92 protein-coding genes and 2 tRNA genes (1 of these 94 only partly in view) are annotated in these 115,343 nt (G+C 38.2%); 49 read left to right on the top strand and 45 right to left on the bottom strand.

Going from position 1 to position 115,343, the window contains the following annotated elements:
• Positions 1-1,442, bottom strand: partial view of a TonB-dependent receptor gene (locus HMAT_RS00975; RefSeq protein ID WP_104380959.1) — the beginning only. Its footprint begins 1,654 nt before the window's first position; 1,442 of the gene's 3,096 nt are visible here — the first part of the coding sequence; its start codon is at positions 1,440-1,442; its stop codon lies beyond the left edge, outside the window.
• Between the two features lie 440 nt (positions 1,443-1,882).
• Entirely contained in the window at positions 1,883-2,869 is a 987-nt protein-coding gene (locus tag HMAT_RS00970) for a hypothetical protein (protein ID WP_158655549.1), read from the bottom strand.
• A 248-nt stretch (positions 2,870-3,117) separates the two neighbouring features.
• Between HMAT_RS00970 and HMAT_RS00965 the strand changes: the two genes are divergently transcribed.
• Together HMAT_RS00965 and cydB are read left to right on the top strand one after the other, a co-directional pair.
• Positions 3,118-4,455, top strand: coding sequence for a cytochrome ubiquinol oxidase subunit I (locus HMAT_RS00965; protein WP_104380957.1), 1,338 nt, complete (start codon positions 3,118-3,120; stop codon positions 4,453-4,455).
• 6 nt (positions 4,456-4,461) lie between these two features.
• Positions 4,462-5,538: a cytochrome d ubiquinol oxidase subunit II gene (cydB, locus tag HMAT_RS00960; protein WP_104380956.1), complete on the top strand. Its 1,077-nt coding sequence runs from the start codon at positions 4,462-4,464 to the stop codon at positions 5,536-5,538.
• 16 nt (positions 5,539-5,554) lie between these two features.
• On the opposite strand, the gene HMAT_RS00955 is transcribed toward cydB, so the two are convergent.
• The 5 genes from HMAT_RS00955 to HMAT_RS00935 all read right to left on the bottom strand — a co-directional run bounded on the left by HMAT_RS00955 (position 5,555) and on the right by HMAT_RS00935 (position 10,126).
• Complete coding sequence (locus tag HMAT_RS00955; protein ID WP_104380955.1) at positions 5,555-6,178, bottom strand: response regulator transcription factor; 624 nt, start codon at positions 6,176-6,178, stop codon at positions 5,555-5,557.
• Positions 6,179-6,191: 13 nt separating this feature from the next.
• Entirely contained in the window at positions 6,192-8,111 is a 1,920-nt protein-coding gene (locus tag HMAT_RS00950) for a sensor histidine kinase (protein WP_158655548.1), read from the bottom strand.
• 275 nt (positions 8,112-8,386) lie between these two features.
• Complete coding sequence (locus HMAT_RS00945) at positions 8,387-8,959, bottom strand: NADPH-dependent FMN reductase (RefSeq protein ID WP_104380953.1); 573 nt, start codon at positions 8,957-8,959, stop codon at positions 8,387-8,389.
• Between the two features lie 6 nt (positions 8,960-8,965).
• Positions 8,966-9,457 (bottom strand): DUF2480 family protein, encoded by a 492-nt coding sequence (locus HMAT_RS00940; protein WP_104380952.1) that lies wholly within the window; start codon positions 9,455-9,457, stop codon positions 8,966-8,968.
• A gap of 45 nt (positions 9,458-9,502) precedes the next feature.
• Positions 9,503-10,126: a superoxide dismutase gene (locus HMAT_RS00935; RefSeq protein ID WP_104383240.1), complete on the bottom strand. Its 624-nt coding sequence runs from the start codon at positions 10,124-10,126 to the stop codon at positions 9,503-9,505.
• Between the two features lie 197 nt (positions 10,127-10,323).
• On the opposite strand from HMAT_RS00935, the gene HMAT_RS00930 reads away from it, so the two are divergent.
• The 3 genes from HMAT_RS00930 (at position 10,324) to fabF (ending at position 12,928) form a co-directional block, all read left to right on the top strand.
• Entirely contained in the window at positions 10,324-10,950 is a 627-nt protein-coding gene (locus tag HMAT_RS00930; RefSeq protein ID WP_104380951.1) for a metalloregulator ArsR/SmtB family transcription factor, read from the top strand.
• Between the two features lie 85 nt (positions 10,951-11,035).
• Positions 11,036-11,629, top strand: a complete 594-nt coding sequence (locus HMAT_RS00925; protein WP_104380950.1) for a TetR/AcrR family transcriptional regulator — start codon at positions 11,036-11,038, stop codon at positions 11,627-11,629.
• Between the two features lie 60 nt (positions 11,630-11,689).
• Complete coding sequence (fabF, locus tag HMAT_RS00920) at positions 11,690-12,928, top strand: beta-ketoacyl-ACP synthase II (RefSeq protein ID WP_104380949.1); 1,239 nt, start codon at positions 11,690-11,692, stop codon at positions 12,926-12,928.
• Between the two features lie 484 nt (positions 12,929-13,412).
• Here fabF and HMAT_RS00915 read toward each other — a convergent pair whose 3' ends face one another.
• The 3 genes from HMAT_RS00915 to HMAT_RS00905 form a co-directional block, all read right to left on the bottom strand.
• Positions 13,413-14,924 (bottom strand): SusD/RagB family nutrient-binding outer membrane lipoprotein, encoded by a 1,512-nt coding sequence (locus HMAT_RS00915; protein ID WP_104383239.1) that lies wholly within the window; start codon positions 14,922-14,924, stop codon positions 13,413-13,415.
• A gap of 43 nt (positions 14,925-14,967) precedes the next feature.
• Entirely contained in the window at positions 14,968-18,195 is a 3,228-nt protein-coding gene (locus HMAT_RS00910; protein WP_104380948.1) for a SusC/RagA family TonB-linked outer membrane protein, read from the bottom strand.
• Between the two features lie 321 nt (positions 18,196-18,516).
• Positions 18,517-19,401, bottom strand: coding sequence for an AraC family transcriptional regulator (locus HMAT_RS00905; RefSeq protein WP_104380947.1), 885 nt, complete (start codon positions 19,399-19,401; stop codon positions 18,517-18,519).
• Positions 19,402-19,882: 481 nt separating this feature from the next.
• Here HMAT_RS00905 and HMAT_RS00900 point away from each other — a divergent pair, with 481 nt between their 5' ends.
• The 5 genes from HMAT_RS00900 (at position 19,883) to HMAT_RS00880 (ending at position 26,948) form a co-directional block, all read left to right on the top strand.
• A complete protein-coding gene (locus tag HMAT_RS00900) occupies positions 19,883-21,271 on the top strand; it encodes an aminopeptidase P family protein (protein ID WP_104380946.1) in 1,389 nt (462 codons plus the stop codon).
• A gap of 68 nt (positions 21,272-21,339) precedes the next feature.
• On the top strand, positions 21,340-23,514 hold the full coding sequence (locus tag HMAT_RS00895; RefSeq protein WP_104380945.1) for a DPP IV N-terminal domain-containing protein: 2,175 nt from the start codon (positions 21,340-21,342) through the stop codon (positions 23,512-23,514).
• Between the two features lie 3 nt (positions 23,515-23,517).
• Positions 23,518-25,191 (top strand): M1 family metallopeptidase, encoded by a 1,674-nt coding sequence (locus HMAT_RS00890; protein WP_104380944.1) that lies wholly within the window; start codon positions 23,518-23,520, stop codon positions 25,189-25,191.
• A 558-nt stretch (positions 25,192-25,749) separates the two neighbouring features.
• On the top strand, positions 25,750-26,142 hold the full coding sequence (locus tag HMAT_RS00885; protein WP_104380943.1) for an AraC family transcriptional regulator: 393 nt from the start codon (positions 25,750-25,752) through the stop codon (positions 26,140-26,142).
• A 50-nt stretch (positions 26,143-26,192) separates the two neighbouring features.
• Positions 26,193-26,948, top strand: a complete 756-nt coding sequence (locus tag HMAT_RS00880) for an SDR family oxidoreductase (RefSeq protein ID WP_104380942.1) — start codon at positions 26,193-26,195, stop codon at positions 26,946-26,948.
• Between the two features lie 98 nt (positions 26,949-27,046).
• Here HMAT_RS00880 and HMAT_RS00875 read toward each other — a convergent pair whose 3' ends face one another.
• Positions 27,047-27,577 carry an NAD(P)H-dependent oxidoreductase gene (locus HMAT_RS00875; protein WP_104380941.1) on the bottom strand — a complete coding sequence of 177 codons (531 nt, stop codon included), beginning with the start codon at positions 27,575-27,577 and terminating at the stop codon, positions 27,047-27,049.
• A 158-nt stretch (positions 27,578-27,735) separates the two neighbouring features.
• Here HMAT_RS00875 and HMAT_RS00870 point away from each other — a divergent pair, with 158 nt between their 5' ends.
• Positions 27,736-28,095, top strand: a complete 360-nt coding sequence (locus tag HMAT_RS00870) for a helix-turn-helix domain-containing protein (protein ID WP_104383238.1) — start codon at positions 27,736-27,738, stop codon at positions 28,093-28,095.
• Positions 28,096-28,952: 857 nt separating this feature from the next.
• Here HMAT_RS00870 and HMAT_RS00865 read toward each other — a convergent pair.
• From HMAT_RS00865 to HMAT_RS00850, 4 genes are all read right to left on the bottom strand, one after another.
• Positions 28,953-30,368 (bottom strand): Gfo/Idh/MocA family oxidoreductase, encoded by a 1,416-nt coding sequence (locus HMAT_RS00865; RefSeq protein ID WP_104380940.1) that lies wholly within the window; start codon positions 30,366-30,368, stop codon positions 28,953-28,955.
• An 11-nt stretch (positions 30,369-30,379) separates the two neighbouring features.
• Positions 30,380-31,771, bottom strand: a complete 1,392-nt coding sequence (locus tag HMAT_RS00860) for a DUF1080 domain-containing protein (RefSeq protein ID WP_104380939.1) — start codon at positions 31,769-31,771, stop codon at positions 30,380-30,382.
• Between the two features lie 453 nt (positions 31,772-32,224).
• The gene (locus HMAT_RS00855; protein ID WP_104380938.1) at positions 32,225-32,725 is read right to left on the bottom strand and encodes a DUF2199 domain-containing protein; all 501 of its coding nucleotides are present in this window, start codon (positions 32,723-32,725) and stop codon (positions 32,225-32,227) included.
• Between the two features lie 146 nt (positions 32,726-32,871).
• Positions 32,872-35,184 (bottom strand): GH92 family glycosyl hydrolase, encoded by a 2,313-nt coding sequence (locus tag HMAT_RS00850; RefSeq protein ID WP_104380937.1) that lies wholly within the window; start codon positions 35,182-35,184, stop codon positions 32,872-32,874.
• Positions 35,185-35,592: 408 nt separating this feature from the next.
• Here HMAT_RS00850 and HMAT_RS00845 point away from each other — a divergent pair, with 408 nt between their 5' ends.
• Positions 35,593-36,078: a hypothetical protein gene (locus HMAT_RS00845; RefSeq protein ID WP_104380936.1), complete on the top strand. Its 486-nt coding sequence runs from the start codon at positions 35,593-35,595 to the stop codon at positions 36,076-36,078.
• A 35-nt stretch (positions 36,079-36,113) separates the two neighbouring features.
• Here the strand turns inward: HMAT_RS00845 and HMAT_RS00840 are convergent, their stop codons facing one another.
• From HMAT_RS00840 to HMAT_RS00825, 4 genes are all read right to left on the bottom strand, one after another.
• Positions 36,114-36,686 (bottom strand): Crp/Fnr family transcriptional regulator, encoded by a 573-nt coding sequence (locus tag HMAT_RS00840; protein ID WP_233789073.1) that lies wholly within the window; start codon positions 36,684-36,686, stop codon positions 36,114-36,116.
• 291 nt (positions 36,687-36,977) lie between these two features.
• The gene (locus HMAT_RS00835; RefSeq protein WP_104380934.1) at positions 36,978-38,087 is read right to left on the bottom strand and encodes an AAA family ATPase; all 1,110 of its coding nucleotides are present in this window, start codon (positions 38,085-38,087) and stop codon (positions 36,978-36,980) included.
• The gene (locus tag HMAT_RS00830) at positions 38,088-38,786 is read right to left on the bottom strand and encodes an RNA ligase family protein (RefSeq protein WP_104380933.1); all 699 of its coding nucleotides are present in this window, start codon (positions 38,784-38,786) and stop codon (positions 38,088-38,090) included.
• 268 nt (positions 38,787-39,054) lie between these two features.
• A complete protein-coding gene (locus tag HMAT_RS00825) occupies positions 39,055-40,230 on the bottom strand; it encodes a hypothetical protein (protein WP_104380932.1) in 1,176 nt (391 codons plus the stop codon).
• 334 nt (positions 40,231-40,564) lie between these two features.
• On the opposite strand from HMAT_RS00825, the gene HMAT_RS00820 reads away from it, so the two are divergent.
• Complete coding sequence (locus tag HMAT_RS00820) at positions 40,565-40,957, top strand: hypothetical protein (RefSeq protein ID WP_104380931.1); 393 nt, start codon at positions 40,565-40,567, stop codon at positions 40,955-40,957.
• 138 nt (positions 40,958-41,095) lie between these two features.
• Positions 41,096-41,704, top strand: coding sequence for a hypothetical protein (locus tag HMAT_RS00815; RefSeq protein WP_104380930.1), 609 nt, complete (start codon positions 41,096-41,098; stop codon positions 41,702-41,704).
• A 134-nt stretch (positions 41,705-41,838) separates the two neighbouring features.
• Here the strand turns inward: HMAT_RS00815 and HMAT_RS26870 are convergent, their stop codons facing one another.
• From HMAT_RS26870 to HMAT_RS00800, 3 genes are all read right to left on the bottom strand, one after another.
• On the bottom strand, positions 41,839-42,135 hold the full coding sequence (locus HMAT_RS26870) for a hypothetical protein (RefSeq protein ID WP_158655547.1): 297 nt from the start codon (positions 42,133-42,135) through the stop codon (positions 41,839-41,841).
• 546 nt (positions 42,136-42,681) lie between these two features.
• Positions 42,682-42,755: transfer RNA gene (locus HMAT_RS00805), tRNA-Ile, on the bottom strand.
• Between the two features lie 92 nt (positions 42,756-42,847).
• Complete coding sequence (locus HMAT_RS00800) at positions 42,848-44,551, bottom strand: Eco57I restriction-modification methylase domain-containing protein (protein WP_104380928.1); 1,704 nt, start codon at positions 44,549-44,551, stop codon at positions 42,848-42,850.
• A 103-nt stretch (positions 44,552-44,654) separates the two neighbouring features.
• Here HMAT_RS00800 and HMAT_RS00795 point away from each other — a divergent pair, with 103 nt between their 5' ends.
• The 6 genes from HMAT_RS00795 (at position 44,655) to HMAT_RS00770 (ending at position 48,855) form a co-directional block, all read left to right on the top strand.
• Positions 44,655-45,059, top strand: coding sequence for an NUDIX domain-containing protein (locus HMAT_RS00795; RefSeq protein ID WP_233789072.1), 405 nt, complete (start codon positions 44,655-44,657; stop codon positions 45,057-45,059).
• Between the two features lie 145 nt (positions 45,060-45,204).
• Positions 45,205-46,143: a hypothetical protein gene (locus HMAT_RS00790; protein WP_104380927.1), complete on the top strand. Its 939-nt coding sequence runs from the start codon at positions 45,205-45,207 to the stop codon at positions 46,141-46,143.
• A 130-nt stretch (positions 46,144-46,273) separates the two neighbouring features.
• Positions 46,274-46,645, top strand: coding sequence for a hypothetical protein (locus HMAT_RS00785; protein ID WP_104380926.1), 372 nt, complete (start codon positions 46,274-46,276; stop codon positions 46,643-46,645).
• A 138-nt stretch (positions 46,646-46,783) separates the two neighbouring features.
• Entirely contained in the window at positions 46,784-47,317 is a 534-nt protein-coding gene (locus HMAT_RS00780; RefSeq protein ID WP_104380925.1) for a GNAT family N-acetyltransferase, read from the top strand.
• 247 nt (positions 47,318-47,564) lie between these two features.
• Positions 47,565-48,095: an NADPH-dependent FMN reductase gene (locus tag HMAT_RS00775; RefSeq protein WP_104380924.1), complete on the top strand. Its 531-nt coding sequence runs from the start codon at positions 47,565-47,567 to the stop codon at positions 48,093-48,095.
• A 16-nt stretch (positions 48,096-48,111) separates the two neighbouring features.
• Positions 48,112-48,855, top strand: coding sequence for a hypothetical protein (locus tag HMAT_RS00770; protein ID WP_104380923.1), 744 nt, complete (start codon positions 48,112-48,114; stop codon positions 48,853-48,855).
• 66 nt (positions 48,856-48,921) lie between these two features.
• On the opposite strand, the gene HMAT_RS00765 is transcribed toward HMAT_RS00770, so the two are convergent.
• The 7 genes from HMAT_RS00765 to HMAT_RS00735 all read right to left on the bottom strand — a co-directional run bounded on the left by HMAT_RS00765 (position 48,922) and on the right by HMAT_RS00735 (position 58,883).
• The gene (locus HMAT_RS00765; protein WP_104380922.1) at positions 48,922-50,070 is read right to left on the bottom strand and encodes a TlpA disulfide reductase family protein; all 1,149 of its coding nucleotides are present in this window, start codon (positions 50,068-50,070) and stop codon (positions 48,922-48,924) included.
• A 7-nt stretch (positions 50,071-50,077) separates the two neighbouring features.
• Positions 50,078-51,268 carry a DUF255 domain-containing protein gene (locus HMAT_RS00760; protein ID WP_104380921.1) on the bottom strand — a complete coding sequence of 397 codons (1,191 nt, stop codon included), beginning with the start codon at positions 51,266-51,268 and terminating at the stop codon, positions 50,078-50,080.
• 80 nt (positions 51,269-51,348) lie between these two features.
• Positions 51,349-52,797, bottom strand: a complete 1,449-nt coding sequence (locus HMAT_RS00755; protein ID WP_104380920.1) for a RagB/SusD family nutrient uptake outer membrane protein — start codon at positions 52,795-52,797, stop codon at positions 51,349-51,351.
• Between the two features lie 12 nt (positions 52,798-52,809).
• Positions 52,810-56,472, bottom strand: coding sequence for a SusC/RagA family TonB-linked outer membrane protein (locus tag HMAT_RS00750; protein WP_104380919.1), 3,663 nt, complete (start codon positions 56,470-56,472; stop codon positions 52,810-52,812).
• An 89-nt stretch (positions 56,473-56,561) separates the two neighbouring features.
• Positions 56,562-57,704: a FecR family protein gene (locus HMAT_RS00745; RefSeq protein ID WP_104380918.1), complete on the bottom strand. Its 1,143-nt coding sequence runs from the start codon at positions 57,702-57,704 to the stop codon at positions 56,562-56,564.
• A 99-nt stretch (positions 57,705-57,803) separates the two neighbouring features.
• The gene (locus HMAT_RS00740) at positions 57,804-58,397 is read right to left on the bottom strand and encodes an RNA polymerase sigma factor (protein ID WP_104380917.1); all 594 of its coding nucleotides are present in this window, start codon (positions 58,395-58,397) and stop codon (positions 57,804-57,806) included.
• Between the two features lie 144 nt (positions 58,398-58,541).
• Positions 58,542-58,883, bottom strand: a complete 342-nt coding sequence (locus HMAT_RS00735; RefSeq protein WP_199768509.1) for a helix-turn-helix domain-containing protein — start codon at positions 58,881-58,883, stop codon at positions 58,542-58,544.
• A 111-nt stretch (positions 58,884-58,994) separates the two neighbouring features.
• Between HMAT_RS00735 and HMAT_RS00730 the strand changes: the two genes are divergently transcribed.
• The 10 genes from HMAT_RS00730 to HMAT_RS00675 all read left to right on the top strand — a co-directional run bounded on the left by HMAT_RS00730 (position 58,995) and on the right by HMAT_RS00675 (position 73,221).
• Positions 58,995-60,059, top strand: coding sequence for an NADH:flavin oxidoreductase (locus HMAT_RS00730; RefSeq protein ID WP_104380916.1), 1,065 nt, complete (start codon positions 58,995-58,997; stop codon positions 60,057-60,059).
• 609 nt (positions 60,060-60,668) lie between these two features.
• Complete coding sequence (locus tag HMAT_RS00725) at positions 60,669-61,256, top strand: RNA polymerase sigma factor (RefSeq protein ID WP_104380915.1); 588 nt, start codon at positions 60,669-60,671, stop codon at positions 61,254-61,256.
• 97 nt (positions 61,257-61,353) lie between these two features.
• Positions 61,354-62,496 carry a FecR family protein gene (locus HMAT_RS00720; RefSeq protein WP_104380914.1) on the top strand — a complete coding sequence of 381 codons (1,143 nt, stop codon included), beginning with the start codon at positions 61,354-61,356 and terminating at the stop codon, positions 62,494-62,496.
• Between the two features lie 143 nt (positions 62,497-62,639).
• Entirely contained in the window at positions 62,640-66,269 is a 3,630-nt protein-coding gene (locus HMAT_RS00715) for a SusC/RagA family TonB-linked outer membrane protein (RefSeq protein WP_104380913.1), read from the top strand.
• Positions 66,270-66,286: 17 nt separating this feature from the next.
• Positions 66,287-67,837: a RagB/SusD family nutrient uptake outer membrane protein gene (locus HMAT_RS00710; protein ID WP_104380912.1), complete on the top strand. Its 1,551-nt coding sequence runs from the start codon at positions 66,287-66,289 to the stop codon at positions 67,835-67,837.
• A 48-nt stretch (positions 67,838-67,885) separates the two neighbouring features.
• Entirely contained in the window at positions 67,886-69,028 is a 1,143-nt protein-coding gene (locus HMAT_RS00705) for a TlpA disulfide reductase family protein (RefSeq protein WP_104380911.1), read from the top strand.
• Positions 69,029-69,661: 633 nt separating this feature from the next.
• Positions 69,662-70,771, top strand: coding sequence for an L-dopachrome tautomerase-related protein (locus tag HMAT_RS00695; protein WP_199768508.1), 1,110 nt, complete (start codon positions 69,662-69,664; stop codon positions 70,769-70,771).
• Positions 70,772-70,796: 25 nt separating this feature from the next.
• Positions 70,797-71,804: an alpha/beta fold hydrolase gene (locus HMAT_RS00690; protein WP_371412027.1), complete on the top strand. Its 1,008-nt coding sequence runs from the start codon at positions 70,797-70,799 to the stop codon at positions 71,802-71,804.
• A 401-nt stretch (positions 71,805-72,205) separates the two neighbouring features.
• Positions 72,206-72,520: a hypothetical protein gene (locus HMAT_RS00685; protein WP_104380908.1), complete on the top strand. Its 315-nt coding sequence runs from the start codon at positions 72,206-72,208 to the stop codon at positions 72,518-72,520.
• Positions 72,521-72,888: 368 nt separating this feature from the next.
• Positions 72,889-73,221 (top strand): hypothetical protein, encoded by a 333-nt coding sequence (locus tag HMAT_RS00675; RefSeq protein ID WP_104380906.1) that lies wholly within the window; start codon positions 72,889-72,891, stop codon positions 73,219-73,221.
• A 15-nt stretch (positions 73,222-73,236) separates the two neighbouring features.
• Here the strand turns inward: HMAT_RS00675 and HMAT_RS00670 are convergent, their stop codons facing one another.
• Positions 73,237-73,983: a DUF72 domain-containing protein gene (locus HMAT_RS00670; RefSeq protein WP_104380905.1), complete on the bottom strand. Its 747-nt coding sequence runs from the start codon at positions 73,981-73,983 to the stop codon at positions 73,237-73,239.
• Positions 73,984-74,148: 165 nt separating this feature from the next.
• On the opposite strand from HMAT_RS00670, the gene HMAT_RS00665 reads away from it, so the two are divergent.
• The 5 genes from HMAT_RS00665 to HMAT_RS00645 all read left to right on the top strand — a co-directional run bounded on the left by HMAT_RS00665 (position 74,149) and on the right by HMAT_RS00645 (position 82,027).
• Positions 74,149-74,679 carry a sigma-70 family RNA polymerase sigma factor gene (locus HMAT_RS00665; RefSeq protein ID WP_104380904.1) on the top strand — a complete coding sequence of 177 codons (531 nt, stop codon included), beginning with the start codon at positions 74,149-74,151 and terminating at the stop codon, positions 74,677-74,679.
• 44 nt (positions 74,680-74,723) lie between these two features.
• On the top strand, positions 74,724-75,758 hold the full coding sequence (locus HMAT_RS00660; protein ID WP_104380903.1) for a FecR family protein: 1,035 nt from the start codon (positions 74,724-74,726) through the stop codon (positions 75,756-75,758).
• Between the two features lie 23 nt (positions 75,759-75,781).
• Positions 75,782-79,138: a SusC/RagA family TonB-linked outer membrane protein gene (locus tag HMAT_RS00655; protein ID WP_233789071.1), complete on the top strand. Its 3,357-nt coding sequence runs from the start codon at positions 75,782-75,784 to the stop codon at positions 79,136-79,138.
• 12 nt (positions 79,139-79,150) lie between these two features.
• On the top strand, positions 79,151-80,656 hold the full coding sequence (locus HMAT_RS00650) for a SusD/RagB family nutrient-binding outer membrane lipoprotein (RefSeq protein WP_104380901.1): 1,506 nt from the start codon (positions 79,151-79,153) through the stop codon (positions 80,654-80,656).
• Positions 80,657-80,926: 270 nt separating this feature from the next.
• Positions 80,927-82,027 (top strand): glutaminyl-peptide cyclotransferase, encoded by a 1,101-nt coding sequence (locus HMAT_RS00645; protein ID WP_104380900.1) that lies wholly within the window; start codon positions 80,927-80,929, stop codon positions 82,025-82,027.
• A gap of 127 nt (positions 82,028-82,154) precedes the next feature.
• On the opposite strand, the gene HMAT_RS00640 is transcribed toward HMAT_RS00645, so the two are convergent.
• The 3 genes from HMAT_RS00640 to HMAT_RS00630 form a co-directional block, all read right to left on the bottom strand.
• Positions 82,155-82,865, bottom strand: coding sequence for a WG repeat-containing protein (locus HMAT_RS00640; protein WP_158655546.1), 711 nt, complete (start codon positions 82,863-82,865; stop codon positions 82,155-82,157).
• Positions 82,866-83,006: 141 nt separating this feature from the next.
• Positions 83,007-83,885, bottom strand: a complete 879-nt coding sequence (locus HMAT_RS00635) for a hypothetical protein (RefSeq protein ID WP_104380898.1) — start codon at positions 83,883-83,885, stop codon at positions 83,007-83,009.
• Between the two features lie 20 nt (positions 83,886-83,905).
• Positions 83,906-84,409 carry a hypothetical protein gene (locus tag HMAT_RS00630; protein ID WP_104380897.1) on the bottom strand — a complete coding sequence of 168 codons (504 nt, stop codon included), beginning with the start codon at positions 84,407-84,409 and terminating at the stop codon, positions 83,906-83,908.
• A 438-nt stretch (positions 84,410-84,847) separates the two neighbouring features.
• Here HMAT_RS00630 and HMAT_RS00625 point away from each other — a divergent pair, with 438 nt between their 5' ends.
• From HMAT_RS00625 to HMAT_RS00615, 3 genes are all read left to right on the top strand, one after another.
• Positions 84,848-85,057 carry a hypothetical protein gene (locus HMAT_RS00625; protein WP_199768507.1) on the top strand — a complete coding sequence of 70 codons (210 nt, stop codon included), beginning with the start codon at positions 84,848-84,850 and terminating at the stop codon, positions 85,055-85,057.
• A gap of 87 nt (positions 85,058-85,144) precedes the next feature.
• A complete protein-coding gene (locus HMAT_RS00620) occupies positions 85,145-85,648 on the top strand; it encodes a YfbM family protein (RefSeq protein ID WP_104380895.1) in 504 nt (167 codons plus the stop codon).
• A gap of 35 nt (positions 85,649-85,683) precedes the next feature.
• On the top strand, positions 85,684-86,226 hold the full coding sequence (locus HMAT_RS00615) for an N-acetyltransferase (RefSeq protein WP_104380894.1): 543 nt from the start codon (positions 85,684-85,686) through the stop codon (positions 86,224-86,226).
• A gap of 78 nt (positions 86,227-86,304) precedes the next feature.
• Here the strand turns inward: HMAT_RS00615 and HMAT_RS00610 are convergent, their stop codons facing one another.
• The 3 genes from HMAT_RS00610 to HMAT_RS00600 all read right to left on the bottom strand — a co-directional run bounded on the left by HMAT_RS00610 (position 86,305) and on the right by HMAT_RS00600 (position 94,431).
• Entirely contained in the window at positions 86,305-88,548 is a 2,244-nt protein-coding gene (locus tag HMAT_RS00610) for a GH92 family glycosyl hydrolase (protein ID WP_104380893.1), read from the bottom strand.
• 30 nt (positions 88,549-88,578) lie between these two features.
• On the bottom strand, positions 88,579-90,897 hold the full coding sequence (locus HMAT_RS00605) for a GH92 family glycosyl hydrolase (RefSeq protein ID WP_199768506.1): 2,319 nt from the start codon (positions 90,895-90,897) through the stop codon (positions 88,579-88,581).
• A 396-nt stretch (positions 90,898-91,293) separates the two neighbouring features.
• A complete protein-coding gene (locus tag HMAT_RS00600; RefSeq protein ID WP_104380891.1) occupies positions 91,294-94,431 on the bottom strand; it encodes a GH92 family glycosyl hydrolase in 3,138 nt (1,045 codons plus the stop codon).
• 773 nt (positions 94,432-95,204) lie between these two features.
• Between HMAT_RS00600 and HMAT_RS00595 the strand changes: the two genes are divergently transcribed.
• Positions 95,205-95,966, top strand: coding sequence for a response regulator transcription factor (locus tag HMAT_RS00595; RefSeq protein WP_104380890.1), 762 nt, complete (start codon positions 95,205-95,207; stop codon positions 95,964-95,966).
• Between the two features lie 14 nt (positions 95,967-95,980).
• Here HMAT_RS00595 and HMAT_RS00590 read toward each other — a convergent pair whose 3' ends face one another.
• Together HMAT_RS00590 and HMAT_RS00585 are read right to left on the bottom strand one after the other, a co-directional pair.
• Entirely contained in the window at positions 95,981-96,670 is a 690-nt protein-coding gene (locus HMAT_RS00590; protein WP_104380889.1) for a hypothetical protein, read from the bottom strand.
• A gap of 101 nt (positions 96,671-96,771) precedes the next feature.
• Complete coding sequence (locus tag HMAT_RS00585) at positions 96,772-97,521, bottom strand: ThiF family adenylyltransferase (RefSeq protein WP_104380888.1); 750 nt, start codon at positions 97,519-97,521, stop codon at positions 96,772-96,774.
• Positions 97,522-97,726: 205 nt separating this feature from the next.
• Between HMAT_RS00585 and HMAT_RS00580 the strand changes: the two genes are divergently transcribed.
• On the top strand, positions 97,727-98,296 hold the full coding sequence (locus HMAT_RS00580; protein WP_104380887.1) for a hypothetical protein: 570 nt from the start codon (positions 97,727-97,729) through the stop codon (positions 98,294-98,296).
• Positions 98,297-98,349: 53 nt separating this feature from the next.
• Positions 98,350-98,700 carry a DUF2200 domain-containing protein gene (locus HMAT_RS00575; RefSeq protein ID WP_104380886.1) on the top strand — a complete coding sequence of 117 codons (351 nt, stop codon included), beginning with the start codon at positions 98,350-98,352 and terminating at the stop codon, positions 98,698-98,700.
• Between the two features lie 29 nt (positions 98,701-98,729).
• Here HMAT_RS00575 and HMAT_RS00570 read toward each other — a convergent pair whose 3' ends face one another.
• Both HMAT_RS00570 and HMAT_RS00565 read right to left on the bottom strand, forming a co-directional pair.
• A complete protein-coding gene (locus HMAT_RS00570) occupies positions 98,730-99,986 on the bottom strand; it encodes a PQQ-binding-like beta-propeller repeat protein (protein WP_104380885.1) in 1,257 nt (418 codons plus the stop codon).
• Between the two features lie 111 nt (positions 99,987-100,097).
• Positions 100,098-101,306 (bottom strand): exo-beta-N-acetylmuramidase NamZ domain-containing protein, encoded by a 1,209-nt coding sequence (locus HMAT_RS00565; protein WP_104380884.1) that lies wholly within the window; start codon positions 101,304-101,306, stop codon positions 100,098-100,100.
• A gap of 356 nt (positions 101,307-101,662) precedes the next feature.
• Between HMAT_RS00565 and HMAT_RS00560 the strand changes: the two genes are divergently transcribed.
• A complete protein-coding gene (locus tag HMAT_RS00560; RefSeq protein WP_104380883.1) occupies positions 101,663-102,529 on the top strand; it encodes an AraC family transcriptional regulator in 867 nt (288 codons plus the stop codon).
• Between the two features lie 179 nt (positions 102,530-102,708).
• Positions 102,709-104,232, top strand: a complete 1,524-nt coding sequence (locus tag HMAT_RS00555) for an acyl-CoA dehydrogenase family protein (RefSeq protein ID WP_104380882.1) — start codon at positions 102,709-102,711, stop codon at positions 104,230-104,232.
• 50 nt (positions 104,233-104,282) lie between these two features.
• Here the strand turns inward: HMAT_RS00555 and HMAT_RS00550 are convergent, their stop codons facing one another.
• Positions 104,283-106,196, bottom strand: a complete 1,914-nt coding sequence (locus tag HMAT_RS00550) for an AAA domain-containing protein (RefSeq protein WP_104380881.1) — start codon at positions 106,194-106,196, stop codon at positions 104,283-104,285.
• 226 nt (positions 106,197-106,422) lie between these two features.
• On the opposite strand from HMAT_RS00550, the gene HMAT_RS00545 reads away from it, so the two are divergent.
• The 3 genes from HMAT_RS00545 to HMAT_RS00535 all read left to right on the top strand — a co-directional run bounded on the left by HMAT_RS00545 (position 106,423) and on the right by HMAT_RS00535 (position 107,727).
• Positions 106,423-106,761, top strand: coding sequence for a cupin domain-containing protein (locus tag HMAT_RS00545; protein ID WP_104380880.1), 339 nt, complete (start codon positions 106,423-106,425; stop codon positions 106,759-106,761).
• A gap of 66 nt (positions 106,762-106,827) precedes the next feature.
• Positions 106,828-107,577 carry a BlaB/IND/MUS family subclass B1 metallo-beta-lactamase gene (bla, locus tag HMAT_RS00540; RefSeq protein WP_104380879.1) on the top strand — a complete coding sequence of 250 codons (750 nt, stop codon included), beginning with the start codon at positions 106,828-106,830 and terminating at the stop codon, positions 107,575-107,577.
• Between the two features lie 76 nt (positions 107,578-107,653).
• Positions 107,654-107,727, top strand: a tRNA-Ala gene (locus HMAT_RS00535).
• A gap of 94 nt (positions 107,728-107,821) precedes the next feature.
• On the opposite strand, the gene HMAT_RS00530 is transcribed toward HMAT_RS00535, so the two are convergent.
• The gene (locus HMAT_RS00530) at positions 107,822-108,250 is read right to left on the bottom strand and encodes a nuclear transport factor 2 family protein (RefSeq protein WP_104380878.1); all 429 of its coding nucleotides are present in this window, start codon (positions 108,248-108,250) and stop codon (positions 107,822-107,824) included.
• Positions 108,251-108,538: 288 nt separating this feature from the next.
• Between HMAT_RS00530 and HMAT_RS00525 the strand changes: the two genes are divergently transcribed.
• A complete protein-coding gene (locus tag HMAT_RS00525) occupies positions 108,539-109,795 on the top strand; it encodes a hypothetical protein (protein WP_233789070.1) in 1,257 nt (418 codons plus the stop codon).
• A 3-nt stretch (positions 109,796-109,798) separates the two neighbouring features.
• Here the strand turns inward: HMAT_RS00525 and HMAT_RS00520 are convergent, their stop codons facing one another.
• Positions 109,799-110,923: a peptidoglycan bridge formation glycyltransferase FemA/FemB family protein gene (locus HMAT_RS00520; RefSeq protein ID WP_104380877.1), complete on the bottom strand. Its 1,125-nt coding sequence runs from the start codon at positions 110,921-110,923 to the stop codon at positions 109,799-109,801.
• 256 nt (positions 110,924-111,179) lie between these two features.
• Here HMAT_RS00520 and HMAT_RS00515 point away from each other — a divergent pair, with 256 nt between their 5' ends.
• Positions 111,180-112,841, top strand: coding sequence for a DNA polymerase/3'-5' exonuclease PolX (locus tag HMAT_RS00515; RefSeq protein WP_104383233.1), 1,662 nt, complete (start codon positions 111,180-111,182; stop codon positions 112,839-112,841).
• Between the two features lie 8 nt (positions 112,842-112,849).
• Positions 112,850-113,326, top strand: coding sequence for a Cys-tRNA(Pro) deacylase (gene ybaK, locus HMAT_RS00510; RefSeq protein ID WP_104380876.1), 477 nt, complete (start codon positions 112,850-112,852; stop codon positions 113,324-113,326).
• Positions 113,327-113,337: 11 nt separating this feature from the next.
• On the opposite strand, the gene HMAT_RS00505 is transcribed toward ybaK, so the two are convergent.
• Positions 113,338-114,105, bottom strand: a complete 768-nt coding sequence (locus tag HMAT_RS00505; protein WP_104380875.1) for a methyltransferase domain-containing protein — start codon at positions 114,103-114,105, stop codon at positions 113,338-113,340.
• Between the two features lie 47 nt (positions 114,106-114,152).
• Complete coding sequence (locus HMAT_RS00500; RefSeq protein ID WP_104380874.1) at positions 114,153-115,136, bottom strand: lipoate--protein ligase; 984 nt, start codon at positions 115,134-115,136, stop codon at positions 114,153-114,155.
• Positions 115,137-115,343: the final 207 nt, after the last annotated feature.

Genomic DNA, 115,343 nt, shown 5'->3' with positions numbered 1-115,343 from the left:
CTGCTAAAATTCAGGCGAGCTCCGAATTGAGAGGTAAAAACTAAATTTTCCCATAGCTTAACATCTGCTTTTACTATCGAGCTTAAATAATTTTCAGTTACTTTTTTATAACCGCTTTTTTCAATCAACATCAATGGATTATTTCCCTGTGTGCTAAGTCCATAAGTTCCATCATCGTATTTGGGAACTGCCCACATTGAACCGTGAAAAAAGTTATTAATTGGATCACGTCCCGGTTCATAGGCCTTACTGTAACGATAATTAATATTTCCGTTAAAGTTGAGCCAGGAGGTTGCTTTGTAATCATTATTCAGTCGAATATCAGCCAGCTCTGCACCATAATTATCGATGATACCATTCTGCTTGTTATAACGCGCCGCCAGTCTCGACTTTAATACTTCGTTACCGCCTGAAAATGATAAAGAATGATCTTGTTGGGGTGCTGTTTTCAGTAAGGTTTCAAACCATGTATTCGGCAATGGGTATTTTTCACGATCTGTTGTATTACGATAGCTTTCGATAGATTCATCGGTAAATCTTACTGGTATAGCCAATCCGGCATTACGATAAGCATCCTGCTGCAATTGAAGATACGAAAGTGCATCCATTTGTCGAGGTCGATTGATCGATTTTTGCAGGGTATAGTACCCATTGTAATCAATAACAACCTGACCGGACTTTGCACTCTTGGTCGTTACAATAATAACGCCATTTGTTGCACGGGAGCCATATATTGCTGTCGAAGATGCATCTTTTAAAACAGAAATTGATGCAATGTCATTGGGATTGAGCTTAGACCAAGGTTGTTCTATCCCATCCACAATGACTAAAGCATTGTTTTTACTGAGATCATAACCACTGGTACTGCTTGAATTGGTGTTAAAGGTAGTCAATCCACGAATTCGAATATTTGCAGCAGATTGTCCCGGCTTGCCTCCTAAATCTTGTACTGTTACACCAGGCAATATTCCCTGAAGTGCTTGTTGTGTATTAGAAACTGGGCGTTTGGTCAATCGTTCACCATCAATACTAGCGATCGAATTCGTTAAAGAAAACTTCTTTTGTGTTCCATAACCAACGATAATTACTTCATCCAGATCTTGGGAGATAGGTTCGAGCTCGATTATAGCAGGGGATTGAGATACAGATATAGTCTTTTTCTTGTAACCAACACGGGATAAAATGATTGAAAGTGGTAATTTTTGCCCTGTAACGAATTGAAAAAATCCTTTTTGATCCGTTTTAACACGATGTGTAACAGTTTCAAGTTGAACCGTTACATCTTCGAGTGCCAATTTGCTCTGACTGTCGTAAATATAACCAGATAATGAAGCGTTAATAATGGGTTTAGGTTCAATTTGTGCATAGGTATATTGTCCAAGACAAGACAAACCTAAACAAAAAGTCAATGTAGAATACCGTAGTACCCTAAAATTTTTCATAGGTAAAAAAGTTAATCGTGAATACTAACAAGTGCCAACGCCAATCGAAAACTTGTTTCTATTTTGAAGACATTCGGGGAAGCGAGCGCCTCCCCTACTGTCAATTTGAGAAAAGATAAGGGAAATTTATCCTATAATACACATTCGCATTTGTCTTACAAAAGGGGATTTAGCCATTAAAGACTTTACTGCAATACTCATAAGGAATGTGATTTTACTAATGTTGATATAGTTCATAATGCATTAAAATTTTATTCGGACAAAAAGACACCATTTTTTTGTACTTAGCATCTTTGTTGTCTCTCACAAATATAAAAGATATTTTAATAAAATCTACCAATCCTATAGATTTTATTAAAATACAAATAAAATCCGATTTGCAATGAGCAAAACACACCCGTAAGCACTAATTATCACTCGCTTAAAAAGTCATTGGTCAATTATTTGAGCGACTTAAGATAGTCCTTAATTAGTATTACGCCCTCCTCATGAAGCATAGTCGTTCCTTTTTGAGGCATATGCATCTCACCTAATACCGACATTCGTCCAATAATTTTGGCTTGTTTGAGCCAGATTCCAGTTTCGGTTACCGGACTTTCAAATCTAAGATCCAGCATAGTCATATAGGCGGTTCCCCTCGGATTATGGCAATGTGCACAATTCACCTCCAAGTAAGCCCTTGCTCTTTGTTCGGTAGTTTGATTATGGTCCTGATCGTCTGGCAACGAACTTAGCTTGGACCATGATGGAATATCTATTACACCTTTACCTTTCAAATATTCCAACTGTTGAATTGTATCATTGTCCCGAAAGACGACCCGATTTAAATTTCTGATCTTGGGACCTATAGGCAGTATGCGATCTCCCTGGCGGTGACAGGCAATACAATCCGTGCGGGAAGGAATGATATAATTTGTCTGCCTTTTTATGCTTTTACCATCTAAAAATAAAACGGGTACCGCTGCGCTGTCAGCTAATAAAAAGGCTTCATTTTGAGTCGAATTCCATTGATAGGTCGCTACATTCCATTGCCCTTTCTCGTTAATCAGGAGACGCGTTTCCAACAATACTGATTTTGAGTTTTGCGGAGTACCCCGCTGTGGGTAGAAAAAAGTTTTAGCGATAATGGTACCGTCCGGAAAATTTGGTAATCCATCGTCTGATGCCACAATTTTCTTACCTTTTGGAAGGAAAATAACACGTTTTTTGTCAGCATAATCCGTAAATAATGCAGAAGCTAATTCGTAAGAAATACCTTGGTCATTAGGTACAAGATCGGCTATTTTTCCTTTAAACAATCCATAGTCGGATAGTTTATCCCGAAATATGATATTATCCTTCGCAATTTTTCCCCTGTCCTTATTGTTGAGTACAATAAAAAGTATAGGTATCAGCAAAATACCCATTAAAATTACTGCTTTTTTCATGTCTCCCATGTTCCTCGTCCCTTTCGCTATTTTCCATTATTTGGACGAAGATAACACAAAAAAACAGACTTACTAGAAAGGCAATTTTATCCGATCGATTGCTGATCTGTTTTTTTTTATAGACACAAGATAACACCAGTTAATTTATTCGACAATATTGCGTTTTTAAAAAAAATAAAGCGAATTAAGAGGCCTGCACGAGGAAAAAATGGTTATATTTAAATGTCATTAACCAAAACTTCGGATCCATGGAAGACATGATTCTTTATAATCGGCTTCAATTTGCCTTTACAATCACATTCCACTATTTATTTCCCCAATTGACCATGGGATTATCATTAATGATCGTCTATTTCAAATGGAAATTTCTACAAACTCATAATGAAGATTACAACAATGCTTCAAAATTCTGGATGAAGATCTTTGCACTCAATTTTACAATGGGTGTGGTGACCGGCATTCCTATGGAATTTCAGTTCGGAACGAATTGGGCAAAATTCTCTGAGCTTACCGGTGGAATTATTGGGCAAACCTTGGCAATGGAAGGGATGTTTTCATTTTTCCTGGAATCCTCTTTTTTGGGAATGTTTCTCTTTGGAGAAAAATTACTTGGTCACAAACTTCACTTTCTTTCAGGTTTGATGGTATTCATTGGCTCCTGGGCAAGTGGATTTCTGATAATTGCGACGCATTCCTGGATGCAGCATCCTGTGGGTTATGAAATTCTTGAAAATGGAAAGTTTGTACTTAACAACTTTAGTTCATTGTTTAGCAACCCTTGGTTATGGCCGTCTTATCTCCATAATCAAGCGGCATCCCTGGTGACAAGTTCTTTTTTTGTTGCCTCCATCGGAGCTTTCTATCTCCTAAGCGACAGGCATAGCAAATTTGGAAAGATATTCGTAAAAAGCGGCGTTATCTTTGGCGCCATTTCATCCGTTATACTTGCATTCCCAACAGGCGACCTTGCCGCCAAAAATGTGGTTAAATACCAACCTGCTGCATTTGCAGCCATGGAAGGTATCTTTAAAACAGAGAAGGGCGGATCTGAGATTATCCTAATCGGCCAACCTGATATGGAAAACAAAAAACTTGACAATAAAATAGCTGTCCCAAATGTCCTAAGTTTTCTTACCTATCAACGCTGGGATGCTGAAATAAAAGGACTAAACGAGTTCGACGACTCATTACATCCCACAAATGTCCCCGGACTGTATTATAGCTATCACATCATGGTAGGTCTAGGTACAATATTCATCGGAATAATGGTATTGGGCAGTTTCTTGCTTTGGCGAAATAAATTGTATCAAACCAAATGGTTACTATGGATTATTATGTTTATGATTCCTTTTCCTTATATCGCCAATACAGCAGGTTGGTATACTTCCGAACTTGGACGGCAGCCATGGCTGGTATATAACCTGATGCGTATGGTTGATGGCGTATCGCCTACGGTATCCTCAGGTAATACTTTGTTCACCTTACTGGGATTTGTCGGACTGTATATCCTTTTGGGTTTATTATTCTTGATGCTGGTACTGAAAATTATTAGAAAAGGCCCGGAGCCTCATATTGCTTTAAATTAATTTGTCATGGAAATATTCTGGTTTATTGTATTAACTTTCATGTTGGCTATCTACGTAGTTCTCGACGGTTATGATTTTGGAGCGGGAATTGTACATTTATTTTTTGCAAAGACCGAACAGGAGAAGAAGGCAGTAACAAATGCAATCGGTCCATTTTGGGATGCCAACGAGGTTTGGCTGATCGCATCTGGTGGAGTTTTATTCTTTGCTTTCCCCACACTTTATGCCTCATCTTTTAGTGGATTCTACCTCCCTCTCATGCTGGTATTATGGTTACTGATCTTTAGGGCAATAAGCCTTGAACTGAGAGGCCAAGTGCATCATAGGCTTTGGGAGGCCTTATGGGACAAAGCTTTTGGTCTGGCGAGCCTACTTCTTGCGCTTTTTTTTGGAGCCGCTTTAGGCAATGTGGTCCGCGGAGTTAACCTCGGCATGGTCGAAAATGGCGTGTCTACTCAGGAACCGCATTATTTCTTTCTAGCACTCTGGAATCCCACCTTTGATCCTCTGGCCGAACATCAAGGTATTATTGACTGGTTTACAGTGATATTAGGTTTAGTCGCAGTCGTAACGCTGACAATCCATGGTGCTGGATGGGTCATATTAAAAACATCCAGTACTTTAAACCAACGGCTTAAAAATATCATATTTAAACTAAATTTCGTATTGCTTGTATTGGTCCTCCTATCGGCTTATGTCTGGCATTATGTAAAACCGATATCCCTGAATAATTTGCAAAATCATTATTGGCTCTGGATCTTCCCACTGATCGCAACTGTTGGCTTGCTTGGACAGTTTTGGGTCAGAACATTCAAAAAAGATGGCGTCGGTTTCCTCTTCTCATCGCTATTTATAGTAGGAAGTTTTGCGACGACAGTAGCCTCCATGTTTCCTACCTTACTTCCTTCCACCAATACCATAAACCCATCGCTGACCATACAGAATGCTGCAGCACATGAATATGGGTTAGCTGTAGGTTTAGGATGGTTTATCTTTGCAGCAATTTTGGTAGTCGCTTATTTTATCATCCAATTTCGGGTCTTTAAAGGAAAATTAGATGATGTAGGCTACGGTGAACATTAAAATAATATATAACATCTTAAAGACCTAATAATTTGTACTTTAAGGCGAGTTGCACCAATTCGACCATATTTTTCACCTTAAATTTTGTTAAGAGGTTGCGTCGATGTGTTTCTACCGTAGCGGGGCTTAAAAACAGCTTCTCTGCAATCTGATTGCTGGTATGGCCATTGGATATCATAATTAAAATCTCCTTTTCCCTTTGTGTTAAACGAGGAAGAGATTCCATCGAAGATATTGCCCCAACATACAGTGCCCTCGCGCTATCGCAGAGCGCTTCTTTTCCATTTAATCCAAGCTGGACACAACGAAGGAATTCTTCATTGGACACATCTTTTAATATATAACCATTTCCTCCATTTCGCATAAACTGAAAAATAAGATTACGATCTGCCAGATTACTCAGTGCAATGACCGGAATGCTGGAAAACAGCTTCTTCACCTGTAGACAGACTTCCAATCCACTGGTATTCAACAGCTGCATATCCATAAGCACCAGATCTACTTTTGTCCTATCCAAGAATTCGATCAATAATACTTCCTCCAAAAATGAATATACTTTATACCCCTTTTGGTTATTGAGAAAGGACGTTACGCCTTCCAATAATAAAGGATGGTCATCCAATATGGCAATAATTTTCATACATTAGTTTTAACTAAACACTTACTCTTATTTCAATTTGGGTGCCAGATCCAATTTTGCTCTGTATATCAATAGATCCATTGATCCATTGAATTCTTTTTACCATGTTATTTAATCCCATTCCATAATTTGCCGCGGACGAATCAAATCCTTTTCCATTATCTTCTATCAAAACCTGCAATATTCCCTGTGATCTACTTACCTGGACAATAATGAGATCTGCATCTGCATATTTCAATGCGTTTGAGATCGCCTCCTGGACAATCCGATATATTGCTAACCCTTTTTGAAAGTCCAGGCGTACTTCATCCTCATAATTCTCAAATTGGATCTGAACCTTTTTATTTCTCATCGAAAGACACAATTGTTCCAATGCTGCTATCAGACCAAATTGCCGTAATGACTCAGGCATCAAATTATGCGATATCCGTCGAACTTCGCCCAAAATATCATTCAGTTTGTGAGGTAATTCATCCGTCAAATTGAATGCGCCAGTGTGCTCTCCAGCGACCTTAAACTTCAACCCTGTCAGCATTCCGCCAATACTATCGTGCAAATCCTGTGCGATACGCTGCCGTTCCTGCTCTTCAGCTTTGAGCATGGACTCGGAAATTTGCAACTGCTTTTCCTTTGCCAATTTCTCTAAAGCAATCTCATGATTTATCTGGATCTGTCCATTCAGTCTCCGTTGTTTTTTATAGGAAAAGGTGACAAATAAAACAACGATGAAAAGTAATATAGCAATACCTAAAACAAGAAAGATCTTTAATTGATTGCGATCTTTTTCTGCACGTAGATTTAAAATCAATTTTTCTTTTTCTACGGTTTTGTATTTAGCTTCCATTTCGTTCATCTTCTCCAAAAGCTGTACCTTCTGTATACTATCAGATAGCTTACTCGCCACATTAGACATCATAAGTGCTTCTTTATAATCCCCCATCAATTCATTGACCGCAGCCAATTGGCTATAAACAATTTTACTATTGTAAAGATCACGTGTCAACAATCCGTTTTTTATAATCTCCTCCAATGGTCGTTTCGCTTCAGCATATTTTTTTTGCATCAAATAGACATTAAACTTTCTAAACAGCATCATCTGGTAGAATTTCCAATTGTTCATTTTCTTCGACCAGTCCAAACCAATATCCAGCATACGTAACGCTTCATCTGTCTGTTGTTTTGTCGTAAAATAGAGCGCTTCATTGTAATAGTAATTGGGTAGCTGAGAAGAGTTTGGATTCTTACCTAAGAGGAATTTAACTTTGTCCAATAGTAATCGAGCTTCCTTTGATTTTACCTGATAACAATATGTACTAACGGCATTTAAATAGGCTACCAGTAGCGCGGTGCTCGCGGGTTGCTGTTCAAGCTGTTTGATCGCCATCTGATGATACTCATCTGCTTTTGCCAATTGATTGGATGACATAAAGGTCATACCGATCATCGTATTTATTGCTCCTTCCATGAGGGGATCGTGTGCTTTGGCATATGGCATACATCTACCGTTGAGTATATCCAAAAAATCAGCAAACCCTTTTTTCGGAAATCGAATTAAGCCCAGGTTGTACCAAGCTTTGGCTAAGAGCTCCTGCTGAAAGGGCTGCTTGGCATTCCCCAGGATATCCACGCATTTTTGAGCTTCAATCCCTGCACGCTTACTATCTAAAAATTGGCCATAGAAGAAGCTTTTATAAAGTGCTTCCATGGCCTGGAGGCTTTTAAATGGTTTAGCCATCTGCTCCCCCTGCCGCATATTTTCCCAGAATTTCACGGTATCACGAAACCTGTAGTAATCCGCCAAATAAAAGTACTGTAGTGCTTTTACGCTGTCATCCGAAGTTGATTTCAATAACATTTCGGCATCAGTGCGATATTTTTCTTCATTTAAGGGCAGAAATCCTTGCGCATTCGTCGTCTGTGCAGCAAAATGCATTGCACAACATATTATTAATTTTAACAAAACCCGACATTGTAATCTCATTTAATCAGATACTTTATATAATATGAAACAGTTTATTGCATTTTTAATGAGATGCGCCTCGTTCAATGTGTAATGCTGGAAAATTCGGTGGACACGAACTCTTCAACACATGGTCCTTCAAAACTAAGCAATTTTAAAAACAAATAAAGCACTTTGATCGCGATCAAGGTGCTTTATATTGTCCTGTCTAGCAATATATCTAAACTGCTTTTATGAAAGAAAATTTTTTATGAACGTCCCAACTGTATTTCAAACACTGCGGCTCTAGTTGTCGCGATATTGATCAACAGATCTAATTTACGTTTATACGTTGAAGACAGCGTCCTTGAACTAGAGGCTTCAAATAGTCCACTTTTAACAATAGGCACGCTAAAAGGCAGGGTCCATGCCCGTAATGATTTTGCTATCGTATCCATTGCGTTGATCCCTTGTAAAGCCTGCACTCCATCTGCCCAGCAAACCAGCCCAATATTTTTGTCCGTAAGATATGCCGGACTATTTTTTGCACTTATCTCCAACCAATCCAAACAGTTTTTCATTACACCGGGGATACTTCCGTGATATAAAGGAGATAACCAAAAATGTACATCTGCCTCTAAAAAAAGATTATTCATAATCCTTACACTATTTGGAATTCTGCTAAGACTACTATCAAAAAGTGGAATGCCACTATCCGCCAGATTAAACACGCTGTTCGCTATCCCAAGCTGATTCAGTTGTTCAGCGAAATAATCAGATAATACACCCGAAGTAGATTCCGGCCTCCGCTCCAAGGCTCCATTAAATATTAATGCTTTCATTATTTTTTATGTTCTTTTAAAAATAACCTTTGGCATTCCGATTTCTCCGTACATCAATGTTTTGACAATCGGAATTAAACGTGAAGTAGCCAATATATAAAGTGATTCGGGCATATTTGGTCGCGCCCTTATAACAACTTTTTGATCCTGATACAAGGAAAGGTCTGCATGATTCAAATGCTGTGTCCATAATTCCAGTTCCATTGTTTCCACACTTTTAAAATTATAATATGCTACAATAGCATGGAACTTTTCGGCTAAAGCCATATATACCCAAGGTGGAACAATTGCATCGACGGAACAAGTAAATGCGACTGCCTTACCGGTAAAGGGTTTTAGGTCCAACGCAGCTAGGGCAGCCTTAAAATCCTTTTCACGAACAATCATTTCTTGGTAAAAGAGTATTTTGATGTCAAATTCTACAATTTCAACTCTATTTTTGAAATCAATGAGGTCAAACGCCAATATCCCCGAATTTTCAACCTTATTTACAAACATATCTTTATGTAATTATCATCCCGGTTTGATGGAAGTTTAAACCGATTAAATTAATTTACCGATGGTCTCTTCGTATTTCTTTTCGACTACGGACCAATCCAGAATAGACCAAAAAGCGTCTAAATAGTCCGCTCTTTTATTCTGATATTTCAAGTAGTAGGCATGTTCCCATACATCAATGCCTAAAATTGGTACTCCTCTGCTCATCAATTGAGTGTCCATTAAGGGATTGTCTTGATTTGGTGTAGCAACCACGTCCAATGTACCATTGTACTTAACGTAAAGCCAAGACCATCCAGAGCCAAATTGTCCAAGCCCTGCATTTTTTATCCTTATTTTCAACTCATCCAAAGAACCAAAAATCCCATCTATTTCTTTGGCCAGCCTTCCAGTAGGTACCGTTTTTGGGGTTGGAGATAAGATTTCCCAGAACAAAGAATGATTGTAATGACCGCCAGCATTGTTCCGAATAGCAGGGCTATACAGACTCACCTGCGCCAGGAGGTCTTCCAATTCAGCACTTTCGGACGTTGTATCCAGTGCTTTATTTAGATTATCAATATAGGCTTGATGATGTTTCTGGTGATGAATAGACATTGTTTCCTGATCAAAATAAGGTTCAAGCGCTCCATAAGGATAAGGTAAATCTGGTAATTGAAATTTGTTCATGATATTTTGAATTTTATTGTTTTTAGAATAAGTCAAAGCTAAATAATAGATCTTAATAAAACAACTTATTAGTTGTTTTATTAAGATCATAAAATCAGTTGTGTACTGCAGACAGCTTATACAAGGATCATTATGACAACATATAGAAAAAGTAGTATCTTTGTCCAGAAACATTAAAACAACTTTTTAATTGTCAAATGCAAAAAACACCTGCAGATAGAATATTGATGTTATTAAAAATGAGGGGCGAAGTTACTGCCGCCCTGGTTGCCACGGAGCTGTTGATCACGAAAGAAGGCGCTCGCAAGCACCTGCTCAACCTTGCCAATCAAGGGCTTATTGAATCCTATGCTAGAAGCGAGGGGATCGGCCGACCGTCGACCTACTATTGTCTTTCAGCACTGGGACTTTCAAAATTTCCGGATAGTCACGCTGATATTACGGTCCAACTGCTTCAATCCATTAAACAACTGCTTGGCGAGAATGCGCTGGATTTATTGATTACTGATCGAGAGTCAAAAGTATATCAGCGGTATAACAATGCGTTATCTGGTATTGAAACGCTTGAGAATAAACTTGATATTATGGCAATGAAGCGAACAGAAGAGGGATATATGGCGGAATGGAAAAAAGAGGCCGACTCTTACCTTTTCATTGAGAATCACTGTCCCATATGTGCTGCTGCAACAGAATGTCAAGGTTTTTGCCGTTCGGAGCTTCACAATTTTCAACAGCTTATCGGACCATCCTATACAATTGACAGAATTGAGTATATTATCGAAGATGCTGCACGTTGCACTTATCGTATTAGAGAAAGAAAATAGCGTAACTTTTTTAGGCAGCGTCCAAATAAATTAATAATATACCAAAAAGTATTTTTTATATTTGCAATCAAAGCACAGCGAGATCATGTCAAAAGCAGAACAGACCCGACAATTTATCATTGAAAGAACAGCCCCTATTTTTAACAAAAAGGGCTATTTTGCGACTTCCCTTTCCGACATCACTACTGCAACAGGTTTAACAAAAGGCAGCATATATGGTAATTTTAAAGACAAAGATGACCTAGCACTTCATGTTTATAGTTATCAAAGTAAAAAAATAGCTGATGGAGTAGATCAACAGATAACCCAACAAAAGACGGCCTTAAAGAAACTCTTTGCTTTTTTTGATTTCTACAAAGAAAATTTCAAAAATATCGCGGCTTCGGGCGGCTGTCCGTTAATGAATGCTGCGATCGAGGCTGATGACTCCTTGCCTTTTTTGACTCCCAAAGTCAGGCGATCATTTACACTTTGGAGGCAACGATTGATTTCGATATTGGAAGAAGGTGTTAAGGCTGGTGAGTTTAAACAGCATATTTCTGCTGAACATTTTGCCGTTACCTTCATGGCCATGATCGAAGGTGGTATTTTACTTTCAAAAATTTCAGGACGCGGTAAAGATTTAGCTATTGTATTGGATAATATGAAAGAAATGGTAGATCGGGAAATCAAAATTTAATTTTTTTAAAAACACAGATACCAATCGGTATATTGAAATATTAATTTGAATATCATAAAAATGAAAAGAGTTGTAATTACCGGCATGGGGACAATCAACCCATTAGGAGATAATATTGATACATTTTGGGATAATATTTTACGCGGTGAAAACCGTACAGCTATCATCAGCCGCTTTGACGCGTCTTTATTTCGGACGCAAATCGCGAGCGAAATCAAAAACTTTCAACCGGAAAAATACCTCGATCGAAATGAGATCAAGAGAAGTGATCTATTTACACAATATGCCTTATATAGCGCATCGCAAGCTTTAGAAGACTCCGGTTTGGATCCGAATACATTGGATCCATTCGATATTGGTGTTATTTGGGGTGTTGGACAAGGGGGAATGGAAACATTCGAAAATGAAGTTGAAAACTATGTAACAGGTAATTATATCCCTCGATTCAGCCCTTTTTTCGTCCCAAGGCTTATTGTTAATATGGCTTCGGGAATGATATCAATGAAATTCGGTTTGAAGGGCATCAATTATACAACTGTATCTGCCTGTGCAACCTCCAATACAGCTTTCATGGATGCGTTCAATTATATTCGGTTAGGAAAGGCAAAAGTCTTTATTAGCGGCGGATCGGAAGCTCCCATTACTCCTGCCTCAGTAGGTGGTTTCTCTGCAATGAAAGCAATGTCGGGCAGGCATGATGATCCTAAAACAGCAAGTAGACCATTTGATCGAGATCGGGATGGGTTCGTCATGGGAGAAGGCGCCGGGGCGCTGATACTGGAGGAATATGAGCATGCCAAGAAAAGAGGTGCAAAAATCTATGCTGAGCTTGCCGGCGCATCCATGACTGCTGATGCCTATCACATGACTTCGCCTCACCCAGAAGGCATAGGCGCAGCAAAAGCAATGTCACTTGCTCTAGAAGAAGCCCAAATAAACAGTGATCAATTGGATTACTTAAATCTTCATGCTACTTCTACTCCCGTCGGTGATATTGCAGAACTGAAGGCGATGCAACTCGCATTTGGTAAATCCAGCAACCTCTGGGTCAGTTCGACCAAGTCAATGACCGGTCACCTGCTAGGCGCTGCAGGTGCAATTGAAGCGATTATTGCGATAAAATCCATAAACAACAATGTAATTCCTGCAACTATAAACATCGAAAATATAGACCCTACAATCCCCAATGGAATCAATATTGTTGTAAACCAACCGTTGGAAAAGGAAGTCCACACAGCAATGAGCAATGCCTTCGGTTTTGGTGGACACAATTCAAGCATTCTCTTTAAAAAGATTTAATATTTTAAAAAAAGACTTGACAAAGTGTATTAAAGACACTACCTTTGTAGTATCATAATTTAGGTTTATAATTGGTTATTTAAGGTTTTCATTCTCCCCGTTTGAAAACCTTTTTTTATGCCATTAAATTCTTAATTATCGACAAGCTTAATGTTATCAAGTTTTAACGTTAATAAATACAAAAATTTAATCTAAAGAAGACCACAGCGTTCCAAAAATTTTCAGTTCTATGAAACACTATTCTGTTATAAATTTGAGGGCGCGCCTCTGCTTCCATTGGAGATTAAATTATTTATACTAAAGTGGATGTAAAAGTTCTTTTTTTGTTAAGAGACTTAAGAAGGGGACAATCTATTAGTTTTATTATTTTACACTGCTATTATTTTAATTCAACAGATTCACGATAAAAATTCTCACAAATTGATTTCAACAAAACAGCGAGGCAACTCACACTACCCCGCTGTATGAAAATAAACATATGAAACTAAAATTTTCCTTTTCTTGTGTCCCACCACAATTGTTTACCCCAAACATAATCAACTACTGAGCTCGCTGCAGCTTCAGTATTTTCTTTATTATAGAGATATTCATTGTTTGGATAAGGTAGTCTCCAAGGTTGATCGTTATGTTTTTTACCAAAAATCGAATTTAGTGAAGGATAATTGGTTAGAGGAATTCCTGTCCGTCGATATAGTGACCATGCTTCGAAATTAGCCTTAAATAGAGCTACCCACATATCCCACCAAATTCGTTCTTTAGTATCGTTCCATTTTCCTTTACCTTCCAAATATTTTGTAATATCTGCACCTGCAACCCCATTGTCTTCCATAGACAAATGCACAGCCCGTGTATACGCACTTTCGGCAGTAATTCCGACATTATATCCTAGCATTGCTGCCTCTGAGAGTATATAATAAGTTTCGCAGGATTTGTAGAAAGGAGTAAAGCCTACCGGATCCTGAATATATTTATTCCCAATCCAAGAAACTGAGGTAGTTTTTTCAGGTCCCTTACTAGCGCCATTTGGAAATCCAACATATTTCCCTTCATTATTCTTTGTTGCAATGACCGCTAATCGAGGATCATCCATACTTGCCAAATGATCAATAAAGATATCTGAAATTCCCCAATTATTGATTCGATTGCCGTCAACTCCAGAGCTATACCAAGGTTCAAAATAAGGTTTTGAACCTGGCCATCTTAAATAACAGTTTTCATCGTTGGTCTCCAATACTGGATATTTCCCTTTATCACCCGCTATTTCTTCAATAGTGGCTTTGGCCAGACTAGATGAAACTCCTGAAATACGCATCGCAATTCTTAAACGTAAAGAATTACAGAATTTTTGCCACCTCAGCATTTCATCTTTAATGGAAATATCTTTAAAGTTTTTCGAACCATAGATAAAATCACCAGATCTAATATCGTCTTCACCTACACCTTCGGCCATGTCATCTGCAATTTCTTTTAAACTCTTTAAAACAGCAGGATAGACATCTTCTTGTTTATCATATTTTGCTGTCAAAACTGACCCTTTTTCAGGTAACCCTTTCAAAGCATCTGTATAAGGAATATCTCCCCAACCATCTAACAAATATGACCACATGTAGTTCTGCCAAATACGGGCAACGGATCTAACATTTTTATATTTTTGCGGTTCAGGCGCTGTCTGTTCTAATAAATAATTCAATTGAGCATTATTATAATAACATGCATACCACCTATTTCCATACGAATTATTTGTTGGTACCAACCCGCTCATAAAATCCATATATTGAATTTTCACGATATAACCTGCAAATGTTCCATATCCATCGACATCCCCTCCAAATTGTTCTCCTGTATTTCTAATGACATTAACTAACATATTTAATGGAGGGCCATCAGTCAGAGCATCTGGATCCGTATTTATTTTTTCAAAGTTTTTTGTGCAACCCGATACTACGAATGTTAGTAATGTAGCACATATTGATATATTTTTATAAAAGCTTTTCATATCTTTCGTTCCGATAAAAATTCCTGAAAAGGAATAATACAACTTAAAATGTTACACCTAATTTCAAACCAATGCTACGAGACGTAGGAACAGAAGCTTGTTCAAAACCTACTCCTCGGCTGTCACTAGAAACCCCTCCAGTCTCTGGATCCAAACGCATTGTATTGGACTTATGCACCCATAATAGCGCCAAATTTGAACCTATCAAAGTAATATTAGCTCTTTTTATTCCTTTCCATCTCGAATAAAATTCCTTAGGAATATTATAAGTTATGTGAGCTTCTCTTAACTTAAGAAATGAGCCATCAAAGACTGCCATTGGTGCAATTGCGTTTTTGAACCAGTCTTGCGCATTTGTTTCAATCGTATTTTCGACCCATTCTCCTTTATCATTTTGCATCGCAAATCTCTCATTTGGCATAACATCTTTTCCTGCAATAATTGCTCTCTCACGAATTCCATTTTCTGCTGTAACTGATGCTATTCCCGTAGCGTATCCATGTGACATCGTCTGTGACCAAATATCTCCTCCCTTTCTAAAATCCAGCATAAAGCCAAAACTAAAACCTTTGTATCTGAAATCATTACGCATACTCGCTAAGAAATCAGGTGTAATATTACCAATAACTTGATTGTCTACGCCGGCTAGAAGTCCATCTTCTGTAACTTTGATAGCCCCTTTCATTGGACCGTCTGTCACCCGATCATATCCAGGCCCCAATAGTACACCCCATTTTTCCCCAGCATTTGCAGCAGTGGAAATCCCCCATGTCCACCCTAATCGATAACTAGTAACATTCAATTCAGGATAGAGTTCAATAATTTTACTTCGCTCCTTTGAAAAGTTGATCGTAGTTGTCCAATTAAAACCATCTTCACTCTTTAGAATATCGCCTCTTAGTTGCAATTCAACACCTTTACTTTCAATTTCCCCAGCATTTAAAATCATTTGATTGAAACCAATAACATTTGAGGTTGACACTGGTAATATTTGGTTTCTAGAAGATTTATAATAATACAAAAGGTCGGCATGCAAACGCTCCTTAAAAAGCCCCACTTCAGTTCCTACTTCCCACGTACGGATTTTTTCAGGTTCTAAATTTTCATTTGGAAATACCATCGACTTATAAATCTGAGCTACATCGTTAAAAGAATTTGTTTGGGCCAAATAATATGCTCGATTTCGATAAGCTGTTGTCGCATTACCGATTTCAGCCCAAGATGCCCTAATTTTCCAAAAAGACAAAACATCACCTTTTAAGTTGGCAAAAGTAGTTGTCGGCAACCAACTTAAACTAAATGAGGGATAAAAAAAAGATTTAGTAATTGTCGAAGACCAATCGTTTCTTGCACTGAAATCTAAATACACTTGATCTTTCCATCCAATTGAGCCGTTTCCATAAATAGAATTCGAACGTATATGACTATGGTCCATAAAATTATATGCTGCACCTTGTTTATTGCTTATCGTATAAATTCCAGGAACAGTTAATGCGTCTGCACCAATTGTAGAGTTTTGCCATTGTGCATCTCTATAATTAGCACCTGCCGTAGCAAGAATATTAAAATCACCAACAATTTTTGTATAAGTTGCAATGAAGTCTAAGTTTAGTTCTGTGTTACTGATTTGAATATCTCTAAAACTCCCGTTTTTGTAGTCATAATTAAACAAATTCCTTTGAAACATTTTGGAATTATAATAATCCATTCCGATACGTCCTTCGAACTTCAGGTCTTCCATAGCTTTATAGTATAAGGAAGACTTTCCAAAAATCCGATCTCGCTGATAGGAGTTTGTGTTCTCATGTACATTAAAAAAAGGATTGACGTGATAACTTTTATTCCAGTTATAATAGGTATAGTCACCTTTTGCATCCTTCTCATCCCAGTTATTCTTCAAGCTTTTCATATCGACTTGACGTCCAAACCATATTAAACTATTCATCGGATTATTTCCGTCATATCCTTGACTCACTAAATTATTGCTTTGTGTTCTTGTATAATTAGTCGTTATGTCATAGTCAAATTTGTCTGAGACTTTATATGTGTTATTAATTTGAGCGGAATATCGCTTTTGATCTGTATTTGGTACTGTTCCTTTTTGATCTCTAAAAGAAAGTGAAGCTCTTGTAGTGGATCTCGCATTTTTCGCTAGTAAAGAAAGATTATGATTTTGAGAGTATCCCGTTTGAAAAAACTCCTTAACATTATTTTTGTGTGATATCCAGGGGGTAGATTGCCGCACTCCATTAACTAAAGGGCTATCAAATTGTGGTATCATCAACCCAATATCCATTCTTGGTCCCCAAGATTCGTCGACGCCATCGTTCACACCATCATTTCCTGTCCCGTCGAAATATGAAAATGCATTTTTCACCGCATAATCTTGATAAGTCATTCCCTTTCCATCTAATTTGAAATGATATTCATCGCCAGCTCCACCTTGTCCATATAAGTTTTGATACTTTGGAATGGTCAATGCTCTATCCACAGTGAAATTTCCATCATAAGAAAGGGAAACACCATCCGCCCCATTTTTCCCAGACTTAGTTGTAATCAAAAGAACTCCATTTCCCGCCCGCATACCGTACAAAGCAGCAGATCCACCCTTCAAGACTGTAACACTTTCAATATCTTCTGGGTTGATATCATTTATTCCGGATCCATAATCGACACCATTATATGTATTATCTCCTGAGCGCTGAACGTCATTGGAAATTGGCACTCCGTCAACAACAATCAACGGCTGTTGATCAGCTTGAAGAGAAGAATTTCCTCTAATGGAAATTCTAGCTGATGCCCCGACCGTACCGCCAAATTGATTCACTTGTACACCAGCCATTTTCCCGGCAAGAGAACTAGTCAGATTAAGCTGTCCGGCATCGGTCAAATCTTTTGCTTTCACTTCTTGGATAGCATAGCCTAAGGATTTTTTATCCCTAGTAATCCCCATAGCTGTTACAACAACCTCATCCAAGCTCCGTTCATCAGATTGTAATGTAACCTGAATAGTTGTCTGATTCGTTAGATTTACTTCCTTACGGTCATAGCCAATCGCAGAAACATTCAATACCCCTGCCTGTTTGTAGTTTATCGTAAATTCTCCATTTTGCCCAGTCTGTGTACCGGTTCCATCTCTAAGTGTGATTGTAACTCCAGGGATAGGTTTCCCGTCTTGGTCGATCACCTTCCCTTTCAAAACTGTTTGTGCATATACTGCCGAGCTCACGAGCACACTTGCGGCTAGTAGTGCAATACTTCTTCTGTTCATAAGTTTAGTTTCAGATGTTTAGTTTATAGTGCTTTTTTTTATATAAACTAAGTTATCAACCCGACTTCCTGATTACTAACCGAATCTTGACAAGTATTGCCCCATTATTAACAATAGATGTTAAATGATACCAACGAAAAAATAAATAAATATATAAAAACAGTGAATTTCAAATATATTCACAGCAAATCTTAAATATAACATCAAAATAAAAGAAAATTCTATAGCTGATATTACATGATATCAAAAAAAACACTGTATTATCAAATTTTAAAGATAAAATACTTTAAAAAATATAAAAATCTATAAAAATACACCGTTTCAAATAACAGAATACAGGGTCTGCTTATATTTTTGAATATATTCTTTGGGATTACAACCAATAATCTGTTTAAATACGCGGTTAAAATTCGTAATGCTATTAAATCCGCAACTGTATGCAATAAACGAAACACTGTCTAAATGATCTTCATTCAATTGATTACAAACCTCTTTAACCCGTATTCGATTTAAATAAGAGACAAAAGTGACACCGCAATGTTTCTTAAAATACCGACAAAATGCCTGCGGTGTGAGGTTCGCATAATCCGCAACATCCTCGAGGCTAAGATCATGTTTAAAGTTTTCTTTAATATGGTTACAGATTTGGTTAATTCGATTTGAGCTATGAATTGCGTCAAATGCTACTTCACTTCTCTCCGCACAAAGCGGATCTGTATCTCTCGATATATTTGCCAAAGAACGCAAAAGATAGAAAAAATGCATCAGCTTATCCATCTGTTCTGAAGATTTCAATTGTAAAATTCTTTCTGAAATTTGCTGAAAATATTCACCCGGAATTTTAAAACCACAGGAATTGCTGTAAACAAATTGATTTAACGATTCAAACTCCTCTAAAGAAAATAATAGCTTAAGCTTGCCATTCGGATCAAAAAATATCGAAATCGAACGAGATTCATTTGAAAAACCATCCTGAGAGGAGGACTTAAACACATGCGGCTGATTTGCTCCCAAAAAGAAAATATCATTTTCTCTAAATGGATGCAAAGTATCTTCAACAATCAATATTCCTCGTCCTTTAATTATCCACATGAGCTGTGCTTCTTGATGTCTATGAAGGTGTGGGTAAAAGGTTTCTAAAATATCTTCTTGTACGGTTAGACTTTGGCCCTGCATACTGGGCACATTAAATTGGAGCGTTTTCATAGGATTTCATAAGTTTATGTTCGTATTTACGACTGTTTAGTTAACATAAATATAACAACTACGAAATAAGGAAACACATCTATCACAATACGGAAAAAAACAAAAACAAAATATGTAAACAATGTGATAATATTTACGAATCTATAAATTTTCCATTTCGTATTTGATAAAATCGGACATCAAAACTTAAAATCTAACAAAAACAAGGTTAAAATACAATTAGACTTTGATAAATTGTGGTAACTAATATTCATTGGAAACATGGAACTTTATTAAATCCCAATATTATTTTGTTTTCATGTATAGATCACCAAAAATAAGCAATTGTAACAACATTAAAATACTAACCATAGTACCGGTTCTTGAAGAAGAGTCTTCGAGGCTAAAAGATTAAATTTTTCGATATTAGCTAGTATATTATATCATGCGAATAATACTATATTAAATCTTAATCATACGTCGTTTCTTAATTTTCACCAATATGTTTAAAAAAGAAATCTATATTACCCGCAGGAACGAGCTCACTGCAAAATTTATTTCAGGTAAAATTTTGTTGCTTGGCAATATTGAAAATCCGATCAATTTTGAACACAATACTTACCCTTTTCGTCAAGACAGCAGTTTTTTATATTATATCGGTATACAAAGCCCTCAATTAGCCGCTGTACTCGATATTGACCTTGGAGAAACCGTATTGTTTGGCGATGAAATGACCATCGATGAAATCGTCTGGATGGGACAACAGCAGACCCTGGCTGAAAAAGCCGCCCTGTCAGGTATTCATAAGGTACTTCCTCTTGGGCAACTCTTTGACTATCTAAAAAAAGGTGAGAAAAATTCGATCCATTACCTTCCTCCCTATCAATCACACAATAAATTATTGCTTACGAAATTGCTCAGTTGCCAGGTTGAACAATTTCAACCATCTATCGCTTTAATTCAGGCCGTAGTCGCACAACGCAGTATTAAATCAGCAGAGGAAATTATTGAACTAGAGAAAGCTGTGGACGTAGCCGTGGATATGCACCGTCTTGCTATTCAGATGACCAGCCCCGGTCGTTATGAGTATGAAATCAGCAATGCCATGCAGCATTTCGCACAAGATCAGGGCATGTCTTTTTCTTATCCTCCTATCGTTACTAAACGAGGTGAAATTTTGCATAACCACATGCAATTTCATCAAGTTCATGCGGGAGACATTTTGTTAAATGATTCGGGTGTTGAAACATCACTGGGATATGCCTCCGACCTAACGCGTTCCTTTCCCGTAGGCAGGCGCTTCACGTCTTTACAGGAGGAAATTTATCAGATCGTTTTATATGCTTTTAAATCTGCTGAACGCTTATTAACTGTTGGCGCTCGCTTTAAAGATATCCACTTAAAAGCCTGTGAAGCGCTTGTAGAGGGTCTGATACAAGTTGGATTTATGAAAGGTAATGCACAAGATGCAGTCGTTAATCATGCACATACTTTATTCTTTCAATGTGGACTAGGCCACCTCATCGGTTTGGACGTCCATGACATGGAAGATCTCGGCGAACAATATGTAGGCTATACCGAGACAGAACCTAAAGACACGAAAACTTTTGGTCTTAAATCCTTAAGACTGGGCAAGCAGTTAGAAACGGGCAACACACTTACCGTTGAACCTGGCATCTATCTCATCCCCAAGCTGACACAGCTTTGGGAGCAACAAAGTCTGCACAGGGATTTTGTCAATTATGATTTTTTGAACAAACACCTCGAATTTGGCGGTATCCGTATCGAGGATAATTATCTTATTCAAGAAAATGGCACGAAACGTCTGGGAAAATACCTTGAGCGTGAGTTAAATGAAATCTATCAACTTAAAGACAATGCTCCCAATTAGCATATTGGGAAACAAAATGGCGAAACACTGTGCATTGAATAGCGGACTTAAAAAACCATCATAAACATATGAATCGAATTAGACATTTTATTATAATCAATCTGTTATTGGTTCTCTACGTATCCAATCCACTCTTTGCTCAGAGACTCTGGATGGAAAATAATGATCAATATTATGAATTTTCAGATAGAGGTATAGAAACCGTCAATCCTAAAAACGGTGCCAGAACAATCTTTTTATCTCATGAATTACTCATTCCTCAAGGAACTAAAACAGCTTTAAAAGTTGAGAATTTTTCCATATCCAAGAATAAGGAACTAATTTTAATCTATACAAATAGTGCGAAGGTGTGGCGCGAGAATACAAGAGGAGACTACTGGGTGTACAACAAACAGTCAAATCAATTGAAACAATTGGGAAAGCAGTTTCCCTCAGCTCAGTTGATGTTTGCAAAGTTCAGTCCCCAAAATGACAAAGTAGCTTATGTAAACAAAGCTGACCATAATATTTATGTTGAAGATTTAACTAATGGAGCCATCAGCGCGGTTACAACCGATGGTACTGACCGAATGATCAATGGAACATTTGACTGGGTCTATGAAGAAGAGTTTGGTTGCAAAGATGGTTTTAGGTGGTCTCCCGACGGCCAATCGATTGCCTACTGGAAGCTTGATGCACGTAGTATCCGCAATTTTCTAATGATCAATAACACGGATAGTCTCTACTCTTTTACTATTCCTGTCGAATACCCAAAGGTAGGACAATCACCAAGCGCGTGCTCAATTTGGACTTATGAACTTGCTAGCAAAAACAGCCATCATATCAATATCCCCGGAGATCCTGCGCAGCATTATATTCCGCGCATGGAATGGTGCTTGGATAGCAAACAACTTATTTTTCAGCAACTAAACAGGAAACAAAACGAGAGTAAAATTTACACAGCCTCCATTGCTACTCATAAAGCTCAAGCGATACATCGCGAAACGAGTGATTCCTGGATCGATATCAAGGCAAGATGGAATAATAATGATCCTTCAGGCTGGGACTGGATCCAGGACGGGAAGGCATTTATATGGGTATCCGAAAAAGACGGGTGGCGGAAAATTTATCAAATCGACTTAAAAGGTAATGAAAAGCTGATTACGAAAGCAGATTATGACATTATTACTCTTGATTTTCTAGATCCAAAAGGAGAAACAATTTATTTCACTGCTTCGCCTACCAATGCGACTCAAAAATATCTGTATAGTATCTCTACTAAAGGTGGTTCTCCCAAAAGGCTCACACCTGCATCTTTTGAGGGAACTTGCGATTATGATATCTCCAAAGACGGTAAGACGGCGGTCTTTAACTTCAGTAATCGCGCTGAACTTAAATACGATGCCGTGGTATCACTACCGAGCCATCAAACTCTAGTAGACTTTGAAACTACGCGCCAAAAGAAAGCGAGTGATGGCATTGCAGAATTTTTCAAAATAAAAACCGTCGAAGGCATAGAGCTAGATGGCTGGATGGTCAAACCCCTTGATTTCGATCCCAGCAAAAAGTATCCCGTGGTTTTTATGGTGTATGGTGAACCCGCATCACAAACGGTCCTGGACAATTTTGGTGCAGGATACAATAGCTTATACAAAGGAAATATGGCTCATGACGGCTATATCTATATTTCACTTGACAACCGTGGTACTCCTGCTCCTAAAGGCAATCTATGGCGGAAAAGCATTTACCGTAAGATTGGGCAGCTCAATATCCGTGATCAGGCACTTGCGGCACAAGAAATATTGAAATGGTCTTTCGTGGATAGTTCACGCATTGCAGTATGGGGATGGAGCGGCGGTGGTTCGAGCACACTTAATCTGCTGGGACAATATCCGCAAATCTATAAAACTGGAATAGCGATCGCCGCAGTAGCCAATCAGCTGCTTTATGATAATGTTTATCAAGAACGTTACATGGGCTTACCTCAAGAAAATCTAACGGATTTTGAAAATGGATCGCCATTAAAGTATGCCAAAAATATCAAAGGAAATCTGTTATACATACATGGTACCGGTGATGACAACGTGCATTATCAGAACGCCGAAGTGCTGATTGATGAACTGATCAAAAACAACGTTCAGTTTCAATTGATGTCCTACCCTAACCGTAGCCACGCTATCAGTGAAGGACAAGGAACCAACGAGCATCTAAAAACATTGTTTACAAACTATTTAAAATTACATTGCCCTCCAGGCGGAAGATAACACATGAAAAGAACATATTTAATTGCACTTGTCGTCTGTGGCATTTTAATGGCAAACAGCAAGCACGTGGCCGCACAGCTGATGAAAGTCAAAAATGAATTCACCCGAGCAGATTCACTTAGGGGTAACCTGACACCCCTAAGAACTTGCTATGACATTCAATATTATCATCTGGATATCAAGGTAGATATTGACAGCAAATTCATCTCGGGCTCCAATTTATTCCGCTTCAGGGTAGTGGAAGATTTTAAGCGCCTGCAATTCGATTTATTTGTGGATTTAAAAGTAAACAAAGTCGTTTATCAAGGAAAAGACCTTCCTTTTACCCGAGAATATAACGCGGTGTATGTAGATTTCCCAAAGATAATCGGCAAGGGCAGCCAGGAAGAATTCACCGTCTATTATGAAGGGCGACCTACAGAAGCGATACGAGCACCATGGGACGGGGGTATCGACTGGAAAAAAGACAGTAATGGAAAAGCATGGGTAGCAACAGCCTGTCAAGGCATGGGCGCTAGTGTATGGTGGCCAAACAAAGATCACCAATATGATGAAGTGGACAGCATGTTGATCTCAGTAGCTGTCCCTAAAGGGTTAATGAACGTATCCAATGGACGATTAACCAAGGTCGAAAATCTAAATGACGGATATACAAAATTCCACTGGAAAGTAGTCAATCCTATCAACAATTATAATGTTGCTATCAATATTGGTGACTACGTCCATTTCAAGGAAAAGCATCAAGGTGAAAAAGGGCCGTTGGATATAGATTATTATATCCTGCGTGAGAATAATACAGCCGATAAAAAGGCGCATCTTCAAAACAATGCAAAGCGGACAATTACCGCATTTGAGCATTGGTTTGGCCCTTATCCATTCTACGAGGACGGTTACAAATTGGTTGAGACTCATCATTTGGGAATGGAGCATCAAAGTGCTATTGCTTATGGCAATGGTTACCAAAATGGCTATCTTGGCAGCGATGCGTCAGGCACGGGTTTGGGAAAAAAATGGGATTTCATTGTCGTACACGAATCGGGCCATGAATGGTTTGGTAATAACATCACGGCTGCTGATCTCGCCGATATGTGGATTCACGAAAGCTTCACCAACTATTCTGAAGCGTTGTTCATTGATTACTTTTATGGAAAAGAAGCTAGTCAAGCTTATGTGCATGGTATTCGACGCGGCATTCAAAATGACATTCCCATACAGGGACCATATCACGTTAACAAAGAAGGTTCCGGTGATATGTATCCAAAGGGTGGTGTTATGCTCAACATGATCCGTACAATGATAGCCAATGATGATAAGTGGCGTGCGTTATTACGGGGCTTAAACAGCACATTCTACCATCAACAAGTTGACTATAACGATATTGTCCATTATTTAAGCCAGCAATCTGGTTTGGATCTATCAAAAGTATTTGAACAGTATGTGCAGCATGCATCTATCCCGACATTAGAGATCCAACAGGATGCTTCCGGAGGAATAATGGGGAGATGGATTAGCGAAGTCAAAGGGTTTCATATGCCAATTCATATTGGGATAAAAGGTCAAAAAAGACAATTGATTCATTTAAATCAACATTTTCAATCAATTAAAATTCCAGGACTAAACAAAGAGAATATTGATATAGACAGGTTCAATTATTATGTTGGGATTTTAGCAGAGTAATATTTCTCCTCGGGATTTAAGATTCTCCAAACTGCCATAAAAAAAAATTACGGTGTTAATTTTTAATTTCTTGAACATAAATCTATACAATAAGTCGCTTGGTCTTCTTGTGGATTAATCAACTTTAACCTAATATTGGTTCTTTTTTATGTGCATAAGATCAGAGAACTGGAAGAAAAAGAAATTGCTCTTATTCAAACTAGAAGATATAAAAAACAACTGTCATCCGGTGATTCCATAATGAGCGGGCCTGATGGTACCAGCATTTCTATTTTATTTTTAAAAAAACTTGCAAGTGTGTACAAAACACACTATCTTTGAACTATCATAATTTAGGTTTATAATTGGTTATTTAAGGTTTTCATTCTCCCCGTTTGAAAACCTTTTTTTGTTCTTAGCTCTCACCAAGATAAATTAAATATAGCGCGATTAAGATTAATTGAAAATGATAAATTCTCTTCAGATTATTTTTCATTAAGCGATTTTAATCTAATAGCCATCGACTTCCAAAACAGGGAATTTCCGTATATTTATTTAACTGTAATTAGGAGGATTAGCATGACTGGAAAATTATTACCCAACCATAAGAAGAGAAGCGAAGAAATTACGATCCGGTACTTTGAATTTCTGGATCATCATTTATCCGAATTAGTGAATGGTATAGCGGTGGAAATGCTAGAGTTAAAGGATATTGCCAGCACACTTTGTATCTCTCAAAAACATCTTATTAAAATAATACAGGAAACACGTGGAAATCATCCTTGCTATTTTTATGTACATAAGATATTGGATTGTATTAAGGAGCTTTTAATAAATACCACATGGAGTATCTCAGTTATTGCTCAAACACTTACCTACGACCCTTCGAATTTCACTAAATTTTTCAAAAAATATGAGGGCTTGACCCCTTCTCAATTTCGTCAATTGAAAAAAGCGAAAAGTTCACCATAATATCTTCATTTTCTTTCGTGAGATTTGTTATAATCAAAATATAAAATATTATGGCAAAGCATGATGTAAAAGGAAAAGTTGTATTAATCGCTGGTGGCGCGAAAAACCTTGGTGGTTTATTGAGTCGAGATTTTGCTGACAAAGGTGCAAAATTAGTGATCCATTATAACAGTGAGAGTACCAAAGCCGACGCTGAAAAAACATTGGCAGAAGTACTGGCTGCTGGAACTGAGGCTATCCTATTTCAAGCAGACCTTACTAGGGTCGAAAACATCAGTAAACTTTTTGATGCGGCAATAGCTCAATATGGAGGAATTGATATTGCAATTAATACTGTTGGTAAAGTATTAAAAAAAACAATTGTAGATACTACAGTGGATGAATATGATAGCATGAGTGATATCAATTCCAAAGTTGCCTATTTCTTTATTCAAGAAGCTGGAAAAAAATTGAATAACAATGGTAAAATCTGCACAATTGTCACATCTTTACTCGCCGCCTATACAGGTCTTTATTCCACTTATGAGGGATTGAAAGCACCGGTTGAGCATTTTACACGCGCTGCTTCAAAGGAATTTGGCGATCGAGGGATTTCCGTTACTGCTGTGGCTCCCGGTCCAATGGATACACCATTTTTCTACGGACAAGAGAGCGAAGATGCCGTAGCATATCATAAATCCGCCGCTGCACTAGGAGGTTTGACCAATATTAAGGACATTGCTCCGCTAGTCGAATTTCTCGTTACAGACGGCTGGTGGATCACTGGGCAGACAATTTTTGCTAATGGAGGATATACTACCCGATAGTCCAGCCGTATCAAAGGTATCTCTTTAAGTTAGAGATGCCTTTGATTTCAAATATAAGCCTAATGAAGCCCTTACGGCTTTAATGTAATACAGGAGGCCTACAACTGTTCCAAAAAATTAAGATAAAGTGGAACACTCGCTTCGATCCATTTTTCAGAAGCATTCCGTTCAATACCATAGTAGGCAAAAAGTGGCCGATAATTCGCGTGAATGTAATTGAAGGTAACTTCAAATGGACTAGTCAATTGATCTAAGTGATATTTGTACTTGCCCGTAGTGGAATACTCTTTTTCATCAATTCCCACAGACAACGCCAATGCAATTCTCTTTCCCGCTAACTTATAACCACTTGATTTTCCATAGGCCCATCCGTATGTTAACACTTCGTCCAGCCACTTTTTAAAAAGTGGGGGACAATTAAACCAATAAAATGGAAATTGAAATATAATTTTATCATACTTTTCAATCAATTGTTGTTCCTCCTTAACAGCTATTTTTTCATCGGGATACTTTTCATGCAATTGGTGGATTTCATAGTTGTCTGGATATTTTTTCAATTCTTCAATCCACCGTTTGTTAACGATGGATCCATTTATATTTGGGTGTATTACAATTACTAATGTTTTCATTATCTCTAGTTATTCAAAAGTTTATAGACTATTTACACACAGCATCTAATAGCTGTAATAGTTTTATTATCGTTCCTATTTTGGATTAAAAATAGGTAGATAATCCTTATTTTGGTGCAGTGGTAACCCAATGTTCGGTACTATAAAAAATGTACGTGATGACAAAGATCAAAGAAAGTTCGAGTAATTTCGCCAATAAGCAAATGTTAGCAAATGAGTGTCCTGAAGTATTTGCAGCTCATATTATTGGTAGTCAATGGTCTTTAGCTATCTGTTGCTATCTAATCAACGGAAGTCTTCGATATAATGAAATCAGAAAGTGTCTTCCTAATATTACCGAACGTATGTTGACGTTGCAATTGAGAAAATTAGAGGAAAGTGGAGTTGTAAAACGTACGGTATATCCAGAAGTTCCACCACGAGTAACATATGAATTGACAGCAATTGGTCATGAATTATCTCCAATTATTCAGGAACTTGGAAAATGGGGAGAAAAACTAAAAAGACTCTCTCTTTAAGATTTATTGATATTTCAAAAAAAGACAAGCAAAAACATTGAATGCCCTCTGGCCTAGACGCGTTAGTGTTCATTTATTATACCATCAAAAAGTTTGATCAAAACCTCATTTGATATAGCTATTATCATATTGATGTTTTTATTTTAAAATAAATTTGCATAGTGTATAAAATACACTTACATTTGTACTATCATAATTTAGGTTTATAATTGGTTATTGAAGGTTTTCATTCTCCCCGTTTGAAAACCTTTTTTGTTTCTATCTATTCCGTCTTCCCCCTCTCTTTAGCAGACTAAATACTTTTCAGTTTATATAGATCAGCTTGATCTAAAATTGCCTGACCATTCAAATACGCTAATAGTATAATACAAATTATTACGGTCACAATTGTAATTTATCAGCATGTAGATTTCACCATTTGGGGCAAAAATCTCAAGACCGGTGCGATCTACAAATAGTCTCAATATCAATGTTTATCTTTTGGTGCAACTATTGCGCGTATATTATCAACAATCTTCGGTTAAAACAATGTAATTCATCATCAAACCCAGTATATTGATTCGAATCTTTTTCATTATTTAATTTTTAATATCAAACTGAAATAGCGTGTCTGATAATTATTGCAACTCATCATAATCCATACCAAGGCATTGTAAAAAAATTATTTGCAATAGCTCATATAGTTCCATCAAGAATCAAAATACTTCCGATTTGTCCCATCCAATACAATGTATTTGAATACGTTGGCGTTTAACGTCATAGTAAAACAAAGTTAGCTCCTCGATAAAAGCCTGATAAACAAAAGCGAGGTATAAATTAAATATCCCTCGCTGTTGTTATAAATCAAAATGATCAGATTACATCTTATAATACTGCTCCCAGCCTCTTGCGGGGGGTGGTCCTGCCAACAGTGCATTAGCAAATTTATCGTTACTGATTTCCTTTTTTGTGGGATCAAAGATCAATTTGGTATTTAAACGCTGGGCGATTACTCCCAGACAGAATACTTGACTCAAAGGTCCGGCAATCTCAAAAGCCGACCTTGTTTTTTCTTCTCCTTTACACGCTTTTAAGAAGTTAGTAAAATGATTAGACGGTGAGTTTGGAACTTCTGGAAGACGTGATTCCATTTCCTTTGCTTTCGCTTCGGGAATGATTTGCAAAATGCTTGCATGGGAGCCACCTTTGAACGTCAGATCCTTTCCATAAATAATTTTTCCGGGATTTAATTTTGCTGGTTCCAATTTACCTGTACTAGGAGCTGGAATATTCGGATCCAATCCCGAAACACCGTAACCATCTGGTATAGGTGGTAAATTATCTAATCCGTCGTACCAATTAATGTCAACCGCAGGCATTTTTTTCCGTTTGGGAAAATGAAATTTCAGTGTTGAAGACATAGGAAAAAAATACGAATTATGTCCATCAAGTTTGACGGCACTTACTTCGGTTGGTAGCCCAAGATCCAAGAATTCATGCGCAGTATCTAATATATGTGCTCCCCAATCACCAAGAGCCCCCATCCCAAAATCATACCAACAACGCCATTGCCCATTCACAAAATCTTTATTATAGTTGTGACCCAGTGTTTGCATTTGCCATAGCTCCCAATCTAAAGTTTCCGGCATTATTTCAGCGGAAGGAAATCCTTTCATATTCACATCCCATCCATGCCATCTCCGCGGCATATTCATATGTGCGTCTATCCGAGTGATATCTTTGATTATCCCGGCTTCCTTCCAAGCCTTAAATTGAAAGTAATTTGCTTCGGAATGTCCCTGATTTCCCATTTGTGTTACAAGTTTTGGGTTCTTCCTGGCTTTATTGGTCATTAATTCAACTTCAAGGAATGTTCGCGCCATTGGCTTCTCCACATAGACGTGTTTTCCAAGATCAAGGGCTAACATTGTTATCGCAAAATGGGAAAAATCAGGAGTTCCAATACTGACCGCATCGATCTGACTTCCCATTTTATCAAACATAACTCTAAAGTCTTTAAACTTTGGTGCGTCAGGAAACATTGCCAGAATTTCCTGCGTTTGCTTCGCACCCAGATCGACATCGCATAATGCAACAATATTACAAAGTCCGGTTTTATAAAGTTCTTTTATAATATCTGCCGCCCTATTCCCCAAACCCACACAGGCCAAATTGACCCGTTCATTTGGTGTTGCAAGATTGACTTTACCCAAGACACTATTCGATAACATTACAGCACCTGCTGCAATAACAGATTGTTTAACAAAGCTTCTGCGTGATAAATAATGGTTCATAAACTCTAAGCTTAGTTTGGTGTATTAATCTTTATACTGCGAAATGAAACCCTGTCCCCGTGATCTTGCAATAGGATGAACCCCTCTTTTGCCTCACCAAAGTTATCCCAGTCCTTATATTTACTGATAGCAACAAGATCCTTGAACTCCTTCGATCCTCTTTCGTAACTCAGCATCTTAATTCCATTCAAATAGTGTTCAACTTTATTATCAGCTGTCACCACGACTCTACCCCTATTCCATTCACCTATTGGTCTCCGGGCACGTCCATCCCTATTTGATGTGATCAGGTCATAAAGAGAGGCTAAAGTACGATTGCCCTCTCTTCCTAACTTTGCATCAGGATGCAATTCATCGTCAAGCACTTGGTATTCAAGACCAATAGCCGATCCTTTGGACTTTTCTTTTAATGTTACAAAATACTTGACACCACTATTGGCCCCGGGGCTAAGTTTAAATTCAAAAGATAGATCAAACAAGGTGTATTTATCCTTTGTTACAATGTCACCGCCATTGGTAGACTCACCGCCATCAGATTTCAAAACAGTTAGTTGCCCATCCTTAATCTCCCAGCCACGATCAGGAAATTTATTCCCATGAATGCTGCGCCATCCATTATTTGTTTTTCCGTCAAATAAAAGCTTAACTCCTTTTTTCTTTTCAGCATCGATAACTTCATTTGGTTTTAGATTGACGATATAGACCTCCTTCGGAAAACCTTTCGACTGTAGGTCGCTCGTCTTAATTTTAACATTTTTGAAATAGACCTTCTTTCCATCTAATTCTGAGGGGATACTATGTACTTGTAGGCCAATGAAACCTGTCCGGTCAATTGTGTCCACGACATAAGAAACAGGTACATCGTTGATCCAAGTACGCAGTTCATCGCCAATTGCTTCGATTCTAATGTGATTATATTCCTCAGCTTTATAAGCTTTTTTTGCATTTTCATTGAGATCTAAAGGATAGATCCAACCGCGACGTGCCTCATCATAAATGCCGCCAGTCCAGGCCCTGGCTGAGGGATCTATCTCCACTTGTCTTCCGTACACTCTACCGCGCCCATCATTGGCTTTGGGGTCTAGATGACTCCGGGTCTGGATTCCTGAATTTGTTTGGCTGCCTTCGAGCTTAACATCCAGTTCCAATATGAAATCACCATATTCTTTCTCGGTAATCAAAAATGAATTGGGAGTACCTTTCGTCATTCGACCCACGATTGCATCTCCCTCAATAGAATAAGGAGCTTTTCCGCCTACAGATTTCCAGCCATTCAGCGTTTTCCCATCAAAAAGGTTTGTCCACCCTGTTTCGGTGTCCCTATTTATCTGCGCATGCGATAAAATTGAATTTCCAACCATCGCTGCCATCAAGACAGACTTAAATATTGTGTTTCTTTTCATTGTGATAGTTACTTCTTGAGCTCGTAGCCCGGTTTATTTATTGAATATTGGTTTATTACTCATATCATGTGCACCGTATTTTTCAATATTGGGATATTAAAGTTATTATGCAATTTAATCCCTTTCGATTTAGGAGATCGGCGCACTATCTTTACCTAATGGTTATTTATCCAATTGCTTTAATAAAACAATATATTAATTAATATAGGTCAAACGAACCAAGTTGTATGATTTATTTACGAAAACGTTTGAAACATCAAAAAAATCTAATGCATAATTTAATGGGGGAAGGAAAGCTTATAAGCTTCATACAACTATACCGCATAACGACCGAGGAGCCGAGATACCTAAAAAAGTGCAGATAGATTTATTTATACAAAATCACCAGATTCTGGAAACCAATTGCATCTAAGCGATACGCCTTGCACAAAAAGCGAATTTAGCTTTAATGGGCTACAAAACCGAATTAACACGTAGCATAGCTTCATCTCGATGGATACCATTTAACCACTCCTGTACCAACTGGTGTTCCGATTCGTAAGGTATCAATAGCGGCCGGTATCCATCCAGTTGGGTAACAACTTGCATATACAGCCCGATTGTTGAGCTTTCATAATCCTCTATTTCATTACATAGCATACCAAAATAGTTTTTTTCCTCCGCTTCTTTATCTGCGAACATCAGGCGATAGTCATCTATCGTTTCTTTGCTCACCGATACCCAGACACCGTAATCCAACGTTTCATCATGGTCCAAAATGGGAATCTGCAAAACAGCACGGATAAAATAATCTATTTGGTCTTCGTGGTGAATCACGCAAAAATCATCATCTTTATCCGTAAATTTTTCTTTATCCAATGAGCTTAATATATCATAATGAAAGGGAGCATTAAACGCCAAGGATGGCAATTCAGTATGTTCCACACCACAATTTTGACAAATAAAATTATCCATATATCTCCATTCAAAAAATGCATTTTTCTTTGTTACAAACTTAATCAAACTTTTAAATTCCTATGAAAATTAATTCTATTGTTGAAAATCACCTACCATGCTCAACCATCAGAATTTTAGCCAAATCTTCAAATTACTCAACAACATTAATCCTTTCCGTTTCCCCAATTTCGATTTGGGTTAGCTCCCATTTCTAATACAAGTGTACCCCCTTTCATGATTTCTGTATAATCGAGCCAACACTTTGAATAATTCAGGCCATTTAAGGTTGCTTTTTGTATATATATATTTTCTGACGAATTATTATTAGCCAAAATGGTAAACGCGTTTTTTTTTCCAAAATTTAAAGTAATTCGATTAAAAACCGGACTAGTTATTTCATAGCGAGTGCTTCCCGGCGCTATCGGATATATACCACTGGCAGCCAATACATACCAAGCGGACATCTGTCCCACATCCTCATTCCCCACCAGACCTTCGACCGCATTTTTATACGCTCGTTTACAAATTTCACGCGACCATTTTTGTGTAAGCCAAGGTGCATTCAAATGGTTAAATAGAAAGGCAACATGATGTACAGGTTCGTTGGCATGGTTATAATAATCATTCCACATCATATCCTGTGGTGTATGTGCAAAAAAATCTTCCAAATCAGCCCGAACCTTATCCTTTCCTCCCATTAAATCCACCATTCCTCCAATATCGTGAGGAACAAACCATCCCTGTTGTATGGGATTACTCTCGATACATCCGTACCATTGTTTTAGCCGCCCCTCTTCTGGCCAAGGCAACCAATTTCCATCCCCGTCTTTTGGCCTAAACCACCCTTTATTCGCATCAAAAATATTTCGATAAGCTTTGGCACGTTCAGCATATTTCTGCGCATCTTCAATTTTTCCTAGTTTTTTTGCAAATTGAGACATGCACCAGTCCGAATAAGCATATTCCAATGTATTGGAGATGCCATGGGACTCGGAGGTAAATCCCTTTTCACCATTTCCAAATTTCTCCACACTTTGTACAGCAAGTCTATAGCTTTTATCTATCGCGAAATTATCAATACCTTTTACATATGCGTCAGCGATCATCACAACTGCAGGGTTGCCGATCATACAGCCACTATAAGCATTCAGAAACTCCCATCTTTCCAAATAGTCTTTTCCCTTCTCTTCTGCCAAACTGGTCAATGACTCTATCATATCAGTCACCAGGGTTGGATTAATAATAGTTTGCAGCGGCATTTGGCTTCTAAATACATCCCAACCACTAAATATCGTTCGTTTGGTAAAATTTTTTCCCCGATGAATACGATTGTCCCCGCCCCAGTATCTACCGTCGATATCCTGGAATGTTCTTGGATCAATTTGCGTATGATATAGAGCCGAATAGAATACAGTCTGTTCCTCTTGGTTACCGCCCTCAACAACTATTTTTTCGAGCGCTTTATCCCAATCCCGCGCTATTTTACGCCGTACCTTTTCGAAATCCCAATCCGGAATTTCACTTTGTAAATTTTTCTTGGCACCTGCAATATCTACAAATGAAATCCCAGACTTTAATAGTACCTTTTCATTTTCCTCCGTATCAAACTCGGTATAGAATCCAATATGTTTACCTTTTTTCTGCCGCACAGCATTTTCCACTTTCGCCTCACGGATATATTGCCGATAACGCTCACTAGTTACATCCGCCAATTTTCTGGAACTATCCTCCGGAATAGCAGCTGACCAAACACCATAATTTTTCAATGGCTTACTAAACTCCATATAGAAATATACCGTATAATTTGGATCCCCCGCACCATCCCCCCAGCCGCCGCCATCAGGAGTACATTTCATCCAGCCTGCGATTGTATGATTATTCAAAACCTCCACAAACTGCTCAACAGATGTCCCCCCTACACGTCGAGCCAGATCAATCTGAATCCTAGCTTGTGAACTTTTCGGAAACGTAAACCTCAACATACCGCTATGAGGAGCAGCCGTAGTCTCCGTCCTGATCCCATAATCGCTCAAAAACACGGAGTAGTACCCTGCTGTTGCCTGCTCTGACGCCTTATCGTACCTGGAACGATAGCCACTATCAGGATTATCCAATGTTCCGGCGCTTGTTTTCAATACGCCCGTGGTCGGCATGACAAGCAAATTCCCTAAATCACCGTACCATCCGATACCGCTCATTTGAGTAAAAGCAAATCCTTCAATACTCGTATGTTCATTACTATATCCAGATCCGTTATCACCGCCTGTGATTGTATTGGGACTTACTTGCACCATTCCAAATGGAGCTGTAGCTCCGGGGAAAGTCTTCCCCAAACCATGATAAGTCCCTGCTCCCTCTACACTGGTACTTGCTCCGATAAATGGGTTTACACACTTATTCAAAGCCAACTGGCTATGCCCTGTACAATTTGAGAAGAATAAAAGTATAACTAAACTTCTAAAGAAATCTATTCGCATTAGATTAATTAAATTAGGTTTAAAGATTGAATATTCTATTCGAGCCACAATCTTGTGTCTACTTACCCATAAAAGTACTAATACTTTATGTTTTGTTTAGTTCACCCGTCTAATTTTTTTACGATTTTACCTTTTTAGAGATAGATTGGAAGGGGTTTTGAAACACCGAGGAGTTCTTCTATTTTAAAAAATAAAATAAAAACAACCAGTAAAAAATTTGGATAAAACGAAAATTATCCACAACTTTAAAGCACAAACATATATTCCACACAGGCTACAAAGTAGACAAAGGAAATTTTTTTATTTTAAAAAGACGATTTATCCTTAAACATATCAAGGATAAAATTTCAAATTAGTTTTTTTGCAGAAAAACTTTACTTACACGTATAGACAGTAGCATTATAAAATATGACAACCAACTCCATTAAGGTATATACAGTAGTTTCAAAAGAGATTAAAGAAGATCCAGATGTATTCACCAATCTAGAGGGCGTTTTCTCTACTTATGAAAAAGCACAGGAATATATCGACCATTTTTTTGGTAATGCGAAATATGGCTATCGTTTCATCATAACTACGCTTTTAGATCCCTTCCAAGATGAAATCCAAAATAACGATTCTTATTACAGTATTTCTTCCCAGTTGATTGACAATAAATTAGAAATCGAGATCTGTAAAACTTCATTTGCAGTAGTCCTTTCGGAAGTTGGAAAACTGCGAATAGAAGAAGCTACTTTGGAAAGACCGTTGGAAATCAACTTGCACTGCTTTGCTAAGTCCGAAGAAAAAGCAATTGAAAAATTCAATAATTTAGTCAAGAATTATTCAAAAGAACATAATCTGTACTTTCAAATGCTACCTTACCGAATAACAGATTCGGATCAATGCTATTAGTTTGCAAATTGTTTTTTAGGGCCTATCGTGTATTTTCAAGAACCAATTTTTTTTCGAATTTCACTCAAATATTCTGGAGTAAAACCCAGAAAAGATGCAATAAGATATTGCGGTACACGTTGCACAAAGTCTGGATACTTACGTAGCATATCGCGATAAAACTCTTCTTTAGGCAACGAAAAAAGATATTTAACACGCATTTGGGCAGCTGCATAAGCTCGCTGATATACAAAACGAAAATAGCGTTCCATTATAGGAAATTCTACCATTAATTTTTCTTGATTTTCTTGACTGATATATAAAACCTCCGATTTTTCAACAGCTTGAATGTAGAAGGAACTGACAAGCTTATGTTCATACGCCATATTATCTGTAAGCCACCAGTTTTCAATAGCAAATTCTGTCGTTTGCTCTACGCCTTTTTCATTGACGAAAAACTTACGCAATATTCCTTTTAATACAAAGTAGTGATATCGGCAGACTCTCCCCTCTTCTAGTAAGTTCTCCTTTTTTGCTATTGAAATAACATCAAAGTACTTTGATATTATTTCAAATGTAATATCATCGATTTGGATAAATTTCTCTAAATGTGTTCTAAATTTTTCCAATACATTATAATTTATTTTGATAATCAAAATTTCACCGCTACCGCAAGATACCATAAAAAGTTAATTCGGACAAAGTATAAGTTCTCAAAAAATCTCGCTACTAGCAACCCTAATCGACTGAAAGGAATCTGTCAACGTACAGCTAAATCTTAACTGACTCATCATCGGTCAAATTTGCATCTGTTTTAAAAAGATGTCTAATTTCATTTACTAAAAACAATCTGAGGTTATATGATTTTTGTATCCCATCTCAAAATTCTATTTGAACATTAGACATCTTTTATTCCCTCATTATTCGACCAAATAAAGCACCTCGTGTGCCTCTGTCAGCTGTGGGACATCCAAATTATGGAGCATTTTATCTAATACTACCTCCGGGAGAGGATAGGCTCTATTTCGATTTTGCAAACGCCATTGGCTGTTCGGTTTTTCAATATAAACCAATTTAACATAAGCCTGATAACTAACAAACAGATCAATCAATTGTTGACGCATCAATGTTGTAATATTAGTTGCATTCCAGATAAAATCCTGTCCCTTGCGTAAATAGATCTTGGCCTGTTCTTTCGCTTGTTGCACTACCCAGCCGTTCCGCTTTCTATCTGTTGGATCTATACGATATCTACGGCGAATATCGTCTAGACTAATGACAGGGATATCCTCATTATGATTAGTTACATAATGATCTTTGCCCATTCCCGGCAATCCAGCTAGTAGAGTAACCTTAGATTTGAACCTATCAAAAGGAACATAATCCACATAGCCATCTGCTTTATTGAAGTACGTAAATTGTGCATTCAGTGTCGCAAAAAATCGCGGAGAATACCAACAACCAATCTCCCTTGTATACAGTTCAAATAGCTCTAATACATCAAGTAATGCGGCTTGATCCTGACAGATCCGCCCTTTGGCATCGGCCTCAGCCAACAGTTTCAACTCGGGCATATTTACCTGCAACGATGCTTCTAAAGCGCTGCGCATTGGATCAACTTTATCCATGATCCACAACGGAAGTCCGTGATACCGGACCAATCCTACGATTTCTTCCCGAAGGGCAAAAGGTGTCTCCACATCACGAAACAAAATCTCACGGGCTGTCTTTGCCCCCTTCCGCGCGTGACCAGGCGAACTGACCCTTCCTTCTCCGTCTACCGATGTGGTAGATCGTTTTTCGACATCATGCAGCAATGCCGCTGCCCAAAGTAGCTCCTGCCGTTGCCTATTAAGCCCTCTGTAGTCACTGGATTGTTGCAACTGCTCAAGTACCAGCTGCGTGTGGACAGCAACATTACCCTCTGCATGATGGAAGGGATCCTGCTGAACATTCCGCATGTCCGCTACCCAAGAGAACTGTTTTTCCAGTTTCACCCAGTCTTTATCTGCTGTTAATTTCCATTCCATCTAGCTAATCCTCCTTTCCCAAATAAGCTTTGTTCTTTTCCAGGATTTTGTCCAATGTTCATCCGTCTGTACATGTCCTTTTCGCACATACTTAAAGACATTATGTTGAAATCTGGAGACTGGATAAGCATCTGCATTCCGACAGACTAGACCTTCTGCGCTACATTCGGTTTCCAGTCTAGGGTCCATTGAGCCTAACACCGAAGGCTGGGAAGCTAGATTTTGAACAGTTTCTTGCAAATGTATTATCGCTATGTCTGCTACTTTTTCAGACCTCAATACCGGTACTAAAGGTAAATCAAATAGAGCAGCATAGAACGTTACTTCCTCCCATGAAAGCCAAGTATCTTTAACCCGAACGGCAAATACATAGTAATAGTGTTCCAATTGCGTATATTCAATTGAATGTACCGCATAGAGGTTTTCACCGAAAAACTCCAGATCACCTAAATCATTCTTTAAGCGTCCCCAATGTTCACGCAACTGTGCGGTCCATGGAGATGTTGTTGGCGCTGCGTGTGACCGGGCAAATACCCCCCTCCTGGATAGGCAATTGTTTTCGCCATCCAGTTTCTCAGTATAAAGTAAATTTGAGAAGGATTGAATATCCTTCCAGTATTCATAATTAAAACGATCATCGCTGCTTGTCCCCGGTGAAAAGGGGAAATGGTAGGTACGACCATATTTCGTTGATTCCATTTTTTTAAACTAAAGTGAATAATGTTGATTTAAACACATAGGTATAGCGGCAAACGAGTTGGGTATTTCTCCCAGCTGATTACGTTATCCCCATATATTGATACAGCATTACATGACTCTGTGTTAAAAAATTATAAAAATAATGATCTATTGCGGCAAAAATAGATAATTTTCTGAGAATAAAAAAACCGTTATGCCAGCGGGCACAACGGAATAACCAAAACTTATAAATAAAAGTTCTTTTACTAATGTGGGGGGCCAATGTTTCCTATATATTAATATGCATATTCCAGCCGGTACGTGAATAATTCTCTTGATTGTTTAAGAAAAGTTTGACATGATGCCCCCTAAGTCCTTTTCCGGTCCGTAATATTTCATTAAGCTGCTCTTGTTGAATATTTTGTAGCAGCATATTCTCAACAAATGGCTGTAATTTCAGGTCATCTGCCACACGTTTGATCGGATATTGCACAAAGAACATATTGATTGCATAATTTTTTGATATTTTGACAAACCAATTTTCCATGCCAGCCTTCTTTAATTGATCGAAAATTGTCGGACAGCCCAATGTCGTTCCGTTACGCAAGATAATGCATTTGGTCTCTGCCGTAGTATACACTGCAACAAGATCAACAAATCGAAGCTGTTGCAGGTTGATTTGTTGGACAAACTCACCCTTTTTAGCCAACAGGTCAGCCAATAGATAGATGTCGATGTTTTCGATGTCCATTCCATAGAATTGCTCTTTCTTCTTTAAACTATTTTCGTTTACCGGCCTAGATTCATTTAGCGAAACGATCGGTGCTGTTTGTTCAAATTGTTCAAAAGCCGGTCTTTTTTTCATCAAAGGTTTTCTCAGTCTTACCCTTTGCGCTGGAACAGCTAATTCTTTCTCCGAACTTACATTACGTATTACCTGCATTAGAGGCCTGTTATAGATGACAGCCAAGTTTTGCCTTTGGCCAATGGAATGATAGAGCAGTGACCAATTTTCACACATATACACCATCAAACTATATGACACAAAGATAGTTGCGTAACGCACACCATAGATTTGCATATGTAATTCAAAAAGCACTGACCGTTCTTCCGAAGACTGGCTATATACAAAGATAATCGCCACATACAATAATAGAAATGGAAAAACAGACACCAAAAGAAGCGAAAAAAAAGCGATAAAATGCAGGATAACATCAAGACCAGGAATGTTTTTTGCCTGTTCCCCTAATCGTTCACGCATATAAGGTACACTCCAATATGTTGGCAGATTAAGCACCAGTGATACCATTGTTGCCCCAATCCAAAAGACACAGATCATTATGACGACCAAAATCCAATATTTAAACTGATCCGATCGTTCCAAAAAACCTTGAAACGATATTGTTTTCAGATTGAAAACAATAGACAGCATCAGCGAGCAAAAAAAATAGACAATAGATTTCATGACGTTTCTCCGAAATAATATCTGGTTAGGATAACAAATTTGAAGCACTTACTTACAAAACTATACCAATATAATAAATAATATCAAAATTATAAAACAACACCACACAAAAAGATAATATTTATAAAATAATTAACAAAATCATAACACTGCCCGAGGACAAGATTTAAAGACAAACCGCTAATAATTGTTATTTTAGATAAATATACGTCGCCTTAGCGAGGTTTAACCAGCCAATAATCTACATTTTATTGTCGTGTTATCATATTTTTGAGTAAAAAAAAGATAATTTATAATCAAATATTAAGATATTGTAATATAATAAATTTAAATAATGAAACAACAATTCAACAATCATGGCGTAGCCAAAGTACAATTTCGGATCTTGGCACTGCCAGAAAGTTTATTATCAATCGAAACAAAAGCTATTCGACAAAATTTTTTATCTTGGATGGAAGCAAATTTCGCACTGACCACTAGCCAAAAATTTCAATTGATGACTATGCCCGATGATCTACAGGAAACCTTGAGTCAAGCTATTGCAAATAGCTATGAACTCGGACAGGCCGTTCAATTTTTCAAAGAGACAACTTCTAAGGACGATCAGCCCGATTTAAAGGACATCGTGATCAATGGTGCCGAAACAATGGCAAACCTAGACAGTAATAGAAAAGCAGCTTTCGTGGGCCAACTGGCAATCAATATTCGCTATAAAGTAAATATATAATCAAACGATAGGATTACCCACAATGGGCTAACCTTACAAGTACCTTTAACATTAATATCCCGTTTACGTTCACTTCCTCGGACAGAAAATAAACGGGATATTGTATCCAAAGTTTTTCAGATAACAATTCATAATAATATGAAAAGATTATACAATATAATCAGCAAGAGGTTTAAAATGCCATTTGTCTGTCCACAGCAATTAGACGTCTGCGGTCTGGTAGGTGAACAGTTTCGTATGACCACTCAATATCATATGCACCGTACTAATATTGCCCGAAGCCTTGCCCGTTTGTCAAGTAGACCAATTACCGCTGATCAAACAGCGTATCCCATCCAAAATAATCGATGTGACAGTCCAAATGACCGAGTTCCACTACCTTTAAAAACGGTCTACACAATCTGTCTTTGGCAACCTTACTTTTGGCTGAAGGACACATACACTACATTGATTGAGAATAACGAGCAACTCAATCTGCTTAATGACGTTCATCTGTATAGTGCAGCGGCCGAAGCAGATATTCTACTATTTAGTAGTGGCTGTAATTATTCGGTCAATGGAATTCTGGAACAGATCAACCTCCGCAACAAGTATGTTATCATTATCTCGACTTACAGTGAACATAAAATACGTACGCATATCCAACACCGTATTGATCATTACCAAAATGCGTACTTAGTCGATTCACAAGAAGAGTTTGACCAGTTTATCGCCGATATCCTTAACCTAGCAACTAAACAGGATTAATAACAAGTTTATTCGTTAAAATAAAAGCAGCAATTTCCTAAATCTTTAAAAACTGATTATTTATTTCTCTGTAAGATCAAGATCTACATAGATACTACACGATCAAGTTTTTTAATTACGGAGCTGCACCCTCGTTAAATCTGGGATTGTAGGCGGATCCAGTTTAAAACGAAAAGTAAAATGAAGGCAGTGAGAATATACACCTCTATTTTATTTACTTTAGCCGGCCCAAATTTCCAGACGCAGATGCGATCGATAACAAGCAACAATAGGATTGGAATTAATCCGAATATCCCGATATATATCGCCATTAATTTATCGGGAGCAGAATGTCCAGTTCCCAATATTGCAACCGTGACGGCTACAGCGACAAACCCCAATATCCCAAGGATTAAGAAAAGAGTACCTTTTGTTTTTAAGAATTTTACCATTACTTGTTTTTTATCACCAGCTTTTTATAACACATCATATGGTAACTGGTTTCTCCCGCTGTTTTCCGGATTTACACATCCCGATACATTAAAAAATTAAAAACAAGCCCCCGGAATCCGGGGGCGAGTGGCTCAAAGCCGGTTCATTTTTCTAGTTCGCTAGGGAATGTTCCGAACCTCGCAGCCAAGGATAATAGCTAAGTTAGTTAATTTAAACCATAGTAGTATGCGCTGACTTTTATTTAAAGCTCAGATCCAATAAATCCTGTACATATAAACCAGTTCTTGAAAAATATCTATAATTTTTTGAAGTCAACGATCAGAACGAACCTGATCATACCAAACCACATTGGACAGTAGTCATGGACAATTTTCTCCAATGGACATTACTACCCTAATGCATAGGACTCATCTATTTCGGAACAAACTAAATTATTTTTATTTAAGGTCGTTAGTCCCTAAACAATTTCGATCTATGATACCGTGTAAAAAATAAGATAGTAGAGAAAACATAATATCCTGAATGCATGGATTATAGAAAAGAAGTGCGCCCACCTGGGCTCGAACCAGGGACCAAAAGATTATGAGTCTTCTACTCTAACCAACTGAGCTATAGGCGCAATTTTACACTTCTACTTTGAAAGGTCTGCAAATATATAAAATCAAGATAAAAACTCCAAAAAATAACTCTTGGAATAGATGCTGATATTCGTTAAAAGCAATCCCTACAAAGTCCGTATGCCTCATTGATTAATTCGTTTAGTTTATTTTCCAGATCGGATTTATCCAAGGTCTCGCTATTATTCAGTTGTTTAACAAGGGCAACTATAGCCTGAAAGTTTGCACTTGAGAATCTAGGAAGAGGGTAGTTTTCTATATATTGAGAAAAGTAACGTTTTCTTCCCGCATAAAGTTTATTGTTATACATCAATGAATGATAATAATTCATTAATCTGGAGTTACAGACGCCCTGAATGAACAAAAGAATATCAAGATCTTTCTCGTTTGTGGCTGCCATCCAATAGCAGTTTCCGTTCACCAACTTACCACTGGGGTCAAAACAAAATCGGGGCTCAATACTAATATCCGGAAATACGACTTTGGGGAGTTTCCAAAGAGCCGGGTTTTGAGGAACCCAAATCTCATACCAGCCGCGGCCAGATTTTAGAACATAGTCCCTGTTGTTTAGTACATCAAAATTACTGAGCAAATATTCTTTTGTCTTAGGATAATCCTCTAGATTTATTCGATGACGCTTACCTTTGTTGTCAAAATGGGGATATAGTATTCTTAAATTTGTTTTAGGCGTTCCCCACGCTTTGATGTTCTCTTGTGATATCAAATCATACATTAATTCTGCCTCTGGTTCGATGGTATCATAGGCGCCCCAATCTTTACGAATAAATACCTTATCGGCGGTTGTTTTAACGCCTATTTTGACTTTAAAATGATCTTTTACTCTGGAAAAACAAGCCGCCTCGATTTTGCGCACAAATTCTTCTTCCCCCGCATCCAGCAAGATCCAGTTGCTTTTATTGGATGAATCAAATTTCACAACACCCGATGTACATATATAGGAATTTTCATTGTGTTTAAAATTGCCAATATAGTTATTTTTCAAGGCCTCATAAATGGACATTTTTTTACCATTTAGCTTCGTTTTTTTATTAAAGTCTTGATAAATTTTAAAGAACTGGCAACTTTCCGTATTATCGGTACGTGTTTTTCTTCCTATGAATATGGCCGGCAATACCGCAGCATCGAATAATTTTGTATCTCCTAGATCTATGATTTCTAATATCTCATAATTTTCCCTCAGAAACTCACGTATACTTTCCCCACTTTTTGTATTCAAATATTTGTTTGATGTAATAACACCCAAAATCCCACCCTCTTTTAAAGCAAAAGTCATCGCCTTAATAAAAGGAAAGTACAAATCCACTTTCCCTTTAAGTCCATATTTTTTGGATATCTGCTGAGCGTAGTTCGCACCTAATAATTGCGTTCTAACATAAGGCGGATTGGCAATGATGATATCAGCACATTGATTCATATCCAAGGAAATACCTTTAGTCGTTCCAAAGCGAGTATCATCAAAGGAAATACTTTCCAGGAAGTCAGCATACTGAACCTGGCATCTTGATCCGCCAAAGTAGCTTTCAAGCATTGACTCTGCCTTGTCCAGATAATTATAATTGATATCAACCCCCCTCAGCTGAAAGGCTATTTTCTTCGAAATCAATTCCTTTCCAATACTAAGTAATAACGCGCCATCCCCACAAGAAGGATCTAACACCCTGACCGAATCTTTAGTATTATATTTTAGTATTTTTTCTGCCAAAAATCCAGCAAGCAGTACGGGGGTAAATGTTGCTCCATTTTTCTTGATATTTAGACCGTCTTTTATAGTATTCATAAATATGCTCAAAGTTATCAAATTACACTCTACTCACCCCATATTTAATCTGAGAAAATTCGTTCGAATCATTTTTATTATATTCGGTAATTAAATAATACAGATGGACAATAACATGATTGATAAAGTTGCATTAATTCACATTTCTAATAAGAAAATCTTAAGTACACGGTCAAAAGGTAAAGACAAATTTTATTTGCCTGGCGGAAAAAGAGAACGTGGTGAAACTGATGTAATATGTCTAAGGAGAGAAATCCGTGAGGAATTATCTGTAGATATCATTGAGAATTCTGTCAGATATTTTGGCACCTTTGAAGCTGCGGCTGACGGGTGCGAAAAGAATGTTATCGTGCAGATGTCTTGTTACTTTGCCGAATTTACTGGTATTTTGACAGCTTCCAATGAAATAGAGAGTTTTGAATGGATCAGTTTTGCTGATAAAAACAGAACTTCCGCTGTGGATCATCTTATATTACAGAAACTAAAAGATCTAAAACTCATCGATTAGCCACAGGAGCAAAACAGAAATTAAAGATTGTTTTTTCGGACTGTTAAGTCAAAATTCCAGAATTAGAATAGCTTTTGTATCTGATCAATCAAGGCTGTTGTAAAGCTATTCTAGCTAACAAAACTAATTTTAAAACATATTTATAATGGATAAAATCAAGTCGCTATTATTTTCTCTTGCTTTCGTATTATCTCTCAAATCATTTTCACAGGAGCAACTCCATTACTTTAGCACTGTAGATAGTAATTTAGTCGGTGTACGCACCACATCTGGCAAAACCATTATCGCATTGCAATTTCCGATGATCGGATACTATGATTTTGACAAACCCATAACTACAGCTTTTATCGAATTCTACCATATATTGTCTGATTCAGCGACGGACCGGATGAACCCCAATCAATCTGTAGGTAGTGTATATGACCGTGACGGCAAGTTTTTATATCAGCCATTCCTTTATGACAACGGTCCCGATTATTGGCAAGAAGGCATTCGCCGCTATGTATGCAACGGTAAAGTGGGCTATGTCGATATAAATAATAGGTTCTTGACCGATCCAAAAACAGGTTTCGCAGACATGTTTAACTATGGGTATGCTTCTTTCTATGAAGGCGTTGTCAAAAAGGTCTATGAGGCTGGGGGTGAACATTGGACAGTAGCCCCTACTGATGACAAAGGCAAAGAATATCTGGTCAACTGGCAAGGACAATCGGTGCAGGGGAGTAAAACTCCAAATTCAACAAAAGACTATTACTATCAGGGACTTTATTATCCATACCCTTTTCACTATACTTCTGCAGAACAGATACTCCTTGACGGTTTAAACCAGTTCACAGCAATTCCGAAAGTTGACCAGCTGTTATTTCCTGCAGATCAGACAAATTGGGACAGCATTCAATTTGAAATTATTGGAAGACCTTCGCCATTTACTCCGTATTACACAATACAAGGCTATAGGAACCAACGAGCAGACGACAATTGGGTAATTGAAATGACCACAGACGGTCAGTACTTTCATGTGAATTATGGAGAACGTGTTGAACTTGGGCAATGGATTGATGAGCAGCTGACAAAAAACATGTAAGCGATTGGAAAAGAAAATCAAACAAATGCTCGTAATTATAAATTTTTATTATTAAATAAATTTATCGATATTTAATTTGATACTCTTTATTCTCGAATATATTTTCTAGATCTTCACTTGAATTAACCATATGAATAGTATTAAAGCCACTGCAACCCATTTTCGCTATAAAAAGCATCCCGGAGATTTATTTAGAAATACCTCCGTCCAATTACTCCCACACCCCTATAAAAATCAGTCGGAGTTTTGGGTTTGGTTTCATCCCTCCTACCATCGCAGTGAAGATATTGCGGATCTGAACGAGTTATATAAACAACTTCATGATTTTTCTTGCCACAAGGAGATCATGAAAACAAATCCCGAATTATACTATACTGTTATCTCTAAGGAGCGAATTACCGAAGAAATAAAACTTCTTGAGCATAAAATATATCAAGATTGTTTCGAGAATTTCTATCTACTGATTATTGAGGGACATATTGAATTAATAGAGAACCACTAACATGGCTAAACTAAAACACTATCATAATTGTTATATTAGTTCATCATGTTTTAAGCAACCAGAAAATGAAATTTAATTCTTTTCAAACACAAAAACGTCTTATTCTATTATTTACAACCGTTTTATAATACCAAAAGGATGAATGACTTTCCAAGATTAGAAACTGACAGACTTATTCTCGACAAAATAACAGTGGAAGATATTCCACAGATTGTACTATATCTTCAAGATAAAGTATTTTCTGATTATACGTCGAATATTCCATACCCGTACCGGAAGGAAGATGCTGAGTTTTGGCTGAAACTATCAACCGAAAGCTTTAAAAATCACAAGGGATTCACCTTCGCAATTCGAGAAAAAAAAGGGAAATTGCTTGGTGCCATTGGGCTTCACGATGAAGGCTCGGATAAAGCCGAATTAGGTTATTGGATGGGCATTCCAAACTGGAATAAAGGCTATGTCACTGAAGCTGCAAAAGCTGTGATTGACTACGGGTTCAGTGAGCTGAATTTCAACAAGATATTTGCAACGTATTTCCCACATAACCCAGCTTCTGGAAAAGTTCTGAGCAAGATAGGAATGAAAAGAGAGGCCGTATTAAAACAGCACTTAAAGAAAGATGGAAAATATTATGATATTCCACTGTATTCAATTTTTAGAAACGATAGATAATATTAACGTGCTCAAAAAAACATTCTAATTTCCATACGCTCTCAGCAATAATCACGGTTTTGCTTCATTCTCACTGTAGAATAGGCTGTTCAAGAGTCTAAAATATGGCCTATGGCGCTTTTTTTAAAAGCGGATACCGACCTTTCATTGTATTGTCGAATACACTATGAGCGAATAATGAAATACCGAATTATTTTATTGAAAAATTCGGTAAATTTAGACTATAGACAACTAAACAAAATATAGCATGAAAATATTTGCCTTTGCCGGAAGCAATTCTTCCACTTCGATCAATAGACAATTGGTCAAGTTTGTTCTGAGAAGTTTTGGTGAGCATGAAATCAACTTGATTGATTTAAACGATTATAATATGCCTATTTTTTCTGTCGATTTGGAAAAAAATGGTTTTCCGGAAGAAGCCTATCATTTTCTGGATAATATTACTAAAAGTGATATTATTATCTGTTCGTTAGCGGAAAACAACCGCTCCTATAGCGTTGCTTTTAAAAATATTTTCGACTGGGCTTCCCGAATAAATGTCAAGGTGTTTCAAGATAAACCGATGTTATTAATGACCACCTCCCCAGGCGGTTATGGCGGTGGAAATGTGATGGCCGAGGCACAAAAATTCTTTCCACAATTTGGTGCTGTAATCAAAGAAACCTTTTCCCTGCCAAAATTCTATGAGAATTTTGATCTGAACAATGGTGTCATTAACCCAGAACTTTTAACAGCTCTTAACCAAAAAATAGAAAGCTTTAAGAAACAACTCGTATAACACAAATTTCTATTATATGTTAAGATTTTTCCATAGAATTTGTATCTTTTTCCTATCTATAGCGCCATTTTTTCTGAGTGCGCAAACCAAAGAAGCAGGCCTTCTTCTTCCTGCTGTAGACTCTTTACGTTACACGAGCAAATATTGTTGCATTCTCTCCCCCAAAAATGGATTGAAACTACACGATACGCCAAATGGAAAAGTAATTGGAAAACTGAAGATGGAAATCCGGGAAGACGACAATCAATCCCCCTATTTCATTTATTTAGCAACAGCTGATGGCAAAAAGAAACTTTCTACTGATAATTTCAAATTAATTGGCAATGAAGTTTACGCCATTCCATTTTATGAAAAGCAGGACAATTTCATTCGTGTTCTAACAGAAATAGGAAATTATTGGATTTCGGTTAATGAGCTAAACAGCATGTATTTTTTGGCGAAGCCATGGATTAATTTTCTATTGGAAGAAAATGAGAAAGTGCTTGGTTATTATGCAAAAGACCCGGGACTTCGGATCAGAAAGGAACCAAATACCTCAAGCGATATTATTGAAGCCATTCGAGGGGATTTATTTGAAATCAAACTATCCAATGAAATAAAGGGACAATGGTGTAAAGTCAAGGTGACAAAATATAGAGAACATCCTTGTGAAACCGAGCTTGATGACAGGGATAATATCGAACGCATCATCCAAGGTTGGCTAAAAATTATCGATGATGATGGTGATTCAAATCTCTGGTATTATGCTAAAGGATGTTGATACAGAGAATTGAGTTTTTGAAATTGAAAAGGGGCTTTACAAATTGCAATGCCCCTTATTATTACCTTATCTAATTAATTCTGTAAGTTTATCAGTTAGTTGTTTGCCTTTTAAATTAATACCTACGATTTTCCCTTCTGGCGATATCAGATAATTTTGCGGAATAGCCTGAATACCATATAGCTGAGCGGCGTTATTTTGCCAACCCTTTAGATCGGATACCTGAGGCCATTTCAAACCATCTTGTTCGATGGCTTTTGTCCAATCATCTTTCTTTCCTTGTTTATCAAGTGAGATCCCCAAGATCTCAAAATCGGGTCCTTTAAATTGCTTATAGACTTCAACTAAATGTGGGTTTTCGGCACGACACGGACCACACCAAGAAGCCCAAAAATCCAACAATACATATTTGCCCTTGAAATCCGATAATTTCAGCAACCGACCATCTGGTGTCAATTGTCCGAAATCCGGTGCTGGTTGGCCAATCCCCAATTTCTTGGCAAGTAGGATTTCGCCTTCAAGTTTCTCCCCCATTGCTGTATTTCGCAAGTTAGCAGATAATTTGAGAAATAAAGGTTCAATCAGGCTGACATCATTATCATACCGCGCAACCTCCTGAAGTGCCATTAAGCTAAAATAATTATCCGAATTCTCGGTGATAAATTTGCGCTGTGCCTGTATACGCTGTTCTTCGATTTTCTCGATCTCTGTCGAAACCTGCCTCAGTGCTTCTTCGTTTCGATTTTTATCCTGATATAAATCAGCGCGTCTGGATTGCTGAGCAATCAGTTGCTTTTCATAAGGACGTAAATATTCCTGATAGCTCCGATAAGCAGCTTGCAATTGTCCTCCTTTTACAATAGATGACTCAAAAGGATCTTTAATAGCAATTTCTGTATTAGCCTGAAGAGGGTCTACATAAAATGTAAGGCGTTGCATGGGTGTTCCCTTTCTATTGAAAAAAGAAGCCCCATCTTTAGAATAGAACAATATAACCTGCGTAGGTTCATCGATTTGGCCTTTATAAGTCACATTTGAAGATTTTAAACTGACAGAATCTATTTTCAGTTTTTGACCAACAAAATAGCGGACAAATACTTTGGCTTCTTGAGAAGGAGCCTGTCCGTTGAGAGAAAGCCGGAAGTCTTGCTTTTGCCCTACAACAATTCCAATCATAGATAAGCTCAAAAGAGCTGATGCAAATATTTTTTTCATGTGGTTGTTAAATTGCTTTGGCTCGCGCTAATAGCGCATCTGCCAGTTTAATGATTTTTGAAGTTTCCAGTTCGGCTAAACCTCTCGCGGCTTCTGCAGCTTTGATTGCTTCCTTCTTTTTCTTCAATGCTATGCAGATATCGGCCAAGGTACCTTGATTGGAATAACTCGATGGATTGATCTCTACTGCCTGTTTTGCTAGGATGTAGCATTGTTTAAGGACAACAGGTTTAGCGAGGTCTCCTTTTGCATTGGCATTGCGTCGGGCAATAAAACTAAGCTTCTCGTCCTCGTCTTTTAGAAGTCCTTTTCGCAATTTGTCAGTCAACGAAACAAACTCTTTTTCTGTACCGTGAGCAGCGATCCATTCAACCTGATACATTGCAGCTTCAATCTTGTGTTCTAATTTGTTTGACTGCTCAAAATAAGCCAACCCCTTTCTAAATTCGACGGCTTTGTTATCACGGATGTAACCATACATTGCATATCTCAAGAGCTGTATTTCCTTATTTTCAAATTCAGTTGCCAAGGCGATGCTTTTAAAATATGCCTTATTTGATTCGAAAAATTTACCGTAACGGTCTTCCAGACTCTGTGCCATCATTTTAATCGTTTCCCAACCATTTGGACTTCGTAAGAACTCATCAGTAGCAATACTGTCCAACGCTTTTTTTGCATCATTAGCAGCCTTATTGTCTGTTTGTTCCATAACTTTTATGTAGCGTAACAGAAAGTTAGATTCACGAGCTCCTTGATCATACTGCCTGCGTAGATTTGGAATCTGATAATTAGGATCATTCGCCTGTTGCGCCTGCTTTAGGAAAAGGTCAGCCTCCATACGGGACTGTGTTCTATAGATCAATGTCCCTTGCCCATCCAGAAATAGATATGTCGGAAAACTTTTTATCTGATAATTTTTTGCAATATCCACTCCCTCACCTATCTCGCAGTCAAACTTGGTATTAATAAAATTTGAATTAAAGTAATCCGCGACTTCAAGTTGCGAAAACACATTCCCTTCCATCCATTTACAAGGAGCACACCATGAAGTAAAACCATCTAAAAAGATCAGTTTATTTTCTTTTTTTGCTAATTCCTTCGCTTCCCTAAAGGTTACGTTTTGGAATTGGATATGTTCTTGTGCCAATAATAACACAGACTGTACAAAGGCCAGTGATGTCAATAATAATTTCTTCATAAAAGTATTTCTTTAAAAGTTCGAACCAATCTTTGCTTATGATCGGCAAAGATTGATAAGGTAAAAGCATTTATATTTTTTTATCGTTCATATTGTGGAATTCCAGGATTTAAGGAAAGTACTTTTGGCGGAACAGGAAGTATCATTCTAAGGTCTGTTGATTCCACCTCAAATACTTTATCGGCCAGTGGATGCTTAATTGATTTCTTGTAGTTATCCGCAATAACCAAACGCTTCAGGTCGATAAGTCTAGTGGATGCCATAAATGGCATTTCACGTCGTCTTTCATCTAGGGCCAACTGCAGCGCAGTTTTCGGATCACCTGCTGTCAATACTTTATTATTTTCAATACGACTATTTCTTAATGTATTCAAGAATTCTAAAGCTTCCGTCGTATTTCCTATACGTGCAGCAGCTTCAGCAGCGATCAGAAATAATTCTGGTGTATTAAATCCGGTACTAAAGTCAACGTAGGGCGCATAAAGTACACGTCCAGGAAATTTAATTAAATTAGGACCAAAGGAAGCTTGATCACGACAGAAAAATAATTCGTAACGCTTATCATTTGCTCCGACCGGGAGATCTTTTGCATAGGTATCAATCAGTTCCTTGGATGCATAAAATTCAGCATTTTGAGAGCCTAAGCTACTTGTACCGGAACGAGTCCATATTGACTCTATATTGGTTCTAGCATCAGGAAACTGTGAGGAATTATCGGTCTTGAGACATACACGTCCAAAAGTTGTCTTATCTTTATTTGTATATAAGTTGTAGTTGATCAGATTTTTATTCAAAGCTAGCGCCTGTTTAGCATTCGCTAAAGCCTCTTTGAACTTCCCCTGATATAGGTATACCCGACTCAAGAAAGAATACCCCACAGAACGTACGGCCTGAGATTTGTTTGATTGTGCTGTACTCAAGTGCGGTAGTGCATCATTAAGGTCGCTAAGCACTAGGTCATAAATCGCTTGCACAGATACCCGATCATATTTTTGATTAATATCTTCCTTCAGAACCAGAGGCACACCCAAATCCTTAGCCGCATTAGCTGGATCATAATGAGCGGCATAGATATTGACCAGACTTAGATACTCAAATGCCCGGCCGATCTTTGCTTCCGCCCAAACTCTTTTTTTTTCAGACTCCGAACCGTCTGTGGCCACCAGCACATTATTTATAATCACATTGTAGGTGAAAATATGGCTATAAGCAGTCTCCCAATAAGGATCATATTGGCCATCCTCAAAAATTGCACCATGAGCGAGACTATAAAGCTGCTTCTTAACATAATCATAGTAATCAAAACTAGCCGCAGATTGTACGTCTTGAGGATCGCCAGACTGTAGATTGTCTGTTAGGTAATTGGGATAAACTGGAGAAGCACTAATTAATCCCTGATCATTTAATAATAATTTGTAGTCATTAAGATTTTCGGGAATAGTAAATCCCTTGGGTTTTATATCTAAGTATTTATTGCAGCTACTTAACGTCATTAAGCCAAATAGCAATCCTATGTATATTTTTTTCATGATATCTTCTTTTTAAAATCCTACAGAAACTCCCAAGTTATAAACCACCGGAGCTGTGATTCCACGACTAGGGCCTGACATATTTGTACTCGTCGCTGTTGTATAACCTACCCAAGCTTCTGGATCCAGATTCTCCTTATTAGCTGCCCAACGCCAAGCATTCAATACCTGTCCAGTCAATCGGATATAACTCAGTTTGGTCGGTGCAATCCATTTGCTTGGAAAATTATAAGACAGGGAAATATCTCTCAACTTAATGTAATCTGCTTTTTGTACAAATTTATGTGCAGCATTATAGATGTCCGATATATTACCAGAGGCAGCTGAAATGAACGCTGGGGCAATATCAGGATTATTTTCATCGCCTGGTTTTTTCCAATAATTCAACCAAAGCTTATCGAAGTTACTGTTATAATTCAGTTCGGCGTATTTGCTCAAGAACTCCGGGTGAACACCGCGCATCACATGTCCGCCATTGAAAATAAACATAAAAGAAAGGGTCAGATCTTTGTATTTAAATCCATTTCTGAAAGAAACATTATATGGGGGTATTGTTGTTCCTTCGTAAATGAGATCGTCGACTGTCAGTTGCTGTGTACTTTCGACCAAGCTGCCATCGGCCTTTCTCGCCAAGGGTCTTCCTTTTTCGTTTAAGCCCGCGTAATCGATGCTATATAGACTTCCCATAGGCACCCCAACACGATTTTGAGGCATATAGTAATAATAATAAGGTGTATTTTGCTCCACAAAAAGATTCGTGATCTCATTTTTATTATAGCTGAAATTCAGGGTACTATTCCAACTAAATTGTTCATGTTGAATAATTTTACCATTAAGTCCCAATTCAATACCCCGATTCTGCATATCTCCATAATTGAGCAGCACGACATCCCACCCCAATGTTGGATCCAAAGGTGTATTACCCAACAAGTCTGTTGTTTTCTTATTATAGAAATCGATATTTCCTGAAAGTCTATTTTTAAATAAGGAAAAATCCAGTCCGGCATTCCATACAGATGTGCGTTCCCAGCGCAATAACGGATTTGGAGGTGAGTCAATTGTCGCCTGTAATTCACCACTATACGGGTTAACAGATTTACCTACTCTTGAAATCAAATATGGTCCATTATCTTTTGGTACATTTCCATTCACCCCATAGGTCATCCGTATTGCCCAGCGATCTAATGGTTCCCAATTTAATTTTGGTAATTGATACAGTGCGCCAATCGACCATAGCGGTTTATATTGATTTTTGATATCCGTACCGAAGAGGTTGGATTGATCCATCCGTATACTTCCACTTAAGGTCAACTTTTTGTTATATGTATAAGACCCGTTCGCATAAAAAGAGACAAATCGATCAATTACATCACGGAAGCCCTCATCTTTATTTCTGGAAATAGTATAACTATTGAACAGTGCCTGGGTATTTGGAATCATTATACCAAACAATTCTTCGTTAATTCCTTTAAAAGCTAAACTACTCTCATCATAACCATATTTATAAATATTGGTATAGCGATTGTGAATCTGCCTCCGTTCCGCACCGGCGATAGCGACGATCTCATGTTTATCCTGGATATTATTCTGATAGCTGAATTGACCACGAAGGGTATAACTATTGACATCATTGCGTTGCTCAAAAAATTGCCCACCTTGCGGTATATTACGTTTAATCACCCCGTCTTTTCCAATCTGTGTAGCATCATTGACCATACCAGCAACCGATTGGGAATTCTTTCTATTGATTGTACCCTTATACCCTTCGGTTCGTTCATTTTGATAAGATAGATCAAAATCCAACCCTTTAATAATCTTAAAGTTGGCCGAAAAATTGAAATTAATGTACTTATTATAGAACTTTTCATGCACAGCTGAAACATGGTTTAGTGGTATATAAGTTTCGTCTTCCAGGCCTAGTCCATTTAGTCGATCTATCTCAAATTGAGATTTAGATCCGTACCATTGAGCCGGGGAACCATCTTCATTACGCAATAAGAAATAGGATGCTTTCGTACCAACATACTTCTCATTGAAACCAATATAATTGTCATAGAAATTAAAGCCGATATCGCCCTCTCTATTTTGGTTTTTCCCTAAAATATTGGCCCTAAAATTAAACCAATCAGTTACTCTAAAATTATTTTTCAGACTGAAACCTAACTCTTTATTCGTAGCCCTTCCTTTGTTATAGTCACCTGGCTGTGTATAATTAAGGGAGTAGTGATAAGTGTAACGATCTGATCCACCAGAGATAGCCAAATTATGCTGTTGATCAAACCGGGTCGTATTCAGAAATTCTTCCATTTGACTAAATCGATCGCGATTACGATAGACATCCAATTGTTTTTCCATTTCCGCTTCGGAGATCACTCCCCCTTTGTGATTATAAAGAATTCGATAAACGTCGTTCATTGATTTCCGGGGATCGATCGCGGCATAATCACCTGATCTATAATTGAACATCTGTTTTTGAAAATCAACCAGCTCTGAACTGCTCATCTGATTAAGATACTTCCGGCTTGGGAGACCACGGAAAGACAAGGTATTACTATAATCAACCTTCGTTTTGCCTGCCGTACCAATCTTCGTTGTAATAACGATGACACCGTTGGATGAGCGTACACCATAGATTGATGCAGCTGAAGCATCTTTTAAAACAGTGATAGAAGCAATGTCATTGGGGTTGATAGCAGTGAGGTCACCTTCATAAGGCATACCATCAACGACAATTAAAGGTGCGGCCTGCGCATTAATTGTCGAACGGCCCCTCACTTCAATACCAAGATTATTTTTTTCATTTTGGGGGCTGGAGGTGTTACGAATCAAATTCAGGCCAGGAAGCAGTCCATCAATCCGATCTAATAGATTCGGTTGCAATCGTCCTTCCATATCTTTGGCAGTCACTTGCGCGAAAGAACCAGCAGCGCGCTCTTTACTGATCTTTTGATACCCTGTATTTACGGTTACATTAACCTCCTGCAATTGCGCATCTATTGCATGCAGCCTAATTGTTCCAAGATCAGATTTTACAGGTAGTGAAAGTGGCGAAAATCCGACCATCGTAATCTCCAACAGGCTGTTTGCACTGACGCTACTGATTTCAAAATACCCATTTTGATCTGTAGTCGTACCTTGTGGTACACCTTTGACACGGATGGTCGCACCTTGTAATGGACGATTGTTATCATCAACAACAAAGCCCTTGATCAGGATCTTTTGATCCGATAAACTATTGTAATTCGAAACAATTCCCCCTTGTTCGGCTTTTTCACGTACAACGATTATCTTTCCCTTAATTTCAAAACTAAGATTCAGCTCATTCAATAGTTTTTCAAGTGTGCCATTCAATGTTCCTTTTTCAACATTGAGCTGAACCTTCGTATTTGGATCAATAGTCTTTGCTGCCCATACATAGGAGTAGCCAGTCTGTTTATTGATTGTCGAAAAGACTTTTCTCAACGAAACAGATTTTTCATGAATAGATACACTTTGTCCGTAAGTTTTAGCTCCGACATGAAGCAAACAACAGGACATCATAATGGTAGTAAGCGATACACGCATAATATTTCCTCTCCAATGCGACCTTCCCCAAAAGTCTATCCGATCGCTGTTTTTCATAATTTCTGCTTGTCCGTGTAGGGCACGACAAACTTCTGCATAATTTTTATACATTTGTTTTAGGTTAAGAATTAAATTCAGTTACAGTTAGAATTGCTTGACCAGAAGCCCTATTTGTTGCAAGCGTTTAGGGCTTCGTCTTTTCATTTAGATTGCTTTTTATCTACATAAATCGTGTTTTCTTTAAATTTGAAATTGACTTTTCCTGTACTCTCTAGTACATTGATAATATCTTTTAAGCGGCTATTACGAGACAACATCCCTTCAAATTTTTCCGACTTTATCTCGTTATCAAGGTAAACCACATTGACGTTATACCAAACAGAAATATCCTCCATAATAACGGACAGCGGTTCAGAGTTGAATATAAAATAACCATCTTTCAATGCATTACCGATTTCAGTATCTATGGTTCTACGTTGGATATGACCAGTATTGATATATGCCTCCTCTCCAGGAGATAAAATAATCTGCCTTTCTCCTTGCTGAACCCTCACTTTTCCTTCGTATAAGGTAGCCCTAAAGTCACTTAGACTTTTATTTGCCTTAACATTAAAATGCGTACCTAATACCGTCACATGAATATTTCCGGTTTGAACTTTAAATGGTTTCACTTGTGATAATTCTCCTGAGGAGAAGTATTTCTTTGCTACTTCAAAATAAGCTTCACCGATCAATTGAACCTGTCTGAGACTATCTGTTTCATAATAATCCAATTGGGTCTCAGCATTCATCCAGACCTTAGTACCATCTGGTAAGAGAACGGCCATTTTACCACCTTTTGGGGTAGAAATAAGTAAGCTATCATTCCCCTTACTCAGGTTCTTGGGTAGAGTAGCGAAAGACAATACAGTATCTTTAGGTGAAATAGCGATCGAATCTCCATTTTTCAGGTAGATTGTACCTGCGGTCCTGGCAGGGAGGATTTTTACGTCTGGATTTGCCTGGTATCCAGCATCCGTCAGGTAACGAACAAAAAATAATGTTAACGTACCAATTAGTACTGCAGCGATTCCATACGACCAAATCCTGCTGAAAGGGAATATAGTTTTTGGAGCACTCAGATGCTCCTGTTCAAAAGTTTCAAAGGATGCTTCCCAATCGTAAGCATATAAGCCCTTCAAATCTTTGTCCAACATCTGCTTGTTATCCAACATATCACATACTTCTCGGTTCGAAGCCGCATTGAGCCGCCAAGAATCTAATTGTAATTGCTCGTCGTCACTTAGTCCCTCAAGTTTTGACTTACTCAATAAACAGATGATATGTTCGGGTGTAAACTCCATATTGCTTTATATACTTAAAACAATATTTTGATTTCGTTTCTCTAAAGAGATGGGGAATATTTTTATAATCAACTGAAAATCAAATTTATAATTTACAACCTAATAATACAGAAGGAGTAACAGTAGACAAAAAAACTGATCAGGTCTAAGCCTTTGTCTGAGAAGTTCAATTCCTCTTTTCTTTTGATTGTATACAGTACTTGTGGTAATACCTAAGGAAATCGCAACTTCTTGTGGGCTTAAATCTTCTACGACCAGCTTGTATATTACATGTCGACACTGTTCTGGCAAGGTCTCTATTGCATCGTGAATCTCACGTAGCGTTTCTAGATAGATCATTTGATGGCTGACAGGCAAGTCTATCAGATCAAGCTGTGTGATATAGTTATTAGCAAGCTGTTGTGATCTCTTATGTTGTTGAATCCGATTAAGTGCCGCGTTTCTGCAACTTGTATATAAAAAACTCCGGATCGACTCAAAATGATTAAAATCGCTCCGTCTTTCCCATAGCTTTAAAAACACATCCTGGACAATTTCTTCAATAATAACTTTATCCAAGTTCATTTTTTCGAGAAAATAACACATTGGACTATAAAAGGTTTTATATAAGAACTTCAATCCTTCTCTTTCACCTTCACGAAAAGATTCGATGAAATCTTGTTTATTGTGTTCTTGATTTACCTTGTTTTTCACAATTCAATATTACCTAAATTTTAAATAAATATGAACCGTCTGGGTTTAAAATTTCATATTCTGTTAGTTATAGATATTCTTGCTATTACATTTCAGTAAAAAACAGTATATATAATCCAAAAAAAGTCAAGTACTTGTTATTTCTTATAATATCAACGGCGCAGGCTCCTCATAATATTCCTCATTCCATTTTGCTAACTGACACATAATGGGAATAAGTGCCTTTCCCTTTTCAGTCAGAGCGTATTCCACCCGAGGAGGTAACTCTTTAAATTCTTCTCTCAAAACAATGCCATCTTCCTCCAATTCTTTTAGCGAAGATGTCAGTACTTTTCTTGAAATATTTTCGATCAATGCATCGAGTTGTCCAAATCGGGCTTTTCGATCTCTTAGTGTGTATATAATAATAGGTTTCCACCTTGTTCCCAAAATTCCCATAGAGCGTTGCATCGCGCATGAACACTTCTTAAAATCAGTTCTTTTCATTGTCAAAACATTTGATAGTTACGCAAAGGTAACTACTTTATACCATCAATAGTTACAAAAATACACTATTTAAAATATCTTTGTAAAGAAATTCGTAAATGATATAAAAAAATGAGCATACAAACACTTTTCAGTCCATTCCAATACAAAAATCTTGTATTAAAAAACCGTTTCGTCATGGCCCCCATGACACGGGCATTTTCTACTGACGGAATCCCTGGAGATATCGTTACAGGTTACTATGAACGGCGGGCAGCCGGAGACGTTGGTTTGATTCTAACCGAGGGAACTGTAATCGAGCGGCCTGCATCTAAAAACTTAAAGGATATTCCAAATTTCTATGGAGACCAAGCATTAAACGGCTGGAAAAACATTGTCGAGGCTGTCCACGCGAAAGGAGGTAAAATAGCTCCTCAACTATGGCATGTAGGGTATACACCAATGCAGTGGACTCCGCCGGCAGCTTTTGAAAGTCCTGATACAATGACTTTGGCGGATATAGAAAATACTATTCAAGCGTATGCTGATGCTGCAAAAGCTGCCAAAGAGCTAGGTTTCGATGCCTTTGAAATACATGCCGCACATGGTTATTTGATTGATCAATTCTTTTGGGAGGGAATGAACCACAGATCAGATGAATTCGGTGGTGAAACAATAAAGCAGCGTTCCAGATTTGCTGTCGAAGTAGTGAAAGCAATGCGAAAAGCCGTTGGACCTGACTTTGTAATTATCATCAGGCTATCACAATGGAAACAGCAAGATTATACTGCGAGATTAGCCCCTACCCCAAAGCTGATGGAAGACTGGATCTTACCATTAGTTGATGCGGGCGTGGATATTTTCCATGGAAGTCAACGACGTTATTGGGAACCAGAATTTGAGGGTAGTGATTTAAATTTCGCCGGATGGCTGAAAAAGATCTCTGGTCAACCGACAATAACGGTAGGTTCGGTAGGACTCGACAAAGATTTTGGTGAAGTATTTACAAATTCAGAATTTAAGTCATCCCCAGCTTCACTGGATGAACTGGTACGTCGATATGAAAGAGGAGACTTCGATTTGGTTGCAGTGGGTCGGGCAATTTTGCAAGATCCGAATTGGGTAAAGAAAGTTCAAGCAGAACAGTTCGAAGACTTATCTACCTTTGAGTCCAAAAGCTTAGCAACATTGTCTTAGCTAGATCAATGCGCCAAGTATTCTAATAATTCATATTAACAGTTATATGCTAAAAATCCATAAAAGACGAATATCCACTTTTATGGATAAAACAAGATACCCATTCACGTTTGGGTATCTTGTCTTTTTTTAAGAACTCATATATACTTCCTTGGTCTAATAACCCCCGACAATTTAATTCATATCCACAGCAATAAAGACCGGCTAATTTCAATGAGAAATATCACCCCGACTTTCATCATTCAAGGAGCTGGTCATTTTATGACAGTCACTCATGCAAAAGAAATTGAAATGCTCATACATAAGATATTACATAAAGGTCTGAACCATTAATAGCTATATCTAATTTTTAACATCCTATCAGTCAAACAACTACGATAAAGAAGCTTAATGACTAACTTTGGATAAATATTAGAAACAGAAACAGGTTAATTTTCCTCCCATTTGATGGTAGCTTAAATTTTCATGTTATCTTTCAACGAATGAAAATTGTCGCTATCAATTATTTTAATATCAGGGGAAAAAATTATATATCCTCTTCTATCATCCAAAATCTTTTCTTATCCTTTCATTTATGTCTAAAATTCATTTAATTTGTTTTACCAGCACATGGAAGACGCATTAAATGAATCCAAATTATTCTTAGCTTTTCTAAGAAAAGATGAAAAGGCTTTTGAACTCCTATTTTATAGGTTTTATTCGCCCTTATGTTTGTATGCGATCAAGTTCAATATAGAAAAGGAAAGTGCCGAGGAACTCGTCCAGGATGTTCTTCTAAAAATTTGGTCAGCAGATTTTCATTTTGATTCCTATGACAGGCTAAAATCGTTTCTTTACCTGAGCACAAAAAATGCGACCATCAACTATCTGGACAAGCGAAAAAGACGCCTGACTAATTACGACAACTATGCCAGTCAAATAAGTAGCATTGTTGAGGATGACAGCAAATGGATTATTTATGCAGAAACATTACAACTCATCAAAAATGCATTAGAAAAACTGCCTGCTCAATGTGGTACCATTATGAAATTGAGTATTTTGGATGGGCTGGACACCAAAGAAATTGCGCAAAAATTAAATATAACAAGTAGTACTGTTTATACGCAGAAAACAAAAGGCTTGACCTTGCTAAAACAATTATTGGACAATAGCGATTATCTTCTAATACTAATATTAATCGATACAATAAGAAAATAATCAAACTATAAATCAGCATTTTACAAAATAATAAGAACAGAAATAGCAATTCCGTTTTTGAATTCTGTTATAACCATAAATACTAACCAAAGAATTTATGGAGCTGAGTCCTTTCGAAGTAAGTGAATTAATATCTGCAAAAAAGCTTGGAATCTTGTCTGATGAGGGTGAGACAAAACTAGATCATTGGCGATCCTCTTCAGCACATCATGAAGAATTATTTCAAAGCTTGGTTTCAAATAATACCTATGAACAGGATGTTGATTGGGCTTTTTCTTTACCCGTTCATGAGGTAATTGAAAAAGCAAAAAGTAAGATTACATTTGAACGACCTAATCTCTTTCATCTTTTTATTAAAAAATATGGGATTGCTATTGCTGCCTGTACAATTGCCGCGCTATTTATCCTCCTTTGGTACCTTAAATTCAATTATTCCTCATCGAGTATTGTACCCGGTAGCTTTCGCGCTTCCATTCAACTTGAAGATGGAAAATCCCTACAGCTACCGGTCGAAAAAAAATATTTCAACATTTCTGAAGAATTAAAAAAAATCACGTCAAATAATCCTTTAAAACAGGAGAAAACATTGATTATAAGCACTCCCAAAGGAGGTCAATATCATATATTGCTTCCCGATGGCAGTGCAGTTAGGTTAAACGCGGCTTCTACGTTGATATTTCCGGAGGAATTTGATCATAAACAAAGGACGGTAAAGCTTATCGGGGAGGCTTTTTTTGAAATCAGCAAAATTAAAAATGGAGATGGCACCGCTGTTCCATTTTTTGTACAATGTAATGAGCAGGAAATTCAGGTACTGGGCACAAAATTTAATGTAAGCGGCTATAGTGAAGACAAGTCCACAGTCACAACACTAATGGAAGGATCTGTAAAAATCAATTATGAGAACGCAACTACAAAAGAAGCTATCATTTTAAAACCAAACGAACAGGCCATATCGGCCTCGGGTCAAAATACTTACAAACGCGAGGTAGATAATCAATCCGATATAGCCTGGACCAAAGATCAGTTCGAGTTTGTCGCGGAGCCTTTGGAAAGCGTCATGGTCAAACTCGCCCGTTGGTATGATTTCGATTTTGAATTTATAGATCAAAAACTAAGGAAAGTAAAAATAGAAGGAATTATTCCGCGTTATGCCAGCGCTGAAGAACTATTTAAGTTATTATCGAAAGCCAGTAACGCCAATTTTATTGTAGAAAAATCAAAAGTTAAAATAAACTAACGCTATTAATCTAATACCATTAAAAGAAAGGAGAGCAAACCCGAAAATTTATGTCAGATCGATTAAGGAGACGCGCCAACGTCCCCTTAATTAAAGTTAAAAGATCGTAAACTACCATTATTTAAATCAATTAACCGTAACAAATGTATCATTTTTTTACCAAAAAAAATGTTGGAGACCTCTTTTGTGTAGTCCCGACAGATGAACAAAGTACAGGTGAAAAATCTGTATCGCGTATATTTACCAATGCGCTTATGAAAATCTCTTTATCATCACTATTACTTTTAGGGATGATGGGGGTCCAGGCCAATACCATGGCACAAAGAGTCAATATCAATAAAAAAAATGTTAGTCTGCGAAAGATACTGCAAGAAATTAACATTCAGACGGGTTACCATTATTTATGGGCAGCACCAAATATTGATCCATTGACCTGTACCTCTGTCTCATTTAACAATCTCCCTTTACAAGAAGCATTAAAAACCCTTGAAAAGAATACGCCCATTTTTTTCGAACTGGAGAAAGATATGATCATGGTTAAACAGCGTCAGTCTGAAATTGGTGGTATTCAATTAAAAGAAACAATACTACTACTTAATCTTAAAAACCAGTCCAAAATAAGAGGAAAAGTTGTTGACGAAAATGGCAATGTGCTCGTCGGTGCCAATGTGATGATCCAAGGAAGCAAAAAAGGTACAATCACCAATGCTAATGGCGAGTTCACTTTAGAAAATTCTTCCGTAGGAACAAATATCATCATATCCTATATAGGGTATGAAAGCATCACTATCCCAGTCACAAACAATCTCGGAGTCATCACACTGGCATTAAAAACGGGGACATTAAATGAGGCTACAGTGGAAGTCAATACTGGATATCAGAAACTCCCCAAAGATCGCGTCACTGGATCTTTCAGTTATGTTAGCGGTGAAAAACTGGAAAGAAAACTAGCTACAGATCTCAAAAGTGCTCTTGAAGGGCAAACAACAGGATTAACTATTGACAAGGCCGGCAAAATAGAAATCAGAGGTGTCTCGACGTTTAATGCACAAAAAACACCCTTGATTGTCATTGACGGTTATCCCGTCGAAACAACAATAGATGATATCAATCCAATGAATATAGCGAGCATAACCGTACTAAAAGATGGTGTGGCCGCATCAATCTATGGTTCTAGAGCAGCCAATGGCGTCATCGTTGTTACCACAAAATCTGGACAAAATAGTGAGCCTAAAATAAGCTATTCCGGCTTTGTAAATATTATTCAGAAACCACAGCTAAAGTATCTGAACAAAGCGACGACATCTGACTATATTGATGCTGAGATAGATCTTTTCAACCTGAATCCAAATGGCCCCTCAACGATGGATCCTTATAATATGAGCCGGGTAACCTATCTGCTAATGCAAGAGCGGGAAGGGAAAATTAGCCTCGAAGATGCAATGGCTGAAATCAATGGACTTCGCGGTATCAATGCATTAAATCAGATTCAGGATCTGTTTTTTAGGAACAAAGTAACCCATCAGCATAATATCAATATCGCCGGCGGATCTCCCAAAAGCAGCTATAATTTTTCGGTCAACTACCAACAGACCAAGGACAACCTGATTAACAATGATTCAAAGCGATTAATTACGGATTTTAAAAACGAATGGCAGCTTTTTCCTTTCTTATCTGCAGGAGCCGCTGCCAGTTTCACGTATAATAAAGGTAATAGTACCTCATTTACATATTCTACCATTTACGGTCCAGAGCTAGTGGGTGACAATTATCAATCATTAGCCGGTTTTTCAGGAGGATCAATGATTATGCCCTATACCAATCTTTTGGACGAAAAGGGCAATCCGGCAGCAATATGGGGTATCAGTCAATATAAGGTAAATACCTACAAAAATACCCCCGGCATGAAGTCATGGGATTATGTTCCTTTAGAAGACATGGGGAAAATGCCCAGTTACAGCAATATCTATAATTTTAGGATGAGCGGGTTTCTAAGAGCCAATATCCTAAAAGGACTTACAGCAGAAGTCGGAGGTAACTGGGTCAAAGGAACGGCTAATGTTAAAAATATCCAACAGGCAGACTCCTATAATGCTCGTATCGCCTATAACGATGGTACCTCCAAATCAAATCCTGCTAATCATTATATTCCCGATGGAAGCATCTTGGACGAATTCAAAAATATCAATGAAACCTGGACGCTCCGTACACAGCTCAATTATAGCAAAAACTTCTCCGATAACAAACATCTGTTGCACGCCTTAGTCGGAAACGAAATCAGAAAAATCACCTCTGACAACAATAGATTGGCTACCCGAGCTGGCTATAATGAAAATGCAGGTTCATTTATCCCTGTAAACATCAAAGATTTTACTGCTGGAATTTACAACGCAGATATGCTCTTCCCTGATGGAAGTGTATCGCTGACCGATGGCTTACTAACTTATGGAGATAATCGCTTTGTATCCTGGTATGCCAATGGATCATACGAATATGACAATCGGTTTATCCTGAGCGGAAGTATACGGCTGGATCTCACCAATTTCTTCGGTACAGATAAAAAGTACCGCTACAAACCGATGTGGTCACTTGGAGGAACTTATAAATTAAGTAATGAGAAATGGTGGGATAAAGCTGTCTTCAGTAAGCTAAATATCAGAGGCTCCTATGGCATCAATGGAAATATTTCCCTGAGAAATGGGCCGTTTTTGATTTTGAGCGTAGGTAACTATAGTCCAACAACAGGTGGGGTTTCCTATGGAATATCTTCACCTCCCAATAAGCAATTGCGCTGGGAGAAAACAAAGATTGCCAATGTGGGATTAGACTTTGGCTTATTCAACAATACGATAGAAGGTAGCTTTGACTATTACAACAAGAACAGTTCTGACTTATTAGCCGCAGACGCGGCAGATGCGACACTGGGATTTAGCTCCCTAACAAAAAATGTAGGGAAAATGACCAATCATGGATTTGAGCTTGGGCTCAATGTTCACGCCATCAAAAACAGCAGATTTAGCTGGGATATTTTGCCCAATATTTCCTTTAACACAAACAAGGTAAAATATTACAATGTAAATCGTCCGTACGCGGGAAGTTACACTGTTCCAGGAGGAATCATGGTTGCCGGATATCCTTCAGACGGTTTGTGGGGTTATCGTTTTGCAGGCCTTAATGAACTCGGTCAAACACAAGTTTATACCGGAGACAATCAGGTTGTATTGGCGAGCAATGCTGAAGTTACCGACTTGGTCTATCAGGGAACCTTTAGACCAAAGTGGGATCTTGCTTTAACAAATCGCTTCAGCTATCAAAATTGGGACCTATCTTTTATGATTATAGCAAAGCTAGGGCATAAATATAGGAAGGATACGTTTAGTGGATCCAATTATCAAAACCGACATGTAGCCGAAAGATGGCGGAAACCGGGAGACGAAAAGAATACAATATATCCCGTTCTGGAAGAATGGAATATGGATATGTTCTCCTTCCCTTTTGCGGATGTCAATGTAGGTAATGCCAGTTATGCCAAATTAAGGGACATCACACTTTCCTATAATCTCGAGAAACTGAGCCAAAAAATTGGTCTTACCAACGCTAGAATATTTATCCAAGGCAGAAACTTATTTCGTATTACCGCCAAAGGCGTCGACATAGATCCCGAAACTACAGAATTCAATGTAAGTGGTGGTACGGGGGCAGGAACAGATCAAGGATTTACTTCACTGCCTTTACCACAAGAGATATTTATCGGTTTACGATTCGGACTCTAACCTAAAAACTAATTGAAATGAAAAAAATAATATACCTTGCACTGGGACTGGTCTCCATCTCGACCTTCTCCTGCAACAAATACCTAGATGTTAAACCTATTGGACAGTTGATTCCTTCAAAAGTCGAAGATCTGGAGAATTTATTGAATAATACAAATACCATTAGCTCATTTTATGCAGATAACAATAGAGGTTGCTTCTATGCTTTTATGGGTGATAACTTAACGATCAGTGAAAATCAGGCTATATATCTGTACAAAAGTACGCACCCGAATGTAGATCGTTGGGCTGCATTTAAATTTTATTATCCCTATACGAATCCGATAGATCCACAATACACATGGGAGTGGGCCATCTATCGTGCTGCGGGCATATTTAATATCGCTATTGATGAAGTTTCAAATCTTAAGGGGGAAAATTCAGATCTGGGTAAAATAATTGTTGCACAGGCAAAAGCTGGAAGAGCTTGGTCCTATCTGGTCGGAGGACTGGGTTATGGACCAATGTACGATCCTGAAGGTAAAAATGATCAAAAGGTGCTTCCTTACCGGACGACAGGTTCACCGAGCACTCCCAATCCCGATCTCGCCAGCACAAATGAAATTATGAATCTGGCAGAAAAAGATTTGCTCGATGCATTGACCGGCGCTCCAAATACCGTTGGGAACCCAACCCGTGCAAGCAAACCAGCAGTTAATGCCTTGTTAGCACAGCTATACATGTTCAAAAGAGATTGGACCAAAATGTCCAAATATGCAAATGATGCATGGGCGCAAGCCATAGCAGCCAAAGGTAATACTGATAATCTGATCTATAACCTAAATAAATTCAGTTATAGACAAGATCCAAATGCATCTCCACCAGCTGGTACCGATGCCGAAGTTGGTCTTGAGTTACTAGGCGAAGATAATTTATTGAAACAGACTTATAACAGGGAACAACTGTTTTATCGCCCTACCCCCTACAGCTATTCTCCCTATCCTTCGGAAGAATTTATCAAGCTATTTGATAAAAACGTAGATCGGAGATACAAGCTGTTTATGCTCAAAACGCTAGGCTATTCAGTGGTTGAAGGCGGTGTGAAACATGATGATGGTGTACGCCTTAAGTATTATAGGGACAACAAAATGATCGCTTCACAGGGAATGACTTATCCCGAGCTATTATTGATAAAATCGGAAGCACATGCAAGGTTAAACCAATTGGGACAAGCGTTAAGCGATCTCAATATCCTGCGCAAATATCGCTATTCAGGCGCAAATACAGATCTTCCAAATGGCGGGGCTTTCAGTCAGGATCAATTACTAGCGGAAATTCTGAAGGAACGTAGACGGGAAATGCAGCTTGGCACCTATCAACGGACATTCGACATCAAGAGATTGGCATTAGATAAAGGGAAACCTTGGTCGAAAACGCAGGTCATCCATACCGTAGGTAACAAATCCTACAAAGCGGATGTCATCAGTAAATTTTTCACATTACAGATCAATAATCCGACCATACTTGCCAATCCAAGCTGGAATTTACAACCCAATGGCGATCCATATTTACCTGCTGGACTAAATTAATAGATCTACCAATTGTACATTAAAATTTAAACTTTATTGAAATTTATCATGAAATCTAAAAATATAATAACAGTGCTTGTGGCACTATTTTTCTTCTCATTTAATACCCTATTTGCTCAGATCAATCTGAAAATAAAAGGAAAAGTGACTGGCGACACAAAAGGATTTAATAAAATATATGTATACAGCCATCAGTCTCAAGATTCTGCAGAAATCAGTTCAAATGGCGAGTATCAAATGCTTATTAAATCGGATTTTCCTGACATAAGATATATTTATCTTCAATATGACGTCAAAACAAAAGGTGTTTATTCCCCATTTCCATTGTTTATCGAAAAATCAGGAATATTGAATCTTGATTTTGAACTTGGCAAAGATCTCTTTTCAGCTCAAATAAATGGCCCCGCTCGTTCAGTTGCATATTTTAATTATTCCAAAGCTAAAAAATCCGCTACTGATAAGATCGGAGAAGAAATAACAGTTAAATTTGGTGAAGATGCTCTGAAAGAAGGAGCTACCAATTATGATAAGGCAATTGACTATTATTATAAGCGTCAAACACAATTAAATGACTCGCTATTTACAAAATATTTTGATCCTAATGGATCCGATGCGCCCTTTATGCTGTTAGGAGTGGTCAGCAGTCTCTCTCTCCCACAATTAGAAAGCTATTTTTCCAAATTATCTCCTCCGATCAAAGAAACTAAAGCAGCCAAACAGGTAGATGAAAAAATCAATAGCAAAAAAAGATCCAGTATAGGATCTACTGTAGCGAACTTCGTTCTTCCCGATACCACCGGAAATGATTTTTCGTTCAATAAGCTCAAAGGAAAATATGTATTGATTGACTTTTGGGCTTCTTGGTGCGGTCCATGTCGAATCTCATTTCCTAGGCTCAGATCGGTTTATCAACAGCTAAAGGGTCAGAACTTCGAAATTATCAATATCTCCATTGACGCAAAGCTTGACGACTGGAAGAAAGCGGTAAAAGAAGAAAATAATCCATGGCCACAACTACACGACAAAACAAATTTATCAAAATCGGCTTTTTTTGTCAGCGGAATTCCTACCGCATATCTAATTGATCCGGACGGAAAAATTGTGTTTAGTAGCGTAGGATCCGACGAAAATGGCGGTGGACCGATGGAGGAAAAACTTGAATCCGTATTTGGCGTCAAATTAACCAAATAATGAAGAGACATGCCCCGCTGTCGCAAATAGTGGGGCATGTTAAAAACTATATACCATAGAGGCGCTCGTCCTAATTTGGCTTCTTACTACGTTTTGTGGCATCTGATCTAACTGGTGTTCTTTGTACTTTTTATAATGCAAGATGCTACGTAATTTGTTAAATGATTTCTGCTTACACATCACTTATCAGCCAAACTTCTTTTTCTTTACCGAAACTTTCCTTGCAACTCCAAAGATGGACAAATACCCTCATGAAGAATATTCCCAACTAAAAAGCGATCTTTGATAATATAGAAAGCCATGACATATCCCTCTTTGCATATTTATTATAGAAAAAGGTTGACGCTAGTTCGCTTCCTTGTTTTAACTTATTCAGGTTTTCAAAATCCAGTGATTTGGTTCGATTGATCATGCTCGATATAAATGCGCGGGAAAGACCAAAAATTATTTCTTCCATTGAGATGACATATACAACAGAACTGCCCCAAACAATAAGGTAGACCAACACCATCTCCATTTAATGTTTCTGTTAAAACAATAATGCAGAAAAAGAAGTTATAGAAAAGAGTATTCGTTTTTAAAACAAACTATTATTAGTCGACACAATGACCAAATCTTAAATAAATACCAAATATGTTCAAAAAACTTACATTTTTTATTCTATTTGTTCATCTATTAAGCTTTCAAATGCAGGCACAAGATAAACCCGCTCTCGATCCAAAACTGGAAGTTGCAGCATCTTTTGGCGCTTATCGTCCTATAGGAGTTAGCGCAACTTCAACAAACAGGTTATTCGTCTCATTTCCTAAACAGAACAAAGACTATCAGTTTGCGCTGACAGAAATCATCGATGGCAAGCGCGTCCCCTATCCGAACGAAACATGGAACAAACAAGGGGATGAAGATTCTCATTTTGTAAATGTTCAGGATATATTTGTAGATGCAGCCGATTACTTATGGGTATTAGACTCCAAACCATCAACTTCGGGGTCCATTTTCGGTCCAGATGGAGCAGCTTCCACCGGACAATTCAAACTTCTACAAATCGACACAAAAAACAATAAGATCATGCGTATCTACACATTTGATGACCTGGACAAAACGAAATCGGGTTTGAACGATGTCCGCATTGATCTTCAAAAAAATCTCGCCTATCTTTCTGACCCCGGACAAGCCGCAATCATAGTCCTTGACCTTAAAACGGGAAATAGCCGAAAGGTACTGGAAAAAAGTCCCTTCACATTAGCGGATCCCAAAGTTGTCATCTCTTATTCCGGTATAGATATGCGCTACAAGGATGGTAGCCCATTCCTCTCCCACGTCAACGGGATCGCACTAAGTCATGATTTTAATTACTTCTACTTTAAACCGATTAACAAAAATCACCTATACCGTATCGCGACAAAGTACCTCGCCGACCAATCACTCTCCCAGCAAGTCTTAGAGGGCAAGGTAGAAGACATGGGAAGTGTAGGCGTTACACATGGCTTACTTGCTGACCGGAACGGTAATATTTATCTGACAACCTCAATGGATTACAGTATCAAATACTTAAGTCCGGACGGAAAAATTCATCTATTGACACAGGACCCTAGATTGTTATGGCCCGACTCTTTGGGTATAGATGGGAATGGTTATCTTTACTTTTCATGTGCACAACTATCCAGAGATCCGCAATGGAACAATGGTGTAGATCGGGTCGAATTACCCTATCGTGTTTATAAAATAATGTTGCCGAATTGATTATTTGAATCTTAAGCATGCATAAATGAAATTATTGATCAAACAACTCCCTTTATTACTACTCATCTTTATTTATTCGCTGTCCAAAGCGCAAACAGATCGTCCTATATTGGATATTATGCTCAGCAATTATCAATATCCTTATGAAGTAAATTATCTGCCCCTCAAAAGTCAGGGAGAAGAGATAAAGATGGCCTATATGGATGTCAGGTCGCAAAAGCCAAATGGTCAAACAGTGTTGCTGCTTCATGGCAAAAATTTCAACGGAGCGTACTGGAAAACAACTGTCCAAGCTTTAAATACAGCAGGATATCGGGTTGTTGTACCTGACCAGATCGGTTTTGGTAAATCCTCGAAACCTACAGATTATCAGTTTAGCTTTCAGCAGCTGGCTGAAAACACAAAAGCGCTCCTAGACAAATTAGGTATTGATAAGATAGATTTACTTGGACATTCCATGGGTGGGATGCTTGCTACCCGATTCACATTGATGTATCCTGAAACAGTTAAAAAACTTATTTTAGAAAATCCCATCGGACTCGAAGACTGGAAACTTGTCGCTCCCTACACTTCCATTGACCAAAATTTTCAAATGGAATTAAAAACGGGATATGAATCTGCAAAAAAATATCAAAGCGGATTTTACTACGATAACAAGTGGAAGCCAGAATATGATGAATGGGTATACCTACTCACTGGCTGGACAAAAGCGAAGGATTATCCCATCGTTGCCATGGTGAACGCAAAGACATCCGACATGATCTTTACCCAACCTGTTGTTTACGAATTTCAATATATCAAAAACCCCACCCTACTCATCATTGGTACAAGGGATAGAACAGCCATTGGCAAAGCTCAAGTAAAAGACCCCAAGGTAGCCGCAAAGATGGGATTGTACCAACATTTGGGAAAGGAAACACAGCAAAAAATCAAAGGATCAAAACTCGTTGAGCTCGATAATGTCGGACATTTACCTCATATTGAAGCATTCGATCGATTTATCAATCCCCTTATTTCTTTTTTAAAAGACTGATTTTATTGTTTCCTCAGCGTTATCGTGCTCACTAAAAGTCCCCCCTTTTGTGTTATTGCAGAATAACTCCTGTCCCCTTTTAAGACCTATATCATAGATAGTTTCCTAAGAAATAAGACGCAATCCTTGCACCATCAGCAAATCCATCGAAGAACTATTTTTAACAAAATGAACTGAATTCCATCTACAATATATTTTCTTTTTCTATTCGCTGCAACGATTTTTAAAACGGTCACTCAAATAGATAAATAAGGACAGATTGACATATTAGCATTTTTTTGTCAAAAAATGCTAATCCGCTTCTTTGAAAACTATTAATATACTTAGTAAAAAAAATAAATAAAATTTTTAAAAACTAACATTTTTAGTATATTTGATTATCAATTTTAGACAAGGTCTTTATGGAACAGACAAAAGGATATGACAATAAGGAATTGCATGTTGGCGATATTGTTCGCTTCCATACCCCCTATCCCGATGAGGATCCTGATACTATCTTTATTGTACTTTGGTCATACTATGATCCTGAAGGTAAATCGTCCAGAGCCGAAGTAGTAAAATTTGACCCAGTTCTTAAACAATATCCTGTAATTCAAAAATGGTTTATTCGGGATTTGGAAAGAGTTCCTGAAGTCAGCCCTGAATTACTGCAACAAATTGCATTATTTATGAAAAGTAAATTGGGGAATGCGATCATAAGCAAGCTGATCGTTTAAATTGGGTCAAACAAAAAATGAGTTATAAGTAACACGATGGAAAATAAATTTAAAGCAAACCGAGAATTCACATCACGATCAATATGGTCTGATTGGCGAGAACAGCTTAAAGACAGTGAAATAAATGGTTTACGTCAACGACTTGAAGTGATGGATCGGGAGGTCCTTGTTGACTGGCTACAATGGTACAATCCAAAGGGTAATTACACGGATCGCAAATGCATGGATAATGGCGTAAAACCACTTTGCAAATCAAAGGCTGTCGAATATACTCATAGAGAGATCTTACGAAATCATACGAAAAAACTATATAGTAATTTTTCGAATGGCTCAATACAACTTATGTTTAACAACTAAATGCTGAATTTATGGAGTATTTCATCAAACAGATCATCGGTTATCAACTGCCAAAAATCCTAGCAATGGAGTCACAACAAAAAGATTGGCGTTATCAGCTACTGGATTTAAAAGACAAAACTCTTTTCGACAAACTTTCACTCATGAAACGACAGGAATTACTCGAATGGCTTCAATGGAATAACGCTGATGGAATTTATGCAGATTATGACTGTATTCGGAAAGGTATCCCGTTATTTACCAAAGCACAGGCTTTAGCGGCAGTCTATCATCACATTATGCGTGACCATGAAAGTTGGGATGGCTATATGGGAAAGGAATATATCCGTGGGAGTGTATTTTAAACCATCCCTAAATTATCATTGTTTAATATAATCTTCTAATGTGCTAAGATTAGCGATAGCGTCACCGATAGTATTGTTAAAATAAGCATACACTTCTTTTCCTTCGGCTAACCACTCCTTGATATAACCACTATATTCATGTAATAAGGCATCTTCATAGCTCCCTTTATAATTACCTTCTGGTCCATGAAAACGCATATAGACCACATCACTACCAGTGTACTGTATAGCTATTCCCTTAGCATCTTTATCGTGTAGCACCAAATTTATACCATAAGAATTTAATAGAGCCATTGTTTGCTGGCAATACCAAGACTGATGCCGAAATTCAACACATACATGCCAGCCTAAACTTAACCTATCGGTTGTAATACATCTTAAAAGTTTATCTAAATGACTTAGCGAAGAGAAGGTAGTTGATGGTGGTAATTGTATCAACAAACATCCTTTCTTTTTATCCACAGTGCTAATGACATCCAAAAATTTAACAACATCACTATGATCAAACATTAAATCCTTTTGATGCGTAATCCCCTTCCAAAGCTTAAAAGTAAAACGAAAGTTATCACTCGTTTCCAGAGACCATCGTCCAACAGTTTCCCTGCGGGGTATCTTATAAAATGAGCTGTTAACCTCTAAAGAATTGAACAATAGACTGTATACAGCAAGTCTGCTCTTACCCTTCAAATCATTCGGATAATAGCTCTTGTTCTTATACGGCAACAGAATTCCACTTGTGCCTGAAAAATATCGGATCTCCATAACGCAATAACAATTAAAACCAGGACAATAGTTCAAACTTCAAACAATCCACTACACGTTTCTTTAGAAACAAGTCTCATCATACTAACGTTTTGACGAATAGAAAAACACAATTCAAATTAAATCATTTAGTTTCGCTATATTTAGAGACGCCAAGTCTACACTATGGGAATCAATTATTCGCTGAATATTCAAAAATTTGAGCAATACTTTGATCAATGGAGCACCAAAGTATACCAATATGCATTCAACAAAACCAGATCCTCTTATTTGGCCGAAGAAACCGTACAGCGTGTTTTTATTAAACTTTGGAAAAATTTAAACATAAAGAATATTGATGCCACAGTAGAATCTCAAATTTTTTGTATCGCGAGAACAACGATCCTGGATTTAATCAAAGAGGAATATAATAGAAAGAAACTTCTTCAAGCAGAAAATCAACTCATTCAATACTATTCCCCACAAGATGATTACCATGCAAAACAACTTGAAGCTACATTACAGCATGTAATTAATCAGCTCCCTAAAAAGCGAAAACAGATTTTTATCTTGAGTCGCGATTTCAATCTATCCCACAAACAAATTGCAGATAAACTCTCCATCTCGTCTAAAACAGTAGAAAATCAAATTGCCCTTGCGCTAAAAGCGATAAGAAAAGCATTATTGCTTTCAATACTGATGCTAAATCTTTTTTAATTTTCTTTTAGGGGATACACGATTTTCAATCGTAATCAATATGTATGAAGATTACGAAGAAACTTGTTGAAAAATATCTCCGCGGAGAAGCAAATGCTGAAGAAGTTAAAGCGGTTCAAAATGAACTGGATAATAACCAGCTAAATTTGGATGAGTGGCTTCCAGCAAGTGAATGGCATAACGTAGAAGGACATCCACCTTTTGAACAGCATGACTCTATCAAACGATCCCTGATCAAAAAAGTTACAATCAATGATAAAAGGCAACATATTTATACCCTACTGAAATATGCTGCGATACTTCTACTTGTTGGAACACTAGGCTGGGAAGCAATCCAATATTGGAAGAAATCAACAAATACCCCCCAAATTATTGCCCAACTTAAGAAGCCGGCAACGAAACCAGATTCACCAAGTAACTTCTATTATATCAATTCCGGCAATTTACCAGTGCAGATAGATGTTCCCGATGGATCAAAAATCGAACTCTACCCCAATTCGGAAGTTAAATTTGCAGATAATTTTTCGTCACTGTCTACCCGCGATATTCATTTAAAAGGAAAAGCAAAGTTTGCTGTTGCCAAAGATAAATCAAGACCGTTTAACGTATATACCAAGGGATTGACAACGACGGCATTAGGCACAGTATTCAGTATTGATGAACAACTGTCTTCACAAACAAAAGTCAGATTATTTGAAGGACGGATCCGGGTCAAGAGCCTAAAAAGCGAACCCAATTCTTCCCCTCTACATCTTGAATTTATGCCAAATGAAGAAATAACCATTGATCACAGGAGACTTCAAATTATTGCTGAAGAAAGAATGAATTCGTCCAAATTCAACAGGAGAGGTTTTTATGCCGAAAAACAAAATACATTAATTTTCAAAAACTTAGCACTTAAAGATCTGCTACATATTATAAGCCAAAACTATAACGTCAAACTTGAATTTAATTCCGAAGCTATTGAAGACAAATATTACAGTGGCACCTATGAAAATAATCCTTCCGTTTTCCGAAAAATACTATCAGACATACAGGAACTTCACCACATTACTATAACTGTACCGAATAAAATATAATTCTCTTATTTAATCCATAAATTATGCACAATTATTTACCTTCCAAACATAGCCTAATGACTATGTTTATGCTAAGAACCAATATCCGTGCAGATGTAAACTGGGGTTTACGTCTTGGACTAATGGGCCTTTTGGCAACTAGTTATCAAATCGTTAACGCTCAACAGCAGGCTGCGATCAATGGGGTCATTCGTGACGAAACGGGAAAACCCATATACTCCGCAACTGTGTCCATCCAAAATCCGAACAGCAAATTTAAAAGAGCTACGACGAGCGCTACGGATGGTACTTTTTCTTTTGATCAGATCCCGGCTGGTCAAGGTTATCAGATCACCATTTCGTCCATTGGATTTAAAACCAAGGAGCTGACAGATTACAACATCTCCGAGAGAGATAAGCTTGCCATCAACGTCAGTCTGGAAACAGTATCGGAAAACCTTCAAGAAGTAGTTGTCACCGCACTGGGAATCAAAAAGGAGAAAAAAGCTTTAGGCTACACTGTCGCCGAATTAAAAGGAGATGAATTGACACAGGGTAAAGAAACAAATGTTGCCAATGCACTTTCTGGCAAGGTTGCTGGTGTGCAGGTAAGCCGCGCTGCTTCTGGCGCCGGTGGCTCTTCAAAAGTGGTTATCCGAGGCAACAATTCACTTGTTGGCAACAGCCAACCCCTTTACGTTGTCGACGGTGTACCTATTGACAATCAAAACATTTCAGCGCCAAACCAATCCGGCGGCACAGATTATGGCGATGGTATCGGCAATATCAACCCCGAAGATATTGAGACCATGTCCGTCCTAAAAGGGCCCAATGCCGCAGCACTATACGGCCAAAGAGGAAGCAACGGTGTCATTCTGATTACAACAAAATCAGGAAAAGCCGGTAAAACACGTTTCAGCTATGGTACAGACTATTCCTTTGGAAATGGTTTAGTACTTCCCGATTTTCAAAATGAATATGGTCAAGGACTGAACGGTACATTCACACACTTTCGAAAAGACGATGGAACCATCGTGTCAATGAGTGATGCCATAAAAAACGGTTACAGTGGCATTCCGAAAATGAGCGCAGGCCGGGACCGTACTACGCGCGCGAGCTGGGGGGCCAAGATGGAGGGCCAAACTTATGAAGATGCCTATGGAAATATCCTGCAATTAACTCCTAAACCTGATACATATGCCTCTTTCTTTCAAACCGAAAAGCAATTTGTCAACAATTTGAGTGTAGACGGCGGAAATGAAAAAATAAACTATCGTTTTTCTTTCGCCAATACAGATGTTAAAGGATATATCCCGACCAATACTTTGAAAAGGAATAATTTCGGTTTACGTACTCAGGCAAAAATTACAGACAAACTCCATATCGACGTAAAAGCAAATTATATTGCTCAAAAAGGAAAAAATAGACCAACATTGGCCGATGCAGCCGACAATCCAGCATATCTGTTTATCAGCCAACCACGAAGCCTGGGTAATGACATCATGGCCCAATATAAATGGACCACACAGGAAATAAGCAGGCAACTTGGCTTTTCTGGTTTAACGGAGGGTTTGGAAAAAACTTACGCAACAAATAGTTCTACGGCCAATCCCTTCTGGACAATTCATGAAAATCACAATGAAGATCGCCGCGACCGCATTATTGGCTTACTTCGTCTAAGTTATGACTTTGCCCCCTGGCTCAAAGTAGCTGCGACCGGAGGAACCGATTTTTATACCGATCAGCGATTCCGATATAGACCGATCAATACCTATCAGAGCTTAAACAGGAAAGGTGATATCAGAGAAGAAGTTATCCGATCTCGCGAAGATAATTTTGATATCCTTGCCAGCTCTAATTTCACTTTATCGGATAACATTAAGTTCAGTGCCAACATGGGGGCAAGTCATCAAAGCCGCTATTTACGAATGACAGGAAACACTGGCAACCAGTTTATTGTACCAGATCTCTTTGTCATTAATAATACCACTACGAATACTTATATATTTGATCTCATCGAGTCTAAAATTAATTCGGTATACCTCTCAGGCCAATTTAGCTATAAAGACTATTGGTTTGTCGATTTTTCGGCGCGCAATGACTGGTCTTCTACATTATCCAAAAACAACAATTCATTTTTTTACCCTTCTATAAGCTCCAGTCTTGTGTTATCTGACGCACTCAAATGGCAGTCAGATGCGTTGTCTTTCGCCAAAATCCGGGCTTCTTGGGCACAGGCCGGTAGCTCCGGAAACCCCTATCAATTGACTGGCGCTTATAGTCTCAATCAATATACGCATGGTGGGGTACCAATGGCTTCATATACCGAAATTATCCCCGATCCCAATTTAAAGAATGAATTGACTACATCTGTTGAGGCCGGTGCAGATCTAAGATTTTTAAAAAATAGACTTTCCCTATCTTTTACCTACTATCAGGCAAAAACTAAAAATCAGATCCTAGATGTACCCATAGCACCTTCGAGCCTGTATGTGAAAAACCGCATCAATGCTGGAGAAATCAGTAACAGGGGGATCGAATTTGTATTGGGAGCAACACCTCTCAAAACCGAAGCTGGCTTTGAATGGAATACCACGTTTAACTTTAACAGAAACCGCAACAAGGTTGAATCGTTGTACCCTGGCGTCGAAAGTTTTCTTTTAGCAACAGATAGAGGGATCAATGTTGTTGCCGAGGTGGGGAAGCCATTTGGGCAGCTCATTGGAACTCAATTTGCCTGGGTCAAGGACGAAAATGGAAACCGGTTAATTGATCCCACGACGGGGCTCCCTTTACGTACGGCCGGGCGTGTGGAAACCGATCTTGGAAATGCGCAACCAAATTGGATCGGCGGCTTTGGAAATACACTAAAATATAAAGGTTTTAATTTATACGCGCTTGTTGATATTCGTCAAGGCGGAGTGATTTTCTCGCAATCCAATCGGGAACAAATAATTTATGGCACAAGCAAAAAAACGTTGCAGGGACGTGACGGCACCTATGTTGCGGAGGGTATGGTTGCCCAACAAGATGCCGCAGGTAATTGGACAAGCACCGGAACAAAAAACAGCAAGCAGATAAATGCTCAGGATTATTGGAATATGGTCGCCAGTGACAAAGAGGTCATGGTGTCTGAAGAAATGATTAATGATATGAGCTATATTGCAATGCGCGAAATCAGTCTCTCCTATTCATTCCCGAAAACGCTGATGCCACATCGTATGATCAACTCATTGAAATTAGGGGTGTATGGTAGAAATTTATTCTATTTCCAACGAAAAACAGATGGTTTTTCTCCCGAAGCCTCCGCATTCAATGTAAACAACAGCTCCATAGGTATTGAATCCACTTCTTTACCCATGATGAGAACATTTGGCATTAACCTTACTGTTGGTCTTTAAAAATACTGAATTATGAAAATGAAAATAACAAAAAACAGGCTTATTATTGCACTTATATCCGTTGCGACATTTAGTGCCTGTACAAAAGATTTTGAAAAAATAAATACACCACCAACATCGGTAACAACAATAGACCCGGGACTGTTGATGGCTAGAATCCTCCGCGATGGTACATTTCAGGAGTCGGGAGAACTTCCAAACAATAAATTTGGTTCCTGGATCCAGCATTGGGCCGGTGGGCCGGTGGTACCCGTATCTCGTTACTTTGAAGGCCCAGAAAACCAGATTTGGTCACAGCATTTCACCTTATTCAGAAACATCATTCAGATAAAAAGGGAACTTAGTGGCAAAGAAGGTAATCCAGAAGGCCGAAGTAAACTAGCAATAACCGAACTTTACGAAGTTTACTTATACCAGCGGTTAACTGATCTATTTGGAGACATCCCCTATTCGGATGTTACTAAAGACAGCAAAGAGATCAACCGAACCCCAAAGTTTGACAAACAAGAAGAGATCTATCCCGCACTAATATCTAAGGTGGATGCAGCTTTGGCACAACTTACCGCTGGTGATCAATCTTATGGCTCCTCCGATTTTTTCTATGGGGGTAATATCGATAAATGGAGAAGATTCGGAAACTCGTTAAAACTGAAATTGGGTATAAGAATGCGCTATGCCAATCCATCACTAGCACAGAGAACTGTTACGGAAGCAATGACTTCTTCAATTGGACTAATATCAAGTAATAGTGATAATGCAGCAGTTCCAACATTTAATAATGCGCAGGCCGAAAATCAAAATCCTATTTTGCGGCAGATGACTACCGGAAGTGCAGACTTGAGATACTTAGCCAACACCTTGGTAAGTAAATTGAAGGAATACAATGACCCCAGATTAGGCATACTTGCTGAGCCAGTCACTATTGGCGGCGTTACCACTTATCAAGGAATCGGAGTAGCATTAACCGATAATGAGCTTTCTCAACTGATCAGAGCAAATTACTCTACCGCCAACAAGTCAACATGGTTTAGCTTAAGTTTTACACCGATACCAAGTTATGCTATGACCTACTCAGACATCTGTTTTTACAAAGCCGAGGCCGCATTATTGGGTTGGGGTGCTACAAGTACGAATGCGCAATCATTCTTTACAGATGGCGTAAAGGCTGCTTTCGCGCTTCCACCATACAATTTAACCGCTATCCCCACATCGTATGAACAAAGTATCGTCAACCTAAGTGGTTTGACCGATGAACAAAAAATGGAGAAAATTGCTACTCAAAAATGGATAAGTTTATTTGGTAGGGATATGGAAGCATTTGCCGAGTGGCGGCGTACAGGTTATCCGAAATTGACGCCGGGGCCAAATCCAGGTTCCACCAATGGACAGATACCCCGTCGGGCCATTTATTCCAGTGAAGAAGCTCAATTAAACCAAACAAATCTCAGAGATGCTGTTTCGAGAATGTCAAATGGAGATTCCTTTTTATCCAGAGTGTGGTGGGATAAAAAACAATAATTGTAGCAATAAAAGTTTGAGCGCACGAAATTACTTCGTGTCGCTCAAACCTAATTGCAAAAGTTTCTACCTTTTGCATATCCCGCACCTTTGCGCTGCTCCAGATGGACCACTTCAGCAACAAGATGCACGATATTATTTTAACAGCGAACAATTTGATGGTTTTATATACCTATTCTTTCTCCGACCATGCTTTAGGTTTCTTTCGAAATTATATCTATATTACCTTAGGTATAAAACAAATCTTACTATTCTAAAGCTTTTTAAAAAATGAAAACGATTTCCTCCTTATTTTTGCTAACAGTAGCATTTCTTTTTATAGGATGTGGAGAAAACGGTAAAAAGACGATATCCCCGTCTCCAGATATCTTACCAGAAAATAATCCGAACTTTAGTTTCGAAGGGATCAAACAAGATTATACAACAAATGAAGAATTATCGTTTCAGATTACAAGCACGCCTAATTTAAAAGTTGATTCCATCCACTATTATATCAATGATAAGCCAATTGCTAAAGTTTTAGAAAACACGAGGATAATCTATAGATTATCGCAAGAGAAATTTGGCAAACAAATTATTAAAGCGATAGTATTTAGCGAAGGAAAATCTGAAGAAAATACCGTAAACATAGACTTTTTACCTCCAAACCCACCACAAATTTTAACGTACCGAATTGTAAACACCTACCCACACGACATCAAGGCATTCACACAAGGCCTAGAATTTTTCGGAGATAACCTAATGGAAAGCACTGGCAATGGCGTTGGGGTAAGTGGAAGTAAAGGGAAGTCAAGTATCCGTATTGTGAATCCAAAGACAGGAGAACTGATCAAAAAGGTCGAATTAGCCGACTCAATATTTGGCGAGGGTGCGACCATATTAAATAGCAAATTATATCAATTGACTTACAAAAACAACCTTGCCTACGTCTATGATATGGTAACATTAGAGACCATTAAAAAACTGCCATACTTTCAAAATATGGAAGGATGGGGACTAACCTCAGATGGCAAAAATTTGTATATGTCTGACGGTTCAGAAAACATCTATATATTAAATCCCAATGATTTTGCTAAAATTGATTATATCCGTGTTGCTACAAATGAGAAAATCGTCAATCAGATTAACGAAATGGAATGGGTAAAAGGAAAAATTTATGCTAATTTCTTTATGGAAGACGTCATGGGAATTATCAACCCAAAAACAGGCGCGATAGAAGGTTTAGTTGACCTTTCTAAATTACGAGAAAATGTGACACAACATGTCGATCTAGATGTACTAAATGGAATTGCCTACAATAAAAAATCAAATACTTTTTTTGTTACAGGAAAAAATTGGGACAAAATATTTGAAATACAATTATTGGACTAACCACTATCAATCCTACCATGTGAAATGATAAAGGCCATTTTAATTCATAAAATGCTATTTTCTCAGCGGAAATGGCATTAAAGTATTCCCCAATCAGGATTCAGTATTCTTTATTTTATGACAACCATTATTTCTTAACGATTCTGCCATCTTCAAAAACCACATACTGCTCACCATCCGCCTGTTGTAATACAGTCTTTCCATCGACAAAAATATTGCTAGATGTAAAAACAGGATCGGTGATTATTTTGCTGGCATAATCCATCAGTCCCCAATGTTGTGATGATTCCATATACATGACTCTATTTTTCCCAACCAGATCTAGCGCCTGATATTTAAGAGGAACCACAATAGCACCGCTATGATCGATAAATCCCTGCTTACCATCTTTAGCAACTTTGATAATCGTACTATCAATCGCCATCAGACCGGCATCCAAAAAAACAGACTCATACTGAGGCGTAACAACTTGCACGCCTTTCACGTTGACCAAACCTACACGCTGTTTACTATCTTGTACTTCAAAAAAGCCAAAATGTGGTTTCGTGGTTGTACTGAAATAATTGGGCTGCACGATAACCTTTCCTTCTTTATCAATGATGCCGACAGTCCCTAAATCCCCATTAGCATTTGTCCGATAAAAAGTAGCTAGGCTTTCGCCATCAAATCGTATAAATTGCTCATAAGCAGCATCTTGATTTTCCCAAATATCTTCTACTGCATTATACTTCCCCTGTAATTGACTGATTGGTAAAACAGTCTTTTCAACACCTATTTTAGTAGCTTTGGTTACATCTTGTCCCTGACACGAATCGCTTATAAATACAATTGTTGCCATTATCCCTAAAATTTTATATGGATTGTTTGCTCTCATACTATTTCGAAATTATGTTTATTTATTAAATTATATAAACCATCCACCTTAAACCGACATATTTAAAAAGCAGAAATCTTCGGCTCACAATTATTGTCTCATCTGTTAAGGCATTTCTTCAAACTTGTTAAATCCCGTTGTTATCATCTGATGCAATTGAGGTGTAAACAATTGAGGTGAAAGCGGCATTTTCTTGGCCTCCCAGTTCAATCTCCATTGCACACGCTTCTCGAGCAGAAATTGCAATCGCTGCAGTGTTGTCAAGCCCGGCAATGTATAATATATACTATGTTCGCCTTCTTTTCCTTGCATTTGAATATATCGTCCTGTAGTTACCTTGAATTTATTTCTTTCTTCAAAGCCACGAACAAAGGAACTATCCTGATCAGCGATATCCCACATTGGATCACGGGGGCAACAGACAGAACCATAGCTTTCCTTTCGGTACACCGTTAGCATATCGTCAAGCACCACAGATTTGTCAAAATCAAGTGCTGGATTTTCCAGCCCTCCAAGCCGAGCACTATCAACTTTTACTTTATCCTCTTCACGTCTGATATAGTAGTAAAAATTGGTCGTTTCTGGCTCCACGCACATCCCTTCCTTTGAAGCCGTTTTACTGACTTCAGCATAAAATTTCCAATCAGGGACAATAAGAATAAATTGCTTTAATTCGGGATAAAATCCCAATGATTCCTTAAAAAATTCTACTGGAATTTTTGCGTTCAAATAAAATACATAGCTTGAATCTGTATTAAACTGCAAAGGCAAATCCACGAGGTAATTCCCATTTAATACAGCCACATGGCGATCATCAATCATTGTCACCTGTGAGTACTTTTGAGCCAACCAGTCAGGTCGCGCAATTTCCTGTTGATGGGGAACGCTGGCCGCCTGCTTTATAGCTTTGCTTTTACAGGATACAACAAGTAAGAGTAATACTCCTATTAAATAAAATCTGTGATTGGTTAAAGATGTTCCCATTTTGTTAAAAATTAATTGTGTTACTGCACAGCAGTTACCTTTATTCCCGCCCTGTTTAAAAACTCTACCTGTTTCTGCAGACAAGTATCCGCCAAAGCGGCTATTTTATCTTTTTCATCTGTGATATCCCTTAATAAGGCTTGTCTTGCCCCTTTTTTCTGTTCGTCTACATATTTGATCAACAATGTTCCGTAGCCATCCGCAATTCTTGTCATATAAGCGGTCATGGTCAAATGAAAGTTCATAGCTGCTTCACTGGGTTTTAGTTCATTCACTTCACTCCTTATACCTTTGACATAACTGCTGAGGGCCTGCGCCTCCTTTAGTTTCATTTCGTACGATAATTCATCAGCTTTATCGACATCATAATTACCTTCCAACAGCTTGTTGTAACTCTCATCTAACTTCTCTTTACAGCCATTAAAAAGGCCAGCTATTTTCTCGTTATATACAAATTCCAAATTTCCACCGCAGGATGTCAACGCGAATGTACTGATGATTAAGGTCAAAATAATAATTCTCATTTCTCTATTTTTCAACAAATAACGTATTTTCAATTGCCATTATTTGTGGCAATTAATATTCGTTGCCGATCTTTTAAGATTCGTTGTCAATTAGTCCGCTCTTTCATATAAGATCAAATAAAAATCTCCATTTAATAATTCATGAAACCATTTTTTATTGAATAGAATAAAACAGAAGGAGTAACAAACTCATTTTCAAAACAATAATTCATTTTTAAACAATTTTACCCTTAAATAATGGAAGATAATTATCAATAAGAAAATCCAACAACACAGGTCAAGTGCATGGTTTGTTTCTTAAGAAAGAATTACGGAACTTAGAAAAAGAATACAGACCAAATTGGAAGACCGTTGACTTTAGTGGTCTTAAGAAAATCAATAATGAATCAAATTGAGAAGGACTAATAAAACAATATGAAACGATTAACTTTATTAATCATGCTCATCGGAATGTCGAGCATGGTTTTCGCACAAGAAATTGACCGTTCAACGACTCAGACTATTACCCAATCCGGAATTGGACTTGGTTCTGTAATTGCTGTAGTTACCTCATGGGACCGCAACAAATCTATTCTCTGGGCTCTTATTCACGGTATCTTGGGCTGGCTATATGTTATTTATTTTGCGTTTACAAGAAGCGACAATTGATAGTTATATTTCATTTTCATAATAAAACTAGAGATACAATAGGTTGTAAAGCCGAAAACATAATGCAGCCAAAAAAAACGAGAGGTCATGAGCATGATACAAAATTTTCTACGGGTCAATTTGGAGACTTTAAATCGCTTTCTCGCTGATAGCAGTGTCTTAAGCGACATGGTATATAGCAAAGAAGCCATTCATTTGGACAATTTAATAGATATTGATAAAGCTTGGGAGGGTATTTTCTTTTTATTGACAGGAGAATCAATTGGCACTTACGATCAGGCGTCCCCACCGTTATCCTGGATAATAGTTGGCCCTAATGACATCGACCGCAATCAAGACATGGGTTACGGCCCAGCTACCTATACCAACATTGAACAAACACGACAGATCCATTTAGCGCTAAAAGATATATCCACAGAAGAGTTATCTCAGCGTTTTGACACAACTACCATGCTGGAAAAAGATATATACCCCGATATCTGGGATGATGAAAGTGCATTAGATTATCTGCTTCAATACTTCAAAGATTTAAAAGCATTTTATCAGATGGCATCTGTGCAAAATGAAGCTGTAATTCTATTTCTCAATTAAAGAATAGTAATTTCATACGTATAAAAACAAAAAATATGCATATTTCTGATAGGAAGGATATCCGCATCGAAGAACTAAAGGAGACGAATAACACCGCAGTCTCTGACTTTGTAGAATTAACATTAGATATTGTCCGGGGAGGAGCCTCAGTCGGTTTTATGCAAGATATAAATAAAGAAAGGGCTTTTAAGTTCTGGGACGAAGTGCTGGCAAAGGTACAACAGAAAAAAATAGTACTACTTATTGCAAAAGACACCTTATCGGACAAGATTATAGGCACTGTACAATTACAGATAGATCTTCCTCAAAATCAGCCTCACCGGGCCGATGTAGCAAAGATGTTGGTACATTCATCTTTTAGACGCCTCGGTATCGCTGAAAATCTACTACAACACCTTGAGTCAATCGCGTGCAAAATGAAAAAATCGCTGTTGGTATTGGATACTGTAACAAATAGCCCCGCTCACGCCTTATACCTTAAATGTGGATGGAATGTTGTAGGAGATATACCAAATTATGCTCTTTTTCCCGATGGTACCCCTTGTAGTACAACCTATTTTTATAAAAAACTTGGATAGTATTCCATTCGCAAAAGAAACCTCCAATAACTGATAACTTATTGGAGGTTCTATCGGTAAAAAACACTTTCCTGCCGTTTATTTTTTATACCAAACGGGACCAGGTTTGCTTCCCATTTCAAAAACGAGGACAGCTCCGGACATAATCTGCTCGTGTGTGATATAACTTGTCTCTAGGGGCTTTCCATCCAAAGTAACCGACTGTATATAAATATTGGTTTTATTTACATGATTTGCTTTCACAGTAAACTTCTTCCCATTCGCAAGTTTAAATTCACTATGCTCAAACAATGGTGTACCGATTTCATACCTCCCACTCACCGGATCAACAGGGTAAAAACCCAGTGCACTGAATACATACCAAGCAGACATTTGTCCACAGTCGTCGTTTCCACTTAGTCCCGACGGGTTGTTTAGATAGAGCTTATGCATCACTTCAGCAGCATATTGCTGCGTCTTCCAGGGCTGTTCAATTGCATTAAATAGGTATATTGCGTGATGACTTGGTTCATTTCCATGCGCATATTGTCCGATCATACCCGTACTGAAAATAGGCAGTTTACTAGTATCTGACGGGTGGAAGGTAAACATACTGTCTAATTTCTGTCCAAAGCGTTCTTTTCCGCCGACGAGATTGATCAACCCCGGGATGTCGTGTTGAACAGACCAAAAGTACTGCCAAGCGTTGCTTTCGCAGATATGAGCACTGTATTCCTCCGGATCAAATGGACTGACAAAATCACCCTGGCTGTTACGGGGTTGCATAAATGATGTCTCCGGATTATAAACATTTTTATAATTTTTTGCCCTTTTAGAGAACGTAGCGGCAACCTCTTTGTTTCCAATCTTGTGTGCCATAACAGCAATACAATGATCATCAAAAGCATATTCGAGCGTACGTGACAAAGACCAGTTCTCGGCATTATATTTATCAACAACGTCATAGGGAACGTAACCTAACTTTTTATAAAGTCCAATACCTCTGTAATTATCGATATTCGCTGTTGCGACACACGCTTCCAATGCCTTTTCAACATCAAAATTACCTATTCCTTTCAGATAGGCATCTACAATAACCGGGATTGCATGATTGCCAATCATCATATCAGTTTCACTACCATAAATATTCCATACCGGCAGGCGACCATGCTGTTCATAAAATGCTATAAATGATTTAACCATATCATTTACACGATTTGGATCAAGATAGGTAAACAAGGGATGTGAAGCACGGTAGGTATCCCAAAGCGAAAAAGTACTATAATTCGTCCAGTCCTCTGCTTGATGTATTTTTCGGTCGGCACCGAAATAAGCTCCGTCCACATCTCCAAATATGGTAGGAGCTAACATCGAATGGTACAATGCTGTATAAAATTTTGCTTTTTCATCTTTATCACTCGTTTGGACACGAATTTTCCCTAGCTCCTCATTCCAGCTATCTTCAGCCTGCTTGAGATAATAATCAAAATCATCCTTTACCACCTCAGCTTTCAGGTTTTTGGAAGCCCCATCCATACTTACTCCCGAAAGGGCTGTACTGAGCGTTATCTGCTCACCAGCAGTTGTTTTAAAATCAAAACGTGCCTTGAAAGCCGTACCGATACGTCTGCTCGTTTTTGTTATGGTGTCAACACTTGACTGTATTGCTGAACTGTCTATATGAACTGCGTGGAATGGCTTTGAAAATCGGGTTTCAAAATAAACACGTTGCCCTCTCGCCCAGCCTTCAGAAAATCGATAGCCACGTACAGTGACCGAATCGACCACCTCGATGTATGAATCTGTTGTCGCATCCCAGTTCATGGCTTTTTTTAGATCCAAAAAAATAGCGGATTGTGCCTCAGGAAATGTATAGCGTTGGATACCACAACGTGGAGTTGCTGTTAGCTCTACATCAATATTGTAGTCTGTCAGTTTGACTTTATAGTAGCCCGCGTATGCCTGTTCGTTATGATGCAAAAACTTGGAATGGATACCCAAAGGTGCCGCTGCTTCATGATAAGGCAATGTAACTGGCATAAACGATATATCGTACAGATCTCCGGCACCTGTCCCACTTAAATGAGTATGACTAAAGCCTGAAATGGTACTATCGGGATAAAAATATCCCGAAATACGATCCCAACCGGGTAACCCATTATCTGGACTCAATTGTACCATACCAAAGGGGGATTGTGCTCCCGGATAGGTGTTTCCAGTAAAATCTGTCCCTATAAATGGATTGACAGATTTTGCATAGGAACCTTCTGCCGAATCCTTCTGTGATGCACAGCTCAGGATACTCAATAAACCCGCGCATGCCAAATATTTCATATATTTCATAGTGTAGATAGCTTCTTTAATCTTTGTGTTTTATCTGTTTCCGGTAACAATCAGAATGTCTTTGCTATTGACCAAAACTTGATGGCTTATCTTAAAACCTCCTAGTGGCTTTCCATCGACGATAATTTTTTTGATGTATTCTCCATCCCCTTGTTTTTCGCGTCTGATGGTTACCTTATCAGACTTAGGATAATATTTTTTATCAAGTTGAATAGTTACTTTATCAAATACTGGAGTCACAATCGTATAATCTGGTCTACCGGGACAAAAAGGATAAATCCCCATCATGTTCATTAATGCCCAAGTGGACATTGTGCCTGTGTCATCATTACCGGGAATCCCACCTGGACTATTCGTAAAATGTTTGTCCAGAATTTGCTTCACCAGCTTTTGCGTACGCCATTCTTCACCTTTTATTTCCGAAAAAACATGTGGATAGAGCATATCTGGTTCGTTGGTGACGTCGAAATACCCCTTGTCAAAGGTTGCTTGCAATCTGTCCACGAACTTTTTCTTACCCCCCATCAATTGAACTAAACCGGGAATATCAAATGGTATTGCAAAGCTATAATTCCAGGCATTCCCTTCATGGAATCCATGGTTAGGTTCAAAATTAGCACCCATCAATGGATTGAAAGGGGTCAAAAAAGATCCATTTGGAAGAATAGGGCGGAATGTACCATATTCCGGCGAATAGTAATGTTTGTATCCTTGTGCTCTCTTGCCAAAAGTTTGTGCATCTTTAGTTTTCCCCAATGAGTTTGCCAGCTGCGCCAAGTTCCAGTCAGCCATATAATACTCAATCGCGTGAGAAACTGAGTTATCGAAAGAATCGCGAAGAGGAACATAGCCATATTTTACATAATCGGCATTGTCCGGGCGAATTCGATTCGTCGAATCGATTGTCGTTGCTGACTTCAGAAATGCCTCATAAGCTGTATTGATATTATAATCCCGAATGCCTTTCATCCAGGCATCCACGATGACAGGCACCGCTGGGTCACCGTCCATCGTATAGCTTTCACGGCTATAAAGTTCCCATTTAGGCATCCATCCATTTTCTTTATAGATATCAATCATGGAACGAATCATGCCCACCTGTTTATCCGGATAGACCAGAGACATGAGAGGCTGTACATTTCTATAAGTATCCCATAGGGAGAATACGGTATAACGATTGTGATCCGCAACGAGGGTCTTCCTGTTTTCCATAGCAGGATATTCACCATTGACGTCCTGTAGGATATTTGGATGGATCATCGCGTGATACATAGCTGTATAAAATACCGTCTTTTGATCTCTAGTACCTCCTTCTACTTGAATTCTCGAAAGTTCGTCGTTCCACAGGGATGAAGCCCGTTCTCTGGTTTGTTCAAATCCGAAACGTGGCTGTTCGGCCTCCAGATTTTTTCGAGCATTCTCAACACTCACAAAGGATACAGCCAGTTGAACCTCCACGCTTTCATTTTCCTGAACATCAAAGCTCAGAAATGCCCCCAGATCATCTCCGGACAACTGATCCGAATAATCGGTAAAAATCTTATACTTGCCCGCATCTTTGTTCCAATCATTCTCCCATTTTTCACCGGCACGCTGAAATTTCCAGTAACCTTTCTTAGCGGGCTTTTTATTCACTCGCATCACAAAGAAAATCGGATATACGGCCTGATTGTTGGTATAACAGAATGAACCTAATAATTTCGAACCCTCAAGTTCCGTATCACTGACATAACGAACTGTGGCACCTGTTTCATTCGTCAGTCCTTCGCCTAAATTAAGCAGAATATTAGCCTGTCCTTTAGGGAAAGTAAATTTAGATACCCCCACACGGACAGTTGCGGACACCTCCGTTTTAATACCGTATTTTTTTAACACATTACTATAATAGCCCGGGTGAGCCTCTTCCTGCGTATAAGTACTTCCATAGTGATGGTAGTCAACTTCTAATTTTCCGGCTGTTGGCATCAATAACAAGCTTCCCATATCAGGACAACCTACGCCGCTCAGATTAACATGCGAAAAACCTGTAAAATAGCTATTGCTATGTTCGTAAGGCGTAGACCACCAGTGTGCATCTTTATCGAAGGCATTCAGTGATGATCCCATTACGTTGAAAGGGGATACATTCATTAAACCATGAGGTACTTGAGCCCCCGGATTGGTCGTACCATAATTACTGGTACCGATAAAAGGATTGACATAGTCTGTCGGTAGTTTTTGCGCAGACGCATGCTCCCAAACAAATAATCCCAAAAGGAAATAATGGATAAATTTGATCATATCTTGATAAAGGCAAACGACCTGTCCATAAATAGGGAACAGTAGTTGCTCATTTTTAAGTGTAGTCACAATACTACAGATAATACCAAAGATTTACAAATATCCACGGCACATATATCTATCATTTTACAATGTTAATAGGTTTTAGCAGAACTAAAAATAGCATCGAATTCGAGGAGTCGACCCTCATAAAGTAAAGTCAGCGTATTCCAATGGAATGGCCCGGGCAGCGTTAGCTCAACAGCGAAAAGCACCTCCAAAAAAAATCCTGAAGCTGGGAACTTCAGGATTTTTACTAACTAACCAATTATTAACCTAAATTATGAAAACTACCCTTATAACGCCACTCCTCAGGTATTGTTATCTTTCGCACCCCTGTTTAACCAAACTTTAACAAAAATTTCTGCTTTTTGAATAAGTAAACAATAAGGTTAGCATAGTCTTTCGACAAAAGACATAGTAGTATTAATGCGACAATCCCCATTGCATATTTGGTTTATCTCCCATTTCTAAAACTAATTCGCCGCCTTTCAACAGTTCCGCGGCGTCAAAATAGAATGTGTGCAGGGGCTTTCCGTTCAAAGTCGCTTGCTGGATATACATATTCTTTTTGCTTGCATTTTTAGCTTTAATGATGAATTGCTCCCCCCTACCAAATTGTCGTCCCAGCTTAATTTTAATTTCTTCAAAAGATGGGCTACCAATTTCGTAAATCGGTTTTGTTCGTGTCCCTCCGTCCAACTGAAATAGTCCTATGGCATTCATGATATACCAGGCACTCATCTGCCCTTGGTCCTCATCTCCTAAATAGGCATTAGAAATACCCTGTCCGTAATAGCGTTCGCCGATAGACCGGCTCCATTTTTGTGTAAGCCATGGCTTGTTCAACCAGTTAAAAATATAAGCAAAATGCATAGACTGCTGATTTCCCTGGACAACCGGATAATCCCAATACTGATCATTTGGTCCATTATAGCGCCATTTTTCGCTCTCTCCAAATCCCCATTCCAAACGTTTTAGAAAAACATCTTCTCCGATCATTTTTGCCAACGCGGAAATATCCTGAGGTACAAAGAATGTCAATTGCCAAGCATTGCCTTCAACATAATGATGATTGGCTCCGGATTTAAAGGGGTCAAAATCCTGATACCATTCTCCCTGAGCATCTTTCATCCTTGCGTAGCCGCTTTTAACGTCTATTGCATTCTTCCACCAGCTTCCCCGATCATTAAAATAGCTATACTCCTTTTCTTTTCCCAATGATTTCGCGAATTGGCCAACTGTCCAATCGTCAAAACTATATTCCATCGAATTTGAGAAACGTCCCAAATCATAAGGAACATACTTATACTTCAAATAGACATCTAAATCCCGATTACCAGCAAAACCTCCTTCAAATTTTAGCGGACTCGTTGTCTGCATTTTCTTAACCGCTTCAAATGCCTTTGTGACGTCATAATCCCGTATTCCCATCTGGTACGCCCCCACGATTAAAGGAATCTCATGTTCAGCAACCATCACTGGAATATATTCCATCCCAGCAGGTCCTTTTGCCAGCCAACCATTGGCATCATACATAGCCAACTGTGATCGCACCCATTTATTCGACCATTCTGGGGTAACCAGGTTCCAAAACTGATTTAAGTTCCAAAATGTATTCCAAAAAGCATCACATCCTAAGGCCAGATCTCCCGGATGTGTCATCGTTCTGATCGCCTCGTCAGAAGACCGCCATTGGCCATTGACGTCGCTAAATGTATTGCGACTAGCCAGGGTTCGATACATATTTGTGTAAAACTTCTCTTTTTCCAAATAGTCATTGCTCTTTATCTCCAGGCGCCCCAATAAATCATTCCACACCCGATGTTGATTGGCGACCACGCGTTCAAAAGACCAACCAAACGGATCTGAAAGTTCTGTTTTCAGATTTTCCGCAGCATTCGCTACACTGACATAGGAGATTCCGGTTCGCAATTGAACTTCGCTATCTTTGCGGACATCAAATTCAACATACATACCAGCAAATTGAGCACTGTCAGCAACCAGATCAGACTTAGCTGTTATTTTACCGTCATGCCAAGTTCCAAAGTTGATAATTGGTTTATCAAACTCCATCACGAAATAGACAACATAATCTTGCTTTGCATCCGTAGACCAGACATTTTCCGATAACTGGCTACTGTGCCCTATAACCTTATAATCAGAAACTTTTTTAAGGGAAAGATCTTTGATGTTATAATCATATTCGCCGTTCACTTTAAGATCAATCATTACACGTCCGGTATCCGACTTATGATAAGTATATTTTTGAAAACTGGATCGTGTGCCCGCGGTTAGTTTTGCATCAATATCCTGATCGAGAAGATGGACAGAATAAAAGCCTAATGGCGCCTGCTCACTTGTTTTATCTATTGCAGAACGATAGCCAGAATTCACAGAATATTGATCCCCTACATCCGTTCTCAATTGGCCTGCTGTCGGAAATGTCCCCAGTCCAGCCATTGTCCATTCGTGTATATGACTAAATGTACCAATGGATTCTATTGAAGGTTCATACCCCGCTTGCCAACCAATATTCTGATTATCCGGACTGATCTTCACCATTCCGAATGGCATCCATGGCCCCGGTGCCAGCATCCATCTCGAATGTGCCGCCCCTATCATGGTATTGACGTAATCCGAAACTCCTCCCAATCTTTTGGGTGAGCGTTTTATGAAAGATGAGCTGATCAGTTTATCGTTGACATATATCGCATATTTGCTTCGGATCTCTTTCGATGTATAAGGCATTGGGATTTCAAGTCTTGACAATCCCTTCTCATGAGTTCTATCATGAATTTTCTTTCCATCCAACAATACTTTTATGCGCTCCTGATCTTTCAATTTCAATAGATCAACGAGCATATACTGGATGCGTTCGTTCCCATTTTTTAGCTCAAAATCCGACTGACGTACTCCTTTGACTATTGAAGTGTAATCTGTCAACAATTTCGCTTGATCAGGCCCCAATAATTTAAAGGAATCAAACTCAACCCATCCCCCCTTGATTACGGTCAGTGTAACCTGGTTAAATCCGTCGGAAATAAGGCGTTCAGGTAACGCAATCCGTATCGTGGAAGGTTCGGGCTTTGAACCTGCACCTACCGGATCAGCAGGGCCGTTCTCATTCTTCAGTTCGTAATTATAAGATTTACCATTGATCGCGATTTGTAAGGTCGGTTTATTTTTGGGATCGTTATTTGCTAATTTTACTTCCAGGACCCATTTCCCATTTTCGACATGGCCACCTAAGACACTGTATAAATTCAAAAAGTGGGTTCTTAGACCGGAAGTTCCACCTGTCCCTCCCCATTCATTGGCAGGTCCGGGCAACACATAGGGAAAATCCTGAGATAACGAAGACTGCCCAACAATAAAGTATTTGTCCTCATAACCAAAATCATGTTCAAGAAATCCCTTGTAATCGTGCGGAGCCAAGGCGAATTCCTTACTGGAACCATCTGGATTGCCCAGTTGCCAAACAATATTCTCCTGCCCCGAAACAAATCGCCCTGACATCAACAACAAGCCTGTAAGAATGGTAGTGGGAAAATGCATTTTCATAATTGATGGATTTTAGAATAAAAAATATACTAATCCTTTTGTTCAGCCAGTTACTTGTTTTCACTTATTGTATATATCAGAATGAAGATGAGAAACAAAAAAACTCTATCAATACATCAAACTATCCAAAAAAAAACAATATTGTATATACATAACAATAAAGTTGTTCAAAAACAAAATAAAATGTCAAAATATTAGATATAGCATACAATATTACTATAAAAAATAACAAATATCAAACAAAAAAAATTAAATGTATATACATATAAAGAACATTTTATAAGAGGTCAATCAAGCAGTTATTATACGTAATTAAAGCCCACGACATAAAATGTATAACGATGGATTAGTATTGTAAGAAGGAGAAGAGAATGGAAACAATTAGCGTTAATATTTGCTACGATTTGGTATCGCATTAAAAATCTCAATTAAAAGCAAAGTCAACCATTGGGTATTTTGAATCCAATAGAGTATATTTATATCATATTATTGCTTTGACAATATTAAAGATACAAAGTAAAATATAACATTTTATCATGGTGAGTAATATTCTACCCATTTGTGTAGAATATTACTCCTCTATGTTAGAAGGGTTTAATAAGAAAAATTAGATACTCTTTTGGCCAAAGCCCTAATTAGACTAAGGTCGGAAAAGCTTATTTTTTGTTAATTACTTTAGGCTGAAAGCTTATACTTGCAATTTGCGAGAAAAAATAACATTAGTCTAATCTGAAATTTCGAAACGACAATAGATCATCTTTGTGATTTACACTATGAAAATAAAAATTGAAGATTTTTTTAAGCCGATACATGTTAAAGACAACTTTAGCAAAGATGATTATGAGATCGTAAACGCATTTATTAATTTCGCAAGATCACTAAGCCGACTAACCTATCAAAGTATCTATCTTATAGATTATTCAAAGAAAAGTTTCTTATTTGTTTCCGACAATCCCATTTTTTTATGCGGAAGTTCCCCTGCAGAAGTAATGAAAGAAGGATATAATCACTATGTAACTAATGTTCCAGAAGACGATCTTCATTTATTAAAGAAAATAAACGATGTTGGTTTTGATTTCTATGGTAAATTAGGTGCCGATGATCGTTTAAAGTATTCTATCTCATACGACTTTCATCTGAAGCAGCCCGGCAGCAAACCTTTACTTGTTAACCATAAATTGAAACCACTATTGCTGGACAACCATTCAAATCCCTGGATTGCACTTTGTTTAGTTTCTATGTCTTCGCACGCAAATGCGGGTAACATCAGATTTAAATCAGATGAAGATGGAAGACAATTTGAATACGACGTGGTCAAGGATATTTGGGTGGAAACGCCGCGTGTAAAATTAAAACCGCGAGAAAAGGACATACTGCTTTTTTCAGCGCAGGGACTTACAATGGATCAGATTGCAGACAGGCTCTATGTATCTATTGATACCGTTAAATTTCATAAAAAACAGATATTTTCGAAACTAAAAGTAAAGAGTATAACAGAAGCTACCGCATTAGCTATCGAGTTGTCTCTCTTTTAATAGTTCTTTCAGTACTAATTGTTTTTGGAACCGAACAACATCTCCTTTGACATCGCTATAAATTTTTGAATGTCCTTATCATTTTCGGTACTGCAATGTGAAAGTTTATTTTTTTGGATAAAGGTTTCCAGCCATTGCGATTTAATATAGATGGGCAATGTTTCGGAATAAAAGTAAATAATAGCATCTCCCAATTGATAAGATTCAATTTCCAGCTTACGCAGCGTGTTCACCACCTTCCTGTCACATTCCGCAATTATTAAACCGCTACCTAAACTATAAGGACCATAAAAAGCATCGAAAAGCATTTTTTTGAGAATATTAATCCGATTTCCAATAATTTTCCCAGAAATTACAAAACGCCCAATGTGCCAAAAATTGTCCACTTTGGGTATCAACAGATCTTCGGTCTTAATATCGAATAACTTCTGAATAGGCAAGGAAGTTTCCTTATCCCAGTAGGTAATCCGAATTGAAGCATGGATCGCATTATTTATCTTATTCCGCAGAACATAATAAATGGACCGATCAAAAAAGATTGAATCCTCTCCTATCAATGAATTGTAATCGTTATCATAATCCTCTTCGGAATACTCATCGAGTTTATAGTGTTCTTGGACTGTAACCAAATAAAAATGAATAAGTTCAGGAAGTTCTGCGCTATTAAGTTTGGTAAAATAATAATTTTCGGGCGTCCAGTTCATGCAGTTGAAATTCAAAAATGCTTTATTAAAATAGATTTGTTGATTAGATCTTCACAGAGAAGTAGATACAATACTAAAGATAATACTTATTAGAGCTTATTTTACTCACGCATAGATAAATAGTACGATTCAGGAAAGACCTTAATCTTCTTATCCGTAGCAATATTGAACACAACCTGGCAGACCATTCCCGATAATAGAGATAACCCCAATGATAATTGTGGCGGTGGAGAATCCGTTGCGATTCTACCATATTCCGAAAGGAAATCTTCCAGCCATTTTGTATCAATGTTTTTTTCCCGCAGTCTATCAACAATAAATTTCCCCACGTTTATTTCAAATGCTTGATGTTCTCTATCCAAAGACCGTAAATTATGGCTCTCCGGTGTAATGACAGTTAAAAATCCGGCCCAGCCCAAATTATAGGGATGAACAACGGGGATATTTTTCTGTGCCATGTATTCATCAAATAAAAAAGGAATATCTGAAGAAAAATCCAAGGCGTTAATAGCGACGTCACAATCCAACTCAAGACTATACAAATTGTTCCGGTCAAGAAATTCAGGATAAGCCCTGATCTTTGCATCGGGATTAATGGCCATCAGTCGGTCCTTTAAAGCAATAGCCTTATTTATTCCAATGTCACCCTCCACATAATTCTGCCGATTGAGATTTGTCAGTTCCACAATATCGCCATCAATGATGATCAAATTTTCAAATCCCATACGCAACAAACACTCAGCGATATAACTACCGATACCGCAGCCCCCAATAAGTACCCGAAAACCCTGAATACTTCGCTGTTCCCCTTCTTTTATATGAATGATATTACGTTTGTACCTCAAACTCATTTTTCGCGACAATTTTGTATCCTATAAAGATAGGACTATAATTTAAAAATTATTACATCATCTTTATCAATTAACCTTAAAGATTCTTTCTGAAAGACATCTAACGGCAAATAACTATATTTACTGTTACAATAAATTCAATCATAGGAGCGGTCTGAATAAAATCTACGTCAAAAAACCCTATTTTAAAGGACAAATTACTATAATGAAAAGGAACATACAACTACTTTATATTGCCATCACAGTACTGTTAGGTGTGGATATGCTCGCTTACTACCTGGAAAAGATAAGTTTAATCGGTTATTATAGTGACGTTCTACTTTTCTGGACATGGCTAGGGCTAAGTGTAATCGTCATCGTCATCTTCTGGAAAAAGATACTGGCAAAGATTATGTTGTTTGGATTAATATTGGGATTAATTTGTAGCATCCTGCCAATGATGCTACCCTTTTATACTTTGGTATTGTCCATGTCTTCTTTCGGTCTGCGGATGACGAAAGATTTAAATGAAAATTATCGTGCCCAAATCGTTGGTTATAGTGTTTTATCAGCCCCTTGGTTAGAAGTAATTGAAAAAAAGGGAATGATTGAGAAAAGAGTTTTTAGCTGTACCGAAAATGCATTAAATCATGAGGGGACAGCGATAAGAATAGGAAACACAAAAGACATCATTTTCAATTTAGAAACGGATACAACACTTCGCATTACACTTTTTTATGGAGGACCGAACAAAACTATTACTTTTGATAAAAGAACAGGGAAAATCATACTTTAAAGAAATTTTATACTCAAAAAAACGGTAAATTAGCAATAATCATCAGAAGAAAAATGGACAATACTAGAATATATCGCATGTCATTTGCTGGTGTGTACCCACATTATATACAAAAAGCAGAGAAAAAAGGCCGTACAAAGGAAGAAGTCGATGAAATTATATTTTGGTTAACAGGTTACGATATACCAGCGTTGCAACAGCTCATAGCTGACAAAACCGACTTTGAACATTTTTTCAGCCGCGCACCCCATTTCAACATCAATGCTAAAAAGATTACGGGCGTCATTTGTGGCTATCGTATCGAAGATATTGAAGATCCTCTTGTTCAGAAAGTTCGTTATTTAGATAAACTGATTGATGAACTGGCGAAAGGTAAATCAATGGAAAAAATTCTAAGAAAATAAATCAACTCCAAAATACGGTCATGCAAAGATTATTCAATGGCATAAATAGCACCGTCTGCAGCCCCAAAATAAAGTGTACCCTGCTCTATCCAGATCGTGGAAAAGATGCTGCCCATTTGTAAATAATCGGCAAATAACCTATTAATATCATCTGCATATTTCTGCTGCAAATCCACCCTTAATTTTCCTTTTTCGTCCACAAATAGATGGCGATTTCTTTTACTGGATTCTGTCTGAAAAACAGGTATAGTACTGCCTTTCACGATATCAAATTTATAAACGATTCCATCCAATGTACCAAAAAAAGCATTCGAACCGGCAACTGTAGCGCTGCTAAAAGTATTTAGGGGAACTGCTGGTTCAGCTAGTTTCGTACCCTGTATCTTATCCAAAGCCAATATACTGTAGGAGTCCGACATTGTTACGATCAACTTCTCTCCTGATAAGCTGGGCACACTTGTCCAGCTCCCCGGTTGGTGATATATCCAATATCCCGTTCCATCTTTGATATTCAATGCATATAGATTAAAATCCCTTGCACCAAAATAGACCGAACTATCAGCGGTAACAGCATGAAATTGAATTTCTCCTTTTGGAAAATAGCGTTCACCAACTGTTTTAAACTTCCAACGCAGCGTCCCGCTTTTCTCCAAACAATAAAAATAACCATCAAAACTCCCGATCATTACCCCATCTTTAGCTAATGTTGGTGAAGCATGGACAACGCCACCAGTAGGAAACTTCCAACTAAGCTCCCCCGTCCTGCCGTTAACAGCATAAATATGACCGTCTCCAGAGCCAAAATATACGATCCCGTCACCAACTGTCGGAGAGGAATGAAAATAATCCCAAGTATCTTTTTTTCTTTCGCCATTGGTGGCAAAAGTCCAGCGTTTTTGTCCCGTCTCCGTGCTTAAAGCATATAACAAACCATCTGCGCATACAAAATACAATAGGCCTGAATCAATGGCTACACTCGAACGGATTTCTCCACCTGTTTTATACTTCCATATTATTTTACCACTTATTTTATCCAGCGCATAGAGGTTGCTATCACAGGAACCCACAATCACCTTATCTTTAAAAACTACAGGAGAAGCATATACTTGACCTTGGGTCTGAAACTTCCATTTTTCCGTTGGCTGTGAACGAATTTTAGCGGCAGCGATACAGTTAAGCCGGTCCGCGCTCCGCGCTAGCTGTTGCCCGGAGACCCCACTTAGACTTGCGATAAGACCACATAAGAACGCAACATAACAACGGTAATATCTTCGATCCAACATCATTTATTTTTCAAGATTAACCAGTAATTTCCAATAAGCGTGGCATAGGCACTTATCACTTTTACAAGGATATTTACAACTCCACGCAAAAGCTTCCGATACCGATAAATTAGGTTAGGGATAAATAAGATAGTTTTTTCGCATTTCTTTGTAACGTGCTAATCCCGGTTCCCAGCTTTTTCGAATTTCCTCTTCCGAAACACCATCTGCGATCTGTCGCCGAAAGGCATCAACACCGACCAATTTTTCTATGCTGTTAATCTGTTTGGAAAATGACTGATCAAAGAATTTATCTTTTTCCGGAGAATTATCATAGAGCTCCCGCATCCAAGAAAGATTTATTTTCTTACTGTCCACGAGCTTTTGCAAGTCATACTCTCTTAGATCCAAACCATAACATTTCTCATTCATGAAAAGTGGCGTTTCACTCATTCCTTTTTTACTCACTGGGGTAAACGAAAAACTATACAATCCTTTATAAGCTGGACTTCCCAAAACCGTGAAGGGATAATCTGTTCCCCTTCCGTGATTTATCTTTACTCCTTCAAAAAGGCAGGTGCTCGGATAGAGGAGAATACTCTGTTCGGTGTTTAAATTTGGAGAAGGGTTAACCGGAAGTCGGTATAACATTTGATGATTATATCCCGCTACAGCTACGATCTTTAGTTTACATTTTTTGGCCGTCGCCATCCAGCCCTCGCCGTTAATCATCTGGGCAAACTCAGCATTTGTCATCCCATGGGCAATCGGAACCGGAAACTGACCTATGCCCGATTTATGTTTCATATCCAGTATAGGACCGTCAACCAGATAAGCATTTGGATTAGGGCGATCCAAAATCAAAAGTTCTTTTTCATTTTCGGCACAGGCCTCCATAATATCCCGGAGTGTGTTAATATTCGTATAAAATCTTACTCCCATATCTTGTACATCAAAGATGAACACATCAATATCTTTTAGATCTTTTGCCGACGGTTTCTTTTTATCGCCGTAGAGCGAAATCACCGGAATTTTGGTTGCTGGATCTACTTCATCCCCCACTTTCGTTCCATTGCTAGCATTCCCGCGAAACCCATGTTCAGGCCCAAATATTTTTACGATTTTAATCCCCCTATTGAGTAGACTGTCTACGAGGTGCCTATTTTTGATGACTGTCGATGGATTGCCTAAAATTGCAACCCGCTTATCTTTGAGGTAAGGTATATATTTCTCGGTTTGTTCTGCTCCGGTACGGATGCGATCATTACAATAATCCAGTTGGTTTTGTGCCCGGATTGCCATAAAAGAAAAAAAAACTAAAATAAAAACAAATACAATTTTCATAATTGTTCGGTTTATAATAAAAATAGTCATAGAGCAACAGACTCTTTTAGCTTTCACTAAAGCTTAAAGCTAATGATAAACCTCCATGTTTTCAAATCCTATTTCAAATCACAAGTTTTGCACTCACAAAAGACGCATTGCGTATTTCATTTTTCTCAAGTAAGTAATGAAATAATTCCATTGGCGGCTTTTAGAGCGATACCCAGCCTATTTCGAAGATAGTCAACCATTTTATATTGACATTTCTATTTTATCCCGTTAACTTTGGGATATTCTTCTGATATTAGTCAATATCCGTTCGTAGCAACAGAAGAAAATGAAAAGCTTATTGATTTTGGCAGCATACATAATACACAATGGAAAAGCAGGTAAACGCAGGTGAGTTTGTAGATAGATTTATGACAGGTAGTCTGGAACACCTGAGGTACCAGCAGTCTCCAGTTAAAATATTCCAGCTCAGTGAAATTGCACCTTATATCAAATTTCCTACTCCCCCTATTTTCCTGGGATACAACCTATTAGTCCATATAACAGAAGGTTATTTTAAACACAAGATCGGAGCAAAAGAATATGTCGTAAAAGCACCGGCGATTCTTATAAGCAATTATGGCAATATTTCCACGATCAAATCTGTTGACAAATCCGCAAAAGGACATTGCGTGTTGATCAATGACAACGCCATGACTTCCATATTTAGGGAGCAGGAGATCCTGAATATTTTTAATATTTCACCACTACTCAACCTATCCCCACAGGAGAGCACAGATCTCAACGAACTCTTCAAATTACTTTACAACGAATTACTTTCTGAATCGCCCTATAAAGAATTGTTTGAAAGTTTACTAAAATCCCTTTTATTAAAGATTATTAAGCTATCTTCTTCCAACCAGGCGCTCAACCGAAGACAAGAAATAGCAATGATGTTTAAACAGCTTGTGCACAAAAACTTCAAAAAACAAAAGCATATCGGTTTTTATGCGGATAAGCTCGCGGTTTCGACCAATTACCTGAATCGCTGTGTATTTTCGGTGTTTAAAAAGTCCTCCAAAGAACTCATCTTAGAAGTACTTATCATGCATAGTCAATTTCTTCTGTTTGAATCAAATAAAAGCATTGCCGATATCTGTTATGAGCTGGATTTTTCCGATCCCTCTTATTTCTCTCGTTTATTCAAAAAAATCGTAGGAATCTCCCCTACTTCCTATCGAAACAAGGCGACTTAATATTTTTTGGATATGCACGATTTGTCCTATCTTTTATACGGAAGTGGACAGACCAATCACAACGATATGGTTTATTTTTGTGTAGCGATTTGGATGTAGGAGAAATTCACAGCTATCTTTTGAGGCTATATCGTATACATCTACTATTGCAAATGTTTCATCATTTAATTAATATAGCGATGTCTAACGTTTTAGAACACACGAACAAGGCCCAAGATTTCGATTTATTTATCGGAAACTTCAGAGAGAGATTATCAAGCTTATTCCATACAGAATACGACTACAACAACCTGAGCTTAACCCGTGGCTTACCGCCGCAGTTCTTAAGTGAAATTATGGCCATGAAACCACTTTCGGTTGCCATTCCAGAACACCATGGTGGCCGCGGAGTACATGTAAAAGAATGTCTAGGGGTGCTTGCCGCTGCTTCCTATGAGTCACTGTCACTTTCTTTGATCTTCGGTATCAATATCGCTTTATTTTTGGAACCTTTTGCTAAATACGGCAATCCTTTACTTCAGGAAAAAGTATTCCACCAATTTTTAGAAAATAAAGCCATGGGCGGGCTGATGATTACAGAGCAAGCTTACGGAAGTGATGCCCTCAATATGCGTACCTCCTACCAACAAGATGGAGATAAATATCATATTACGGGAGAAAAACATTGGCAAGGTTTGACAGGTGCTGCGGACTTTTGGTTGGTTACTGCCCGAAAGAAAAATGAGAATGGTGAACTTGTACGGGATATTGATTTCTTTGTGACCGACAATTCCATCGAAGAGCAGAAAATTGAAGTACTCAAAAAGTATAATAGCCTTGGTCTATACGCTATTCCCTACGGCATCAATAAGTTAGACATCAAAGTACCGGTAGATTACCGTTTAACACCGGAGAGCACTGGTATAAAACTCATGTTGGACACCTTGCATCGAAGCAGGCTTCAATTTCCGGGCATGGGTATGGGTTTCATAAAACGGATGTTGGATGAGGCCATGAAACATTGTACCGAAAGACGTGTCAGTGGAATTCCTTTAAATGAATTGGATGCTGTGAAGTTTCAATTGTCCCGTTTGCAAGCTGCTTTTACGATATGTTCGGCGATGTGTGCATATAGTAGTTCGATCAGTTCAATTCAGAATGATCTTTCTGGCCACAGTGTAGACGCCAACAGTGTCAAAGCACTGGTAACAGATCTTATGCACGAATCTGCACAGATCTGCGTACAGTTGTCTGGAGCTAATGGCTATAGACTGGATCATGTTGCCGGACGCGGTTTAGTCGATAGCAGACCTTTCCAAATTTTTGAAGGTTCAAACGAGATGCTCTATTCGCAAGTTGCGGAAGCTATTGCTAAACTGATGCGCAAAAGCAAGGAGAGCAATCTACTTTCATTCCTGAAAATAAATCCTGCAACCGAACTTGCGGCTCCATTTTTCTCCTCTATTTTAAATTTCGATTTCCCGCTTCAACCTAAACAACGCGAGATGGTCACCTTAGGAAAAATAATTGCCCGTGTTGTTTGCTTTCAATATGTCTTGCAAATCAATAACGCTGGTTTTAATGATAAAATGACTGAAATCACACGTCAACACGTCAGTATGGACCTTTATATGTTGGTAGGTCAACTGTCCAATAACAATAATGCCGAGCCGCTCATGAACTATGACGAAAAGGCTGACTGGATGAATTTCACCTCTTTATAAAAATAGAAAGGGACTGCGAAAAAGGATTTTTCCGCAGTCCCTCTTTTCTATTACATCTCCGCAATATCCCATTCCCAAACACTGTGGTAGTGCCCGAGACTTTCTGCATAAGCAATAAAGTGCTGGTAAAAAGGGTGAATCCCTATCGTTGCGCTATCGCCAAGGACAACCAACTTTTTCTTAGCCCTTGTCATGGCGACATTCATCCGGCGCACATCGGATAAAAATCCAATCTGTTGTTCGATATTGCTTCGCGTCAAACTGATATAAATAATATCTTTCTCTTGTCCTTGAAAACTATCGATGGTTTGCACTTTAATAAGAGCAGCGTACCGCTGTAATTCTTCATCTTGCTCCAACATTTCCCTTAATATGGACACTTGCTTTCGGTAAGGTGCTATAATCCCGATACTTGGCCATTGTTTGATCGGAGAAGACTGCACCCAACTTGCGATAGCTGTCTTTAAATGAGATTTCAGAAAACGGGCCTCCCCGAGATTACAGATCGCCCCATCACTTTCCGTTTCTTCAAATCCTGCCCCAGCAGTATCAATATATACGATCGGTTCCGAATCGTTTGCGATTGTCCAATGCGCCACTGAACGATCAGCCTTCAACAGACCTCCATATAGAGCTGAGGAAGGATAATTCATGATCTGTTCATTCATCCGATATTGGGTATCGAGCAACGAAACTGCTTGGGGATAAAGATTGACAAGTTTCTCAAAAAGCGTATTGCTAAGCTTATTGTTCATTCCATTATTTGATTTCACTGTTGGCGAAAGCTGGCAATGATCCCCAGCCAACACCAATTTATCGGCCTTTAATATCGGAATCCAACAGGCAGGCTCCAGCGCCTGTCCTGCCTCATCAATAACAACCGTCTCATATGACCGACTTCGGATGATATCTTGATTTGCCCCTACAAGCGTCGCCGTTATTACCTGAGAGCGATCGAGGATATCAGCCACGATAAAATCCTGAATCTTATCCACATCTTTTCGAATTCTGTAAGCCTCATCAAACAATGCTTTCCTTTGCTCCCGTTCGGCCTTACCAAAATTACGTTTATATTTCTGGGCCATATCGGTATAGGTTCTAACTTGCTTTTGCAACGACTTTATATCCTTATTTGCCTTGTGGCACTCTATTTTGTTATCAAGGGTCAACTCCTGTAGGTGTTCAGATACTTTAACGGGATTACCGATTCGTGTAACGGATATCCCCGCAGCATCCAAACGCTCAGTCAATAGATCAACCGCAGTATTGCTCGGTGCTACAACCAGTATCTGCTTGTTATTACTCTTTAGCAACGTCGCTATTGCCTTTATCAATGTGGTCGTTTTCCCCGTCCCGGGAGGGCCATGTAAAAGCGCTATGTCTGTTGTGTCTAAGACCCGCTGAACCGCCTTATTCTGGCCGTCATTGAGGTCTGGATGCTCAAAAAATAATTCTTTTTCTTCTGTATATAATTGTTCCGCGCCAATAAGCTTTCTAATCAATTTACCACGTCGTGGGTCAGCTGCGAGTTCCTTTGCCTGTCGCAACGCATTGGCCATCTCGCGGTATGAATGCTCGTCAAATAATAAGTCCACACCGAGTTTCCCCCTTCTGCTCCAATCCGGCAGTTCATCTACACGAAAGGAAATGCGCATAATTTCCTTATTGACCGAAGATATAATACCATTTATCCTGTCCGCCTTTGGGTCATGGTTTGAAAATAGAGAAACAGGCATACCAAAACGGAATCGATGATCTACATCGAGCTGATTTGTTTTTTTCAAATTAACTGACAAATAATCTCCCCGCCCCAGTTCACTATCTATGATCTGAATAGGAAACCAGGTCACCCCCTGCATTCTTCTTTCATTTAAACTGCTTTGCAATAATATTGCCTCATGCTGCACCTTATCATATTGCTGTTCTTCATTTAGTAGGGAAGTAAGTTCATCGAAATAATTCATACCTGTGCATTCGCTTTGATCAGATACAAAGTAACAGTTTTTTCAAACATTTTGCCGATCAGTTGTTAGATGTTATCCAATTTTTCTCGGACAAATGAGGTTATTTTCTCTCTAACGATAGATGTTGTTCAACAACTTTTTCAAGTTGAGCCATAAAAGTCATATTTATTTGCTATCATTGGCAATAGCGATTAGTTGATTAATTTTTCAAATATAAACGATTAAAATGAGTGAGATATTCCTACATGATAATGCGCAGGGTTGGACGGATCTAGGCGATGGTGTACAACGTAAGATATTGGTCTATAACAAGGAATTGATGTTAATGAAAGTACATTTTAAAAAAGGCGCGGTCGGTGCCTTACACCAACACCCACATACACAAATATCTTATGTAAACGCCGGAAAGTTCAGGTACCACATTGATGGCACAGATGAGATCTTAAGCGAAGGTGACTCCTGTATTATCTATCCTGATTTAATCCACGGCTGCGAATGCCTTGAAGAAGGCGAATTGATAGATTCTTTCACGCCACATCGAGAAGATTTCATTAGGTCGTTGTAGCCAATAAAAAAGATTTAATCAGGAAAAACAATACAATATTAATCCTCTACAATCGTTTATTTACTTATGTTTAAAAATACATTCCCTTTCTTCTCCGCAAAAGTAGTTACACTACTTTTTGGTCTTTCTTTCTGTGTATTCTCATCTTTACGGGCGCAGGAAAGGCCTTTATCCATTGAGAAGATCAACTCACACCTTTATCTTTATACGACTTACAATACTTTTGAAGGTACCAAATATGCTGCAAATGCGGTCTACTTAATCACCAAGAAAGGTGTTATTCTATTTGATACGCCTTGGGATTCCACGCAATATCAGCCGCTTTTGGACAGTATTAAACAAAAGCATCAGCTTCCTGTCATTGCGGTATATGCAACACATTGGCACGAGGACCGTGCGGGAGGATTTGCATATTATAATCGGATCGGAATTCCAACTTATGCAACAAAAATGACCAACGACCTGCTAAAGGAAAATAATAAAGCCCAGGCTACACATCTCGTTAAGATCAATAATACCTATAAGATCGGTGGTCAGTCCTTCGTTTTGAACTTTTTTGGAGCGGGACATTCACTGGACAATGTCGTTGTCTGGTTTCCTGACTATCAGATTCTGGATGGGGGTTGCTTCATTAAAAGTTCAGAAGCCAAAAACTTAGGATTTATCGGTGATGGTGATGTTAAAGCCTGGAAGCCGGCATTGGCAAGATTGTCGGCGAAGTATCCGCAGATAAAAATGGTTATTCCCGGACATGATGAATGGAGGGATAATCAACAGATAAAACGTACCGAAGAATTGCTTACCGATAAGCAATAAATAATAATGCTTAAAAAAATAAAAAAGCAATTTTGTTTTTACAAAAAAGGTATTATCTTAGCGGCAGAAAAAAGCAGGGGCATTAGCTCATTTGGCTAGAGCGCTTCGCTGGCAGCGAAGAGGTGATCAGTTCGAATCTGATATGCTCCACAAGAAAGAGAGGCTACTTTAAAAGTAGCCTCTCTTGTTATTTTATAACTTCTTCATTCCTCCAGGAATCGTTTCAATTTTTGACAATGATTGCCTATTTGTAAGAATTGACCGATTTAGAAACTTTCCAAGCGCCATTTTCCTTCACAAGTGTAATTAAATCTGTCTTAGAGAAACCATCAAATTGCATAGTCACCTTCGCAATAGCATAATCTGGTAGTTCTTCAACGATCTGTGTTGTCGTTTTGCAATTCATTTTTATTCCTTTCTGTTTTTTCAAGAACTCAATCATCTCCGAACGGCCATGATTTAAATCTCGTTTACCACATATTTTTTGATTAAAATCAGCGGTAAATAATTTATCTAAGTTCGCGACTTGACCCTCTGTCATTGCACCCACGTATTCGTCAATAGCCAAATCAGCTGTGATTAAATTTCGTTCTTCCGGTTTAACCGAAGCCATTGAGCACGTGGAGATTGCTATCATTGCTGTTGCCACAAATGTTTTTACTAAAGTTTTCATATATTTTCTATTTATAATGTATTAGTATATTTTCTTATTCTCTAGTCGCACACAACCTAAATTTGTTGCGCTTTTTTTTCGTTTATTTTCTGATTCAAATTTAAGACAACTCATGTGTTGATTCCATTACATTTAGATTAACATTACATTAAAATCGGTAAATGCCGTTTTTTTATAGGTGAATAAAAATTCGGTTTTGCCGACATATCGGTAAAACTCTACAGAAAGAATAATTTATTGGACAGAATATTGCAATTCTGTCCAATTCCTCTTAGATTGCATGCTTTCATGGCACACTACGACAGACAATATACTTCCTATACTATTTTCACCCTTTTGATGGTTTCGTTGGTGATATACCAATCTAAATTATACGCACAGCGACCAGTCAATGAAATAGAAATTACAAAACATGTTGCAGATACAAGTAAACAGCGCGACCTGATCGATATTGGAAAAGCAATCCTTAAGATAAAACCACCGCAGTCGGTCGATAGCACAGGAAAAAAGTTTTACTTTTCTTTTTTGCCGTTTTCAACAAACGTTCCGGGAGGTGGACATGCGCTGATCACAAGTACCACAGCCGGATTCTACCTGGGTGAACGTAAGAGCACCTATATGTCGAAAGTCACTTTCACGCCCTACACGAATTTTGGAAAGCGATTTGGTCTCCCTATCCGTTCCTATGTCTGGCTAAAAGATAATACCTGGGTGATTGATGGTGATATCAGGCTATTAAAATACCCGCATGAAACCTGGGGAATCGGAAAAGAACATCATGGGGACCAGCAGATCAATTTGGACTATAGCTATTTTAGGTTATATCAACACGCCTTGAAAAGAATACATGGGGGACTGTTTATGGGGATTGGTTATGACCTGGATTATCGAATGAACATCAAATCCACCGGTGATATTCCGCTTGCAGAATACACCTCCTATCCCTATGGCACGGATTTAAAAGATCATACTGTTTCTTCAGGACTGAGTCTCAATCTCATTTATGATACGCGTGCGAATTCTATTAATACTTGGTCCGGCAATTATGCCAATTTACAATTTCGCGTAAATCCGGTTTTTATGGGGAGTGATCAGAATTGGGAATCCTTATTTCTCGAAATCAGAAGATATCACCGATTGACCCAGGATCCCAACAAGCAGAATATGATTGCTGTACGTAGTTTTTTCTGGACTGTTTTTAATAGTAAAGCGCCCTATCTTGATTTACCTAATTTGGGCTGGGATCCCTACAATAGTTCTGGAAGAGGTTTTCCAGTAAGTCGATTCCGAGGTAAATCATTGTATTATCTGGAAACAGAATACCGTCGTGACATCAGTAGAAATGGGTTGTTTGGTTTTGTTGCTTTTATGAATTTCACGACCGTGAACGGCCCAAAAAACAGTATGTTTGCAGACTGGAATATTGGTACAGGTGCAGGTGCCCGAATTAAATTTAATAAGAATTCAGGCACCAATATCGGCATTGACTACGGGATTAGTACGAATCACCGTGGTGTAAGACTGACTTTGGGCGAAGTATTTTAATACTTAGCTCAAGTGATAACTTTGGTTCTTAAACTCCATGGACGCGTAATATCTATACTTTTCATTGTTTAAGGGATAATCCCAACAGCCCATACGATGATAGATTTCACCTCCAAATCCGGTTTTAAATCTATAAAGGCCATATAAGGGATGTGATGGATCAGCCTGGGGAGATACACCAAAGAAATCATATTCGGAACACCCTTTTTCCTTTGCAAGCTGCATCGCACGCCATTGCAAAGCATAGGTGGCCATATAATTACGATTTTCGGAAGCCGATGCCCCATATAAATAGGTTCCCCGATTTGCCGCTATGACGAGAAACATTGCCGCTAAAGGTTGATTTTCTACCTCCGCAACCAACAGGTAAACGTCCGCTGGTGATAATGTATCGTTTGCTCTTGCTGAAAGCACAATCTTAAAATAGTTGATATCGTGTAAGAAAAAGTTATTTCGAGCAGCTGTTTGCCGATATAATTCATACCAGATCTGCAGACTTTCCAAGCCAAGGGAACGCACCTTTACACCTTTCCTTTGCGCCAAATTAATATTATATCGCGTTTTTGATTTCATATTGGCCAACAAATAATCCTCTTCGCCCCTAAGGTTCATAAAAATGGTATTAGAAGGGAGAATGTCCGTATTTGCCTTATGAAAATTCCAATGTTCCGTATTAAAATTAAAGCGCATTTCCTGAATCCGTTTTTCTGGAACACCCAACCAATTTCCATAAAGGTCATAACAATCGTCATCTTTCGCCCAATGTGATTCCCAGGATAAATCATAACGTATCATAATACAGTTTTGAGGTAGATAGCAGCGTAAGCTCTCGGAGAGTTGCTCTAAAAAATGGCCTTGGTTTTCTTCCGATGGTTCTATTTCAGGCCCATAGGGTACATAAGCTATGCTGTGTTCGTGATCGATCGTCTGGATTATGAGCAATAAATCTCCCACAAAGTAAGCATCGTCTTCGACTCCTATATAAAGATCCGAACGTTTAGATTTGAAATTAAACGCTTTCGAGGCTATCCCCTGCATCTTTTTCACGGCAGACCAATATGCAGTCTGTTGAATAATACCTGTCTTGTAAAGGTCACTGACCTCTTTGTCACTTATATCTGCTATCATAACACGCTAATTGTTATCGGATATTTCAAAAAACACAATATCTCTATCGATTTCAACACCCAAAAACGACAAACTTAGCCAAAATGCACGGTTATACAGATATTCATTTGTCACTTTGTTGTTAATTTAATAAAACAAGGTTTTATTCTAATCAGAAATAGCTTTTTCACATTATTTAACGGGATTATATTGTCTACTTCGTTGGTAATTTGCCTCAAAATTTAGGATATTTGTAGCCTAACAACTCACCATGATGATGGACAATAAAGCGATCTCTAAAATTTTTAAGCTGTGCAGCCAATTAATGGAACTTCACAACGAAAACCCATTCCGGACAAAGGCAATGGCTAGTGCATCTTTTAAATTGGACAAATTACCTTTTCGTATCGATGAGGCCTCGCTTGAAGAATTGAGCGCACAACAGGGCATAGGAAAAAGTACAGCCGAAAAAGCAAAAGAGGTGGCACAATCAGGTACGTTCAAGGAGCTCGATGAGTTATTGGCAAATACACCATCAGGGGTTGTTGAAATGCTAAACATAAAAGGTCTGGGGCCCAAAAAGGTGCAGATTATCTGGCAAGACATAGGGATAGAAAGTGTTGGTGAACTACTGTATGCCTGTAATGAAAACCGTCTTGTTGAAGCCAAAGGATTTGGATTAAAAACCCAAGAAGAGATAAAAAAATCCATTGAATTTTCCATATCGAATCAAGGATGGTTTCTGTATGCCAAAGTATTGTCTCAAGCCGATGCATTTTACACTGCTCTAAAAACACACTTTCCTTCTTCGCTCTTATCTTTTACCGGAGATTTTAGAAGAAAGTGCGAAGTATTAAGTACAGTAGATCTTCTCATTTCTGAAAGCATTGAATCCGTAGAAAAATTTCTGGGTAATTACACATTGGTAGAGAAAACAGAAAATTCCTTAGAAATCACAGATGAATTCGGTTTTACATTCAAGGTTTTCAGCACGAATATCAATGATTTCTATCGTGACCTCATTCTCAGTACAGGTTCCACTGTGCATTTGGATCTTTTGTACAATATTCTTTCTGATCTACCTTCACTTTCCAGTGAAGAAGCTATTTATCGCAATTTAAGACTCGATTATATTGAACCGGAATTACGTGAAGGTCTCGACGAAATTGAACGCGCTCAGAATCATACCCTACCTCAATTAGTACAATTTAAAGACCTTAAGGGAACGCTACACAATCACTCAAGCTATAGTGATGGTGTACATAGTTTAGAACAAATGGCTCTTCAATGTAAAGATACATTAGGTCTTGAATATCTTGGAATATGTGATCACTCACGAACTGCCGTCTATGCAAATGGCCTTTCCATCGAAAGATTGGAAGAACAATGGAAGGAAATTGCTTCCTTAAATGAAAAGCTGGCACCTTTTAGAATTTTTAAAGGAATAGAATCCGATATCTTAAGTGACGGATCACTGGACTATCCCGACGAGGTATTGGCGAAATTTGACTTTGTTGTGGCCTCTGTCCATTCCAACTTAAAGATGGATAAAGAAAAAGCAACCACCAGACTGATTAAAGCAATTGAAAACCCATATACGACAATTTTAGGGCATCCAACAGGTCGTCTTTTATTGAGTAGATCGGGTTATCCGCTCGATTATAAAAAGATAATTGATGCCTGCGCCGCCAATCAGGTCGTCATTGAAATTAATGCGAACCCTTTAAGGCTGGATTTAGATTGGAGATGGCATCGTTATGCCGTGGAAAAGGGTGTATTGCTATCGATCAACCCCGACGCCCACCGCACTGAAGGACTACTGGATATGCAGTATGGTATTTTTGTTGCACAAAAAGGTGGACTTGAAGCAAAAAATTGCCTTAATACATATACGTTGGCAGAGATTACACACTATTTTACAAATCGCAAAAGCGTTTAAAGATTGTCATGTCACATAAAACAAATGCCGTCCGCCTTTTGGATACGGCAAAAGTAAAATATAGTTTAAGAGAATATGAAGTTGATGATCACGATGTAAGTGCTGATCATGTGGCGTTGTCCTTGGGTCTATCCCCCGAAACACTTTATAAAACGCTGGTGTTAAAAGGAAATAAAGACCCTTATATTGTTGCCGTAATTCCGGGAAATGCTCAGCTTGATTTAAAAAAGATCGCAAAAGCCGCCAATAATAAGAATTGCGAAATGCTCCCCATGAAGGATCTGCTTACTGTAACGGGCTATATTCGTGGTGGCTGCTCCCCCATTGGTATGAAGAAATTATTTCCAACATTTATTGAAGAAGCCGCTCAGTTAGAAAATGAAATTTCTGTAAGTGCAGGAAAAAGGGGCCTTCAGATGATATTAAACCCTAACGACCTGGCGCGGGTGGCTCAAGCCACCTGGTCAGACTTAATTAGTATTTAAAAGCTTTATTTTTACACCTTCCGTCCATACAATAGAATACGTTTAAAAGCATAAATTGCCGGAAATCTCGAAAAGAACAGCTTTATCCGCATTTTAAAATCGCTAATGAATTCGGGGCGCTTATCCTCGTCCAATCGTTCGATATAAGGAATCAATGCCGATCCAGAAATAAAGTCATAAAGCATATCCGATTCTGCTGCAATAATTGGATATACACGAAGAGACAGATCCAAATCTTTCAAGCCCGAATCAAACAAAATCGCTGCATATTCATCAATACTTAGTACTGATGAAGGTCTATTCCAACCAGCTAAATAACTTCGATAAGGCTCTTCCTCAGCCATCTCAAACAGAATTTTATTTAATACATTTCCAGGTTGGTAAGGCATTTGGACAGCCAGCTGTCCGCCCTGGCTCAATTTGGAAATAAGCCTGGGAAAAAGTACACGATGGTCGTTCAACCATTGCAACGCCGCATTACTGAAGATGAGATCCCATGAACCCGTTGTTTCCAAAAAATTTTCAACATTGCTGTTCTCAAACTTTAGACGTTCATTTTCAAGTTTACTACTGGCCAATAACATTTCTGGAGAAGAATCTATTCCAAGAAATGTCGCATGGGGGAATTTATCGCTCAAAATAGCCGTTTGCTCGCCTGTTCCGCATCCGAGGTCAACGGCTCTCATCTTTACTTCCGAAACTATTAGTTCGGATAAATCAAAAAAAGGTTTGAAACGAATGTCTTTAAACTGATTATATACATCTGGATTCCAAGGCATAATAACATTTTTTTATTTGAAGTCCAACAGGACTGATAAGACAATTTTTATTTAAACAATTCCAGTATTTCAGGAACTTCAACTTTTCCAAAATAAGAACTCAGATCTATCGAATTCAGCAGTGCAGAAATTCCCTCCAACTGATGCTTTTCCCCTATTAACAGTTCTTCCAATTCATGAATAGACTTAGAAGCAAAAAAATCCCCAAAAATCTTGGCGTGTTCAATATAACCTTTATGTACGTCTAGGTGTAACTCAATAAAACCCGCAGGGATCTTTATCGCCTTTTTAAAATTATAATTCGGAGAGAAACCGAAATTCCAGTCCCAGGTTTCATATTTTTCTTTGACTATCTTTTCGATATTTTGAATATCAGCCAACGAAAATTGGGTTAACTCCGCTCCGGGATTTTCTTTTTGCATCTCCGTGATCAATAGTTCCTTAAATTTTGTTGTTGTAAATTCCGCTGGAAGATAATCGATCAGATTTGTTACCCGGGCCCGGTTCGACTTTACAGCCTTATCAACAAATTTAAGCGGATTTACTTTCAGTGCATCACTCAATATTTGCATCTGCGAATCGATTAAAATAGTACCATGTTGAATCATTTTACCATTTTTCGCGAGTTTGGCATTCCCACTAAATTTTTTTCCATCCACCAAGAGATCGTTTCTTCCTTCCAGTTTTGCCGGAATATTCAGCTTATTCAAAACCGAAACAATGGGTTGTGTGAAGGTCGAAAAATCCATAAAATCCAGATTTCCCAATAGCGTATGAAAGGAGAAATTGAGGTTTCCTAAATCATGATAAACAGCACCACCACCGGACATTCTCCGAACGACCTTAATTTTATTATCGTTCACGTAATCCAGGTTTATTTCAGCAAGCGTGTTCTGGAATTTACCAATGATAATTGACGGATCATTCATATACAACAAAAATATAGGCTCTTTTGGATATTTGGTGAGCAGATATTCCTCCGAGGCGATATTGAAATAAGCATCATGAGAAGGTGAATCTATAATAAACATCGATTTTTTTATTTTCTTAAAATTAGCAAGAATCCATCTGGCTTAATTCATCTCAAACTCATAATTTCCGCCATTGGAACATTTTACCTGGGCTTTATGATTAAGTTCTCAAATGACAGCCAAAATAATAGACTTTTTGCAGGAGCCGAATTCTTTTTACTCACGCTCATCAAACTGTCGACATCTCATCATCTTTTAGAAAAAAGC

Source organism: Sphingobacterium sp. HMA12 (assembly GCF_002933815.1).
GTDB lineage: Bacteria > Bacteroidota > Bacteroidia > Sphingobacteriales > Sphingobacteriaceae > Sphingobacterium.
This window is presented reverse-complemented; position numbering and strand designations above follow the sequence as displayed.

Excerpts from the sequence above, each read along its gene's own strand:
- HMAT_RS00970 (WP_158655549.1), bottom strand. The coding sequence starts at position 2,869 with ATGAAAAAAGCAGTAATTTTAATGGGTATTTTGCTGATACCTATACTT.
- HMAT_RS00965 (WP_104380957.1), top strand. The coding sequence starts at position 3,118 with ATGGAAGACATGATTCTTTATAATCGGCTTCAATTTGCCTTTACAATC.
- cydB (WP_104380956.1), top strand. The coding sequence starts at position 4,462 with ATGGAAATATTCTGGTTTATTGTATTAACTTTCATGTTGGCTATCTAC.
- HMAT_RS00955 (WP_104380955.1), bottom strand. The coding sequence starts at position 6,178 with ATGAAAATTATTGCCATATTGGATGACCATCCTTTATTATTGGAAGGC.
- HMAT_RS00950 (WP_158655548.1), bottom strand. The coding sequence starts at position 8,111 with ATGCATTTTGCTGCACAGACGACGAATGCGCAAGGATTTCTGCCCTTA.
- HMAT_RS00945 (WP_104380953.1), bottom strand. The coding sequence starts at position 8,959 with ATGAAAGCATTAATATTTAATGGAGCCTTGGAGCGGAGGCCGGAATCT.
- HMAT_RS00940 (WP_104380952.1), bottom strand. The coding sequence starts at position 9,457 with ATGTTTGTAAATAAGGTTGAAAATTCGGGGATATTGGCGTTTGACCTC.
- HMAT_RS00935 (WP_104383240.1), bottom strand. The coding sequence starts at position 10,126 with ATGAACAAATTTCAATTACCAGATTTACCTTATCCTTATGGAGCGCTT.
- HMAT_RS00930 (WP_104380951.1), top strand. The coding sequence starts at position 10,324 with ATGCAAAAAACACCTGCAGATAGAATATTGATGTTATTAAAAATGAGG.
- HMAT_RS00925 (WP_104380950.1), top strand. The coding sequence starts at position 11,036 with ATGTCAAAAGCAGAACAGACCCGACAATTTATCATTGAAAGAACAGCC.
- fabF (WP_104380949.1), top strand. The coding sequence starts at position 11,690 with ATGAAAAGAGTTGTAATTACCGGCATGGGGACAATCAACCCATTAGGA.
- HMAT_RS00915 (WP_104383239.1), bottom strand. The coding sequence starts at position 14,924 with ATGAAAAGCTTTTATAAAAATATATCAATATGTGCTACATTACTAACA.
- HMAT_RS00910 (WP_104380948.1), bottom strand. The coding sequence starts at position 18,195 with ATGAACAGAAGAAGTATTGCACTACTAGCCGCAAGTGTGCTCGTGAGC.
- HMAT_RS00905 (WP_104380947.1), bottom strand. The coding sequence starts at position 19,401 with ATGAAAACGCTCCAATTTAATGTGCCCAGTATGCAGGGCCAAAGTCTA.
- HMAT_RS00900 (WP_104380946.1), top strand. The coding sequence starts at position 19,883 with ATGTTTAAAAAAGAAATCTATATTACCCGCAGGAACGAGCTCACTGCA.
- HMAT_RS00895 (WP_104380945.1), top strand. The coding sequence starts at position 21,340 with ATGAATCGAATTAGACATTTTATTATAATCAATCTGTTATTGGTTCTC.
- HMAT_RS00890 (WP_104380944.1), top strand. The coding sequence starts at position 23,518 with ATGAAAAGAACATATTTAATTGCACTTGTCGTCTGTGGCATTTTAATG.
- HMAT_RS00885 (WP_104380943.1), top strand. The coding sequence starts at position 25,750 with ATGACTGGAAAATTATTACCCAACCATAAGAAGAGAAGCGAAGAAATT.
- HMAT_RS00880 (WP_104380942.1), top strand. The coding sequence starts at position 26,193 with ATGGCAAAGCATGATGTAAAAGGAAAAGTTGTATTAATCGCTGGTGGC.
- HMAT_RS00875 (WP_104380941.1), bottom strand. The coding sequence starts at position 27,577 with ATGAAAACATTAGTAATTGTAATACACCCAAATATAAATGGATCCATC.
- HMAT_RS00870 (WP_104383238.1), top strand. The coding sequence starts at position 27,736 with ATGACAAAGATCAAAGAAAGTTCGAGTAATTTCGCCAATAAGCAAATG.
- HMAT_RS00865 (WP_104380940.1), bottom strand. The coding sequence starts at position 30,368 with ATGAACCATTATTTATCACGCAGAAGCTTTGTTAAACAATCTGTTATT.
- HMAT_RS00860 (WP_104380939.1), bottom strand. The coding sequence starts at position 31,771 with ATGAAAAGAAACACAATATTTAAGTCTGTCTTGATGGCAGCGATGGTT.
- HMAT_RS00855 (WP_104380938.1), bottom strand. The coding sequence starts at position 32,725 with ATGGATAATTTTATTTGTCAAAATTGTGGTGTGGAACATACTGAATTG.
- HMAT_RS00850 (WP_104380937.1), bottom strand. The coding sequence starts at position 35,184 with ATGCGAATAGATTTCTTTAGAAGTTTAGTTATACTTTTATTCTTCTCA.
- HMAT_RS00845 (WP_104380936.1), top strand. The coding sequence starts at position 35,593 with ATGACAACCAACTCCATTAAGGTATATACAGTAGTTTCAAAAGAGATT.
- HMAT_RS00835 (WP_104380934.1), bottom strand. The coding sequence starts at position 38,087 with ATGGAATGGAAATTAACAGCAGATAAAGACTGGGTGAAACTGGAAAAA.
- HMAT_RS00830 (WP_104380933.1), bottom strand. The coding sequence starts at position 38,786 with ATGGAATCAACGAAATATGGTCGTACCTACCATTTCCCCTTTTCACCG.
- HMAT_RS00825 (WP_104380932.1), bottom strand. The coding sequence starts at position 40,230 with ATGAAATCTATTGTCTATTTTTTTTGCTCGCTGATGCTGTCTATTGTT.
- HMAT_RS00820 (WP_104380931.1), top strand. The coding sequence starts at position 40,565 with ATGAAACAACAATTCAACAATCATGGCGTAGCCAAAGTACAATTTCGG.
- HMAT_RS00815 (WP_104380930.1), top strand. The coding sequence starts at position 41,096 with ATGAAAAGATTATACAATATAATCAGCAAGAGGTTTAAAATGCCATTT.
- HMAT_RS26870 (WP_158655547.1), bottom strand. The coding sequence starts at position 42,135 with ATGGTAAAATTCTTAAAAACAAAAGGTACTCTTTTCTTAATCCTTGGG.
- HMAT_RS00800 (WP_104380928.1), bottom strand. The coding sequence starts at position 44,551 with ATGAATACTATAAAAGACGGTCTAAATATCAAGAAAAATGGAGCAACA.
- HMAT_RS00795 (WP_233789072.1), top strand. The coding sequence starts at position 44,655 with ATGGACAATAACATGATTGATAAAGTTGCATTAATTCACATTTCTAAT.
- HMAT_RS00790 (WP_104380927.1), top strand. The coding sequence starts at position 45,205 with ATGGATAAAATCAAGTCGCTATTATTTTCTCTTGCTTTCGTATTATCT.
- HMAT_RS00785 (WP_104380926.1), top strand. The coding sequence starts at position 46,274 with ATGAATAGTATTAAAGCCACTGCAACCCATTTTCGCTATAAAAAGCAT.
- HMAT_RS00780 (WP_104380925.1), top strand. The coding sequence starts at position 46,784 with ATGAATGACTTTCCAAGATTAGAAACTGACAGACTTATTCTCGACAAA.
- HMAT_RS00775 (WP_104380924.1), top strand. The coding sequence starts at position 47,565 with ATGAAAATATTTGCCTTTGCCGGAAGCAATTCTTCCACTTCGATCAAT.
- HMAT_RS00770 (WP_104380923.1), top strand. The coding sequence starts at position 48,112 with ATGTTAAGATTTTTCCATAGAATTTGTATCTTTTTCCTATCTATAGCG.
- HMAT_RS00765 (WP_104380922.1), bottom strand. The coding sequence starts at position 50,070 with ATGAAAAAAATATTTGCATCAGCTCTTTTGAGCTTATCTATGATTGGA.
- HMAT_RS00760 (WP_104380921.1), bottom strand. The coding sequence starts at position 51,268 with ATGAAGAAATTATTATTGACATCACTGGCCTTTGTACAGTCTGTGTTA.
- HMAT_RS00755 (WP_104380920.1), bottom strand. The coding sequence starts at position 52,797 with ATGAAAAAAATATACATAGGATTGCTATTTGGCTTAATGACGTTAAGT.
- HMAT_RS00750 (WP_104380919.1), bottom strand. The coding sequence starts at position 56,472 with ATGTATAAAAATTATGCAGAAGTTTGTCGTGCCCTACACGGACAAGCA.
- HMAT_RS00745 (WP_104380918.1), bottom strand. The coding sequence starts at position 57,704 with ATGGAGTTTACACCCGAACATATCATCTGTTTATTGAGTAAGTCAAAA.
- HMAT_RS00735 (WP_199768509.1), bottom strand. The coding sequence starts at position 58,883 with ATGAAAAGAACTGATTTTAAGAAGTGTTCATGCGCGATGCAACGCTCT.
- HMAT_RS00730 (WP_104380916.1), top strand. The coding sequence starts at position 58,995 with ATGAGCATACAAACACTTTTCAGTCCATTCCAATACAAAAATCTTGTA.
- HMAT_RS00725 (WP_104380915.1), top strand. The coding sequence starts at position 60,669 with ATGGAAGACGCATTAAATGAATCCAAATTATTCTTAGCTTTTCTAAGA.
- HMAT_RS00720 (WP_104380914.1), top strand. The coding sequence starts at position 61,354 with ATGGAGCTGAGTCCTTTCGAAGTAAGTGAATTAATATCTGCAAAAAAG.
- HMAT_RS00715 (WP_104380913.1), top strand. The coding sequence starts at position 62,640 with ATGTATCATTTTTTTACCAAAAAAAATGTTGGAGACCTCTTTTGTGTA.
- HMAT_RS00710 (WP_104380912.1), top strand. The coding sequence starts at position 66,287 with ATGAAAAAAATAATATACCTTGCACTGGGACTGGTCTCCATCTCGACC.
- HMAT_RS00705 (WP_104380911.1), top strand. The coding sequence starts at position 67,886 with ATGAAATCTAAAAATATAATAACAGTGCTTGTGGCACTATTTTTCTTC.
- HMAT_RS00695 (WP_199768508.1), top strand. The coding sequence starts at position 69,662 with ATGTTCAAAAAACTTACATTTTTTATTCTATTTGTTCATCTATTAAGC.
- HMAT_RS00690 (WP_371412027.1), top strand. The coding sequence starts at position 70,797 with ATGAAATTATTGATCAAACAACTCCCTTTATTACTACTCATCTTTATT.
- HMAT_RS00685 (WP_104380908.1), top strand. The coding sequence starts at position 72,206 with ATGGAACAGACAAAAGGATATGACAATAAGGAATTGCATGTTGGCGAT.
- HMAT_RS00675 (WP_104380906.1), top strand. The coding sequence starts at position 72,889 with ATGGAGTATTTCATCAAACAGATCATCGGTTATCAACTGCCAAAAATC.
- HMAT_RS00670 (WP_104380905.1), bottom strand. The coding sequence starts at position 73,983 with ATGGAGATCCGATATTTTTCAGGCACAAGTGGAATTCTGTTGCCGTAT.
- HMAT_RS00665 (WP_104380904.1), top strand. The coding sequence starts at position 74,149 with ATGGGAATCAATTATTCGCTGAATATTCAAAAATTTGAGCAATACTTT.
- HMAT_RS00660 (WP_104380903.1), top strand. The coding sequence starts at position 74,724 with ATGAAGATTACGAAGAAACTTGTTGAAAAATATCTCCGCGGAGAAGCA.
- HMAT_RS00655 (WP_233789071.1), top strand. The coding sequence starts at position 75,782 with ATGCACAATTATTTACCTTCCAAACATAGCCTAATGACTATGTTTATG.
- HMAT_RS00650 (WP_104380901.1), top strand. The coding sequence starts at position 79,151 with ATGAAAATGAAAATAACAAAAAACAGGCTTATTATTGCACTTATATCC.
- HMAT_RS00645 (WP_104380900.1), top strand. The coding sequence starts at position 80,927 with ATGAAAACGATTTCCTCCTTATTTTTGCTAACAGTAGCATTTCTTTTT.
- HMAT_RS00640 (WP_158655546.1), bottom strand. The coding sequence starts at position 82,865 with ATGGCAACAATTGTATTTATAAGCGATTCGTGTCAGGGACAAGATGTA.
- HMAT_RS00635 (WP_104380898.1), bottom strand. The coding sequence starts at position 83,885 with ATGGGAACATCTTTAACCAATCACAGATTTTATTTAATAGGAGTATTA.
- HMAT_RS00630 (WP_104380897.1), bottom strand. The coding sequence starts at position 84,409 with ATGAGAATTATTATTTTGACCTTAATCATCAGTACATTCGCGTTGACA.
- HMAT_RS00625 (WP_199768507.1), top strand. The coding sequence starts at position 84,848 with ATGCTCATCGGAATGTCGAGCATGGTTTTCGCACAAGAAATTGACCGT.
- HMAT_RS00620 (WP_104380895.1), top strand. The coding sequence starts at position 85,145 with ATGAGCATGATACAAAATTTTCTACGGGTCAATTTGGAGACTTTAAAT.
- HMAT_RS00615 (WP_104380894.1), top strand. The coding sequence starts at position 85,684 with ATGCATATTTCTGATAGGAAGGATATCCGCATCGAAGAACTAAAGGAG.
- HMAT_RS00610 (WP_104380893.1), bottom strand. The coding sequence starts at position 88,548 with ATGAAATATATGAAATATTTGGCATGCGCGGGTTTATTGAGTATCCTG.
- HMAT_RS00600 (WP_104380891.1), bottom strand. The coding sequence starts at position 94,431 with ATGAAAATGCATTTTCCCACTACCATTCTTACAGGCTTGTTGTTGATG.
- HMAT_RS00595 (WP_104380890.1), top strand. The coding sequence starts at position 95,205 with ATGAAAATAAAAATTGAAGATTTTTTTAAGCCGATACATGTTAAAGAC.
- HMAT_RS00590 (WP_104380889.1), bottom strand. The coding sequence starts at position 96,670 with ATGAACTGGACGCCCGAAAATTATTATTTTACCAAACTTAATAGCGCA.
- HMAT_RS00585 (WP_104380888.1), bottom strand. The coding sequence starts at position 97,521 with ATGAGTTTGAGGTACAAACGTAATATCATTCATATAAAAGAAGGGGAA.
- HMAT_RS00580 (WP_104380887.1), top strand. The coding sequence starts at position 97,727 with ATGAAAAGGAACATACAACTACTTTATATTGCCATCACAGTACTGTTA.
- HMAT_RS00575 (WP_104380886.1), top strand. The coding sequence starts at position 98,350 with ATGGACAATACTAGAATATATCGCATGTCATTTGCTGGTGTGTACCCA.
- HMAT_RS00570 (WP_104380885.1), bottom strand. The coding sequence starts at position 99,986 with ATGATGTTGGATCGAAGATATTACCGTTGTTATGTTGCGTTCTTATGT.
- HMAT_RS00565 (WP_104380884.1), bottom strand. The coding sequence starts at position 101,306 with ATGAAAATTGTATTTGTTTTTATTTTAGTTTTTTTTTCTTTTATGGCA.
- HMAT_RS00560 (WP_104380883.1), top strand. The coding sequence starts at position 101,663 with ATGGAAAAGCAGGTAAACGCAGGTGAGTTTGTAGATAGATTTATGACA.
- HMAT_RS00555 (WP_104380882.1), top strand. The coding sequence starts at position 102,709 with ATGTCTAACGTTTTAGAACACACGAACAAGGCCCAAGATTTCGATTTA.
- HMAT_RS00550 (WP_104380881.1), bottom strand. The coding sequence starts at position 106,196 with ATGAATTATTTCGATGAACTTACTTCCCTACTAAATGAAGAACAGCAA.
- HMAT_RS00545 (WP_104380880.1), top strand. The coding sequence starts at position 106,423 with ATGAGTGAGATATTCCTACATGATAATGCGCAGGGTTGGACGGATCTA.
- bla (WP_104380879.1), top strand. The coding sequence starts at position 106,828 with ATGTTTAAAAATACATTCCCTTTCTTCTCCGCAAAAGTAGTTACACTA.
- HMAT_RS00530 (WP_104380878.1), bottom strand. The coding sequence starts at position 108,250 with ATGAAAACTTTAGTAAAAACATTTGTGGCAACAGCAATGATAGCAATC.
- HMAT_RS00525 (WP_233789070.1), top strand. The coding sequence starts at position 108,539 with ATGGCACACTACGACAGACAATATACTTCCTATACTATTTTCACCCTT.
- HMAT_RS00520 (WP_104380877.1), bottom strand. The coding sequence starts at position 110,923 with ATGATAGCAGATATAAGTGACAAAGAGGTCAGTGACCTTTACAAGACA.
- HMAT_RS00515 (WP_104383233.1), top strand. The coding sequence starts at position 111,180 with ATGGACAATAAAGCGATCTCTAAAATTTTTAAGCTGTGCAGCCAATTA.
- ybaK (WP_104380876.1), top strand. The coding sequence starts at position 112,850 with ATGTCACATAAAACAAATGCCGTCCGCCTTTTGGATACGGCAAAAGTA.
- HMAT_RS00505 (WP_104380875.1), bottom strand. The coding sequence starts at position 114,105 with ATGCCTTGGAATCCAGATGTATATAATCAGTTTAAAGACATTCGTTTC.
- HMAT_RS00500 (WP_104380874.1), bottom strand. The coding sequence starts at position 115,136 with ATGTTTATTATAGATTCACCTTCTCATGATGCTTATTTCAATATCGCC.